Origin of the sequence: Flavobacterium sp. (genome assembly GCF_004295795.1) — a bacterium.
Taxonomy (GTDB): domain Bacteria; phylum Bacteroidota; class Bacteroidia; order Flavobacteriales; family Flavobacteriaceae; genus Flavobacterium.
Genome location: NZ_SEBR01000010.1, coordinates 1 through 115,343 on the forward strand (window position 1 = coordinate 1; position 115,343 = coordinate 115,343).

Annotated in this window: 104 protein-coding genes, 4 tRNA genes, 1 pseudogene and 2 riboswitches (1 of these 111 running past the window's edge); of the genes and pseudogenes, 56 read left to right on the forward strand and 53 right to left on the reverse strand. The window is 46.2% G+C overall.

The window, feature by feature from the left end; all coding sequences use genetic code 11:
- The 3 genes from EOO49_RS09770 to EOO49_RS09780 form a co-directional block, all read left to right on the forward strand.
- A partial coding sequence (locus EOO49_RS09770; RefSeq protein ID WP_290845401.1) for a T9SS type B sorting domain-containing protein occupies nt 1-138 on the forward strand: 138 nt, incomplete at its 5' end.
- A 5-nt stretch (nt 139-143) separates the two neighbouring features.
- Nucleotides 144-1,133: a type IX secretion system membrane protein PorP/SprF gene (locus EOO49_RS09775; protein WP_290845132.1), complete on the forward strand. Its 990-nt coding sequence runs from the start codon at nt 144-146 to the stop codon at nt 1,131-1,133.
- 46 nt (nt 1,134-1,179) lie between these two features.
- Nucleotides 1,180-1,698, forward strand: coding sequence for a gamma carbonic anhydrase family protein (locus tag EOO49_RS09780; RefSeq protein ID WP_290845134.1), 519 nt, complete (start codon nt 1,180-1,182; stop codon nt 1,696-1,698).
- Here EOO49_RS09780 and murI read toward each other — a convergent pair.
- From murI to EOO49_RS09820, 8 genes are all read right to left on the reverse strand, one after another.
- The gene (gene murI, locus EOO49_RS09785) at nt 1,695-2,471 is read right to left on the reverse strand and encodes a glutamate racemase (protein WP_290845136.1); all 777 of its coding nucleotides are present in this window, start codon (nt 2,469-2,471) and stop codon (nt 1,695-1,697) included. The two genes, EOO49_RS09780 and murI, sit on opposite strands and share 4 nt — an antisense overlap.
- Nucleotides 2,472-2,537: 66 nt before the next feature.
- Nucleotides 2,538-3,044, reverse strand: coding sequence for an OmpH family outer membrane protein (locus EOO49_RS09790; RefSeq protein ID WP_290845402.1), 507 nt, complete (start codon nt 3,042-3,044; stop codon nt 2,538-2,540).
- Nucleotides 3,045-3,072: 28 nt separating this feature from the next.
- Complete coding sequence (locus EOO49_RS09795) at nt 3,073-4,134, reverse strand: OmpH family outer membrane protein (RefSeq protein WP_290845139.1); 1,062 nt, start codon at nt 4,132-4,134, stop codon at nt 3,073-3,075.
- Between the two features lie 35 nt (nt 4,135-4,169).
- Entirely contained in the window at nt 4,170-6,806 is a 2,637-nt protein-coding gene (bamA, locus tag EOO49_RS09800; RefSeq protein WP_290845141.1) for an outer membrane protein assembly factor BamA, read from the reverse strand.
- A 7-nt stretch (nt 6,807-6,813) separates the two neighbouring features.
- Nucleotides 6,814-7,554, reverse strand: a complete 741-nt coding sequence (locus EOO49_RS09805; protein ID WP_290845143.1) for an isoprenyl transferase — start codon at nt 7,552-7,554, stop codon at nt 6,814-6,816.
- Nucleotides 7,555-8,235 (reverse strand): DUF6089 family protein, encoded by a 681-nt coding sequence (locus EOO49_RS09810; protein WP_290845145.1) that lies wholly within the window; start codon nt 8,233-8,235, stop codon nt 7,555-7,557.
- A 164-nt stretch (nt 8,236-8,399) separates the two neighbouring features.
- Complete coding sequence (locus tag EOO49_RS09815) at nt 8,400-9,284, reverse strand: NAD kinase (protein ID WP_290845146.1); 885 nt, start codon at nt 9,282-9,284, stop codon at nt 8,400-8,402.
- On the reverse strand, nt 9,284-9,943 hold the full coding sequence (locus tag EOO49_RS09820) for a CBS domain-containing protein (protein ID WP_290845148.1): 660 nt from the start codon (nt 9,941-9,943) through the stop codon (nt 9,284-9,286). The genes EOO49_RS09815 and EOO49_RS09820 overlap by 1 nt, the downstream gene beginning before the upstream one ends.
- 99 nt (nt 9,944-10,042) lie before the next feature.
- Here EOO49_RS09820 and EOO49_RS09825 point away from each other — a divergent pair, with 99 nt between their 5' ends.
- Nucleotides 10,043-10,756 (forward strand): pyridoxine 5'-phosphate synthase, encoded by a 714-nt coding sequence (locus EOO49_RS09825; RefSeq protein ID WP_290845150.1) that lies wholly within the window; start codon nt 10,043-10,045, stop codon nt 10,754-10,756.
- On the forward strand, nt 10,756-11,529 hold the full coding sequence (locus EOO49_RS09830) for an alpha/beta fold hydrolase (protein ID WP_290845152.1): 774 nt from the start codon (nt 10,756-10,758) through the stop codon (nt 11,527-11,529). The genes EOO49_RS09825 and EOO49_RS09830 overlap by 1 nt, the downstream gene beginning before the upstream one ends.
- Nucleotides 11,530-11,600: 71 nt before the next feature.
- Here the strand turns inward: EOO49_RS09830 and EOO49_RS09835 are convergent, their stop codons facing one another.
- The gene (locus tag EOO49_RS09835; RefSeq protein ID WP_290845154.1) at nt 11,601-12,890 is read right to left on the reverse strand and encodes a T9SS type A sorting domain-containing protein; all 1,290 of its coding nucleotides are present in this window, start codon (nt 12,888-12,890) and stop codon (nt 11,601-11,603) included.
- Between the two features lie 157 nt (nt 12,891-13,047).
- Here EOO49_RS09835 and EOO49_RS09840 point away from each other — a divergent pair, with 157 nt between their 5' ends.
- The 4 genes from EOO49_RS09840 (at nt 13,048) to clpX (ending at nt 16,915) form a co-directional block, all read left to right on the forward strand.
- A complete protein-coding gene (locus EOO49_RS09840) occupies nt 13,048-13,386 on the forward strand; it encodes a phage holin family protein (RefSeq protein WP_290845156.1) in 339 nt (112 codons plus the stop codon).
- An 83-nt stretch (nt 13,387-13,469) separates the two neighbouring features.
- Nucleotides 13,470-14,795, forward strand: a complete 1,326-nt coding sequence (tig, locus tag EOO49_RS09845) for a trigger factor (RefSeq protein ID WP_290845158.1) — start codon at nt 13,470-13,472, stop codon at nt 14,793-14,795.
- Nucleotides 14,796-14,884: 89 nt separating this feature from the next.
- Nucleotides 14,885-15,562: an ATP-dependent Clp endopeptidase proteolytic subunit ClpP gene (clpP, locus tag EOO49_RS09850; protein WP_290845159.1), complete on the forward strand. Its 678-nt coding sequence runs from the start codon at nt 14,885-14,887 to the stop codon at nt 15,560-15,562.
- A gap of 120 nt (nt 15,563-15,682) precedes the next feature.
- Entirely contained in the window at nt 15,683-16,915 is a 1,233-nt protein-coding gene (clpX, locus tag EOO49_RS09855) for an ATP-dependent Clp protease ATP-binding subunit ClpX (RefSeq protein ID WP_290845161.1), read from the forward strand.
- A 198-nt stretch (nt 16,916-17,113) separates the two neighbouring features.
- Here the strand turns inward: clpX and EOO49_RS09860 are convergent, their stop codons facing one another.
- Nucleotides 17,114-18,640, reverse strand: coding sequence for a GH3 auxin-responsive promoter family protein (locus tag EOO49_RS09860; RefSeq protein WP_290845163.1), 1,527 nt, complete (start codon nt 18,638-18,640; stop codon nt 17,114-17,116).
- Nucleotides 18,641-18,679: 39 nt separating this feature from the next.
- On the opposite strand from EOO49_RS09860, the gene EOO49_RS09865 reads away from it, so the two are divergent.
- Nucleotides 18,680-19,474, forward strand: a complete 795-nt coding sequence (locus tag EOO49_RS09865; protein WP_290845165.1) for a DUF2797 domain-containing protein — start codon at nt 18,680-18,682, stop codon at nt 19,472-19,474.
- An 826-nt stretch (nt 19,475-20,300) separates the two neighbouring features.
- On the opposite strand, the gene EOO49_RS09870 is transcribed toward EOO49_RS09865, so the two are convergent.
- Nucleotides 20,301-22,925 carry an AsmA-like C-terminal region-containing protein gene (locus tag EOO49_RS09870; protein WP_290845167.1) on the reverse strand — a complete coding sequence of 875 codons (2,625 nt, stop codon included), beginning with the start codon at nt 22,923-22,925 and terminating at the stop codon, nt 20,301-20,303.
- Nucleotides 22,926-23,190: 265 nt separating this feature from the next.
- A complete protein-coding gene (gene sppA / locus EOO49_RS09875; RefSeq protein ID WP_290845168.1) occupies nt 23,191-24,948 on the reverse strand; it encodes a signal peptide peptidase SppA in 1,758 nt (585 codons plus the stop codon).
- Between the two features lie 123 nt (nt 24,949-25,071).
- Between sppA and folK the strand changes: the two genes are divergently transcribed.
- Nucleotides 25,072-26,208, forward strand: coding sequence for a 2-amino-4-hydroxy-6-hydroxymethyldihydropteridine diphosphokinase (gene folK / locus EOO49_RS09880; RefSeq protein WP_290845170.1), 1,137 nt, complete (start codon nt 25,072-25,074; stop codon nt 26,206-26,208).
- Here the strand turns inward: folK and EOO49_RS09885 are convergent.
- The 3 genes from EOO49_RS09885 to EOO49_RS09895 form a co-directional block, all read right to left on the reverse strand.
- A complete protein-coding gene (locus EOO49_RS09885; protein WP_290845172.1) occupies nt 26,205-28,235 on the reverse strand; it encodes a T9SS type B sorting domain-containing protein in 2,031 nt (676 codons plus the stop codon). The two genes, folK and EOO49_RS09885, sit on opposite strands and share 4 nt — an antisense overlap.
- 60 nt (nt 28,236-28,295) lie before the next feature.
- On the reverse strand, nt 28,296-28,826 hold the full coding sequence (locus EOO49_RS09890; protein ID WP_290845175.1) for an RNA methyltransferase: 531 nt from the start codon (nt 28,824-28,826) through the stop codon (nt 28,296-28,298).
- Between the two features lie 126 nt (nt 28,827-28,952).
- Nucleotides 28,953-29,399: a DUF1573 domain-containing protein gene (locus EOO49_RS09895; RefSeq protein WP_290845177.1), complete on the reverse strand. Its 447-nt coding sequence runs from the start codon at nt 29,397-29,399 to the stop codon at nt 28,953-28,955.
- A gap of 159 nt (nt 29,400-29,558) precedes the next feature.
- On the opposite strand from EOO49_RS09895, the gene mutS reads away from it, so the two are divergent.
- The 3 genes from mutS (at nt 29,559) to EOO49_RS09910 (ending at nt 32,476) form a co-directional block, all read left to right on the forward strand.
- A complete protein-coding gene (gene mutS / locus EOO49_RS09900) occupies nt 29,559-32,165 on the forward strand; it encodes a DNA mismatch repair protein MutS (RefSeq protein ID WP_290845178.1) in 2,607 nt (868 codons plus the stop codon).
- Between the two features lie 138 nt (nt 32,166-32,303).
- Nucleotides 32,304-32,379 (forward strand) — tRNA-Gly (locus tag EOO49_RS09905).
- A gap of 11 nt (nt 32,380-32,390) precedes the next feature.
- Nucleotides 32,391-32,476 (forward strand) — tRNA-Leu (locus tag EOO49_RS09910).
- Between the two features lie 79 nt (nt 32,477-32,555).
- On the opposite strand, the gene EOO49_RS09915 is transcribed toward EOO49_RS09910, so the two are convergent.
- Nucleotides 32,556-33,521 carry a T9SS type A sorting domain-containing protein gene (locus EOO49_RS09915; RefSeq protein WP_290845180.1) on the reverse strand — a complete coding sequence of 322 codons (966 nt, stop codon included), beginning with the start codon at nt 33,519-33,521 and terminating at the stop codon, nt 32,556-32,558.
- The gene (locus EOO49_RS09920) at nt 33,521-34,816 is read right to left on the reverse strand and encodes a DUF5074 domain-containing protein (RefSeq protein WP_290845182.1); all 1,296 of its coding nucleotides are present in this window, start codon (nt 34,814-34,816) and stop codon (nt 33,521-33,523) included. The genes EOO49_RS09915 and EOO49_RS09920 overlap by 1 nt, the downstream gene beginning before the upstream one ends.
- 86 nt (nt 34,817-34,902) lie before the next feature.
- Nucleotides 34,903-35,099, reverse strand: a riboswitch (cobalamin riboswitch).
- Nucleotides 35,100-35,181: 82 nt separating this feature from the next.
- Nucleotides 35,182-35,361, forward strand: a riboswitch (cobalamin riboswitch).
- A 225-nt stretch (nt 35,362-35,586) separates the two neighbouring features.
- Here EOO49_RS09920 and EOO49_RS09925 point away from each other — a divergent pair.
- From EOO49_RS09925 to EOO49_RS09935, 3 genes and pseudogenes are all read left to right on the forward strand, one after another.
- Complete coding sequence (locus EOO49_RS09925) at nt 35,587-36,579, forward strand: beta-ketoacyl-ACP synthase III (RefSeq protein WP_290845184.1); 993 nt, start codon at nt 35,587-35,589, stop codon at nt 36,577-36,579.
- 53 nt (nt 36,580-36,632) lie between these two features.
- Nucleotides 36,633-37,273: pseudogene (locus tag EOO49_RS09930) on the forward strand (ATP-binding protein).
- Between the two features lie 69 nt (nt 37,274-37,342).
- A complete protein-coding gene (locus tag EOO49_RS09935; protein WP_290845403.1) occupies nt 37,343-37,729 on the forward strand; it encodes an acyl-CoA thioesterase in 387 nt (128 codons plus the stop codon).
- Between the two features lie 107 nt (nt 37,730-37,836).
- Here EOO49_RS09935 and EOO49_RS09940 read toward each other — a convergent pair whose 3' ends face one another.
- The 4 genes from EOO49_RS09940 to EOO49_RS09955 form a co-directional block, all read right to left on the reverse strand.
- Entirely contained in the window at nt 37,837-38,049 is a 213-nt protein-coding gene (locus tag EOO49_RS09940; RefSeq protein WP_290845186.1) for a hypothetical protein, read from the reverse strand.
- A 206-nt stretch (nt 38,050-38,255) separates the two neighbouring features.
- Complete coding sequence (locus EOO49_RS09945) at nt 38,256-40,397, reverse strand: S46 family peptidase (RefSeq protein ID WP_366927239.1); 2,142 nt, start codon at nt 40,395-40,397, stop codon at nt 38,256-38,258.
- 133 nt (nt 40,398-40,530) lie between these two features.
- The gene (locus EOO49_RS09950) at nt 40,531-40,983 is read right to left on the reverse strand and encodes a GNAT family N-acetyltransferase (RefSeq protein ID WP_290845190.1); all 453 of its coding nucleotides are present in this window, start codon (nt 40,981-40,983) and stop codon (nt 40,531-40,533) included.
- Complete coding sequence (locus EOO49_RS09955) at nt 40,970-42,214, reverse strand: glycosyltransferase N-terminal domain-containing protein (RefSeq protein WP_290845192.1); 1,245 nt, start codon at nt 42,212-42,214, stop codon at nt 40,970-40,972. The genes EOO49_RS09950 and EOO49_RS09955 overlap by 14 nt, the downstream gene beginning before the upstream one ends.
- 81 nt (nt 42,215-42,295) lie before the next feature.
- Between EOO49_RS09955 and EOO49_RS09960 the strand changes: the two genes are divergently transcribed.
- Nucleotides 42,296-43,426, forward strand: a complete 1,131-nt coding sequence (locus EOO49_RS09960) for a DegT/DnrJ/EryC1/StrS aminotransferase family protein (RefSeq protein WP_290845194.1) — start codon at nt 42,296-42,298, stop codon at nt 43,424-43,426.
- A gap of 72 nt (nt 43,427-43,498) precedes the next feature.
- Entirely contained in the window at nt 43,499-44,512 is a 1,014-nt protein-coding gene (gene galE, locus EOO49_RS09965) for a UDP-glucose 4-epimerase GalE (protein WP_290845196.1), read from the forward strand.
- Between the two features lie 77 nt (nt 44,513-44,589).
- Here the strand turns inward: galE and EOO49_RS09970 are convergent, their stop codons facing one another.
- The 9 genes from EOO49_RS09970 to EOO49_RS10010 all read right to left on the reverse strand — a co-directional run bounded on the left by EOO49_RS09970 (nt 44,590) and on the right by EOO49_RS10010 (nt 53,694).
- Nucleotides 44,590-45,039, reverse strand: coding sequence for a hypothetical protein (locus EOO49_RS09970; protein WP_290845198.1), 450 nt, complete (start codon nt 45,037-45,039; stop codon nt 44,590-44,592).
- Nucleotide 45,040: 1 nt separating this feature from the next.
- Complete coding sequence (gene fabD / locus EOO49_RS09975; RefSeq protein ID WP_290845200.1) at nt 45,041-45,916, reverse strand: ACP S-malonyltransferase; 876 nt, start codon at nt 45,914-45,916, stop codon at nt 45,041-45,043.
- Between the two features lie 119 nt (nt 45,917-46,035).
- Nucleotides 46,036-46,986 (reverse strand): bestrophin family protein, encoded by a 951-nt coding sequence (locus tag EOO49_RS09980; RefSeq protein WP_290845202.1) that lies wholly within the window; start codon nt 46,984-46,986, stop codon nt 46,036-46,038.
- A 19-nt stretch (nt 46,987-47,005) separates the two neighbouring features.
- Nucleotides 47,006-47,722, reverse strand: a complete 717-nt coding sequence (locus tag EOO49_RS09985; RefSeq protein WP_290845204.1) for a hypothetical protein — start codon at nt 47,720-47,722, stop codon at nt 47,006-47,008.
- A 93-nt stretch (nt 47,723-47,815) separates the two neighbouring features.
- On the reverse strand, nt 47,816-49,180 hold the full coding sequence (locus tag EOO49_RS09990) for a HAMP domain-containing sensor histidine kinase (protein ID WP_290845206.1): 1,365 nt from the start codon (nt 49,178-49,180) through the stop codon (nt 47,816-47,818).
- A 1-nt stretch (nt 49,181) separates the two neighbouring features.
- Nucleotides 49,182-49,856 carry a response regulator transcription factor gene (locus EOO49_RS09995; protein WP_290845208.1) on the reverse strand — a complete coding sequence of 225 codons (675 nt, stop codon included), beginning with the start codon at nt 49,854-49,856 and terminating at the stop codon, nt 49,182-49,184.
- A gap of 186 nt (nt 49,857-50,042) precedes the next feature.
- Nucleotides 50,043-51,209, reverse strand: coding sequence for a formate-dependent phosphoribosylglycinamide formyltransferase (gene purT / locus EOO49_RS10000; RefSeq protein ID WP_290845210.1), 1,167 nt, complete (start codon nt 51,207-51,209; stop codon nt 50,043-50,045).
- Nucleotides 51,210-51,377: 168 nt separating this feature from the next.
- Nucleotides 51,378-52,565: a pyridoxal phosphate-dependent aminotransferase gene (locus EOO49_RS10005; RefSeq protein ID WP_290845212.1), complete on the reverse strand. Its 1,188-nt coding sequence runs from the start codon at nt 52,563-52,565 to the stop codon at nt 51,378-51,380.
- Between the two features lie 34 nt (nt 52,566-52,599).
- Nucleotides 52,600-53,694: an acyl-CoA desaturase gene (locus tag EOO49_RS10010; protein ID WP_290845215.1), complete on the reverse strand. Its 1,095-nt coding sequence runs from the start codon at nt 53,692-53,694 to the stop codon at nt 52,600-52,602.
- Nucleotides 53,695-53,795: 101 nt separating this feature from the next.
- On the opposite strand from EOO49_RS10010, the gene rsmG reads away from it, so the two are divergent.
- Nucleotides 53,796-54,437: a 16S rRNA (guanine(527)-N(7))-methyltransferase RsmG gene (gene rsmG, locus EOO49_RS10015; RefSeq protein WP_290845217.1), complete on the forward strand. Its 642-nt coding sequence runs from the start codon at nt 53,796-53,798 to the stop codon at nt 54,435-54,437.
- 33 nt (nt 54,438-54,470) lie between these two features.
- Here the strand turns inward: rsmG and EOO49_RS10020 are convergent, their stop codons facing one another.
- The 6 genes from EOO49_RS10020 to EOO49_RS10045 form a co-directional block, all read right to left on the reverse strand.
- Nucleotides 54,471-55,514 carry a T9SS type A sorting domain-containing protein gene (locus tag EOO49_RS10020; RefSeq protein WP_290845219.1) on the reverse strand — a complete coding sequence of 348 codons (1,044 nt, stop codon included), beginning with the start codon at nt 55,512-55,514 and terminating at the stop codon, nt 54,471-54,473.
- A 2-nt stretch (nt 55,515-55,516) separates the two neighbouring features.
- Entirely contained in the window at nt 55,517-56,536 is a 1,020-nt protein-coding gene (locus tag EOO49_RS10025) for a T9SS type A sorting domain-containing protein (RefSeq protein ID WP_290845221.1), read from the reverse strand.
- A 79-nt stretch (nt 56,537-56,615) separates the two neighbouring features.
- Complete coding sequence (gene pruA, locus EOO49_RS10030; RefSeq protein WP_290845223.1) at nt 56,616-58,244, reverse strand: L-glutamate gamma-semialdehyde dehydrogenase; 1,629 nt, start codon at nt 58,242-58,244, stop codon at nt 56,616-56,618.
- Nucleotides 58,245-58,495: 251 nt separating this feature from the next.
- Complete coding sequence (gene apaG / locus EOO49_RS10035) at nt 58,496-58,882, reverse strand: Co2+/Mg2+ efflux protein ApaG (RefSeq protein WP_191021399.1); 387 nt, start codon at nt 58,880-58,882, stop codon at nt 58,496-58,498.
- A 71-nt stretch (nt 58,883-58,953) separates the two neighbouring features.
- Nucleotides 58,954-60,207, reverse strand: coding sequence for a DUF5103 domain-containing protein (locus EOO49_RS10040; RefSeq protein ID WP_290845228.1), 1,254 nt, complete (start codon nt 60,205-60,207; stop codon nt 58,954-58,956).
- 519 nt (nt 60,208-60,726) lie between these two features.
- Nucleotides 60,727-61,590 (reverse strand): SDR family oxidoreductase, encoded by an 864-nt coding sequence (locus EOO49_RS10045; RefSeq protein ID WP_290845230.1) that lies wholly within the window; start codon nt 61,588-61,590, stop codon nt 60,727-60,729.
- Nucleotides 61,591-61,696: 106 nt separating this feature from the next.
- Between EOO49_RS10045 and EOO49_RS10050 the strand changes: the two genes are divergently transcribed.
- Nucleotides 61,697-62,038, forward strand: coding sequence for a helix-turn-helix domain-containing protein (locus EOO49_RS10050; RefSeq protein WP_290845232.1), 342 nt, complete (start codon nt 61,697-61,699; stop codon nt 62,036-62,038).
- Here the strand turns inward: EOO49_RS10050 and EOO49_RS10055 are convergent.
- The 5 genes from EOO49_RS10055 to EOO49_RS10075 all read right to left on the reverse strand — a co-directional run bounded on the left by EOO49_RS10055 (nt 62,028) and on the right by EOO49_RS10075 (nt 68,441).
- Nucleotides 62,028-62,795 carry a class I SAM-dependent methyltransferase gene (locus EOO49_RS10055; protein WP_290845234.1) on the reverse strand — a complete coding sequence of 256 codons (768 nt, stop codon included), beginning with the start codon at nt 62,793-62,795 and terminating at the stop codon, nt 62,028-62,030. The genes EOO49_RS10050 and EOO49_RS10055 overlap by 11 nt on opposite strands.
- Nucleotides 62,795-63,616: a type I methionyl aminopeptidase gene (gene map / locus EOO49_RS10060; RefSeq protein ID WP_290845236.1), complete on the reverse strand. Its 822-nt coding sequence runs from the start codon at nt 63,614-63,616 to the stop codon at nt 62,795-62,797. Before map ends, EOO49_RS10055 begins: the two co-directional genes overlap by 1 nt.
- A 181-nt stretch (nt 63,617-63,797) precedes the next feature.
- The gene (locus tag EOO49_RS10065; RefSeq protein WP_290845238.1) at nt 63,798-64,388 is read right to left on the reverse strand and encodes a thioredoxin family protein; all 591 of its coding nucleotides are present in this window, start codon (nt 64,386-64,388) and stop codon (nt 63,798-63,800) included.
- 116 nt (nt 64,389-64,504) lie between these two features.
- Entirely contained in the window at nt 64,505-66,022 is a 1,518-nt protein-coding gene (gene gpmI / locus EOO49_RS10070) for a 2,3-bisphosphoglycerate-independent phosphoglycerate mutase (protein ID WP_290845240.1), read from the reverse strand.
- A gap of 70 nt (nt 66,023-66,092) precedes the next feature.
- Complete coding sequence (locus EOO49_RS10075) at nt 66,093-68,441, reverse strand: DUF5916 domain-containing protein (protein ID WP_366927238.1); 2,349 nt, start codon at nt 68,439-68,441, stop codon at nt 66,093-66,095.
- A gap of 325 nt (nt 68,442-68,766) precedes the next feature.
- On the opposite strand from EOO49_RS10075, the gene EOO49_RS10080 reads away from it, so the two are divergent.
- Nucleotides 68,767-69,480 carry a murein L,D-transpeptidase catalytic domain family protein gene (locus EOO49_RS10080; protein WP_290845244.1) on the forward strand — a complete coding sequence of 238 codons (714 nt, stop codon included), beginning with the start codon at nt 68,767-68,769 and terminating at the stop codon, nt 69,478-69,480.
- Here EOO49_RS10080 and EOO49_RS10085 read toward each other — a convergent pair.
- Nucleotides 69,469-71,043 (reverse strand): L,D-transpeptidase family protein, encoded by a 1,575-nt coding sequence (locus EOO49_RS10085; protein ID WP_290845246.1) that lies wholly within the window; start codon nt 71,041-71,043, stop codon nt 69,469-69,471. The genes EOO49_RS10080 and EOO49_RS10085 overlap by 12 nt on opposite strands.
- A gap of 3 nt (nt 71,044-71,046) precedes the next feature.
- Nucleotides 71,047-71,484 carry a GNAT family N-acetyltransferase gene (locus EOO49_RS10090; RefSeq protein WP_290845248.1) on the reverse strand — a complete coding sequence of 146 codons (438 nt, stop codon included), beginning with the start codon at nt 71,482-71,484 and terminating at the stop codon, nt 71,047-71,049.
- Nucleotides 71,485-71,657: 173 nt separating this feature from the next.
- Between EOO49_RS10090 and EOO49_RS10095 the strand changes: the two genes are divergently transcribed.
- Together EOO49_RS10095 and EOO49_RS10100 are read left to right on the forward strand one after the other, a co-directional pair.
- Nucleotides 71,658-71,730 (forward strand) — tRNA-Gly (locus EOO49_RS10095).
- 287 nt (nt 71,731-72,017) lie between these two features.
- Nucleotides 72,018-72,683, forward strand: a complete 666-nt coding sequence (locus EOO49_RS10100; protein WP_290845250.1) for a hypothetical protein — start codon at nt 72,018-72,020, stop codon at nt 72,681-72,683.
- Between the two features lie 159 nt (nt 72,684-72,842).
- Here EOO49_RS10100 and pepE read toward each other — a convergent pair whose 3' ends face one another.
- The gene (gene pepE / locus EOO49_RS10105) at nt 72,843-73,550 is read right to left on the reverse strand and encodes a dipeptidase PepE (RefSeq protein WP_290845252.1); all 708 of its coding nucleotides are present in this window, start codon (nt 73,548-73,550) and stop codon (nt 72,843-72,845) included.
- 176 nt (nt 73,551-73,726) lie between these two features.
- Between pepE and EOO49_RS10110 the strand changes: the two genes are divergently transcribed.
- From EOO49_RS10110 to EOO49_RS10145, 8 genes are all read left to right on the forward strand, one after another.
- A complete protein-coding gene (locus tag EOO49_RS10110) occupies nt 73,727-74,479 on the forward strand; it encodes a hypothetical protein (RefSeq protein ID WP_290845254.1) in 753 nt (250 codons plus the stop codon).
- On the forward strand, nt 74,479-74,739 hold the full coding sequence (locus EOO49_RS10115) for a hypothetical protein (RefSeq protein WP_290845256.1): 261 nt from the start codon (nt 74,479-74,481) through the stop codon (nt 74,737-74,739). The genes EOO49_RS10110 and EOO49_RS10115 overlap by 1 nt, the downstream gene beginning before the upstream one ends.
- A complete protein-coding gene (locus EOO49_RS10120) occupies nt 74,726-75,475 on the forward strand; it encodes a hypothetical protein (protein WP_290845258.1) in 750 nt (249 codons plus the stop codon). Before EOO49_RS10115 ends, EOO49_RS10120 begins: the two co-directional genes overlap by 14 nt.
- Nucleotides 75,456-76,184 carry a hypothetical protein gene (locus EOO49_RS10125; protein ID WP_290845260.1) on the forward strand — a complete coding sequence of 243 codons (729 nt, stop codon included), beginning with the start codon at nt 75,456-75,458 and terminating at the stop codon, nt 76,182-76,184. Before EOO49_RS10120 ends, EOO49_RS10125 begins: the two co-directional genes overlap by 20 nt.
- 9 nt (nt 76,185-76,193) lie before the next feature.
- Nucleotides 76,194-76,694 carry a DUF6702 family protein gene (locus EOO49_RS10130; RefSeq protein ID WP_290845263.1) on the forward strand — a complete coding sequence of 167 codons (501 nt, stop codon included), beginning with the start codon at nt 76,194-76,196 and terminating at the stop codon, nt 76,692-76,694.
- Between the two features lie 32 nt (nt 76,695-76,726).
- On the forward strand, nt 76,727-78,964 hold the full coding sequence (locus EOO49_RS10135) for a M1 family metallopeptidase (protein WP_290845265.1): 2,238 nt from the start codon (nt 76,727-76,729) through the stop codon (nt 78,962-78,964).
- Nucleotides 78,965-79,036: 72 nt separating this feature from the next.
- Complete coding sequence (locus tag EOO49_RS10140; protein WP_290845270.1) at nt 79,037-79,363, forward strand: twin-arginine translocase TatA/TatE family subunit; 327 nt, start codon at nt 79,037-79,039, stop codon at nt 79,361-79,363.
- Nucleotides 79,360-79,980, forward strand: coding sequence for a phosphatase PAP2 family protein (locus tag EOO49_RS10145; RefSeq protein WP_290845272.1), 621 nt, complete (start codon nt 79,360-79,362; stop codon nt 79,978-79,980). The genes EOO49_RS10140 and EOO49_RS10145 overlap by 4 nt, the downstream gene beginning before the upstream one ends.
- Here EOO49_RS10145 and EOO49_RS10150 read toward each other — a convergent pair.
- Nucleotides 79,936-80,577: an O-methyltransferase gene (locus EOO49_RS10150; protein WP_290845274.1), complete on the reverse strand. Its 642-nt coding sequence runs from the start codon at nt 80,575-80,577 to the stop codon at nt 79,936-79,938. The genes EOO49_RS10145 and EOO49_RS10150 overlap by 45 nt on opposite strands.
- Nucleotides 80,577-81,092 carry a hypothetical protein gene (locus EOO49_RS10155; protein WP_290845276.1) on the reverse strand — a complete coding sequence of 172 codons (516 nt, stop codon included), beginning with the start codon at nt 81,090-81,092 and terminating at the stop codon, nt 80,577-80,579. Before EOO49_RS10155 ends, EOO49_RS10150 begins: the two co-directional genes overlap by 1 nt.
- A 430-nt stretch (nt 81,093-81,522) precedes the next feature.
- Here EOO49_RS10155 and rlmN point away from each other — a divergent pair, with 430 nt between their 5' ends.
- Nucleotides 81,523-82,569, forward strand: coding sequence for a 23S rRNA (adenine(2503)-C(2))-methyltransferase RlmN (gene rlmN / locus EOO49_RS10160; protein WP_290845278.1), 1,047 nt, complete (start codon nt 81,523-81,525; stop codon nt 82,567-82,569).
- Between the two features lie 3 nt (nt 82,570-82,572).
- On the opposite strand, the gene EOO49_RS10165 is transcribed toward rlmN, so the two are convergent.
- The gene (locus EOO49_RS10165; protein ID WP_290845280.1) at nt 82,573-83,172 is read right to left on the reverse strand and encodes a dihydrofolate reductase family protein; all 600 of its coding nucleotides are present in this window, start codon (nt 83,170-83,172) and stop codon (nt 82,573-82,575) included.
- Between the two features lie 202 nt (nt 83,173-83,374).
- A complete protein-coding gene (locus EOO49_RS10170) occupies nt 83,375-84,202 on the reverse strand; it encodes a hypothetical protein (protein WP_290845282.1) in 828 nt (275 codons plus the stop codon).
- 126 nt (nt 84,203-84,328) lie between these two features.
- Here EOO49_RS10170 and EOO49_RS10175 point away from each other — a divergent pair, with 126 nt between their 5' ends.
- The 5 genes from EOO49_RS10175 (at nt 84,329) to dnaG (ending at nt 90,139) form a co-directional block, all read left to right on the forward strand.
- Entirely contained in the window at nt 84,329-85,303 is a 975-nt protein-coding gene (locus EOO49_RS10175; RefSeq protein WP_290845284.1) for a polyprenyl synthetase family protein, read from the forward strand.
- 126 nt (nt 85,304-85,429) lie between these two features.
- Nucleotides 85,430-85,996 (forward strand): RNA polymerase sigma factor, encoded by a 567-nt coding sequence (locus tag EOO49_RS10180; protein WP_290845286.1) that lies wholly within the window; start codon nt 85,430-85,432, stop codon nt 85,994-85,996.
- 71 nt (nt 85,997-86,067) lie between these two features.
- Nucleotides 86,068-86,811 (forward strand): hypothetical protein, encoded by a 744-nt coding sequence (locus tag EOO49_RS10185; protein ID WP_290845288.1) that lies wholly within the window; start codon nt 86,068-86,070, stop codon nt 86,809-86,811.
- A 22-nt stretch (nt 86,812-86,833) separates the two neighbouring features.
- Entirely contained in the window at nt 86,834-87,883 is a 1,050-nt protein-coding gene (locus EOO49_RS10190) for a hypothetical protein (RefSeq protein ID WP_290845291.1), read from the forward strand.
- Between the two features lie 267 nt (nt 87,884-88,150).
- A complete protein-coding gene (dnaG, locus tag EOO49_RS10195) occupies nt 88,151-90,139 on the forward strand; it encodes a DNA primase (RefSeq protein WP_290845292.1) in 1,989 nt (662 codons plus the stop codon).
- Here the strand turns inward: dnaG and EOO49_RS10200 are convergent.
- Nucleotides 90,136-90,765, reverse strand: coding sequence for a response regulator transcription factor (locus tag EOO49_RS10200; protein ID WP_290845294.1), 630 nt, complete (start codon nt 90,763-90,765; stop codon nt 90,136-90,138). The genes dnaG and EOO49_RS10200 overlap by 4 nt on opposite strands.
- An 86-nt stretch (nt 90,766-90,851) precedes the next feature.
- Entirely contained in the window at nt 90,852-91,658 is an 807-nt protein-coding gene (gene nadE, locus EOO49_RS10205; protein WP_290845296.1) for an NAD(+) synthase, read from the reverse strand.
- Between the two features lie 63 nt (nt 91,659-91,721).
- Here nadE and gldB point away from each other — a divergent pair, with 63 nt between their 5' ends.
- From gldB to EOO49_RS10220, 3 genes are read left to right on the forward strand one after another with little or no spacing between them, the layout of a single operon-like run.
- Nucleotides 91,722-92,681, forward strand: coding sequence for a gliding motility lipoprotein GldB (gene gldB / locus EOO49_RS10210; RefSeq protein ID WP_290845298.1), 960 nt, complete (start codon nt 91,722-91,724; stop codon nt 92,679-92,681).
- Nucleotides 92,678-93,016 (forward strand): gliding motility protein GldC, encoded by a 339-nt coding sequence (gene gldC / locus EOO49_RS10215; RefSeq protein WP_290845300.1) that lies wholly within the window; start codon nt 92,678-92,680, stop codon nt 93,014-93,016. Before gldB ends, gldC begins: the two co-directional genes overlap by 4 nt.
- 24 nt (nt 93,017-93,040) lie before the next feature.
- Nucleotides 93,041-93,631 carry a hypothetical protein gene (locus EOO49_RS10220; RefSeq protein ID WP_290845302.1) on the forward strand — a complete coding sequence of 197 codons (591 nt, stop codon included), beginning with the start codon at nt 93,041-93,043 and terminating at the stop codon, nt 93,629-93,631.
- 84 nt (nt 93,632-93,715) lie between these two features.
- On the opposite strand, the gene yihA is transcribed toward EOO49_RS10220, so the two are convergent.
- Nucleotides 93,716-94,330, reverse strand: coding sequence for a ribosome biogenesis GTP-binding protein YihA/YsxC (gene yihA / locus EOO49_RS10225; RefSeq protein WP_290845304.1), 615 nt, complete (start codon nt 94,328-94,330; stop codon nt 93,716-93,718).
- Nucleotides 94,331-95,253: 923 nt separating this feature from the next.
- Nucleotides 95,254-96,018, reverse strand: a complete 765-nt coding sequence (locus EOO49_RS10230; protein WP_290845306.1) for an alpha/beta hydrolase — start codon at nt 96,016-96,018, stop codon at nt 95,254-95,256.
- 383 nt (nt 96,019-96,401) lie between these two features.
- On the opposite strand from EOO49_RS10230, the gene mraZ reads away from it, so the two are divergent.
- From mraZ to EOO49_RS10305, 15 genes are all read left to right on the forward strand, one after another.
- Entirely contained in the window at nt 96,402-96,881 is a 480-nt protein-coding gene (gene mraZ, locus EOO49_RS10235; protein WP_290845308.1) for a division/cell wall cluster transcriptional repressor MraZ, read from the forward strand.
- Complete coding sequence (gene rsmH / locus EOO49_RS10240; protein ID WP_290845310.1) at nt 96,856-97,764, forward strand: 16S rRNA (cytosine(1402)-N(4))-methyltransferase RsmH; 909 nt, start codon at nt 96,856-96,858, stop codon at nt 97,762-97,764. The genes mraZ and rsmH overlap by 26 nt, the downstream gene beginning before the upstream one ends.
- 3 nt (nt 97,765-97,767) lie before the next feature.
- The gene (locus tag EOO49_RS10245) at nt 97,768-98,109 is read left to right on the forward strand and encodes an FtsL-like putative cell division protein (protein WP_290845313.1); all 342 of its coding nucleotides are present in this window, start codon (nt 97,768-97,770) and stop codon (nt 98,107-98,109) included.
- Nucleotides 98,100-100,112, forward strand: coding sequence for a penicillin-binding protein (locus EOO49_RS10250; protein WP_290845314.1), 2,013 nt, complete (start codon nt 98,100-98,102; stop codon nt 100,110-100,112). The genes EOO49_RS10245 and EOO49_RS10250 overlap by 10 nt, the downstream gene beginning before the upstream one ends.
- Nucleotides 100,109-101,572 (forward strand): UDP-N-acetylmuramoyl-L-alanyl-D-glutamate--2,6-diaminopimelate ligase, encoded by a 1,464-nt coding sequence (locus tag EOO49_RS10255; RefSeq protein WP_290845316.1) that lies wholly within the window; start codon nt 100,109-100,111, stop codon nt 101,570-101,572. The genes EOO49_RS10250 and EOO49_RS10255 overlap by 4 nt, the downstream gene beginning before the upstream one ends.
- Before the next feature lie 3 nt (nt 101,573-101,575).
- A complete protein-coding gene (mraY, locus tag EOO49_RS10260; RefSeq protein ID WP_290845318.1) occupies nt 101,576-102,811 on the forward strand; it encodes a phospho-N-acetylmuramoyl-pentapeptide-transferase in 1,236 nt (411 codons plus the stop codon).
- Between the two features lie 4 nt (nt 102,812-102,815).
- Nucleotides 102,816-104,150, forward strand: coding sequence for a UDP-N-acetylmuramoyl-L-alanine--D-glutamate ligase (gene murD / locus EOO49_RS10265; protein ID WP_290845320.1), 1,335 nt, complete (start codon nt 102,816-102,818; stop codon nt 104,148-104,150).
- Between the two features lie 197 nt (nt 104,151-104,347).
- The gene (locus tag EOO49_RS10270; RefSeq protein ID WP_290845323.1) at nt 104,348-105,700 is read left to right on the forward strand and encodes an FtsW/RodA/SpoVE family cell cycle protein; all 1,353 of its coding nucleotides are present in this window, start codon (nt 104,348-104,350) and stop codon (nt 105,698-105,700) included.
- A 107-nt stretch (nt 105,701-105,807) separates the two neighbouring features.
- Nucleotides 105,808-106,902: an undecaprenyldiphospho-muramoylpentapeptide beta-N-acetylglucosaminyltransferase gene (gene murG, locus EOO49_RS10275; protein ID WP_290845404.1), complete on the forward strand. Its 1,095-nt coding sequence runs from the start codon at nt 105,808-105,810 to the stop codon at nt 106,900-106,902.
- 200 nt (nt 106,903-107,102) lie between these two features.
- Nucleotides 107,103-108,443, forward strand: a complete 1,341-nt coding sequence (gene murC, locus EOO49_RS10280) for a UDP-N-acetylmuramate--L-alanine ligase (protein WP_290845325.1) — start codon at nt 107,103-107,105, stop codon at nt 108,441-108,443.
- Nucleotides 108,440-109,159 (forward strand): cell division protein FtsQ/DivIB, encoded by a 720-nt coding sequence (locus EOO49_RS10285; RefSeq protein WP_290845327.1) that lies wholly within the window; start codon nt 108,440-108,442, stop codon nt 109,157-109,159. The genes murC and EOO49_RS10285 overlap by 4 nt, the downstream gene beginning before the upstream one ends.
- A gap of 7 nt (nt 109,160-109,166) precedes the next feature.
- A complete protein-coding gene (ftsA, locus tag EOO49_RS10290) occupies nt 109,167-110,621 on the forward strand; it encodes a cell division protein FtsA (protein WP_290845328.1) in 1,455 nt (484 codons plus the stop codon).
- 212 nt (nt 110,622-110,833) lie between these two features.
- Nucleotides 110,834-112,831 (forward strand): cell division protein FtsZ, encoded by a 1,998-nt coding sequence (gene ftsZ, locus EOO49_RS10295; protein WP_290845329.1) that lies wholly within the window; start codon nt 110,834-110,836, stop codon nt 112,829-112,831.
- Nucleotides 112,832-112,919: 88 nt separating this feature from the next.
- Nucleotides 112,920-113,369 carry a GatB/YqeY domain-containing protein gene (locus EOO49_RS10300; protein WP_290845331.1) on the forward strand — a complete coding sequence of 150 codons (450 nt, stop codon included), beginning with the start codon at nt 112,920-112,922 and terminating at the stop codon, nt 113,367-113,369.
- 34 nt (nt 113,370-113,403) lie between these two features.
- Nucleotides 113,404-113,475: transfer RNA gene (locus EOO49_RS10305), tRNA-Arg, on the forward strand.
- Nucleotides 113,476-113,754: 279 nt separating this feature from the next.
- On the opposite strand, the gene EOO49_RS10310 is transcribed toward EOO49_RS10305, so the two are convergent.
- Nucleotides 113,755-115,343, reverse strand: partial view of a UvrD-helicase domain-containing protein gene (locus EOO49_RS10310; protein WP_290845333.1) — the 3' portion only. Its footprint extends 280 nt past the window's final position; only the last 1,589 of its 1,869 coding nucleotides appear in the window; its start codon lies beyond the right edge, outside the window; it ends in the stop codon at nt 113,755-113,757.

Genomic DNA, 115,343 nt, shown 5'->3' on the forward strand with positions numbered 1-115,343 from the left:
CCCGAGAGCGGGAACGGGTGGGACGGAACCTTCAACGGGAAGCCGATGCCGTCGACCGATTACTGGTTCCTGGTCGAGTATCCGGATCCGAGTGGCGCCATGAAAGAATTTAGAGCCCATTTTTCATTAAAACGATAAACCCCATGAATTTCAAAAAGAGGTATCTATTTGTATTATTATTTTTAACCAAATTCGCGTTAGCACAGGAAGGAGTAGCAGTTTATTCAGATTATCTTACCGACAACTATTACCTGATTCACCCTTCGATGGCTGGTGCCGCGAATTGTGCCAAAGTACGAGCAACTGCGCGAGCTCAGTGGTTTGGTGAAGATGACGCTCCGGCGCTTCAGACGATAAGCTTCAACGGAAGAGTAGGAGAGCGTTCGGGAGCAGGTATTATCGTATTCAACGATAGAAACGGTTACCACTCGCAAACAGGTGTGAAGTTGACTTATGCTCACCACATCATGTTCTCAAGAGACGAAGTAGATTTGAACCAATTGTCTTTCGGGGTTAACGTCGGACTTATCCAAAGTAGATTGGACGAGACTTCTTTCCGTGAATTTGATCCGAATGTAACTGGAACGATCATCCAAAAAGATTCTTACTTCAACGTCGATCTTGGTGCTTCTTACAACTTCCTTGATTTTTACGCTCACTTGACTGTGAAGAACGTAATTGAGACGAGACGTGAAATCTATACGGGATACGAATCGGATAACTTGAGAAAATTCCTCTTGAGTCTAGGTTATGTGTTTGGCGATGAAGATCGCTTGTTGTGGGAGCCATCGGTTTTGTTTCAATATACTGATGAAACTGCCGAGAAAGCGCTTGACGTCAACCTCAAAGTGTACAAAACTTTGGATTGGGGTAGACTTTGGGGAGGTTTGTCGTACAGAAGACAATTCGATGGAGCTGAATTCCTGCGCGGTGGTTCAAGAGAAGAGCAACATCTTCAGTATTTCACACCATTAGTAGGTATCAACTACAAAAACTTCATGTTCGCTTACACTTATTCTTATTTGACAGGAGATGCGAAATTCTCTACGGGCGGTTTTCACCAAATCACGCTTGGTTTCAACCTGTTCTGCCAACGCGAGAAATACCACTGTAACTGTCCTGCAGTAAACTAATATTGAGTCCCGATTCGTTCGGGACTTTTTTTATATCTTATTTTTTATGCTTATCAAATCTGTAAATGGGAAATCACCTTCGATTCCCGAAGATTGTTATGTCGCTGAAAATGCTACGATTGTTGGAGATGTTACATTTGGCGACTCGTGCAGCGTCTGGTTCAATGCGGTTGTGCGCGGCGACGTCCACTTTATCAAAATCGGAAACAAGGTCAATATACAGGATGGCGCGATCATCCATTGCACTTACCAGAAACATCCGACGATAATCGGAAACAACGTCTCGATTGGGCACAACGCCATCGTTCACGGTTGCACGGTTCATGACAATGTACTTATCGGAATGGGCGCGATCGTGATGGATAACTGCGTAATTGAAAGCAACTCCATAATTGCTGCCGGAGCGGTTTTGACCCAAAACATGAGAGTCGAGTCGGGAAGTATTTATGCGGGTGTTCCGGCCAAGAAAGTCAAGGACATCGATCAATCTGCATTTGCGGGCGAAATCGGGCGTATATCCAACAATTATGTAATGTATTCGTCTTGGTTTAAGGACGAAGGCTAAAAGTCAATCTGGTCGATTTTGTATTCGTTTTTGAGAATGTTCGATAGCACCTTTGGATTGAAGTTGGTGTAGAACGTCGCTTGTCCGTTTCTCGCTTCGGCGTTTCCGACCTTTTCTTTCAGCAGATTCTGTACCTGTTTGGCGACTGCGCGACCCGAATCGATTATCTGCACGTGTTCCGGAACGATTTGTCGGATTTGCGGAATCAGATACGGATAATGACTGCATCCGAGTACGAGATAGTCAATGTTTGCCTTGACCATCGGCTCGAGATATTCGTGCAAGAGCTTCGTCATTTCTTCAGATTCCATCTTTCCGCTCTCAATCAAAGCAACCAGATTGAATCCGACCTGTTCGACGATATTCGTATCGTGGTAAGTTTCTACCGCTTTGTTGAAAAGCTCGCTGGAAAGCGTTCCTTTCGTGGCCAGAACGCCAATGTTGTTTGTCTTCGACTCAAGAGCAGCAGGTTTGATGGCAGGTTCGATCCCAACGAACGGAATGTCATATTTCGCCCTAAGTTCCTTTATCGCATTTGTGGTAGCCGTATTGCAAGCCACGACAATGAGTTTACAGCCTTTGTCAATCAGGAACTCGACATTTTTTTCGCTAAGTGCTATGATTTCCTCTTTTGGACGTTGGCCATAGGGCGCGTTTTTGCTGTCGGCCAGATAAATCGTGTCCTCGTTTGGAAGCAGATTGTGGATTTCCCTCCAAATGGAAGTTCCGCCAATTCCCGAATCGAATAGGCCAATGGGGCGATTGTTGTGCATAAAAACAAAAATAAAAAAAACTGCTCTTTTTGGGAGCAGTTTCTGTGATGGGTTTCGATGTTCTGATTAGAAACCTAGGTCTTTCTTTACGTCAGCAGTGATGTTCGGACCGTCGGCAACCAAAAGATCGGCAGCGTTCAGGACATATTGGAAACCTTTGGCTTTTCCTACTTTTGTGATAGAAGCTTTGATTTTGTCCATGATCGGCTTTACCAAATCAGACTCTTTTTTCTGAAGTTCTTTTTGAGCATTGTCTCTGTAATCGACAATTCTCTTCTGCATATCCTGAACTTCTTTCGAACGCTCTTGGTTGATGGCTTCAGTCGTCGTTGGCAAAGTAGCTTCACGCTCGTATTTTTGAACCTTGGCCTGGAATTCGTCAACCATGGTTTTGTATTCTGTATCGTAAGTAGCGCTTAATTTTTCAAGTTGTTTCTGGGCATCGAGCATTGCCGGCATCTTCTGCATTAGTTCACTAACGTCTACGTGAGCCACTTTGGCTTGTGCATTCATCGCTTGGGTAGTTCCGAAAAATGCAACTGCAGCTATTAGCAAAGTCTTCAATTGTTTCATCATTTTTAGTATTAATTATTATTTGTTTTTAATTTGTTTTGGTGGAATCTTTCGGAGTGGCGGCCTTCTTGCGCTCTTCCTCTTTTTGCTTTTTCAGGGCTTCACGTGCGTCCAATGCTTTTTGGCGACGTTCGTCAGCCGCTTTTTTGCGCTCCTCGAGTTTTTTTGCACGGTCTTCTGCCGATGCTTGTTTCTCCGCAGCTTTCACAGAATCGGTAGCTTTTTTCGCAGCCTCGATTTCAGCTGTTTTTGGAGCAACCGATTTCTCTGCGGCAGTTTTATCAGCGGATGTTGTAGGCGCTGTTTCTGTCGTAGTCGGTGGAACAGTCGTGCCGTTTTTCTTGGCTTCGCGTTCCGCTTTCTGACGCGCTCTGTTATCCTCGAACTCTTTTCGCTTTGCGGCTTGGGCAGCTTTGCGGTCTTCTGCTAGTTTTTCACGGGCCGCTTTTTTCTCGTCAAGCGCTTTTTGACGTTCCTGCAAAGCCGGATTTTCGTCAATCATATCTTCCTGAGCTTCTTTTTTCGCTTCCTCCTTGAGGTCTTTTTTGCTCATCTGCTCACGTCTGGCGGCTCTGGTCAACGTTCTTATGACCTGATCGCTGATGTCAAACTTTTTGGCGGCGAAAAGCATCGTCATATCAGAAGACTTGTCGAAAATGAAATCGTACTTCTTGGCTTCGGCAATGTCTTGCGCCGCGGTAAAAACCTGGTCTTGAATCGGTTTGATCAGAACAGCTTTTTGCGTGACAAGATCGCCGGTTGGACCAAATCTCTTTTGTTGGTAATCTGAAAGTTCTTTTTCCTGGAATGTGATTTCTTCTTCTCTTTCCTCGATCAGCTCTTTGGTCAAAAGCACTCTTTCTGTCTTGAGTGTTTCCTTGAGTTTATTGATCTCGTTTTGCTTGGCGACGATTTCCTGTTTCCAACCTTGGGCTTTCTGCTCAAGTTGATTCTTGGCTTCGGCGAAATCGGGAACGCTTTTGAGGATGAAATCCATATCGATATAACCGATTCGGATGCCACGGCTTTGCGCGTTCAAAGTCGTCGATAGCAATAAAACGGGAAACAGTAAAAAAAGAATTCTTTTCATAACCAAATGTTGCTTAGTAAATATCGTGCCAGTTTTTAGAACTGCTGACCGATAATGAAGTGCGTTTCCCAACCGTTTCTTCCGGTTTGTCCAGGCACGGCGTCGAAACCGTGTCCGAAGTCGATACCAAGCAATCCGAAGGCAGGCATGAAGACGCGCAATCCGAAACCGGCCGAGCGTTGCAATACAAACGGATTATACTGCTTAAAATTGTCATAGGACGCTCCGGCTTCGGCAAAAGTAAGCGCATAGATAGACGCCGTTTGAGCCAAGGAGATCGGATAACGCAATTCCATTGAGAACTTATTGTAAATCGTACCACCGTCAGTAGAAGAGAGCGAGTAGTTCGGATAACCGCGCAACTGAATGATCTCCCTACCGTCCATCGAGAAGTTCGCCAAACCGTCTCCACCTAAGAAGAAACGCTCGAACGGAACCAGTCCGCGATCGCTGTTGTAAGCGCCAAGGAAGCCGAATTCACCCAATGTACGGAGCACTAATTTACCATAAATTTTGGTATACCAATCTGCTTTGAATTTTATTTTGTAGTATTCCAACCAGTTGAACTTTTTCTGGTCGACTTTCGACTGATCGACGGCTGCGTCGGCCAAAGCGTTCTGAGGCGAGACATAATTTCCGGTGGCGTTGATGTAATCGCCAGGAGCGACCCAATGGTTGTTGTTGTCGAAATAGCCCGCTCCGGTCGTATTCGTAAGCTTGTATTCAAGCTGGTTTTCGAGATTCTTGTAGTCGACGTTGTTGAACAATGAATAGGGAGGCGTCAACTTGGCCGTTAGTGAGAATTCCGATCCGTACATCGGGAAAATCGGGTTCGAACCTTTGTTGTTTCTAAGAATTCCGAACGTGTATGCCATGTTTCTCGCAGAACCGTTTCCGAAGGTAAACAATCCTGTGTTGTAGTTCTTCAAGTCATAATATTGGAAACTCAACGAGTGCGAGATGTAGAAGTTGTCATCCGGAACGGTCAAACGCTTCTGCAATCCGACGGTAACCGATGTAATGTTGAAGCTCTTGTCGCGATCCACATTGGCCGAACCGCCGGAATAATTCGCAAGAAATTGCTTACTGTGGGAAATCGAGGCGCTGAACTGGATTGGTTTTTTTCCTCCGAACCAAGGCTCGGCGAACGATGCGGAATACGTCTGGAAGTAAGAACTTCCCTGAAGGCGCAACGATACTTTTTGTCCGTCTCCCATAGGAAGCGGGTGATAAGCGTCTTTGTTGAAAATGTTGCGCATCGAGAAGTTGTTGAACGAAAGTCCAAGTGTTCCGATGAAACCGCCACCGCCGTAACCACCTTGCAATTCAACCTGGCTGGATCCTTTTTCGACCACATGCCATTCCACGTCGACGGTTGCGTCGGTTGGATTGATGTTTTTGAGTTCAGGTCGGATGGCTTCCGGATCGAAAAACTGGAGTGCTCCAAGTTCGCGGATCGTACGCACAATTTCTTCCTTGGAATATTTCTGGCCCGGTTTGGTGCGAAGCTCTCGGTAGATAACTTCATCATTGGTGCGGTCGTTTCCGATAACCGTGATTTTGTTGAAGTAAGCGACTGGACCTTCGACAATCCTGATTTCGAAGTCGATCGTGTCGTTGTATGTTTTTGTCTCAACCGCGTTCACGTTCGAGAACATATAACCGTTGTTTTGGTAAAGGTTCGAGATGTCGTCAGAATCTGGTGAAGTTTTATCAGAAATACGTTTCTCGAGCAAGACGCCGTTGTAGACATCGCCCTTCTTGATTCCCAACATTCGCTGCAAAGCTTGGTCGGAATAAACCGTGTTTCCCAGGAATTTGATGTTTCCGAAGTAGTGCTTTCGACCTTCCTCAAGTTTGATCTTGATCTTGATGTCGTTGTCTTTTTTGTCGTATTTGACAGAATCGTAAACGACACGCGCATCGCGGTAACCGTTCTCCTTATAAAGGTTCGTGGCCGAGACCAAATCTTCCTTATATTTTTCCGGGATGAATTTCGAGGCTTTCCAAACGCGAAGGAAATTGCGTTGTTTGGTACCTTTCATGGCGCGTTTCAAGCGTCCGTCAGTGAAAACCGTGTTTCCGTCGAAGTCAATTTCATCGATCTTGATCTTCTTGCCTCGATCGACTGCGACGACCATTTTCACGTTGTTTCCGCCAATCGTGTCCGGAATCGTGTTGATGTTGACTTTCGTGGCGAAATATCCGTCTTTCCTGTACTTGTTCTCGATGTAGTTTTTGGTGGTCGTAACCAAGTTCTCGTTCACGACTTTTCCTTTGGTCAAGCCGGTTTCCTTGATAAGGTCGTCGATTTTCCCTTTTTTGACACCCGTGATTTTGGCTTCGCTGAGTTTCGGAAGCTCATTGATGTTCAATTCAAGCCAGATGCTGTCATTTTCGACGCGGTCAACGTAAAAATCAATGTCGCTGAAAAGTCCGAGTTTCCCTAATTTCTTGATGGCGTTGCTGATCTGTTCTCCCGGAACCTGAATTTGCTGCCCTTTTTGAAGTCCTGTAAAAGTTACGACTGTTTGTTCGTTGAAGGTGACTTTACCGGTAACGGCAACATTGGCCAAGATGTATTTTTTACCCTGGAGCCTGTCTTGGGCACGGAGCGAAAAAGTTCCGAAAATCAATACGATAAGAGCTAGCCCTAAGTTTTTTTGTAACACTAAGAAATTATTTAATTTGTTCGCTGGTTTTACCAAATCTCCTCTCCCGACTTTGATAGCTGATAATGGCTTGATATAAATCTTCCTCACTGAAATCAGGCCACAAAACGTCTGTAAAATAAAGTTCCGCATAAGCGATTTGCCAAAGGAGGAAATTGCTGATGCGGTGCTCTCCGCTGGTGCGGATCAGCAAATCTACATCGGGTAAATTATGCGTGTAAAGATGCTGATTAATAATTGATTCGTCAACCTCGTCAATTACAATTATATTATTTTTAACTTTAGCTGAAATCGCTCTCACAGCCCGCGCCAACTCTTCGCGCGCGCCATAACTCAAAGCCAAAGTCAAGGTCATTCTCGAGTTGTTTTTTGTCTTTTCGATGACTTCTTCGAGTTCTTTGCGAGTGCCTTTCGGAAGTAGATCCAAATTGCCTATCGCGTTGAGTCTGATGTCGTTTTTGAGAAGCGTTTTGACTTCTGACCGCAGCGACTTCATGAGCAATTTCATGAGCAGGTCGACTTCCAGTTTCGGTCGGTTCCAATTTTCGCTGGAAAAAGCGTATAAAGTAAGGTTTGCGATGCCAAGACGCGCACAAGTTTCGACCGCCATGCGCACAGATTTCGTTCCGTTTTCGTGTCCAAAGGCGCGCAACATGCCTTTTTGTTTGGCCCAACGGCCGTTCCCGTCCATGATTATGGCGAGGTGACTTGGAAGGTTGTCTTTGTTTATACGGTCTTTAAGTTCCATCTAATCTGCGCAGTAGCAGGGTTTGTTTCCGAAGGTATACGTCAGGGTCAAGCCCGAAAATATATACCAGTCTTTATTGTTCTGGTTTCCGAATCGCAACGTTTCTAGGTCGTCGTTCTTCGGATTGCTTCCGTCGAGGTTGTCGGTAAAGGTCCAACGGGCGCCAATTTCGGCACCCAAAACCCAATGGTCGGCAATATTCGATTTGATTCCGACGGTAATCGGGACCGCAAACGAAAAGGCGCGGTAATCGATTTTGTATCCGTCGAGCTGATACAATTCATCGTAAATGAAAAAGTTCAACCCCGTAAATACATAGGGAGTGATTTTCTTCTTTCCGTCGTGCAGGTTGAAATCGAAAAAGTTGAATTCAAGTCCGGCCGAAAATTCCTTCAGGTCGTTCTGGAAATTGAAACCTCTCGTCTTTCTTGCGGGCATATCAGAATCGAGGTCGTTCGCCGTCAGTTTCGTTTGGTTGTAACCGAATCTCCAACTGTGACGCGGGCTTCGGTTCCATTTGTACAGCACGCCGTATGCAAACTCGTTAGGGTTGATGTAATTCGTCTTTCCTACATCGCCAATAAAATTACTGCCGCCCAAAAATACCCCGATCTCGTGAATCTGGGCCGTCGAGGCGTTCAGGCCAAAAATGCAAACGAATAAGACAAAAATCCTTTTCATCGATTTGAAAATAGCGTGCAAATATAACAATTAAGACCACTCCCGAAGGCTTTTCGGTTTAATTCTCTCAAATTATAACACACAGTTAGTGAATAATTTTGCGCAAAAGTCAATTAAGAAACGGGTCGGGAAGCGTTAATAGTATTGCCCGCCTGAAATTTGCGTCAATTTCTCTTGTCTTCGCCCCATAAAAGTTTGGCGCGCAATGTCTTGAGAAAAGTGTCTCCGGGAACTTCGACCATATTGATCCTGAAAGGCGTTTTCCTGATGATGAGTTCCGATTCGTTTTTGACCGAAGCGATGCGCGAATCGAGTGAAACCAAGTATTGTTCCTCGCGTCCGGAAACTTTCAATCGAATTTCGGTATTGTCCGGAATCACCAATGGACGGGCATTTAGATTGTGCGGTGCGATTGGCGTAATGACCAAACTTTCGGCTTTCGGTGTCAGGATCGGGCCGCCGCAACTCAGCGAGTATCCGGTGGAACCTGTTGGCGTGGAAATGATCAAACCGTCCGCCCAATACGAATTCAGGTATTCGCCGTCGAGCCAGGTTTCGATCGTGATCATCGAGGTCGTGTCTTTTCGGCTGACCGAAACCTCGTTCATCGCAAAGTTGATTTCCTTTACGGATGCGATTTCGGGCACGACTTCCAGACTCAACAACGTTCGGGGCGAAATCGTGAAATTCCTATCGATCACATATTGCATGAAAACATCGATATGGTCGCGCTGGACGCTTGCCAGGAAACCCAGTCGGCCCGCGTTTATTCCCAAAATAGGGATTCCGAGGTCGCGTACCAAAGTCGCTGCACGCAAGATTGTTCCGTCGCCGCCGATCGAGATCATGATGTCGAAACCCGAATCAAGATCTGTGTATGAAGAAAAAGTCTTGTATTCTTTTTTGACGATTTCCTTCTCGTACAAAAGTTTCAGAAAATCGGCTTCTATGTAAAGATCGACCTTGTTTTTGTTGAAGAAGATGAAAATGTCCCTGATGATCGGCTCGGTACTGTTTTGATAGTATTGTCCGTAAATGGCGACTTTCATCAGATGTTCAGGTATTTGTCGAGATAGTCAGAACGGTCGCGCAAACTGCTCAGGTAAGTATCCTCCTGGTGTTCTGAGATGATTTCGTAATTGTATCGGCGAAAAGTCTGCAAGATGTCGTTCATGCCGCCAATTGCGATTTTTACAGTCACCTGAACCGTGTCGATCGTCGCTTCGGAAATGAACATCCCAAGGATTTTTCCGTTGTTGCTCTCGACGATTTGTGTGATTTGTCCTATGGAATAATCGGCGATCCCTTTTTCGATGATGATGATTCCGCCTTGTTCTTTCAAGAATGGTGTCTCGTGAAAAAGCTTTATGATGTCGGAACTTTCGTAATATCCGACATACTTGTTGGTCTCATCCAGCACTGGAACGACGTTGGTCTCGTATCTCGCAAAAAGCTCCAAAACATCGAGCCAAAGCATGTTCGGCCTGGCGAAAAAACCTTCCAAAGCGTACCTGTAGTCGGCGATTTCCTTTTCGTCCTCAAACGTCTCGACGTCGTCAGCGCCAACCGAACCGATGTAAACCGAATCTTCTACGATAGGAAAATGCGTGAAGTGTTCTTCGGCAAAAAATTCCTTGATCGCGCCGATAGTTTCCTTCGTGTCGATAGGTCTGTAGTCGTTGTTGATATATTCGGAAATCTCGCTCATCTCGCCAATGCTGGGTTTGAGAATGCAAATTAATCAAAAAATGCAACAAACGCCCTTGTTTAACTTTGTATTTTTGTGGGTAAAACTACAAGAATTACCATGACTAAGCTGTCCGTGAATATCAATAAAATAGCCACTTTGCGAAATGCGAGAGGCGGAAACGTGCCCGATTTGCTCAAGGTCGCCACCGATATCCAGAACTTTGGCGCGCAAGGCATCACGATCCATCCGAGACCTGATGAACGCCACATTCGGTATCAGGATGCACGCGACCTCAAAAGCGTGGTTCATACCGAATTCAATATCGAAGGAAATCCCGAGAAGAAGTTTATTGATTTGGTTTTAGAGGTCAAGCCTGATCAGGTGACGCTTGTTCCTGACGCTGTCGATGCGCTCACCTCAAACGCGGGTTGGGATACGATCAAGAACATCGGTTTTCTCAAAGAAGTAATTTCCGAATTCAAGCGCAACGGCATCCGGACTTCGATTTTTGTGGATCCGATAGCGGCGATGATCGATGGAGCGGCCGAAACCGGAACCGACAGAATCGAATTGTACACCGAAAGTTTTGCCACCGAATACGCAAACGGCAACATGCAAAGTGTCGAGATTTACGCCGCTGCGGCAAAACGCGCGGGAGAACTCAATTTGGGTGTGAACGCCGGACACGATCTGAGTTTGGACAATCTTGCTTATTTCAATCGCAACATCCCGAACTTGCTCGAAGTTTCCATCGGACACGCCTTGATTTCCGAAGCTTTGTATCTCGGATTGGAAAATGTCGTCAATATGTATCTGCAACGCCTCAAATAATGGACCTACTTTATTCAAGGATCGAAGGCGAAGGAAAACCGCTTTTGATCATTCACGGATTTTTGGGAACGTCAGACAACTGGAAAACGTTTTCCGGACAATATGCCGCGAAAGGTTATCAGGTTCATGCAATCGACATGCGCAATCACGGCCGAAGCTTTCATTCGGATGAATCGAATTACGAAGTAATGGTCGAAGATGTTTGCCGATATGCGAACCATCACGGGATTTCTGCTTTCGATTTGATCGGACATTCGATGGGCGGAAAGATCGCGATGTTCTTTGCGATGAAATATCCCGAAATGATCGAGAAGATGATAATCGCCGACATCGGACCCAAATATTACAAACAGCATCACCAAGACGTTCTTGCTTCTTTGAACGCAGTTGATTTTTCGGTCAAGCCGACGCGCTCTGACGTAGCGGAAATCATGAAAAAGTATTTGGGAGACGATCAGGGAACGATTCAATTTCTCCTGAAAAACCTGTATTGGATCGAACCCGGACAACTTGGTTTTCGCTTCAATTTGCCTGTCTTGACGAGTGAAATCGAGAACATCGGACTCGCTTTGCCCGAGAATGGAGCTTTTGAAAAACCGACGCTTTTCCTAAGAGGCGGGAATTCGAGGTACGTGAAAGATGAAGATATGGAAAACATCAGAAAGCAATTTCCGAAAGCGGTTTTTGCCACAATCAAGAACGCCGGACATTGGCTACACGCCGAAAAGCCTCAGGAGTTTCTCGATGCGACTTTGTATTTCCTGGAACAATAAATAAAAATTTTTGCCATAAAAAAAGCCCCTCGGTATCGAAGGGCTTTTCTTTTATTCCAAGTTTGAAGTTATTAGTTCTTCAAGACTTTAGTAGTTTTTGTTGCTCCAGTGTCTGAAGTAGCAGTCAAGACGTAAGCTCCTGTTTGAAGAGCAGAGATGTCAACTGACGCATCGGCGATAGAAGCGAAATCTTTAGTGTAGACTTTTTTACCTGTAAGGTCGTAAACGCTAACATTTGCAACGTTGAATCCAGAAACTGTTACAACGCCGTTCGTAGGGTTTGGAGTAACTGAAACTTGAACAGCGTTCGTGTCGTTAGTTCTAAGATTTCCGTCGAATTTGTAGATTCCACCAACTCCGCCATTAACGAATCCGCCAGTCCAACCTGTAGTCGCGTCGAAAAACGTGACAGTTGTGTGCTGAACTCCTGTGTCGATAGTCGTGAAAGAAGTTCCGGCGTTAGTAGTGAATCTAGAACCTGAGTTTCCTGTAGCGGCACCTGTAGTAACGTAATAGTTAGCTTGTCCCGGTACAGAAGAGATGTTAGGCAATCCTGTCCAAGGTGCAGAAGCGCTCCAAGTCGTTCCTCCGTTTGTGGTTACGTAGTAAACTGTTCCGTTTGTGATAAGTCCGTTGTTGGCATCGCTGAAAACCAATTGGTGACCAGTGAAATCGGCAACCGGAGTTTGAGACGCTGTCCAAGTATTACCTTGGTTCGTGCTCTTGAAGATACGACCGTTGCTCGTTCCGAACCAGATTGTGTTTCCAACAGCAGCATAAAGATCAGTGTATCCGTATTCTCCAGCAGCGGTTGGCATAGTAAGCAATCCTGTTGGGTTTGTCCAAGTTGTTCCGCCGTCAGAAGTAACTTTCAATTCAAAACGGTTTCCCGGAGACGGATCTCCCTGAGTGATTCCGTGAGTAGCATCGAAGAAGTGAACGAAGTTGAACCAAGAAGTCCCTGATGCATTGTAAGTGTTTGCAGGCGTAGATTGCGCCCATGTTGTTCCTCCGTTGGTCGTTTTCCAAACACCTCCAAGACCAGTGTCTCCGTCGAATGCGCCTACGAATGCCGTGTTTGCATCAAGAGCGATAACATTCGAAAGTGTGTAAGTCGGGTGTCCGATGTTTACCAAACCTGGCGTCCAAGTGTTTCCGCCGTCAGTAGTTTTTGTAAATTCCTGAACAACGTTTGTCGGGGCAGCTCCGTCATAAGCCAAAGCCCAAACGGTACTTGCGTCAACGATGTGAATATCATTGATTCCACGTGAAGCCGTAGGGAATCCTGTATTCTGCACAACCCAGCTTTGAGCCGAAACGAAAGCGGGAGCGATAAGTAAAGAGAGTAATAGTTTTTTCATAATTTTTAATAGGATTTGTTAACTCGCTCAAAAGTAGGAAATTATTCTATCGATAAATCGCGGCTGCCATTTTTTTAAAGAAATTAACATCAGTTGCAGAAACGATTTTTGCCCTTTCGTCAAATTGGGTTAACTTTAAAGTAAAATCTTACGAATTATGAATGTGATACTCCGATTGATAGCAACCGCATTGTTAGTGATGCTACTTTCTTACTTTCTTCCCGGCGTTGGCGTCGACGGATTTTTCTCGGCCATGGTCGTCGCAATCGTCCTGGGTTTGCTGAATCTTTTCGTGAAGCCCATACTTGTGCTTTTCACGCTTCCAGTGACGATTCTCACTTTCGGATTGTTCCTGCTGGTGATTAATGCCGTCGTAATTATGATGGTCGATTATTTCGTCGACGGATTCCGCGTCACATCTTTCCTGACGGCCGTCTTGTTCAGCCTGATATTGTCGGTCGTGCAATCGCTTATTTTTTCGTCCGGCAAGGACTGATCGCCTGAAATTTTACCGTTGCTTTAACTTGTGGCTCAAATTAAAAAATACTACTTTTGCGCCCAATTTTAGCACGTATACACATGAATATCACGAGAAATAACGTCGACGCTTTGAATGCCGTCGTTACGGTCGAAATGAAAAAAGCCGACTACGAGCCTCAAGTGGAGAAAGTACTTTCGGATTATCGCAAGAATGCCAACGTTCCGGGATTCCGCAAAGGTCAGGTTCCTATGAGCCTTATCAAGAAACAATACGGCAAAGCTGTTTTGCTCGAGGAAGTCAACAAATTGTTGCAGGAAAAGTTGAACCAATATCTGGTTGACGAAAAGCTCGAGATTTTGGGTAATCCGTTGCCTAAAGTGAACGAAGATTTCAATTTGGACAATGAAGATTTCACTTTCGAATTCGAACTTGGGCTTGCTCCGACGTTCGATGTCGATTTGGCATCTGTCAAAAATCTGACACAATATAAAGTGGTTGCCGATGACAAATTGCTCGACGACCAGGTTTTGCGCATCCGCAAGCAATACGGGAAAATGATCCAGAAAGACGAAGTTGCCGACGGTGACGACATCACCGGAACATTCACCAACGAAGAAAAAGGGATCAACGCTCCGGCGACTTTTGCAACCGATGTTTTCAAGAACAAAAAAGAAGCCGCAAAATTCAACGGCAAAAAAGTAGGTGACGTGGTGACTTTGGCCACGAAAGGTTTGTTCGACGACGACCACAAATTGATGGATTTCCTCAAAGTGGGACACGATGATGTTCACGGACTCGATATCAACGTCGACTTCAAGATCGAAGAAATCACGACTACTGAACCAGCCGAATTGAACGAGGAATTGTTCCAAAAGCTTTTCGGAGAAGGTGAGGTCGCCAATCTCGACGAGCTTAAGAACAGGATCAAACAAGATGCCGAGACGCAATTCGCGGTTCAGGCCGACCAAAAATTCCTCAACGACGTGACCGAAGCTTTGTTGGCAGGTACGACGTTCGATCTTCCGTCGGAATTCCTTAAAAAATGGATTCAACAAAATGGCGAAAATCCACTTACTGCAGAGCAAGCCGAAACAGAATACAACCGATCTGAAAACGGACTTCGCTACCAATTGATCGAAGGAAAAATCATAACCTCGAACGGATTGCAGATCACTTTCGACGATCTGAAAGACTACACTAGCGTGCTAATCCGCAAGCAAATGGCGCAATTCGGACAAATGAGTCCAACTGACGCAGACGTCGACGGAATCGTGATGCGAGTGCTTTCGAACCAAGAAGAAGTGAAGCGTCTGAGCGAGCAGGTCATGAGCGAAAAAATGCTGAATCTGTTCAAGGAAAAGGTAAAAGCCAAGACGAAAGAAGTTTCTTACGAAGACTTCGTTAAAGCAAGCTACGGCGAATAACTTTGTAAAAAAAGTAGTATATTTGAGCGCCTAAATCCTGTGATTTAGGCGCTTTTACTTTCCATAAAGCATCTAAAGCTCAAACAACTATGAATTACGGTAAAGAATTCAGGAAGTTCGCCACGAAACACCATGGCGTGAACTCCATGTACTACGATAAAATCGTCGGTGCCATGACGCCGACAAACATGACTCCTTATATCATCGAAGAAAGACAGCTCAACGTTTCCCAACTTGACGTTTTTTCGCGTTTGATGATGGACAGGATTATTTTCCTCGGAACAGGTATCGACGACCAGATCGCCAATATCGTGCAAGCACAGCTTTTGTTCCTTGCAAGTGTGGATTCGGGCAAAGACGTCCAGATCTACATCAATTCACCAGGCGGAAGCGTTTATGCAGGTCTTGGTATTTATGACACGATGCAATTCATCCAACCCGATGTGGCTACGATCTGTACAGGAATGGCAGCTTCCATGGGTGCGGTTTTGCTTTGCGCCGGGGCAGCCGGAAAACGTTCGGCTTTGCCACATTCACGTGTCATGATCCACCAACCTTCAGGCGGCGCCCAAGGTGTTGCGACAGATATGGAAATCAACTTGCGTGAAATGCTCAAATTGAAAGAGGAACTTTACAAGATCATTTCCGATCACTCCGGACAATCGTTCGACCGCGTTCACAAAGACAGCGAGCGCGATTATTGGATGAAAGCCGATGAAGCCAAAGAATACGGCATGATCGACGAAGTTTTGAGAAGAAACGTATAAGTCGGGAATCAATATCGGGGATGCCAATTTCTGATATCCGATCCGAATTAAACTAAACAGAAGGCTTGGAAACATTGGTTTTTCCATTGGTTCCAAGCTTTTCACATCTGACAAAAAAACATGGCAAAAGAAGTATTGGATTGCTCATTTTGCGGTAGGAAAAAGCCCGAAACCAATTTGCTGATCGCCGGCATTAGCGCGCACATTTGCGACAAATGCATCGAACAGGCTCACGGAATCGTACTTGAAGAACTCAAATCGAGCGGACATTCGAAAATCTCGAGTGACCTCGTCTTGAAAAAACCGCGTGAAATCCGTGCATTTCTCGACACTTATGTGATTGGGCAAGACCAGACCAAAAAGGTCATGTCGGTAGCCGTTTACAATCACTACAAGCGTTTGATGCAAAAAAACCACGATGATGAAGTGGAAATCGAAAAGAGCAACATCATCATGGTAGGACAAACCGGAACAGGGAAAACCCTTGTAGCCAAAACGATAGCAAAGATGCTCGACGTGCCTTTGGCAATCGTAGACGCAACGGTTTTGACCGAAGCCGGATATGTTGGTGAAGACGTAGAAAGTATCCTCACGCGTTTGCTGCAAGCCGCCGATTATGACGTGGCCAAAGCCGAAAGGGGAATCGTTTTCATTGACGAAATCGACAAAATTGCGCGCAAGAGCGACAATCCTTCGATCACACGCGATGTGTCGGGAGAAGGCGTTCAGCAAGCTTTGTTGAAATTGCTCGAAGGAACGGTCGTGAATGTTCCGCCAAAAGGTGGGCGAAAGCATCCGGACCAAAAATTCGTTGAGGTAAACACCCAAAATATCTTGTTTATTGCCGGTGGCGCTTTCGACGGGATCGACCGAGTGATCGGAAAACGCCTCAATCGTCAGGCTGTCGGGTACGGAGCCGCGAAAGGACACGACGCGATTGACCAGGAAAACCTGTTGCAATACATCATTCCGAAAGATATCAAAGACTTCGGACTGATTCCGGAGATCATCGGACGTTTGCCGGTTCTCACGCACATGGATCCGCTTGACCGCGAGACTTTGCGAGCAATCTTGACCGAACCGAAAAACGCGCTCATCAAACAATATCAAAAGTTGTTCGCGATGGACGATGTCGATTTCAATATCACCGAAGAGGCGCTTGATTTCATCGTAGACAAAGCTTTGGAATACAAACTCGGAGCGCGCGGACTTCGCTCGTTGTGCGAGGCGATCCTAACCGATGCCATGTACGATTTGCCAAGTTCCGACGAGAAAATCCTCAGGATCGACCGCGCTTACGCAGAAGACAGCCTAACGCGCAACCTTCTGAAAAGGCTGGAAATCGCATCTTAATTATTACGGTTATACGTTAATTCAAAAAAAATCCTGCTATCAAGGCAGGATTTTTTTGTTTCGGTAAAATCAGATTTTCTTTGGGTTTTAGGTAACACCTTCGGTACGGTCCGCATCCATATCGCTTTGGTCCGCACGAAATAAACAATATTCCGGCGGTAGCGATCATCATCATCTTTTTCATTCTGTCGGTTAAAATTATGTAGCCTTGGAGAACTGCATTTCCTTGAGCTTTTCGAGATAGTCGCGCTGGTTCGACAATCTCGGGATTTTGTGTTGACCGCCGAGTTTGCCTTGGTCGCGCAACCAATCGTAGAAAAGATTCGGGCGTGCAGTGTTGAGGATTAACGCATTGAGCGTCATATTATTGTATCGCTTGGCTTCGTAATCTGAATTTAAGGTTTGCAGCGTTTCATCGAGCACTTTCGCAAAATGGCTCGGATCGACCGGCGGATTTCGGAATTCGACCATCCACTCGTGTGCGCCTTTTTCTTTTCCGTCCATGAAGACCGGAGCGACGGTGTAATCAATGACTTCGACTCCGGTAATTTCGCAGGCTTTCGCAAGCGCGGCATCGGTATTTTCGACCATCAATTCCTCCCCGAAGACATTTATGTGGTGCTTTGTTCGTCCCGTTATCCGGATGCGATACGGACTAAGCGACGTGAATCGCACAGTGTCGCCAATCAAATAGCGCCACAAGCCCGAATTCGTCGTAATGACAACTGCGTAATTCTTGTTCAGCTCGACATCGGCCAAACGGATGGCTTTCTCGTTCGTCGTCCCAAAAACAGCCATCGGAATAAATTCGTAGAAAATGCCGTAATCCAGCATTAGCAGCAAATCACTCGAACCGTTTTGATCCTGGATCGCGAAAAATCCTTCGGAAGCATTGTAAATTTCGTAGTACTGAAAGCCTGTTTTCGGAAGTAATTTTCGGTATTGTTCGCGATAGGGTTCGAAACTCACGCCTCCGTGAAAGTAGACCTCGAGATTCGGCCACAACTCGTGTAGGTTCGTCTTTTGATTTTCTTCCAGCACGCGGTTCATCAAGACCAAAAGCCAACTCGGAACGCCCGCGAAACTCGTGACATTTTCCGTTCGGGTTTCGGCAATTATCGCTGCGAGTTTGCTTTCCCATTCGCTCATCAGCGAAGTTCGGTTGCTTGGCGTGGAACTGAATTCGGCCCACATTGGCATGTTTTCAATCAAAATCGCCGACAAATCACCAAAAAACGTGTTGTTGTTTTCGTAAATCTGAGAACTTCCGCCCAAGCGCAAACTCTTTCCGATGAACAATTGGGAATCTTCGTTGTTGTTCAGATACATGCACAGCAAATCCTTGCTGCCTTTGTAGTGGCAGTCTTCGAGCGCTTCTGCCGAGACGGGAATGAATTTGCTTTTGGCATTCGTCGTTCCACTCGATTTGGCGAACCATTTGATTGGCGTGTTCCAGAAAACGAATTGTTCGCCCGTTCTCGTGCGTTCGATCATCGGCTGTAAATCTTCGTACGAAGAAATTGGCACGCGCTCGCAAAACGTTTGGTACGACTTTATCGACGAGAAATCGAATTGCTTCCCGACGGCCGTCAATTCTGCCGCGCGAATCAAGTTCATGAGCAGTTCTTCCTGAACCTCATTCGGATATTTGAGGAACAATTCAATTTGGTGGATGCGCTGTTTGAGCACCCACGACGCAATCGAATTGATAATCGGTAGCGGCATTTGTTTTATCTTTACGCACACTAAAATACTACTTTTTACATGCAGTACGAAGGCACGCTTTCGAAAATGCCGACCGAAATCGGCAATCCCATCCAATATTATCTAGTGTTTGAAGACAGTTTCCTGAACGTTAACCAATTGCTTGGGCGAGACGTGTCGATTTCATTCAAAGGTTATCAGTGTTTGAACTGCTCCAAACGCAAAAAGATTTTCCGACAAGGATTTTGTTACGACTGTTTTTATTCGAGTCCGGAAGTGGGCGATTGGATCATGCGTCCCGAATTGAGTACGGCTCATTTGGGCATTGCCGACCGCGATCTCGAATATGAGTCAAAAGTGCAATTGACGCCACATGTCGTGTATTTGGCGCTTTCGAGCGAGGTGAAAGTAGGAGTGACGCGCAAGACTCAAGTTCCGACGCGTTGGATTGATCAGGGCGCTTGCGAAGCTGTTTCGATTTTGGAAGTTCCGAATCGCTATTTGGCCGGAATCACCGAAGTCGAGCTCAAGAAACATTTCGTGGATAAGACAAATTGGCGAAAAATGTTGCAGAACGAGGTTTTGACTTTGGATTTGTTGGAGGAGAAAACGCGTATTTTCGACTTTTTGCCAGATGAAGTAAAACCGTTTTTCAATACGGATTTGCACGAACATTTGGTCATCAATTATCCGGTTTTGGAACATCCGAAGAAAGTTGTCGGACTAAATTTGGACAAGACGACTTCTTACGCTGGAAAGCTCATCGGGATAAAAGGCCAATATTTGATTTTCTCGGATGGAACGGTTTTCAACGTTCGGTCTTTTGAGGGTTATGTCGTGAATATATCGGTTTAATCCTCCAAAACCTCTATAGAAAAAAGCCGCCACCACCCACCCGTAAATTTAGAGGTAATGAGGTTGTGTCGGATACAGAAAATCTGTAATAAATCTTAAATGAAGGTGTCCGATATTTTGAACAGATCAGTCGATTCTCAAAAATTCCCAACCGTAACCGCGCCCGCCGTCGAAAAAAGGGAAGAAAAAGATCATGCCCTATTTCAGATGTCTTGAATCGGCTAACAAATTGCCTTTTTCGGACAGCCGAATCCTGATTTTGCCATTTTTGTAGAAGTTGCCCAGCAACAGCGGGTAGACAATCGCATTTCTGTTGAACACGAAATAATCGGCCATTATATTTCCTTTCAGAATTTTTTCGTTTTGAATGCTATCTTCCTGGACGAGGCGCACCAATATGCGCGCGCTGTCGACTAACCTTGACGAAATATAGTCGTCTTCCCGGATCGATTACCCTATCATGAAGAAATCCCAAAACAGATCAGCGTTCGTCGGTTGAAAGTCGCTTGAATTTCTCGTTGAACTTTTCGAGGTTTGCTGACTATAACGGCGGTAGCTTTTCGGCATTCTCGACTTTTTTCAAGGACGAGCAGCAAGAAATGAGGATTGCTAAAATGGCCATGAATAAGGTCCTCATGATGGTTTTTGAGTTTTGCGAAATTTCCGGATTGTAGCCATTTTCAAAGACCTAACAAATCTCAAAGATTTGTTAGGTTTGCACGAAGTTAGTCCCTAAAAACCAAAATCAATTACAGGAAATCTGTAAAAAATCATAAAAAAAGCCACTACAGAAAGTGGCTTTCGGTAATCTTATGTCCGAAAAAAATCAATTCGTCTTCGGTTCCTCTTTTTTCTTCTTTTTCCCAAACAAATCAATTACGCCCTGAGCCGCATTTTTGATGTCCTCATTCTTCGTTTTGGGCTTGGTTTTGGTCGTATCGGTTGTACTTTGATTCTGATTTTTGGTATTCTTATTGATCAAATCGGTCAAAGCCGACGTGCCTTGATTCACTAGTTTTTCCTTTTGCGCTTTCACGATCTGATTGGTCAGATTGGTCGCGGCCGACTTCATATCGGTAGCGACTTTCGGATTCGAAAAATTCCCTGTCAAAAGCGCCGTCACCGGAATGTTCTCGATCTTGTTCTGTTCGCCAGGAGACAATTTCGCCAGCAATTTGTTGACGTCGGTACCAAAATATTTCGCCGGAACATCGAATTTCAAACTGTAATTCATCGTCTGGTCAAATCCGTGAGAACCGACGATATCGACTTTCATGTCCTGATATTTCAGTGTGAACGGTTTTAGGTTCACGCGTCCGTTGGTGAATGTCAAAGCCGCTTTGAGATCGTTGAGGTTCAATTTCTGAAGGTCGATAAAACTCACGCTTTCGTCCAATTTATTGAGCAAAGTCGAATTTTTCTCGTTGATCGTGGTCGACAAAAGTTGTCCGGCCAAATCGCCGTTTATCGTGTTGAGGATCGGCGACATTTCCTTCGGATCCAGTTTTCCGGAAACATTGATTTTCGAATTCAGTTTGCCGTTGATCACACCCGCGATCGGAGCGATGCTTTTCATCATCTCGAGTTGCGTGAAAGTCTGTTGAATGTCAACCGAGTTCAAACCCAGATCAACATTGAAAGTCGGAGTCGCTTCTTTGGTAGAAACGTCACCCGTAACAGCGATCAGTCCGCCGAAAATAGTGGTTTTCACGTCCTGAAGTTTGGCCGTTTGATCTTTGATGATGACTTTGCCCGAAACGTTTTTCAGCACCAGATTGTCGTACAAAACCGTGTTGGCTTTCGCCGTCAATGTGCAATCGAGAAACGCAGGAATCTTCACGGCTTCTTTCGGCTGTTGGGTTTTCTGTTCCTTTTTCGGATCGGCTTCGGTTATGAAATCGGAAACCGCGAATTGGTTCGAAGTCAGGTTGAAATTGCCTTTCAGAGTTTGGTTTTTGAGCAGGAATCCGTAGAAATTGTCGAGTGTTCCAGAAAGTTTCATGTCGGTTTTTCCAGTTGTCGCGTCGAGTTCCTGAAGGGTGATGCGCGAAGGATTGAACTGCACGACGGCTTTGTTGACATTGATCGCCTTGTTGTCGGCATCGACATATTTGAATCCCGTAAGCGCCAAATTTCCGGAGTTTTGCATGTTTTGGTATTGGCTGGTTTCCACCGATTTCATGTCGAATTTCGTCACGACGTTTGCATCCAAAATGCCCGAAAGTGGTTTGTCAAGTTTCACCGGATACGCTTTTGTCAGATTCGCCAAATTGATCCGTCCGTCGAGTTTCGCATCGACAAGCGGGTTTTCCGACAGGTTTTTGACAGTGGCCTTGGCATTGAAAACGTCTTGGTCGATTCGGAAAGAAAGCCTGTCCAGATTCACGTAAGTGTCGTTCATCAAACCCGTTTCGTTGATGATTTTGGTATCGATCACTATATTTTGAACCGACTTCGGCAAATCGGGATACTTGAATGACGCGTTGTTGGATGCGATCGCGATGTTGAATTTCGGAATGGTCGTGTCGGACAAAATCCCTTTCGCGAATCCTTCGACCTTGAAATCGCCCGTCGTCTGTACGTTCGCCAAACTTCCAGAATAGGCCGACGGGATCAATCCGAGGAAATTCTGGAAACCCGAAACCGGCGTCTTGAACGTAAGATCGTATTGTTGGCCGTTGTCCAAAAGTTGGATGAATCCGTCGAATTCCAAAGGCAATTTATTGATTAGCGCCTTATTTTTCTTGAACGAATATTTGCTGTTTTCGAGGTCGATCCCAAGCACGGCGTCCAAATTCAAATTCACTTTATTCAGATAATTCACTTTGTCCATGTCCAAAGAGACCACGGTCGAGGTTTTGGTGTCGAGATCGAGTTTTTTAGCCGCGAAATCTCCGGTTCCGTTGTGGTTCAAACTATCTAGCACCAATTTGATCTTCGAGCGTTCGTCGTAATACTGGAAGCGATAGTTCTCGATTTTGTATTCCTGGACTTTTAGCGATAACGGATCGCCTTCGTTCTTGTCTTTGTTTTTTTCTTCGGCATTTTTGATCGCGATGTCGAAATTGCCGAGTCCGTCTTTGTTGAACAAAATATTTACGACGCCGTTTTTGGTCGAAATAGACTCGATGTTCATGCCTTCTTTCGCATCCTTGAACAGTTCCTTAACAGACATTTTGAGGTTAACTTCGCCCAAATAAACCAAAGTATCGCCCGCAAAAGGCGCTTTGTTGATGATCGAAAGTTTGTCTATCGTGACATTTGCCTGCGGAAAACTCTTGATCAGACTCAAATCTACATCTTCAAAAGCGACTGTCGCATCGACATTCTTGTTGATGGTTTCGACAATCATCTGCTTGATTTTGTCTTTGAAAAGGAAAGGTGTTGCGACTAAAAGCGCGATGAGAACCAGAAGAACGATTCCGGTCCATTTGAGGATTTTCTTGACCATGTTGCGTGTGTTTGGAGTAAACAAAAACTCCCGATACTTCGGGGCATCGGGAGTAAAACTAGTCCATTTTTTTAACATTTGCCGAGGATCGGCTTTACTTTTAAGAACAATTTAATTTCGGATTTTGAGGCTGAGAGTCAAGAGTCGAGAGCCAAGATTGTGTCGACAAATTCGTGGATTGTTCTTTGGGGTGTTTTCCTGACTCCGACAAAGTCTATTGTCTATCCGTCTATTATCTATCCGTCTATTATCTATAATCTTGTCCTTAGTGAATATCTATCTTCACAGGAAGCAACGCCTGAACACCTTTGCGTTCAGTCATGCGTTTGGCCTGTTGCAACACTTCGTAATTCTCGGCGCCAAGCTCTTCTTTGAGCAATTGTTCCTTGGTTTTGGCGAATGGAAATCCGGCTAGCAAATCGGCGAGTTTCTTGTCGTATTCCGGGAAATCGACCGTTTTGTATTCCTTGATCTTGGCAAGTTTTGCCGCTTCCTTGATCGCGTCGTCCATTCCGCCGATTTTGTCCACAAGACCAATTTTCAAAGCTTCGGCTCCGGTCCAAACGCGACCTTGCCCAATAGAATCGACTTGAGCGACTGTCATTTTTCGGCCTTGAGCCACTTTCGAAGTAAACGTGCCGTAAATGCGCTCGATCTCGCCTTGCATCAGATTCCTGAAATTTGCGTCAAGCGGAACGAAAGGACTGTAACCCGAAGCATTCGCGTGCGTGCGGACTTGCTCTGCGTTTATCCCGATTTTGGTCGACAACTTCGTTACGTTCGGAAGCGTTCCAAAAACACCGATCGAACCCGTAATCGTACCATTTTCGGCAAAAATCGTATTGGCGTTGCAAGAAATATAATAACCGCCGGACGCTGCGTAATTTCCCATGGAAACCACAACTGGTTTGGTCTTTTTGGTCAATTCGATTTCTCTCCAGATCAAATCTGAAGTCAGTGCGCTTCCGCCCGGACTGTCCACGCGAAGCACGACAGCTTTCACGTTGTCGTCTCGTCTGGCTTCCTGAAGTGAGCGCTTGATTGAACCTTCGCCAATATAACTCACGTCGCCTTCACCGCTCAAAATCTCGCCTTGAGCGTACACGATCGCGATTTCGTCATCGGCAAAATTCGATGGCGTCATGGCCACATTTCTTGCATAATCGAGCAAATCGACTTTGTTGTATTTTTTGTCCTTGTCAACTTTCAGACGTGTTCGGATCGCATCGTGATATTCGTCCTCATAAGCAACTTTGTCTACTAAATTCGCGGCTTTCGCCATTTCGGGCGTCCTTGCGCCAAGGTTGTTGGCGAGTTCGTTGAGTTTTTCAACCGGAATTTTTCGGCTTTCCGAAATCTCGCTTACGATCGAACTCCATATAGAATTCAACATCGCCGTCAATTGCTCGCGGTTGGCCGGACTCATTTTGTTGTCCAGAAACGGTTCGACAGCACTTTTGTATTTTCCGTGGCGGATGACTTCCATCGTGATTCCCGATTTCTCCTGGAAATCCTTGAAAAACATGACTTCAGTCGCCAAACCTTTGAAGTCAAGATCGCCTTGCGGATTCAGGTAAACGACGTCAGCCACAGAATTCAGGTAATATTCCTTTTGCGAGTAAGAATTGTTGTAAGCCATAACGAACTTGCCCGATTTCTTGAAGTCGATCAACGCGTCGCGAAGTGCTTTTGTTTGGGCGATTCCAGTTGTCGTATTGTCGTTCAGGATCGAAATTCCCTTGATTTTGTCGTCGTTTTTGGCTTCAGAAATCGCGGCGATGACGTCAGAAACACCAACAGATTTTGAATCCGAAAAAATAGTGACCAAAGGATCGCTGAATTTTCCGGCGTAGTCGTTATTGACTTCTTTCATGTCGAAAACCAGAACCGAGTCTTTTCGCACTTCGACCGCATCAGAATCGCCTCCGAAAAGCGCACTGATGAGAATCAGTAGGAAAAAAGAACCCATAAAGAACAAAAATATACCGACGACGGTCGCCAATACGTTGCTGAGGAATTTCATAAAATGTTTTTTGTGTTAGTGATTCGCGCGCGGAATTCGTTACAATTTGGGTTGGTAAACCTTTGTGAAACTTATCAACACAGGCGGCCAAAGATAAGTTTATTCTGTTAATTTGTGGCCGATATGAATGCGCAACATCAGGTAGTTTTGGCCATCGGAAGCAATCAGGGCGATCGTCTCGAACTTGTGAAATCGGCTATTTCGTACATTCACGAACACATTGGCACGGTGATCCGGGTTTCGAAACTTTACGAGACGCCGGCTTGGGGTTTCGAAGGCGAGGCTTTCTACAATTGCGCGATCTTGATGCACACGACGCGTCCGGCCCACGAAATTCTCGACCTTGTTCTTGAGGCCGAAATCAATTTGGGTCGCGTGAGAAGCGACGAACCAGGTTATCAATCTCGGCTTATCGACATCGACGTGATCACGTTCAACGAAGACATAATCACGTCCGAAAAACTGCAAGTGCCGCATCCGCTTATGCAGGAACGCCTTTTCGTGTTGTTGCCGATGCGCGATCTGAACCTCGATTGGCGCCATCCGATTTTCCAGAAATACCTGCATGAATTGCTCAGGATTTCAGAGGACAAAAGCGTCTGCAAAGTCGTCGGGAATCTCGATTCGCCTTTGAAGGAAATCGCTTTGGAAAACTTCCGATACATCGCCATCGAAGGAAATATCGGTGCAGGGAAAACGACTTTGGCTTGCAAGATCGCCTCTGATTTCAATGCGAAAACCGTTTTGGAGCGTTTTGCCGACAATCCTTTTTTGCCGAAGTTTTACGAAGACCAAAACCGATACGCGTTTCCGCTCGAAATGTCGTTTCTGGCCGATCGTTTCCAACAAATTTCAGACGATTTGGCACAATTCGACCTATTTCGCGACTTCATCATTGCTGATTATCACATCTTCAAGTCCCTGATTTTTGCCAAAGTCACGCTTGGCGACGACGAATATCGCCTTTACAGAAAGTTGTTCGAGATCATTTACAAGGAAATGCCAAAGCCGGATTTGTACGTGTATTTGTATCAGAATACCGACAGATTGCTCGAGAATATCCGAAAACGCGGACGCAGTTACGAGCAGGAAATCCCGGCCGAATACCTCGATTCGATCAATCGTGGCTATCTCGATTACATCAAGTCGCAAACAGATCTGAACGTTTTGGTCATCGATGTCTCGGACAAGGATTTCGTCAAGAATCAGCAAGATTACGTCTACATTCTCGATCAGGTCAAATCCAAAATCCCCAACTAACGTTTCAGTGAAAAGTGTCCGCGGATCGTAGGAATTTGCGTGCCCGATTCGAACACGAACCAATAATCGTCGCTCGGAAGTGCTTTGCCGTTGTAAGTTCCGTCCCAAAACAGACTCTCGCGATTCAGCGTTTTGATAAACTTGCCGAACCTGTCGTAAATCTGGGTCGAGGCTTTCGGATAGAAAATCATTCCATTTACTGTCCACAAATCGTGGAAACCGTCGGTGTTCGGTGTAAAATAGTCCGGAATCACTATTGTTTTCGTATACGGAAAATCGTCGCCTCCGCAACCGTGTATCGATTGCGCATAGAGTGTCGTGATGTCTGAACCCGAGATCACGAAAACCGGCGAATTCTGCCAGTTCACGCCGTCGAGCGAATATTCGAAATCGCCCGAATTGCTTGTTAAGATCGTGAGTTCATTCCCATAAAGAACCGCTCCGATTATCTCCGGAATATTTTTCTGCAAAACCGTGAAAGTCTTGGTCGCGCTGCAATTCGCGGGCGCCGGAGTGGTTACCGTGACCGTGAAAACACCTTGTCCAAAAACCGCGATTTGCTGCGAAGTTTGGCCCGTTGACCACAAATACGAAACGCCGGTGATTCCCGCGTCCAGAATGGCGCTTCCGTTTTCGCAAATGCCTACGTTCGGTTCGTCCTGAACTTGCGGAATCGGGTAAATGGTGACATCGACAGCAACTCGCGCGCCCGGGCAGGAATTGCTCAAGACTTCGGCATAGTAAGTCGTCGACTGGTTCAAAACCGGAGTCGTGAACGAATTTCCAGTGGCGATCGAATTTCCGCCTGTGGCCGTCGTATACCAATTGATTGTGCCAGAACTAGCCGTGGCCGAAATTGTTACGCTGCCTTCGCAAGAGGCCGCGTTCGTCGTCGAAGTGATCGTGGGAATGTCGTTTATGGTAGCCGTTACCGGATTTCGTGTTCCGGTCGTGCAACCCACATCGTAAGCCGATGCGAAAAATATCGTGGTTTGGTTCAGGATTGGTGTCGTGAAATTGCTTCCCGTTGCCACGATATTGCCGCCCGTAGCCGCGTCATACCAAGTCACTGATCCGTTTTGGGCTTGTGCGCTTAAAGTCAATGACGAAGATCCGCAGCCTGTTGCGCCCGTCGTCGCCGAAATCGACTGAATTACCATCGAAGTCGTCGCTGAAATATTTAGAATCGGGTCGCCCGGCATTCCGCCATATTCGACGATAAAACCTTTCGGGACATAATCGCCTCCGCCACCTTCGTCTCCCAAATCGTTCCAGGAACCGTAAATCCCGACGCCCGGCGCTGTAATGTGTGCATAATCTTCTTCGTCGAAATTGTTGGGTTCGCCATTGTTCCAGTTCGCGTAATTCGGGGTCGATCCGTTTGCTACGCCGTTCCAGAAGATGGTTCCGGCTTCCGGTCCCGTCATCCATTTCCAGACGCCTTCGGTTTCGGAATCGCTTCCGCCTATCCAACCTGTTCCGCTGGATTGTTCTCCGCACAAAGCTGCTTCGTCGGCCGCACCGATTGTCGCCAAATAACCCTGGAGCCCGTAATAGGTCATGTTTTGGGCGGCGACCCTCGCATCTGTCCACTTGATGTTGAGGTTTGGGATGAATTGGTAATAGTGTCCGGTTGATGGCAGATAATTGGCATTTCCGGCAGTAATCGAAAAAGTGCGGTTTCCCGACGGATTCGCAGCCGAACTCGAGAAAACGATGTCCTCGATCGCCGATTCGAATTGGGCGTAAGTCACCAACTGTCCGGCAACGGCGCTTGTCATCGTAAGTTTTCCGGTGCTTGTGTTCCAGGTTGTGCTTATGGTGGGATGGTTTCCGGTCAAAGTCAGCAAGTCGGTTCCGTTTTGGTATCCGACAGAAATCTGGACGTATATCGCGATTGTGCCGATGTCGTCCGGATCGGTAATCGTCATGTTGTTCACGATCTTGTTAGGCGTTCCCGGACAATAGGCGTTGAATCCGACGGCGCTCAGAGTTGGCGGAATATTGCCTTGCGAAAAAGCATCCACACTTGGGAAAAGTCCGAAGACAAACAAAAGAATGGAAGCAACTTTTTCATGCAGAAAGATCTAGCTACGGAGTTTACAAAATATATCCCAAACGACAATGCCGGCCGAAACCGAAATATTTAGCGAGTGTTTCGTGCCAAGCTGCGGAATTTCGATCACGCCGGCACAAACCTCGATGGCTTTCTGGTTTACGCCAAAAACTTCGTTTCCGAAGACGAGTGCATAAGTCGTATTGGCTTCTGGCGTAAATTTCTCGAGCGAAATCGAATTCTCGACTTGTTCTAGCGCATACGTTTTGACGCCTTTTTCCTTCAGTTTGGAAATCGCCTCGACAACGTCTTTTTCGTGTTCCCAAGCCACGGTTTCGGTCGCGCCCAGTGCCGTTTTGTGGATTTCCTTGTTTGGAGGTGTGGCCGTGATTCCACACAGGATGATTTTTTCGATCAGGAAAGCATCGGCTGTCCGAAAAACCGAACCGATGTTGTGCAAGCTTCGGATGTCGTCCAAAACCAAGATCAAAGGTGTTTTTTTTGCCGATTTGAAGTCCAATACAGATAATCGGTCAAGTTCGCTGTTGTCGAGTTTACGCATTATTTTTTTGGATAATAGATGATGGACGGATAGATAATAGACGATAACCTCAAAGTCGACAACATCCGTCTTAATAAAAAAAGCTTCCCGGTTAAGAGAAGCTTTTCAAATTATAAGTAAGATTTATTAGCCTTTCGGAGCATCAGTTTCAAGGACAGTTCCCTTGATAGTCAAAACTTTAGGTTGCTCAGAAGCGTTTGAAGTAACAGTTACGGTCTTGGTGAAAGCACCAACGCGCTCCGTAGCATATTTGACTCCGATAACTCCTCTTGCACCTGGCATGATCGGTTCAGTGGGTTTTGTTGGAACCGTACATCCGCAAGAGCCGGTTGCATTAGTGATGATAAGTGGCTTGTTTCCGTTGTTGTTGAAAACAAACTCGCGCTTTCCATCAGCGTTTTTGTTTATTGTTCCGTAGTCGATAGTCTCGTTTTCGAACACGATTCCAGGACCTTCAACTTTTGGAGCATTGGCAGCAGGCGTAGCTTTCTTAGCTGTAGCCTTTTTGGTCTGGGCTTGGGAAACCGTTAGCCCACCGATAGTTAGCATGGCCAACAAAAGGTATTTTTTCATGTTTTTATGGTTTTAAAAAGTGACGGACAAATTTATTGAAAAATTGCAGACACGTCTTGATTAACGTCTTAAAATTAATTTAATTTTTCGGTTGAAGTCGGCAATGGCAAAAATCGTAAATTCGCCAATCGATTTTTTTTACCCTAAAACCCTAGAATTTTGGCAGTCAAACAGAAAGAAGCGAAGGAAACGCCGCTCATGAAACAATACAATGAGATCAAGCGAAAATATCCCGACGCTTGCCTTTTGTTTCGCGTGGGCGACTTTTACGAGACTTTTGGTGAAGATGCGATCCGCGCGGCGAAAATTCTCGGAATCGTGCAAACCAAGCGAGGTGCGGGCTCTGAAACCGAAACCGCGTTGGCCGGATTTCCACATCATTCGTTGAATACGTATCTGCCAAAATTGGTAAAAGCCGGATTGAGAGTCGCCGTATGCGATCAGCTCGAAGATCCGAAAATGACCAAGACGATCGTGAAGCGTGGAGTAACCGAATTGGTAACGCCCGGAGTTTCGATGAACGACGAGGTTTTGATCTCGAAATCGAACAACTTTTTGGCCGCGATCCATTTTGGGAAAAAATTGCTCGGAGTGTCGTTTTTGGACGTTTCGACAGGCGAATTTTTGACTTCACAAGGAAATTCCGAGTACGTCGACAAATTGCTGCAGAATTTCAGTCCATCCGAGATTTTGGTTCCGAAGGCTTGCAAACAGGATTTCCAGGCCTTGTTCGGACAAAGTTTCCACACTTTCTATCTCGAGGATTGGGTTTTCAAGCACGATTACGCGTTCGAATCGCTCAACAACCATTTCAGGACAACATCGCTAAAAGGTTTCGGGATCGACGAGTTGCCTGACGGGATCGTGGCGTCGGGTGCGATTTTGTATTATCTGTCAGAAACACAACACAATAAATTACAGCACATTACCGCGATCCAGCGCATTGCCGAAGACGCTTATGTTTGGATGGACCGCTTTACGATCCGCAATCTCGAGTTGTATCACAGCTACAATCCGAATGCCGTTACGCTTCTCGACGTGATCGACCGCACGCTTTCGCCTATGGGCGGACGTTTGCTCAAACGCTGGCTCGCGCTTCCGTTGAAAGATGCCGACAGGATTCGCAATCGCCATCAAATTGTCGGTTATCTGAAGGATAACTCAGAGGTGCTCAAAAATATCCAATTTCAGATTAAGCAAATGAGCGATCTGGAGCGCCTGATCTCGAAAATCGCCACGGGGAAAGTTTCGCCACGTGAAGTCGTTTACCTCAAGGATTCGTTGAACGCGATTGTTCCGATAAAAGAATTGGCTTCGAAAAGCGACAATGAATCGGTAAAGAAAATGGGAGAAAACCTTGACAGTTGCGACGATCTGCGCGCGAAAATTGCACAAATGCTCAATCCCGAAGCGCCGGTTGCGATCGCGAAAGGAAACGCTATTGCCAAAGGCGTGAATCCGGAACTCGACGAATTGCGCGCGATTTCGACATCGGGAAAGGAATTTCTGGAAAGGATCGAGAAAGCCGAATCGGAAAGAACCGGAATTTCATCGCTCAAAATTTCGTTCAACAATGTTTTCGGTTACTATATAGAAGTCCGGAATGCGCACAAAGACAAAGTTCCGACCGAATGGATCCGGAAACAGACTTTGGTGAACGCCGAGCGCTACATCACCGAAGAACTCAAGGAATACGAATCGAAGATTTTGGGTGCCGAGGAGAAAATCCAAAAGCTCGAATCGGAACTTTTTGAACAATTGGTTTCGTGGATAGCGGGTTATATCAAGCCTGTGCAAATGAACGCGAACTTGGTGGCGCAGCTTGACTGTCTGTCGTCTTTCGCGCAATTGGCCATCGAAAACAAATATGTGCAACCTACGATCGACGAATCTTTCGAACTCGAAATCAAGGACGGACGCCATCCGGTTATCGAAAAACAACTTCCGGTTGGAACGCCTTACATCGCAAACGACGTTTATCTCGACCGCGACAATCAGCAGATCATCATGATCACCGGACCGAACATGTCTGGTAAATCGGCGATTTTGCGTCAGACGGCGCTTATAGTCTTGCTGGCGCAGATGGGAAGTTTCGTGCCGGCCAAAAGCGTGCGCATGGGAATTGTCGACAAGATTTTTACGCGTGTAGGCGCATCGGACAATATTTCGATGGGCGAGTCGACGTTTATGGTTGAAATGAACGAAACGGCTTCGATTTTGAACAATCTGTCTGACCGAAGTTTGGTGCTTTTGGACGAAATCGGCCGCGGAACCAGTACTTACGACGGAATTTCCATAGCTTGGGCAATCGCCGAATATCTGCACGAACATCCAGGGAAACCCAAGACTTTGTTCGCGACGCATTATCACGAGTTGAACGAAATGACCGAAATCCTTCCGCGAATCAAGAATTTCAATGTTTCGGTGAAAGAACTCAAGGACAATGTTTTATTTATCCGAAAATTGGTCGAAGGCGGAAGCGCGCACAGCTTCGGAATCCACGTGGCAAAAATGGCCGGAATGCCGCAAATGGTGATTTCGAAAGCCCAGAAATTGCTCAAAAAACTCGAGAAAGATCATTCTGGCGAGGCTTTGAACGGAAATATGGTCAAGGAAGATGAACTGCAACTGAGTTTTTTCAATCTCGACGATCCGCTTTTGCTTGAAATCAAGGAAGAGATCCTGAGTACGAACATCGACAACCTCACGCCGGTCGAGGCTTTGATGAAGCTCAATGAAATCAAGCGAATGTTGACCAAAAAATAATTTTGTGTTATCGTTCCCGAAATCAAGAGATTAGAAATCGGAGATAATTTTTTCTTTGAAAAGACTTGCGTTTTTGGTTTATTGTCTTAAATTTGCCTCCGCATTACAGCAATGTGTGCATTTGAAATAGTGAAGTACGCGAAAATAGCTCAGTTGGTAGAGCGCCACCTTGCCAAGGTGGAGGTCGCGGGTTCGAATCCCGTTTTTCGCTCCAAAGTGACTACCGCTCGGATGGTGAAATCGGTAGACACGCTGGACTTAAAATCCAGTGGGCAGTAATGCCTGTGCGGGTTCAAGTCCCGCTCCGAGTACAAAGAAAACCCGTAACGAATTTATTATTAATTCTTTACGGGTTTTTTGTTTGTTGTTTGTCAGACTTGTGTCAAGCGACTATTTCTTCATCACTTTCACCACTTTTGTCTTTTCCCCAATCTTGATTTTCGCCAGATATATTCCTATCGGCAAATGCGTCAGATCGATCGTGTTTCCCGATATTTTCTGAGGTGCGACAACCATTTTTCCGTCGAGGGCAAAAATCGAAAATACGCAATTTTCGTCTGAGTTGACATGGATTTCTCCGGATGTCGGATTCGGATAGACACTGACTTCCGACAAATCCTGATCATTGACGCCAAGCGATTGCTGATGGATCACACCGACGGCCTGCAGGTCGAATCCGCAAGAATTGAATGGCGTGGGAAACGAATCGTTCACGGCGTTTCCGAAACTGTCTTGAGAAGCGAAATCAGGGTTGATCGATCCTACGACGTCGATGATTTTGACATGTGTGATACTATTCTTGTCCAAAAGCGCATCGTCAGGCAAATCGGACAAATCGAAAGGCGTTCCGTAAAGCGCGGCATATTTTCCGGCGAGATTGTTCAGATACGGCGCAGAAGGCGTTCCGAATGAACCTATTTGGGTCGCGGTCTCCGTTTGGCTGTGATTCGGAAAACGGAAAAAATGCTGTCCGTCAGAACTCACTTCGACAAATGCCAATTCGAGATAAGCCGTGCTGCCGTTTTCAAAAACCGCGAAGTCGAACCCTTCGTCATTTCGGACGGCAGAGTCAAAAGTTGCGATCGCAAAACCGCCATCGCCAAGACTTACGGTGTTTCCGTCGGGAAAACCTGTCGCGTACTCCGGAAGTCCGGCCGAGGCGAAATTGCTTCCGGCGGCGGTAAGAGTCGGATTCGAAATATTGACATACCCGCGCTCGACCGAAATTTCCGTTGCCCAAGCGACAAAATTCGGGCTTTCTTTGGGAATCGCAGTCGAACCGGCCTCGCCCGCAGCCGGTGGATAACTTTGGGCGAGACAAGTCAGACTTAGAAAACAGAGCAGCGAAAAACGCATTATTTTACGAGGATTTTTGTCGTGACGACGCCTTTTTGCGTGGCGATTTGCGCCAGATATTGTCCCGATTGCAAGCTTGTCACGTCAATACCAAGTTGGTTTGACGCATTTTGTTCGAGTACTTTTCGTCCGGTGAGATCGAATAGAGAGACCGGGACGACTTCTTCGGAATTCACGAAAAACTTGTCGCTTGTTGGGTTTGGATACGCGAACAACGCCAATTTTCGAGTAGGATTCGGAACGGACAAATTCGGTTCGGCTTTGTAGAAACCGTTCGGGATCACGCCGACGACATAATTTGTGACTGCCGTGCCGTTAGCGTCATAAACAAAGGCCGTTCCTGGGGAAACGTAATTTCCGGCGTCGGCTACATAGAGTTTTCCGTCGATGAAATTGAGTCCGTAAATGCCGTAAACGCCTTGTTCGCCAAGAGCGATTATCGCCGGAGCGTTCAATCCCAAAGAAGAGATTTCGCCTTTGTACACGTTCGCGTCGTTGGTAAAGAAAATACTTCCGTTGCCCGAACTTTGTAAATTCGCCGGATTCATGCCGTTCCAAGTAAGGCTTTCCTCGACCTCATTGTCGCTGAGGTCGATCTTGTAAAGTCCGCCGGAGGTTTGCGTTCCTGACCAAGACGGTTTCCCGCCGCACAAAACGTAAAGGAATCCGTTGTCGACCACATAAGAATTCGGGACGTCGCCAACTGCAATCGAAGTCGTGAGCGTCTCGGTTTGAGGATTCACGATCGATACCGAATTCCCGAATCCGTAACCGCCTTGATGCAAAATGTAAAGTTGGTTATTGATTGCCGCAATGCGCTCGGCACCTTCAGCAAGCGGGATCGTGTTTTCCACGATGTTAGTTTCCAAATCGAGAACCGCGAGGTAGTCGTCGTTTGCGTTTGCGCCGCTTCCCCAATTGGTAATGAAGCCTTTTCCATCGACAAAAGCCATATACCGCGGATTGTTCAAACCTGTACTAACAGTAGCGACGAGTTCGAAAGTCATGCGGTCGACGATTTTTATCGTGTTGGAAATATTGAGTACGATGTAAGCGTAATTTCCGTAGAACGTCAGGCTTTGTGCCGTGTCACCCAAAGATCCGGCCGACGGATTCGCGCTTGCGAAAATGTTGTTCTGTAGCGATCCTGAGTTTGGGATGTAGGAAACCGAGGCGTTGTTGCTTCCGGCTCCGCCTTCGTTGAGCACGAAAATGCCGTTGTCGAACGATTGCGCATCGGCTGCGACCGAAATCAGTCCAAAAAGCATTGCAAAAAAAGTGTAGATATGTTTCATGTTACAAAATTTACAAATGAAACATCGGGAAATGGAGAAGCGGGCGCGAACGCCAAAATGCCTCAAATCTTTTTTCCCGAAGATTCGCGATGAATGTCGATTGAGGCAGGTCTCCTGGCTTGCGTCTTGGCCGCGCCTTCCCATATTTTCATACAGTGGCTTTAGGATGCGGCAAGCTTTTTAGCTTACAGTTGCGGGAACAGCTTTGGATTTTCACCAAATTCCCTTTTAATGCTTTGCGCGAAAAACGATCGGCAAGGCAACCAAAATCGCGGCAAAGGTAAAGCAATTCTTTTCAAATTGGCAAAACGCTAAGAATTCCTTGGAATTTAAACGATACCTTTGCGGCTTTTAAGTTCTTTCTTAATTCTTCAACCGGGAAAGGTTGCATGTAACGTGCATTAATAGGGAATCGTGTGCAAATCACGAGCTGTCGCGCAACTGTAAGTAACATGAGGTTTCATCTTTTTGTCCACTGTTTTTGAAATGGAAGGCAGATGAAAGCGTTACGAGCCAGGAGACCTGCCTTTTTTGAATTGACGGTACTTTCGCGATTTGAAGTGTTTGTCAGGTGATGTCTGTTTTCCGGAAGCCTTTGTTTTCGGGAGATCGCTTTTTCAAAACGTCGCCTTTTCAATGATTTCCGCAAATTACCTCGAAGCGAGGCAGGATTTTTGACGACAACAACCAATCAATAAAAAGTTGGGCGGCGAATGTTTATTTCCGTCAAGCGGATTTTTCGCGCCCTTTCAGCACATCAAGACAACACAGTGAACCACAACCAAAAAACCACAGCAAGAATTTCAGGCATTGGCGGATTCGTTCCAGACACGATTCTCGACAACGCGCAACTCGAGCAAATGGTCGATACAAGCGATCTTTGGATTACCTCGCGAACCGGGATCAAACAACGAAGAATTGTCGGGAACGACGATTTTGCGACTTCGGACCTTGCTGCGAAAGCGATCGCGAATCTTTTCGAAAACACTTCGATTTTACCCGATCAAGTCGAATGCGTGATTCTCGCCACGGCAACTCCGGATGAAATGCTCGCGCCTACGGCAGCTGTCGTATGTCAAAAATCGGGGCTCGAAAAAGCCTGGGGATTCGACCTTGGCGCAGCGTGCAGCGGATTTCTATACGCGTTGTCAGTAGGAGCAAGCCTCATCGAAAGCGGACGACACACACACGTAATTGTAGTCGGCGCAGACAAAATGAGTTCGATCGTGAATTACGAAGACCGAAACACCTGCATTCTTTTTGGTGACGGAGCCGGAGCGGTTTTGCTTTCGGCGAATTACGATGGTTTTGGCGTGCAACAAAGCATTTTTGGTTCGGACGGAGACGGCGCGCAATATCTTTCGGTTCCCGCCGGAGGTTCCAAAATGCCCGCCTCGCAGGAAACTGTCGCATCCAAACAACATTTCGTGCAACAAGACGGGAAAACCGTTTTCAAGCAGGCAGTGCGCAAGATGGGCGAGAGTTGCATCGAGCTTTTGAATCTGGCCAAAATCGGGAACGAACAGGTCGATTGGGTAATTCCGCATCAGGCGAACCTTCGCATCATAAAAGCCGTCGGTGAACAAATCGGTATCGATCCCGACAAGTTCAAGATCAATATCGAACGTTACGGAAACACAACCGCAGCCACGATTCCACTCGCGCTTTGGGATTTCAAAGACGATTTCAAAGCGGGCGACAATGTGGTTTTGACGGCGTTTGGCGCGGGATTCACTTGGGGAAGTACCTATGTGAAATGGTAAAATCGGATGCAAAAAAGACGTATTTCAATTGGAGCAGCGGCAAAGATTCGGCCATGGCGCTTTTTGAGTTGTTGCAGGATAAAAGCTATGATGTCTCGTATTTGCTGACTTCGGTAAATGCCGTTTTGGATCGGGTTACGATGCATGGCGTTCGGGCGGAATTACTCGACAAACAATTGGAAGCGATTGGAATTCCGAGCGGAAAAGTGCTTTTGCCCGAGCATCCGACAAATCTCGAGTACGAGAAATTGATGGCTCAAAAAGTGTCCGAACTAAAACAAGACGGTTTTACCCATGCGGCTTTCGGCGATATTTTCCTGGAGGACTTGCGGATTTATCGGGAAACACAATTGGCATCTTTTGGAATCGAGACCGTTTTTCCGATTTGGGGAAGAAACACAAAGGATTTGATGCGGAATTTCGTGCAATCCGGATGCAAGGCGATCGTGGTTTGTGCCGATGCGTCGAAGCTCGACAAAGTTGGGTCGGAAAAGCAATCGATGCCGATTTTGTCGATTCGCTTCCCGAAAATGTCGATGCTTGCGGCGAAAATGGTGAATTCCATACGTTTTGTTTCGACGCTCCGTTTTTTGCGAATCCAGTCGCTTTTTCGGTTGGGGAAATCGTTTATCGCGAATATGAATCCGAAGGTTGCCAATCCGGATTCTGGTTTTGTGACTTGCTTCCGGCCTAAAAAATCCGAAATAAATCAACGATAAAAAAAACTTCATCGCACGCAAAATGTGTGAAATACCTTATGGAAATGACAAGAGAAGAGAGAATTGCGAAGTCAGAAACCCGAATTTTTAAAGCCGTTTTTCCCAATACGACCAATCATTACGACACACTTTTCGGCGGAACGGCCATGCAGCTTATGGACGAAGTGGCTTTTATCACAGCCACGCGTTTTAGCAGACAGCGAATGGTGACCGTAAGTAGCGATCGCATCGATTTCAAAAAGGCAATTCCGGGAGGAACGATTATCGAATTGATCGGGAAAGTGACTTATCTGGGAAATACGAGTCTCAAGGTCAAAGTCGATATCTACATCGAGCAAATGTATTCGGAACATCGCGAAAAGGCCGTGAGTGGCGACTTTACGTTTGTGGCGATCGATGCCGACAAAAATTCCGTCAAGATCGAACATTGAGACTTTTGGCAGATTCGCCGTTTGAAATCTGTCCTATCCGCAAAATTCCAGACATAAAAAAAGCCCCGCAATGCGGAGCCTTATTCTGTATAAGCTTAAGCTTAAAATTACTTAGCTGGAGCAGCAGCTGGAGCTTCAGTAGCAGCAGGAGCAGCAGCTGTATCAGCAGGAGCAGCAACAGTGTCAACAGCTGGAGCAGCTTCTTCAACTGGAGCAACTTCTTCAGTTGTAGTTTCTTCTGCAGCTTTCTCTTCAGTGTTTTTACAAGATACAACTGTCAAAGCAGCGATCATAGCCAAGCTCAAAAATACTTTTTTCATCTTACTTAATTATAAAAGGTTAATTATTAATTCGTGGCAAAGATATAAATTTTTTAATTCGGAAAAATTTTTTCAAATCTTTTTTAGAAAAAACCTTTAACACTTTGCTTGCGCCACACTTTGCAATTCTCGTGCCAAAAAATGCATGAATCGTAAAAAATCCATAAAATTTTCAAAATACGTGTAACAATCTGAAAGTCTTGGTTTTATTTCTTTTTTGGATGCACCAGTTTCAATTCGCTCATGATGTTTTGGGCGTTAGCGAACTTGTCGATGATGAAAAGCACGTATCTCGCATCGACCATAACGTTTCTGCAAATCGACGGATCGTAGTGAATGTCGCTCATCGTTCCTTCCCAAACGCGGTCAAAGTTGAGTCCGATCAGGTTTCCCTTGGCGTCGATCGCCGGGCTTCCGGAATTTCCGCCGGTCGTATGATTCGTCCCGATAAAACAAACCGGCATTTTTCCTTTCTCGGCATATTGACCGTAATCCTTCTTATTATATAGGTCGATCAATTTCTGCGGAACATCGAATTCGTAATCGCCGGGAATGTATTTTTCCATGACGCCGTCCAAATAAGTCACTGGCGTGTAGATCGTGGCGTCTTTCGGTTCATAACCTTTCACTTTCCCGTATGTCACGCGCAAAGTCGAATTCGCATCGGGAAACAGGCGCTTGTCCTTGAAAAGCTCGAGTTGTCCTTTCACGTAAGCGCGTTGCAAAGCCGAGATCTTGAGGTTGATTTCGTCATATTTCGGGGCAACCGAATTGAAGTAAGAATCGGCCATTTCCTTGGTGATCTTGAAAGCCTTATCGTTGTTGAGGTTGGCCAAGACCGTTTTCGCGTCTCCGTTCAAAAGCGATTTCACGCCTTCGAGCGAAGTCAGTTTCGAATCTCTGTAAACTTCGGCAGACAAAGTCGCGGCGTTCACGTTTTTCAAGCTCGCAGGCAAAAACTGCGCGGGATATTTCTTCGAGTAAATTCCGATGAGTTGCTCGAAAACCTTCTCGTCCACAGTTTTGTTGAAATCCTTGTAGAAATCCACAAGTCCGTCCATCATGTTCTGTTTGCGCGCGTTGAACGCTTGTTCGCCTTTGGAAATGTAAGCTTGTTCGAGTTGATAAAGTCGGAAAGCGACGCTCGTCAATTCTGTGTTCCGAAGCGCGATTTCCTGAAAATAATCGCGTGCCAATGCATAGGGCGCGATTTCTTTGTAGTTGGTTTCGAATTCCGGAAGGATTTTTCCATATTCCGATTGCTTTCCGGCTTTCTCGACGCGTTTGGCAAATTCTGCTTCGTCTTTTTTCTTGAGATTCACGGCATCCGATTTCTTCAGACCTTGGGTTTCCCCGATCCATTTTTTCCAGTAATTGGCAATGCTGGCGTATTTCGACGCATATTGAATCTTGGTCGCCTGGTCTTTTCTCATGAAACCGTCCTCGACTTTCAAAGCGGCTTCGCGCACCTCGATTTTCGCCGGATTCAATTCGTTCACGATTTGCGCAACGGCGACCGCAGGCAAATATTCTGTGGTTCGTCCGGGATAGCCGAAAACCAGCGTAAAATCGTCTTCTTTTATTCCGTCGAGCGAAATCGGAAGGAAGTGTTTCGGTTTGTAAGGAACGTTGTCTTTCGAGTAAGCGGCTGGCTTGTTGTCCTTGTCGGCATAAATCCGGAACAACGAGAAATCGCCCGTGTGACGCGGCCAAACCCAGTTGTCAGTATCCGATCCGAATTTCCCGATAGACGATGGCGGCGCACCGACCAAGCGAATGTCCTTGAAAGTTTCGGTCACGAAAAGCATGTATTGGTTGCCTTCGTAAAACGTCCGGATTTTGTTTTCCTGCCAGGTTTCCTTTGGCAAAGAAGTCGACAATGACGAAATGTTTTCCTGGATTTTCTTTTGTTTTTCGGCTTCCGAAGCAAGACTTTGCGTGCCATCGAGCACTTTCGCGGTCACGTCCTCGATTCGCACGATAAACGTTACGACCATGTCAGGATTCGACAGTTCGTCTTCCATTTTGTAGGCCCAAAATCCGTTCTGCAAATAGTCGTGCTCAACGGTGGAATGGTTTTGGATCGCGTCGAAACCACAGTGGTGATTCGTCAGAATAAGGCCTTTTGGCGAAATGACTTCAGACGTACAACCGCCGTTGAATTGCGGAACCGCGTCCTTCAAGCTCGATTTGTTGACGTCGTAAATGTCTTTGGCCGACATTTTCATGCCCAGGCTTTTCATCTCTTTTTCGTTCATGCCTTCAAGCAAAGACGGAATCCACATGCCGCCTTGTTGGGCGCTCATTTGGATGACGAACATAAGCAGGAAGAGTCTTAGGAATTTGATCATTCTGAATTAATTTATAATTAATAATTAATAGTTAATAATTACAGGCGATATCGAAAACTTCGTCGGTAATTATCGTTGACTGTATTTCTATAATGGCAAATAGAAAAAAGGATTTGTTGTCTGGCAATAATCATTCATTATTCAATTTGCGACGCAACAATTGGCGTTTGTGTCCGATGAAACCTTTGTCCAAATAAAGTTTCCTGGCATTTTTATTATGTGGTTCGACCTCAAGATAAAGCAGTTTAAGCTTTTCTTCAGAAGCGATTTTTGTGATGAAATCAATGCTTTCCGCGCCGATTCCTTTTCCGCGAAACGCCTCGACGATATACAATTCATCGACAAAACCGATTTTTCCGCCATACTCGAAATTGAAGACAAAAGTCAGAATCATGTAGCCGACGGTTTTCGAGTCGCTTTCAATTATCCAGGCTTTCCCGAGGTTTTCGTTCGCGATGAATTCCGAAAATAGCTTTTTCGATTTTTCGGGATCGATCGGATAATTGTCGATCGCATAAAAATCCTGCATCATTTTGACGAGGATTTCGATGTCGGTTTCGGCAATCGGTCTATATGTCGTCATTTTGGTCGAAATGTTTCATGATGGTTGGTGTCGCATTTTTGTTCATTTGGACAAAAGTCGCGCAAATGTGGCCTTTTTCGTATCTGACATCTTCATTCGAAAGCAACAAATCGAAAGCTTCGTCCAATTCCGATTGATCGTCAATTGAAATCGCGCCTTCGAGATCGACTAGCGCGGTCGCCTCGGCAAAATGCGAATAATTTGGGCCGATGACAATCGGAACGCCGAAGGTCGCAGGTTCCAAAATGTTGTGAACGCCAGGGTTTCCGAAGCCGCCGCCCACGTAGGCGATATCGGCATAACTGTAAATCTTGGTCAGAATCCCGATCGTATCAATGATGAAAACGTCGTATTCCGACAGGTTTTTGCCATGTTTGTCCGAAAACAAAACCACTTTTTTTGAAATGGAATTTTTGAGTTCGGAAATTTGAGCATCCTTAATATTGTGAGGTGCGATGATGAACTTGACGTTTTGCGACGTTTTGTTGATGAAATCGACGAGAAGCGTTTCGTCTTTTGGCCATGAACTTCCAATCACGATCGTATTCATGTCGTGTTTGAAATCGGAAATAAAAGCGAGCGAATTGTCTTTTTCGAGAATCGCAGCGACGCGGTCAAATCTCGTGTCGCCCGAAACCGTCGCGTTGTAACGCTTGAGTTTGGCGAGCAATTCTTTCGAACGTGAATTCTGGACGAAAAAATGCTCGAATGCGTCCAAAGCTTTGTTGTAAAAACTTCCGTACCATTTGAAAAACGCTTGATTTTCGCGAAAAATTCCAGAAATCAGGAACGTTCTGATGTTGCGTTTTTTTAGTTCCGTCAGGTAATTGGGCCAGAATTCATATTTGATCATGAACGCCATTTCGGGATGCACGGCGTCGAGGAATTTTTTTACGTTGGATTTTGTGTCGAGCGGAAGATAAACGGTCACATCGGCAATCGCATTGTTTTTGCGCACTTCGAATCCGGACGGCGAGAAGAACGTGAGTACGATCTTGTGGTTCGGGAACTTTTTTTTCATAGCCTCGATCACGGGCAAACCTTGTTCGTATTCGCCCAAAGACGCCGAATGGAACCAGATCGTTTTGTCAGAAGGCGCAATCTTGTCAGCCAAAGTGTTGAAAACCGATTTTCTTCCGTTGACGAACAACTTCATTTTCGGGCTGAAAAGTGCGACTACGCGAACGAAAAATCCGACGAGGGAAACCAACAAGCCATAGATTGCAAACATGGTCGCTAAAATACGCACTTTACAGAAATTTCATTGTGACAAGTCGCTTATTTAGTACTTTTGTGTGGCTAAAATTTGAGCATGAAAAAAATACAGATGGTTGACCTCAAAGGTCAATACGAAGCTATAAAAGAGGAAGTGAACGCCGGAATCCAATCGGTTTTGGACACGACTTCCTATATAAACGGACCGGCGGTTCACGCGTTCCAGAAAAATCTCGAAACCTATCTCGACGTAAAACACGTGATCCCGTGCGCAAACGGAACCGACGCCTTGCAAATCGCCATGATGGGCTTGGATCTGCAACCCGGAGACGAGGTCATCACCGCCGATTTCACGTTCGCGGCAACCGTAGAAGTCATTGCGCTTTTGCGTCTTACGCCTGTGTTAGTCGATGTAGAACTCGATACTTTCAACATTTCGATCGATGCGATCAAGAAAGCGATCACTCCAAAAACCAAGGCGATCGTCCCGGTACATTTGTTCGGGCAAGCGGCGAATATGGACGCGATCATGACAATCGCGCGCGAACACGATTTGTTCGTGATTGAAGACAATGCACAGGCGATTGGTGCGAATTACCAATATCCGCACGGCATGAAACAAAAAGTCGGTACGATTGGACACGTGGCTTCGACCTCGTTCTTTCCGTCGAAAAATTTGGGATGTTATGGCGATGGCGGAGCGATTTTCACCAACGACGACGGACTTGCCCACAAACTTCGCGGCATCGTAAACCACGGAATGTATGTGCGTTACCACCACGACGTCGTGGGCGTGAACTCTCGTCTTGACTCCATTCAGGCGGCGGTTCTCGACACGAAACTTCCAAAACTCGATCAGTACAATCAAGCGCGTTTGGCGGCCGCCGAGGCTTACTCTTCGGCGTTTGCGAATCATCCGAATATCGTCACTCCAAAAATCGTCGGAGACAAAGACAGCCACGTTTTCCATCAGTATACTTTGAGGATCGTCGACGCAGACCGCGATGGATTGATGCAACATTTGCTCGACAAAGGCATTCCTTGTGCGATTTATTATCCGATTCCGCTTCATGCGCAAAAGGCTTACCTCGACGATCGTTACAAAGAGGAAGATTTTCCTGTGACGAATCAATTGGCCAAGGAAGTTTTGTCTTTGCCGATGCACACCGAGCTTGAAGCCGACCAAATCGAATTCATTACCTCAAGCGTGCTTGAATTCCTCAAATAATCCGGTAGGGAAAACAGGATTGCGTTTGCGATCTCATTTACTTTTGAATCAAATCGATATACTCAAACAAACATGAAAATACTTGTAACAGGCGGCCTCGGATTCATCGGTTCGCACACCGTCGTTGAATTGCAGAACGAAGGATTCGACGTCGTGATCATCGACAATCTCTCGAATTCGTCCGAAAAAGTGCTCGACGGAATCGTGGCGATTACAGGCAAAAAGCCGATTTTCGAGAAACTTGACCTGCGTGAGAAAGCATCCGTCCAGGATTTCTTCTTGCGTCATTCCGATGTTTCTGGAGTGATTCACTTCGCGGCTTCGAAAGCGGTTGGTGAAAGTGTCGAAAATCCGCTTTTGTATTACGAAAACAACATCAACGCTCTGGTTTATCTGTTACAGGAACTTTCGAAAAAACAGCAAGCTCACTTTATTTTCAGCTCGTCTTGTACGGTTTACGGTCAAGCCGAAACAATGCCGATTACAGAGAGCGCCTCAATCCAGCCAGCCATGTCGCCATACGGAAACACGAAGCAAATTGGAGAGGAGATCATTCAGGACACGGCCAAAGTTACGAACATCAACGCGATTTTGCTGCGTTATTTTAATCCGATAGGATCGCATCCGTCAGCTGAAATTGGGGAATTGCCGCTTGGTGTTCCGCAGAATTTGGTGCCTTTTATCACTCAGACGGGAATTGGCATGCGCGAGAAATTGTCGGTTTTTGGGGACGATTATCCAACGAGTGACGGAACTTGCGTTCGCGATTACATCCACGTTGTCGATTTGGCCAAGGCGCACGTTGTTGCCCTTCAACGTCTCATCAAAAACAGAAATCAGGACAAAGTCGAAACTTTCAACGTAGGAACCGGAACTGGAAGCACGGTTTTGGAAGTCATTAACACGTTCGAGAAAGTCAGCGGGAAATCGTTGCCTTACCAAATCGTCGGAAGACGCGAAGGCGACGTGATCGAAGCCTATGCAAATACCGATAAAGCAAACAACGTTCTCGGTTGGAAGGCGGAATCTACTTTGGCAGATGGACTTGCCAGTGCTTGGAAATGGGAGCAGAAGATTCGTTCCTAATTAATAATTAAAAATGAATAATTAATAATTACCCGATACATAAAAAAAATCCCGATTGTTAGTCAATCGGGATTTTTTTATTTCTTCAATTCGTGGAAACCGAGGTCGCCGTGCAGTCCGTAGCGTTTTATTTCCTTGATTTTTCCCGATGAAAATCGCAGTGAAATCATCGTTGAGAGTTTTTCAGGAGCAACTTTCCAAACGAGTTTGCTGTCGATCATATCCTTGATCTTGAGTTCTTCGGTTGGAATTGTTGTTTTATTGTCCAGGCTTATCAGACAGGATTTTCCGTCTTTTCCGACGATAATCTGGAGCATCAGAATCCCTTCGATTTTTGCCATTTTTTCCGATCCGATGGCTTCCGAAACAACTTTTATCAATTCCGATTGCTCGATTTTTGCCGATTCCACTTTTGACTCTATGGTGAAATGGTCGGTGTTACAACCCGCAAATTTTGTCGGATAAATATTTTGCGCCTTGGCAAATCCGACACAAAACAGAAGTATCGCGGCTACAAGTGATTTCATCTTAAGCGCCGGCAACTTCCGCCTCTTTATCGATCTTTTTAATCAAGCCTTGCAACACATTTCCCGGCCCGACTTCGGTGAACAAAGTCGCTCCGTCGGCGATCATTTGGCGAACCGATTGCGTCCATTTTACAGGCGCGGTCAATTGGATTATGAGGTTTTTCTTGATTTCAGATGCGTCCGAAACCGCGCTCGCCGTCACGTTTTGGTAGACCGGACAAGTTGGTGCGTTGAAAGTCGTGGCCTCGATCGCTGCGGCAAGTTCTTCGCGCGCCGGTTCCATCATTGGCGAGTGGAAAGCGCCGCCCACAGGCAAGATCAAAGCGCGTTTTGCACCTGCGGCTTTCATGGCTTCGCAAGCTCTTTCGACTGCCGAATATTCTCCTGAAATCACGAGTTGTCCCGGGCAGTTGTAATTTGCGGGAACGACGATTCCATCAATTGTGGCGCAAACTTCCTCGACTTTTTCGTCTTCCAGTCCAAGAACCGCGGCCATTGTGGAAGGCGTGATCTCGCAGGCTTTTTGCATGGCCAGTGCGCGCTGCGAGACGAGTTTGAGTCCGTCCTCAAATGACAAAGTGCCGTTTGCGACCAATGCCGAGAATTCTCCCAAAGAATGTCCGGCGACCATTTCGGGTTTGAACGATTCGTTCATCGTCTTGGCCAAAATCACCGAGTGCAGAAAAACCGCTGGCTGCGTGACTTTGGTTTCTTTCAATTCCTCGGCCGTGCCTTCGAACATGATATCGGTGATGCGGAATCCCAGGATTTCGTTGGCACGCTCGAAAAGCTCTCTCGCCAAGTCAGACTGTTCGTACAATTCCTTGCCCATTCCCGTAAATTGGGCGCCTTGGCCCGGAAAAACGTATGCTTTCATAAGTTGGTTTTCGATGTTTCAGACAGCAAAAATACTACTTTTTCAGTACCGAATCGGCATAAAAAAGCCCGGACGAATCCAGGCTTTTCCCACATTTATAAAAAAACAAATCAAAGTGATCACAGTACGAAATAGGGTTGCTTGACCTTTTCGACAGGCTTGGGTTGCGAAGCTTTGGCGCTGAACTCGTGCTCATATTCTTCGCGGAATTCGTTCACCATTTCAAGCAGATCTTTATGGATATTCTGCGAGATTACGGTCATCGGCGTATCGGTCGGACGGTTTTCGAACGGATCCTGCAAATGGATCGCCATTTTCTCGATCAGGAAAAAAGCGGCTCCGATAGTCGTCGTCAAAGGAATTACGAGCCATCCCAAATCATCGATCATTCCGAAAGGCAACAAAATGATGAGCAGACACAGCGTGAATCGGATGTACATGCTGTAAGTCGTCGGGAAAATCGTGTTCTTGATTCGCTCGCATTTTCCCATTCCGTCGCACAAACGCGTCAAGGTGTTATCGATCTCGACTTGCTGGAAAGTGTTGATCCGTCCGTTGCCGAGCGCTTTCATGGTTTCTTTGGCGTGCAAAAGCAAGATTGCATTCGGTACGTGCTTATGGCGTTTTATGAACTGGAATTCGTCCTCGTCCAAAAATTGTTTAGCGGCTTTGACCGAGTCTTTTCCGCGAAGACGATTGGTAAGCGAAAAACACCACGCGGCCTGCCTCTTGGCGAATTTTTCCTTGAAATTATTGGCTTCATCCGAGAAATCGGGATCTTTGTAAAACGCGACGACCTGGCGCAAAAGCGATCTCGAGTCGTTCACGATTCCGCCCCAAACGATTCTGGCTTCCCACCAACGGTCGTAAGCCTGATTCGATTTGAACGCCAAAAGCAGCGAGATGATCGTACCCACTATTCCCGGAATCGCGATTGGAATTGTCAGTGGAACCGCCGCATAAAAATAGTGCACGAGCCAGAATGAGGTCGAATATATGAGTACAAGTGCGAGTTCGATCTTGATTTTTCCAAGGACGTACTCCATCGGGATTTTTCTTTTTAACAGCATAGACTTGGTTTTTAAGCGTTTAACTGATTTCTTCGAAGACCGAAAGCACGGGCATTTTGAGGCTTTCGTGCCAAAACGGTGTTTTTTTGCCGAGTTTCACTTTTTCAGGTTTTCTCGTGGCGACCACCAGATCGATGTCGTTTCTTGTTATGGTTTCCGACAGCAATTGTTGCAGCGATTCTTCCTCGCTTCGGCTGATTCTGGCCTGGCTCACTATGCGGAACGGGAATTTTCCGTCGAGTTGCTGTTGCACGTCAGAAGCCTGGAGTTTGCTTTCGTCATATTCCAGGAAAAGCGCTTTTTGCATTTCAGAAGTCGGGCCATCGCACAAATTCAGGATCGGGCAGTGGCTGTTGGCCAAAAGTCCGAGGCAATAGCGATTGATTTTTTTGGACGATTCGCGAAAGCTCTTCGGAACGATGACAAGTCCAATTTCCAAAGCGGCGATCATATTGCGCAACAAAGGAGCCGAAATGCTCGACTGTTTCTGGATGTGCAAGGTTGCGTTTCCTTCGGCATAAGCGCGATTCTGGCAATCCTCGAGAACTTGCTGTTGCGAGATCGTGTAGGCAGCTCTGGAATTGCGAAGGAAAGCCGATGCCGAATAGTGACTGTCAGATTCATTGAGCAGCAACAAAACGAGATTGAAGTTTTGGCCGTTCGCATACGAAATGGCGCTTTCGATTGCGGCCAAAGTATCTTTTTCCAAAACCGTAGGTAGCAAAATATTCTTCATGGTCGTCGTTTTTAGTTATACAAAACAACACCCTGAACATTAGTTCTTCCTTAGATTGAACTTAGAAGTTCCTTAGATTTTCAATTAGAAATTTTAATGTGGACGTTTGAAAGTGATCGTCGCCATCGTACCTTTGTCGGTTTCCGATTGGATGTCGAGATCGCCATCGTGCATGCGGATGATCTTGAAGGCAAGCGGCAATCCGAGTCCGTAGCCGTTGTATCGCGACGCTTTTTTTCCGCGGAAGAAAGGTTCGTACAAAAACGGAAGATCTTCTTTCGGGATTCCGATGCCAATGTCAGTAATCCTGACCGTAATCTGGCTTTTATCGGCTAACAATTCCACGAAAACGACGCTGTTGTCCGAATATTTGACCGCATTCGAAATGATGTTCGAGAGCGCCAATTCCAAAAGCGGACGGTTGCAGGGCAATAACAAAAATTCCTCGTTATCAGGCAATTCGGTCATTCTCAAACTGATGTTGTTTTCGGGAATTATCTTGTCGAGGTCGGCTTTCACATCTTCGAGCAATTCATCGAAACGCGCCACGTCCTGAACTTGTTTGTTCCCGTCGTAACCCGTTCGCGTGAGCTTGAGCAAACCTTCGGTGAGATTTCCGAGTTTCGTCGCCTGGGCATTTATGTTCGTCAAAGCTTCTTCGTATTCGTCCGAGGTGCGCTTGCTTTGCAGAATGATCTCGGTTTCGGCCATGATCGTCGTGATTGGCGTCTTGAGCTCGTGAGAGGCGTTGTTGATGAAGTTCGCCTGAATCTCGAACGAGGTTTCGAGTCGGTTGAGCATGTCGTTGAAGGTTCGCGAAAGTTCGGCGATTTCGTCGGCACCGATTGGTTGGTCAAGCCGATTGTGCAAATTCGAAGCGCTTATCCGCTTGACTTCGGAATTGATCTTCGAAATCGGATTGATCACGGTGTTAGCCAAAAATCTCCCAAGGAAATAAGCCAGGACCAGAAACAAAAGTCCGCCAACGGCCATCATCCGGATAATGTACCAAGTACTTGTGTTGCCGCGTCTGTCGCGAGCAGTGATTACAACGATGTACTTTTTGCCGTTTTCCTCGAACAATTGGGCATAATGGTAACGGCTGTCGTCCTCGACCCAAGACGATCCGCTCGACAAAACTTCGGTATAAAACTCGGGCGGAAGCTGCAATTCTGTGTTGTATTCGAACGAATTCGATCCGTTTACTGGCAAAACCCAATCGCCTTCATCGATGAGCTCCTCGAGGCCTTTCGATTTCAGGTTCCGATAGTATTCCGCTTTGGCCGGATCGTTCTGATAATGTATCGAAGACACGATTTTGGCGCGATCCTGCAAGCGTTTCAGGAAGTAATACTGATTGTTGTTCTTGAAAAGGATGACCATGACGGCGCAGAGCAAGAGCGTGCTCAAGCCCGAAAGTGCAACATAGGTTATGGCGACTTTCTTGCGTATCTGCATGTCAGGATTTCAGCGTATAACCCAAACCTTTCACAGTGTGGATGAGTGGATTTTTGTAAGGTTTGTCGATTTTTTTCCTCAGATAATTGATGTAGACGTCGACGACATTCGTATTCATCTCGAAATTGATGTCCCAAACATTGTCGAGAATCTGTTCCCGCGAAAGGATCGCTTCGGAATTTTTGGCCAAATAATGCAAAAGCCGATATTCCTTGGCCGTAAGCACGATCTCATCGCTGGCACGTCTTACGGTTTTGGCTCTGTTGTCCAAAGTCAGATCGCCTACCGAAATGATTTCCTGAGGTTTGTGTTCCATTGCCGAACGCCTTACCAAAGCGTGAATTCTGGCTTCGAGTTCGCTGAATTTGAATGGCTTCGACATATAATCGTCAGCTCCCGATTGCAATCCCGTAACGATGTTTTCAGTGCTTCCCAAAGCCGTCAATAGCAAGATCGGCACGAAATTTCCGGCGGCGCGCAGTCTTCGGCAAATCTCGATTCCGTTTACATCTGGCAACATCACGTCGAGAACGACCGCGTCGAAGGTATACTCGTCGAGCATCAAGAGTGCGGTGTTTCCGTCAAGGGCGGCGCTGACGTCGTGTCCTTTTTCAGAAAATCCCTTCCGGATGACCGACAACAAATTGGGTTCGTCTTCGACTATAAGTAATTTCATTCGCGGTATTTTATCTCGTCAAATCGGCCAAATGACCAACTGCTTCCAAAAATAACAAGGATTGTGTGAAATAAACGCTAAAACTAGGTGCTTTTGGCTATTATTCAGAATGCACAAAAGAAATCCGCTTCTTCCCGAAGCATTCGGAAAAAAGCGGAAATTTTTATGTGATTCCACTATTTGGAATTAGCCATGCACCTTGACCAAAGCCGCCGCCAATTTGGCTTTCTCGACAATTTGCTCCACGGGCGTTTCCAGATCATCGCTTGTCAAGGCCACGCCCATTCTCCTGTATGGACGACTCGTCGGTTTACCGAAAAGGCGGAAGTCGGTTTTTGGCAGCGATGCGATTTCCTCGATTCCCGTGAAAGTAGGATGTTCCGAATTTTCGGATGCGAGAATTACCGCGCTCGCTCCGGCTTTCTCGAGTCTGATCTCGAAAATAGGAAGGCTAAGAATTGCTCGCAAATGCAATTCGAATTCGTTGAAATTCTGTGTTCCGGCCAATGTGACCATTCCCGTATCGTGCGGACGCGGTGAAAGTTCCGAGAAGTAAACGCCATCGTCTGCCAGGAAAAACTCCACTCCGAAAATTCCGGCGCCACCAAGGGCTTCGGTTACTTTTTCGGCCATGTCCTGGGCGTCGTAAAGATCTTTTTCAGAAACTTGTGCCGGTTGCCAACTTTCCTGGTAATCGCCTCTTTCCTGTCTGTGACCTATTGGCGAACAGAACAGTGTCGGCCCAAAATTTTGGGTAACCGTCAGCAAAGTGATTTCGGAATTGAATTTGACGAAAGCCTCGACAATCACTTCAACAACGTCGCCTCGCGAACCTTCGACCGCATATTTCCACGCTTTTTCTATGTCTTCAGACGTTTTGATAGTCGATTGGCCTTTGCCCGATGAAGACATCAAGGGTTTGACGACACAAGGAATTCCGACTTCTTCGACCGCAGCTTTCAGTTCTTCGGATGAAGTCGCATACCGATGATTTGCCGTTTTGAGTCCGAGTTCTTTGGACGCCAAGTCGCGGATCGCCTTTCGATTCATGGTGAAATTGGCCGCTTTCGCCGACGGAACGACTGTAATGCCTTGTTTTTCGTAATCGTAGAAACGCTCGGTGCGGATCGCCTCGATTTCCGGGACGATGAAATCTGGGTTGTGTTTGGCGACGATTCGGTCGAGTTCGCTTCCGTCGAGCATGTTGATGACCTCGAAACCGTGCGCAACCTGCATGGCCGGAGCGTTCTCGTAACTGTCGACCGCGATTACTTTCTGGCCGATTCTTTGGGCCGCGATGACGAATTCCTTACCGAGTTCGCCTGAGCCGAGAAGTAATATTTTCTTTTGCATTTTAGACTGATGTTATTTCGAAGACGATTGCCCGCGTTAGGGATTCGCGGCTTTGTTTAAGCTCTTTGCCAAACCCTCAAAGTTTGGCAAAAGCGAGTGCCGCAAGCCCGACCCGAAGGGTAACGCCCAAATCATTAAAAAAGCCCCAGAAATCCTGAGGCTAATAGGTTAGGCCAAAGCCTCTTTGATTCTCTTGAATGCTTCCTTGAGCACGTCGTCGCTGGTCGCGTAAGAAAAGCGGATGCAGTCCGGATTCCCGAAAGCATCGCCCGTTACGGGGGCGACATTGGCTTCGGCGAGCAAGTACATGGCCAGATCGTCGGCGTTTTTAATCTCTTTTCCGCGAAGTGTTTTTCCGAAGAAAGACGACACGTCAGGGAAAGCGTAAAAAGCGCCATCAGGAACGTTGATTTTCAAGCCCGGAATGTCGTTGATCAATCCGACTACAAGATCGCGACGGCTTTTGAATGCCGAGACCATATCGTTCAACACCGATGGATCGGCGTCAACGGCAGTGATCGTGGCTCTTTGCGCGATGGAATTTGCACCTGAAGTCACTTGGCCTTGCATTTTGGTGCACGCTTTTGCGATAAATTCCGGCGCGCCGATGTAGCCGATTCTCCAACCTGTCATGGCGAAAGCTTTCGCGACTCCGTTGACCGTAATCGTTCTGTCGAACATTCCCGGAATCGATGCGATAGAGCAAAAGTTTCCGGCAAAATTGATGTGTTCGTAGATTTCGTCAGAAACTACGTAGATATTCGGGTGTTTTTCGAGAACTGCCGAAAGTTCGGTCAATTCTTCTTTTGTATATACCGATCCGCTTGGGTTGCAAGGCGAGGAATACCAAACCATTTTGGTCTTTGGCGTGATCGCTTTCTCGAGTTGGTCGGCGGTAATTTTGAAATCGGAATCGACAGACGTCGGAACTTCTACCGGAACGCCACCGGCCATTTTGACGATTTCGAAGTAAGAAACCCAATACGGAGCCGGTAAAATCACTTCGTCACCTTCGTTCAACATGACTTGCGCAATGTTGTACAAAGACTGTTTCGCTCCAGTCGATACTACGATGTTGGCAGGTTTGTAATCGAGGTCGTTGTCGCGTTTGAACTTGCGGCAGATCGCTTCTTTTAAATCCTGGTAACCGTCAACCGGCGAATACGTGCTGTAATTCTCGTCGATCGCTTTCTTGGCGGCTTCCTTGATGAAATCTGGAGTGTTGAAATCGGGTTCGCCCAAAGAAAGACTGATCACGTCTTTGCCCTGAGCTTTCAATTCGCGAGCCAAAGCGGCCATAGCCAACGTCTGGGAAGTGGCCATGCTGTTGATTCTGTCAGAAAGTAAATGGTTCATCTTGTGTTGTTATGCTTGTTAGAGGTTGTAAGGTTTAAGCGGCCACCGGCTTTGTCCCGAGTTCTTTGAGATGCCTGAAGTGGGCCGCGACGGCAGAACGCATCGTCTTGAATTCGTGATAAGGCAAGTTGCACTCGGCCGCGGTTTGTTTGATGATTTTGGAAATCTTGCTGTAGTGCACGTGGCTGATGTTCGGGAAAATGTGGTGTTCGATCTGATGGTTCAATCCGCCAGTAAACCAGTTCACGATCTTGTTTTTGGGCGCGAAGTTCGCCGTTGTGTAAAGTTGGTGGATTGCCCAGGTGTTTTCCATTGATCCGTTTTCATCGGGAATCGGATTGTCAGTTGCTTCGACGACGTGCGCCAATTGGAACACGATGCTCAAGATCAGTCCGGCAGTGTAGTGCATCAGGAAAAATCCGATAAGGACTTTCCACCAGATCACGCCTGCGATCATAGGAAGTACGATCCAAATCGAGAAATAAATGACTTTCGTGATTACCAAAGTCGTCCACTGGATCGCGGGACTTTTGAATTTTCCGTAAGACAATTTTCGCTTCAGATAACGTCGCATCTGTTTGAAATCTGTGGTGATTGCCCAATTGAAAGTGAGCAATCCGTAAAGGAAAATCGAATAATAATGCTGGAATTTATGGAAACGTCTCCATTTGGCCTCATGCGTAAATCTTATCACTTGTCCGGCCTCGAGATCTTCGTCGTGGCCGTGAATGTTCGTGTAAGTGTGGTGCAAAACGTTGTGCTGCACTTGCCAGTTGTAGACATTTCCGGCCAGCACGTAAATCGTTCCGCCCATGAATTTGTTGAGCCAGGTCTTGGACGAATACGAACCGTGGTTGCCGTCGTGCATGACGTTCATCCCTATTCCGGCCATCCCGATTCCCATGGCGATGCTCAAAAGCAAATGTGCCCAAAACGGAACGTCGAGTGCCATGATCAGGAAATAAGGCGCGAGGAAAACCGCGAAGAGAATGGCAGTCTTGAGATAGATTTGCCAGTTTCCGGTTTTTTTGATGTTGTTTTCCTTGAAATAAGCGTTGACCCGCGAGTTCAATGTCCTGAAAAATTTCACGGAATCCTGGGTCGAGAAGGTTGGAAGGTTGTAATTCATGCTTTAAAATGATGCCAAAGGTAATTATTAAAACAGGTTCAAAGGTTTACAAAAACAAAAAAAATCCGTTGTGAATGGCTACTTTTGCCAAAACTCTCACAATGGAAGAAATCCTGCGCCATTTCCCGCATCTGACTGATACACAAAAGGAACAATTCGCCAAATTAGGCGAGCTTTACGAGGATTGGAACGCCAAGATCAACGTGATTTCGCGAAAAGACATAGACGAACTTTACACGCGTCACGTGCTGCACTCATTGGCAATTGCGAAAGTGCAGCCTTTTGAGCCGGGATCGTCTATTATGGACGTCGGCACGGGCGGCGGTTTTCCGGGAATTCCGCTTGCGATTTTGTTTCCGGAAACGAAGTTCTATCTGATAGACGTCATCGCCAAGAAAATAAAAGTCGTGCAAGCAGTGGCCGATGCGCTAGGCTTAAAGAATGTGAAAGCCGAACAGAAACGCGCCGAACTTGTCGACAGGCAATTCGATTTCGTCGTGAGCCGAGCCGTAACGAACATGCCCGATTTCGTGTCGTGGGTAAAGACAAAAATCGCCAAAAAGCAGAACCACGAACTTGCCAACGGGATTTTGTATTTGAAAGGCGGCGATCTGAGCGAGGAACTCAAAGATTACCAAAAGATTGAATTGTTCGAGATTCCCGATTTCTTCGAAGGCGAATTTTTCGAAACCAAGAAAGTCGTTTACCTTCCGATAAAATTCAAAGGCGATTTGAACGCATAAAAAATCCCGGTCGATGTGGCCGGGATTTTTTGTTTAGTTCTTGATGAATTTATGGGTTTCGGATCCGACGTCCGAAGTTAGCGTCATGATGTAGATTCCCGAATGCAGTCCCGAGACGTCGATGCCTGCTGTTTGTCCGATTTTGGCCAAAACCGTTTTTCCGGTCAAGTCGGAAATCGTTGTCGATTTGAGTGAAAATCCATCGGCGAAAGCCAGATTCACAACTCCATTTGCCGGATTCGGCGACAATGTCACATTCGCTTTCTTTGCAAATTCCGGACTTGCCAGAAAAGTGTCATTCTGTCTTTCCAAAAGTGTCAGGGATTCGTTCACGCCCAAAAGCGGAACCGAAATCGTTGTGTTCGTGCTCTTGAACAGTGGCCAGAATCGCGCGGGCGAATCGGCGGCCAAATGGTAGTAGAAATAGGAAGTGATCACGACAGTTCCAACATTTCCGAAAGGCGAATAGGCGATATTCAGCGTTTGGACGGTTTTTAGCCTGGTAACGGCGATTGGCGTCGTGGTCTGATTGTCGACCAAAGTTCCGTAAGCGTCGAATGTCGTTACGATATTTCCCGAAAAGGTTCCGGCATAAGTGTCATATTCGTACGTTCCGGCGACCGCATCAGTATTCGAATAGCCATAATTCAGCGGAAAAGTGCCAAGACTCGCCGGATTCGTGTAAATGAGCGAGAATTGGGAATTCTGCAAAGCGACGATGGACGATCCATTCGTGGAAGTGAACTCAACGCCGGTCAAATTTCCTCCCGAGGTAAAATCAGTCCGCTTTGTCGCCGTTGGAAAAGCCGCGATTTCGTTGGCAGTCGGAGCTTGGTTTTTGTACTCGTTAGACGTGTTGAGGTTGGTCATTCCGGTGAAATTCCAAGTGGCGTTTGCTCCGGTTGGCGCGTGATTCAAAGCCGTTGCGCTTTCGTACATGTTGTAGATCCGCCAGTTCAGTCCATCGGAAAAAGTCGTTCCCGGAATGCCTTCGAGCGTACCTTGATAATGTGTGATCGGACTTTGGGCAAAAGCCGAAATTCCAACGAATAAAAGAGAAAGTAGTTTTATTTTCATGGTTATTGTTTTGCTATTTTTTGAACGGAGTTTCCTTTTTCGGATGTAATCTCGGCGATGTAAATTCCGGTTTTCAAGTCGGATAAATCGATTTGCGCACCCGGATTCTTGATTTTTCGGATGATTTTTCCCGAAATGTCAGCAATCGAGATCGACTGGATTTGCGCATCTGATTGAAGATTCAGGAGTTCTTTTACGGGATTAGGATAGATGGCCACGGACGCTTTTGCGTTCTCCGGATTTCCAAGGAAAACCTGCGTCTGTTGCTCGAGAATCGTATCGTTTTCGTTCAAGCCAAGCAGCGGAACGCTCAAAACCGTATTCGTGCTTCTGAATTGCGGCCAAAGAAACAGTACGTCATTTTCGTAATAGTGGTAGACCGTTTGCGTAAAAGTGCCCACGTTTCCGAACGGTGGATAGCTTAAATTGAGCGTTTGTACAACTTTCATGCGGATCACGTCGCGAGGCTCGTTGAATGCATAAGTCATCAAAGTGCCTTGAGCATCTACCGTCGTCGTTATCGTTCCTGAAAATGTGCCGTTGTAAGTTTGGTAACTGAAAGTTCCCGCAACGGTATCGGAATTGTTGTATCCGAAAGACAATGGAAAGCTTCCCATCGTGGCTTGATTGGTGTAAGTCAGTACGAATTCGGGAGTTGCGGCCGCTGTAAAACCTCCTCCGTTATTTCCAAGATAAAATTGAGACGATTGTCCGCCTGGAAACGTCGCTGACAACACGCGATCTGTTCCCGGGAAAGCAGAAATCTCCGCTGGCGTTGGCGTCGTCACGGCATAAGTGGCGCCGCCTGCAGCTGTAAGATTCTGGAAGTTCCAAGTAAGTTCGCCAGCTGTTGGCGTGTGATTCAACGCCGTTGGACTTGTGACTATTTCATAAGAACGGAAATTGATTCCGTCGACGACTCCGCCCGGACCATTGTAAAGTTGTCCCATAAAAGTCTGGGGAACGCCTTGGGCAAAAATTGCGCAGGGAACGAAAAGTAATGCTAGTAAAGTTTTTTTCATATAGCCGATATTTGCCCAAATATAAAAACAAAGCCCCGACAAATATCAGGGCTTCAATTATTTAATCGAGTTTTTTCGCTTATTCACCCAAAAACGGATAGCGGTAATCGACCGGCGTCACGAAAGTTTCCTTGATCGTGCGAGGCGAAACCCAACGCAATAGGTTTTGTGGCGATCCGGCTTTGTCATTCGTTCCCGAAGCTCTTGCTCCGCCAAACGGCTGCTGACCGACGACGGCTCCGGTAGGTTTGTCGTTGATGTAGAAGTTTCCGGCGCAGTTCTCGAGCGCTTTCGTGGCTTCGTTGATCGCATATCTGTCTTGGCTGAAAATTGCTCCGGTCAAGGCGTAAGGCGAAGTTTCGTCTACGAGTTTCAGGGTTTCGGCCCATTTTGCGTCTTCGTAAACGTAAATCGTGATGACTGGTCCGAACAACTCGGTTTCCATCGTCACATATTTCGGGTTTGTAGTAAGGATGACGGTCGGTTCGACGAAATAGCCAACCGATTTGTCGTAGTTTCCACCAATGATCACTTCTGCGTCAGCGTCAGCTTTGGCGCCGTCAATGTACTTCGCCAATTTGTCGAACGAACCTTCGTGGATCACGGCCGTGATGAAGTTCGAAAAATCTTCGGGCGTTCCCATCTTGAACGATTTGATGTCTTTTTCAAGTTCCGATTTCACTTGCGGCCACAAACTTTGCGGAATGTAAGCACGTGAAGCCGCGGAACATTTTTGTCCCTGGAATTCAAAAGCGCCACGGACAATTCCTGTCACGACCTGGCGCACATTGGCACTCGGATGCGCGACAATGAAGTCTTTCCCGCCGGTTTCCCCAACGATTCGCGGATAAGTCTTATAGATATCGATGTTGTTTCCGATGTGTTTGAAGATGTCTTTGAACACGTGAGTCGATCCCGTAAAGTGGATTCCGGCAAAATCCTGGCTCGCGTAAACGGTTTCCGAAATCATTTGTGCGTCTCCGAAAACGACGTTGATCACGCCATCAGGAACTCCGGCTTCCTTGAAAATGTCGATGATGACTTTGGCCGAGAAAACCTGTGAATCACTCGGTTTCCAAACCACGACGTTGCCCATCAAAGCGGCGCTCGCTGGCAAATTCGCCGAAATCGCGGTAAAATTGAAAGGCGTAACGGCATAGACGAAACCTTCAAGCGGACGGTATTCGACGCGATTCCACATGTCTGAAGTAGACGTTGGCTGATCGGCATAAATTTGTGTCATGAACTCGACATTGAAACGCAAAAAGTCGATCAGTTCGCAAGCCGCGTCAATCTCAGCCTGGAAAATTGTCTTGGATTGCGCGATCATCGTGGCCGCGTTGATTTTGGCGCGATAGGGTCCGGCGATCAATTCGGCTGCTTTGAGGAAAATTGCGGCTCTTTGCTCCCAAGGCAACGAAGCCCAGTTTTTTCTGGATTCCAAAGCGTTCGAAATCGCTTTTTCCACGTGGGATTTTTCTGCCAGGTGATACTGACCCAAAACATGTTTGTGGTCGTGCGGCGGCGTCATGTTTCTCGTGTTTCCCGTCTTGATTTCCTCGCTTCCGATGTAGAGCGGAACGTCGATTTTCGCATTCCACATTCCGCGGTAAGTAGCAAGGATGGCGGCCTTTTCGGGCGAGTTCGGAGCGTACGCTTTTACAGGCTCGTTGACTGCTTTCGGTACGTTATAAAAACCTTTTGGCATATCGTTGTTTTTTAAGTGGCACAAAGATAGGAAATCGGGATTTTATAAATGTGCCGATTGTGAAATCAGTAACAAAGGCTGTTTTTTTAGCTGTTTCGTTATTGGATTTTCAGATTGTCGGAAAGTCTGGAGTTGACGTTCGGATGAAGGATTATTGATCGAAGGCTCGCTTGATTTGTATCGGACAAAATCCGCAAGTCGATTCCGCCTGACATTTTTCGACGATCAGAAATCCGAAAATCAAGAAAAAATCAATTCAATGCAAAAGGCGCGCTCAGTTTGAAAGTAGGAACAATCACGCGAAAACTTTTCGTGGAAGTGAAATTGATCATATTGAAATAACCGCGCATGGCACCAAAAGGTGATGCTAGCAAGCAACCCGAACTGTAAGTGTGTGTTTCTCCGGGTTTCAAAACGGGTTTTTTCCCGATCACGCCTTCACCGTCAACTGTTTCGAGATCGTTAAGAGAATCGAGAATGTCCCAATGGCGCGAAGTGAGCTGTACGGAATCTTTGCCGTGATTCTCGATGGTCACATGATAGCTGAAGGCATAGTGGATCTTGTGATTCTTGAAGTAAGTGCCTTCAAAAGTCGTTCCCACGGAAATTTTTATGCCTCTGGTAATTTGTGAAACCATCAAAGAGATCAGGATTTTGTTGGTGCAAATTTACTAAAAATAGCGTAGATGCGTGACTTTCAGTGCTAAATTTAGTTTATGATGTTTGTCGAGCTGGCCATTCCGCGCCCAATTACGCGGTCGTAGCGAGAATTGTTTTCCCGATAGTACGCGATGACGAAATAGTTGCTTTCGGTTTGCCAGAAGTTTCCGTCAACGGCATTTTTGGCGTCGATTCTTCCGGCTTTGTCTACGATTTCGTACTGGAAATTCGTGTAGCCTTGTTTTACCAGAATCGCTTTTTTGTACGATTTCGATTTCTCGTCATAGTCGAGTTTGAACTCTGGCGTATGCTGGAAATTGTTGAACATTCCGTTCACGTAAATGTCGTTTTTGCCGAAATAAGACGGAGCCGAAAGACTGAAATAAACCCAGACGTAGTCGGCTTCGACTCTTGGATCATCGCGGTTGACGACCATCGGGATAAAGTTTCCGTTTTGGTCTGGATAAAACGTGTAGGCTTTGTCAGCGCGGGCGTCGTTGGTGAACAGATAGGCGTTGTAAAGCGATCCGTTTGAGTCGATTTTGGCTACGTTGAAAGCAGCGGCGCGCACGTCTTTGTTTTCGAAGAACAGGAATTCGTTTCCGGCGTAAAATTGGGTTTCCTTGTCGTATTTATAGATGAGGTCGTTTGCGATCGTGTACTGCGGTTGGATGTTCGTTATGGCGTTGTCGAACCGTCCGTTTTGCATCAGCATAACCTTCACGTTCTTAAGCGGATTCTGAAAAGTGATAGAAGCAGATTTGACCGAAAAATCAAGGTTATGCATAAACGGCATTGCGTCGATGGTTCTTGCGCGTTTTATTTGCAAAGGCACCGAAACCAATTCTTCGTACAGAATAAATTTTCTTGTGAAAACTACATCGCGGTCTTCGTTGAGAATCTTGAGCATGTAATTGCCCGAGACTTTTAGTTGTGTTTGCCTGTTTGGGAAGGAAATGGTGTAATGCGAGTAAATCTGGAGTGTGTTGAACGAATTCGTGTAAGTCTGGATTCGGATGTCATCAAATCCTGACAGATATTCCTGTTTCACCAATTGTGAAGGTTTCCAGTCGTAATCGCAGTGTATGATTTGGTAATAATAATTGGCCTCGTTTCCATAAAGATCGTCGAACTGAAGCGTGAAAGTATCGTTCAACGGGAAAATCGGGGCAATGTTCATGCCCGCGCCTTGCGTAAACATGATCGATCTTATGTTATATGGTGCCTGGATTTCGGTCTCGGCTTGCTGCGCGTTCGTCATGGCGAAAATCAGCAGGAATACTGTCGCGAAAAATTTTGTCATGGTGAGAAATTGAGATTCGTAAATATAGGGAAAATCGAATCAGTTGGGTAACAACGTGGCATTGTCTCGATTTATTGGTGGAAGTCACAGACTTCATCACGCAACGTCCGGAGTTGCAAACTCCGAACCAAAAAACGCCACGACCTCCATTTAACAATTTTTACAGAAAATCTGTAAGGAGTTCTGGCGTTTGGTCCCGAACTTTGCAGACCTAACAAATCTTCGAGATTTGTTAGGTCTAGCAAAACCTCGAAAAAAGCAAATTTTCCAACAGCCAAAAACGCTTGCAAAACACAAACAGCGATCCAAGCCGAAAGTCCTAGCCCCGATAGCAGCGGCTAGCCTTTTGCCCAAAGCAAACTAGGTTTGCCCAAAAGCCGCAGCGACCGGAGGAAGCTCGCGGGTTTTGGTACAAACCTTTTGTTTTGGGTGAAAGCTACTAGCGGATAGCGGGATTCAGCTTCAAAAAAAAGCAGATTCAGCCTAAACCAAATCTGCGTTCCATTCTAGATTTCGCTGTTACAGTCCGTAGATTTCCTGTAAAGCGGTTTTGAGATCGGCGGGTCTTCTGCCCAGGAACTTCTCCAGATCGCCGGTGTTGACTTCGAAATTTCCGGCTTTTGTGTCGGCTAAAAATCCTGGAACCAACCACACGATCTCTTCCGGAGCGCCAGAATCGGCAAGGCCTTTTTTGAACGCTTCGGCGTCGATGTCGTTGTACGCGATTGTCTGTCCGGTCAATTCTGATAAGGCTTTTGCGACATCGGCAAACGAATAGAGTTCGGTATTCGTGATCGGGTAGGATTTGTTCTCGTGTCCGTCTTCGCTCAAACCGTTGGCGATCGCTTCTCCCATTTCGCGTCTCAAGGCATACGGCGCTTTCCCGTCTCCGACAGGCGCGTTTATTTCGCTGTTTTCGAAAACTTTGTCGCCTATGTACATGGGAATCACGTCCGCGTAAAGCGAATTTTGGTAGAAAGTGTAAGCCAAACCGCTTTGTTTGATGTAATCTTCGGTTTGGAAATGGCTTTCCATCAAAGGTTTGATTGCCGAATTTTCAAGGTCGTTCAAAGTTACGCTCGTGTAAGCGACAAGTTTTACGCCCGCTTTTTTGGCTGCATCGACGACGTTTTTGTGTTGCTCGAAACGGTTGTGGTCGACCGTCGAAATGATCAGCACTTTTTCGATGCCTTTTAAGGCTTTGTCAAGCGAATCCACGTCGTCAAAATTGCCTACTCGAACTTCAACTCCTTGTTTTTTGAGGTTTTCGGCTTTGGCTTCATCCCGCACGAAAGCGGCGATGTTCGCGACCGATGTTTTCTTTAAAAGTTGGTTTATGACTGCGCTTCCAAGATGTCCGGTCGCTCCTGTTACTAAAATCATTTTGTATAATGTTTAAATTAATTACTTTTGTTACGCAAAGTAACTAATGATAGTTGTAAAAAGTAACTGGTTACGTAGCGGTAACGTCAAATAAAGTGGTAACGCAATGGTAACCAATGAGGTTTTTGGGGGCGGAAATTGTCCCGTGGTAGCGACTCTGGAGAAAATCGGAGGAAGATGGAAGTCGATAATCCTGTTCCAACTCACCTACGGAACGAGGCGTTTTGGGGAAATCGCAGTAAGAATCCCGAGCATTTCCAGAAAAGTCCTGACCGAACAATTGCGGGAACTCGAAAAGGACGGATTGATTTTTCGTCAGGAATTTCGCGAAACGCCACCGAGAGTCGAATATACGCTAACTGAAATGGGCGTGAGTCTTTCGCCGATTTTCGACCAAATGGCGGTTTGGGGAAAAACGAATCTGTTCCGCGAACGCGTTACGGTTTAAAAACGACCGGAATGATTTCGCCCGGAGCGAGGCAATATTTTTCGACCGATTCCGTTGCGATTTTCTTGGTGTAATCTTCCTCGATCACAGTAAATCCGATGCTTCTCAGCTTGTCGAAATAATCGCGTCCGTAGACTCTTACATGGTCATATTGGCCAAAAATCTCGGCTCTTTTCTTTTGGTCGGTGATCGAATTGTCCTCGAAAGTCTTTTCGCGTTTCAAATCTTGCGGAATCTGGAAAATGCCCATTCCGCCAGGTTTCATCACGCGAAAAAGTTCCTGCATCGCCTTGGTGTCGTCCGGAATGTGTTCCAGGACGTGGTTGCACAAGATCAGGTCGTACTGATTGTCTGCAAACGGCAAGTTGCAGATGTCGGCCTTGACGTCGGCCAAAGGAGAAAGCAAATCCGTAGTCGTGTAATCGAGGTTTTTTTGGTTTCGGAAACGCTTGTAGAACGCTTGTTCGGGAGCGAAATGCAGCACTTTTTTGGGAGCCGTGAAAAAATCGGTTTCATTTTTCAGGTAAATCCAAAGCAACCGATGGCGTTCCAGCGAAAGCGTACTCGGGGAAAGCACATTGTCGCGCTGTTTTCCGTATCCGTAAGGCAAAAATTTCCTGAAACTTTTCCCGTCGATAGGATCGGTGAAGCGATTTCCCGTAAGCAAAGCCGCCACGACAGGACGCGCGACATAACTCAGCCGAATCAATATCGGACGCGGAATCGCATTGAGGATAAACTTGAAGATTTTTTTCATCAGGCAAAAACGAGCGCTTGTTGTCTGAATTCGTTCTCTTCGTCAGATTCGATTCCCAACGCCTTGTAAATGTAGGCGTAAGTCGACAGCAATTCCGGTTTTCCGTCGATGATAGCAACGTCGTGCTCGAAATGTGCCGATGGTTTTTTGTCGGCCGTAACGATTGTCCAACCGTCTTTCAAAGTGCGGATGTTTTTCACGCCCATGTTGATCATCGGCTCGATCGCAACCACCATTCCTTCGACGAACATCTTGCCTTTTCCGCGTTTTCCGTAGTTTGGCATTTCGGGTTCTTCGTGCATTTTCTTGCCGAGTCCGTGTCCCACAAGTTCGCGAACGACGCCATATCCGTGACCTTCGGCGTAAGCCTGGATCGCATTTGCCACGTCGCCAACTCGGTTTCCGGCCTGGAATTCACGAATCCCGATGTAAAGCGATTCTTTCGTGACCTGAAGTAATTTCTTGGTTGCCGGCGCAATTTCACCAACCTCGAAAGTATAGGCGTGGTCACCGTAATATTCGTTCATCAACGTACCGCAATCCAGCGAAATGATGTCGCCTTCCTCAAGCGGGCGGTCGTTCGGAAGTCCGTGAACGACGGCTTCGTTTACGCTTGTCAAAATCGATGACGGACATCCGTAAAGTCCCAAAAATCCTGGAACCGCGCCGTGGTCGCGAATGAATTCCTCGGCTTTTTTGTCGAGGTGCAAAGTCGTGACGCCAGGTTTGATTTCGGTGGCGAGCATTCCCAGAGTCTTTGAGACCAAAAGAGCGCTTTCTCGCATGAGTTCAATCTGTTCGCGGGATTTCTGGATGATCATAACGATTAAATTTTCGCGCAAAAATACAACTTTAAACGCAAAATAAATGTGAAGAAGCGATATGGAAATTATCCTCGGATTTTTTGCGGTCGCGGCCGAAATAGGCGTCGTCCGAGTTTGGGTCTTCGGCCTAAAAAAAGCCCTCAAATTCGGACGGCTATTGATTTTTAGGAACGCTTTTTCAGTTCGCGTAAGTGTGTTTGTACGCCTGATTCGTGAGAATTTTGAGCATGTCGGCTTCCAGGGTTTCTCGTGGCGATTCTACAATGCGGTTCAGTTCCTTGGTTTTCGGATCGCCTTTCGGACCTTTTTTTCCGCCGGGAATCGTCGTTCTGTAGAAGATAAAAGTAGGAACGTTCGTGATAGCCAATCCTGATTCGAGTTTCTCCGGCGTGGTCTTGTTCCGATCCATAAAAATCAAAGTGATGTCTTCTTTGTCAAAACCGGCTTCGTGCAAGATCTTGTAAAACTTCGGAACCTGATCTTTGCTGTCACCGCACCAAGTTCCCATAAATATCTTCACGGAAATTCCGCCTGTCAAATCGCGCAATTTGTGGATTGTCGCAGCGTCCGGTTTATAGCTTTCGTATCCCGAGGTGAACCAGTCGCGAAATGCCGCTTGGAACAAATCCTTGACATTTCCTTGCCCAATCAAATCGCCCTCTGAAGTTTTGGACAGGGCAGTTTTTTCGCCAGACGTTGTCATAGTCGTTTGTTGTGTTTTGCATCCGAAAATAAAAACCGATGCCGTTAACAAGAGGAACTTTTTCATTTGGATTCGCTGAAGCACTAATTTATGCAATTATATGGATGTCGGACAAAAATGAAAAAGCCACGAATCCCGAATTTTAGTCATTCGCGAATTCGTGGCCAACTAATTTATCGCGTTTAAAATAATGAATGACGCGTCATCGCTTCCGGTTGCGGAATTCCCAAAATGCTGAGAATAGTAGGAGCGATGTCGCCCAAAACGCCGTCGTGGATCGCAGTTCTGTCCGGATCGACCAAAATCATGGGAACCGGATTCGTGGTATGGGCCGTATTCGGGCTTCCGTCCGGATTGATCATGGTCTCGCAATTTCCGTGGTCGGCGATCACGATTGTCGAATAGCCGTTGGCCAAAGCCGCCGTGATGACTTTTTCGGCGCATTTGTCGACCGCTTCACAGGCTTTGATCGCGGCTTCCATAACGCCGGTGTGACCAACCATATCGCCATTCGCAAAATTCAGACACACGAAATCGACCTCTTTTTTCTCGAGTTCTGGAACCAACGCGTCGGCGAGTTCGAACGCACTCATTTCCGGTTGCAGATCATAAGTGGCGACTTTTGGGGAATTTCTCAAGATTCGGGATTCGCCTTCGAACGGTTCTTCGCGTCCGCCAGAGAAAAAGAACGTGACATGCGGATATTTCTCGGTTTCGGCAATCCGTATCTGTTTTTTTCCGGCTTTTGAAATCACTTCGCCCAAAGTCTCGGTCAAATTATCCTTGTCGTAAATCACGTGCACATTTTTGTAAGTGTCGTCATAATTCGTCATCGTGACATAATATAAATCGAGTTTGTGCATGTTTTCTTCGTGGAAATCCTGTTGTGACAAGGCTTCGGTGAGTTGGCGTCCGCGGTCAGTCCGGAAATTGAAAAAGACTACGACATCGCCGTCTTTAATAGTTGTGATCGGTTTTTGGTTGTTGTCCACGACTACGATCGGTTCGATAAATTCGTCCGTCGTGCCTTTTTCGTAACTGTCGTGGATCGCGTGAACGACATCTTGCGTTTGTGTTCCGATGCCGTGCACGACCAAATCGTAGGCTTTCTTGACGCGTTCCCAACGTTTGTCGCGGTCCATCGCGAAATATCGGCCAACGATAGAAGCGATTTTCGCCGATTTGTGCTCAAGGTGATGTCTCAGATCGCCCACAAAAAACGCACCTGATTTCGGGTCGACATCGCGCCCGTCAGTAAAGGCGTGAATGAACACGTTCTGCAATCCGAAAGCATCGGCCGCATCGACCAAACCTTTGACGTGATTGATGTGGGAATGCACGCCTCCATCTGAAACCAATCCCAGAAAGTGAACGTCCTTATTGTTGTCTTTTGCGTATTGGAAAGCGTCGACAAGCGGTTTTTCACTCGCGATTTTGCCTTCTTTCACGGCGATGTTTATTCTTTCAAGATCTTGGTAAACGATGCGTCCGGCGCCAAGGTTCATGTGCCCGACTTCGGAATTTCCCATCTGGCCTTCGGGAAGTCCTACGTTGAGTCCGTCGGTGCGAAGCGTGGCATGCGGATATTTCTGGGAAAGCGAATCGATGAATGGAACGTTGGCATTGTCTGGAGCCGAAACTTTCTTGTCGGGCGCAATTCCCCAACCATCCAGAATCATCAGGATAACTTTATTGTTCATGGTCTTTTTGATTTTCAACAAAGATAAAACATTTGAAAACCGCGTTGAAAGCGTGTCTGCAAATAGTTCGTTAAGATTTGCGCTTCAGGGAATTGTAGTCGATGAAGTAGCGGATACTGACAGAAAACACCGAATTGAGGTTGTTCCCGAACAGATTGTCGAGGTTACGCCCGATGCTGTTTTCGATGCTTGAGCGATAATCGGTGGCGTTGTTTCTATACAAAATTGAGATTTGGCTCGCCGGTGCAAACCACCACGAATACGTGAGGTCGAAGTTCCACAAATTGAGGTTTTCGTCATAAGGAGAAACCAAAGTCGGATCATTCGTCTGATACGCTAAAAAGCCATTGTCTTTCAACGTAAAAAGTTCGTCATATTCGGCGTAACTCCAGTAATAGCGAGCCGTGATGTTGAAAGTCATGCGGTTGTTGACCGAATATCTGCCCGAAAGTTCACCCACGACAGTCTTGCGGTCGCGTTCTCCAAAAAGGATGTTCGTGCCGTCGTTGTCGACGAATCCGCGGTCGTTGGTGTGAAAAACATAGTCGCCGGACAAAATGAGCAAAATCCTGTCGTTTATGCGATAGCGCGGACTCACGTAAAACTCGAAAATGTTGCGATCGGGCTCGTCCATGAAACTCGCATAAGGATTGATGTCGATGGCAAACTTTCGGTTGTAGTTCGTTGAGACCAATCCGCTTACTGAGGCTGCGCGCGGGTTGTACGAAAATCGTCCGTCGACTCTTGGCTGGTAAAAATCGTATGTGATCATCGGCCGCATGTTCACCGAAAAATTGAAGTAATCGTTCTTTTTCGTGTTGAAATTCGTCGAGGCAACCCAATAATAATCCTGGGTTTTTCCGGTCTGGTTCTGGAATTCCACCGATGTCGAAAGGTCGAATCGGAAACTGTTGAAATTCTTTGTCGGATTGATTATCCGGTAATTGTAATTCGCGTAAAAGTTGTAATAATTGTTGATGAAAGCGATTCCGAGGTCGTTTATGTCGTATTCCCGCGAAATGTATTTGGCCAGCAAATCGTATCGGTTTTTGCCGTGCGTTTTGATGAAATTGAGCGCGGTTTTGAAACCGTCGTAACCTTGCGGATTTTCGTGGATCGTGCTGTATTTGAAATCGCCCGCGAGTTTGTATGTATTGCCTTTTGTGTTCAGGTCCCAAACCAAAGCAGAGACGTTGGCGTCGCGAAAATCGCCGTTTCTGGTTGTGTTCGCGTTTACGAGCGAAACCGAGGAATTTCCGCCGAAGCGCTGATCGAGAACGAGCAAATTGTAGTTCGTCAAAGGTTCAACGACGACATCTCGTCTTTCGCCTGTAAGCGTATTTTGAACTGTTGCGGTCGTTTTTTCGGTGACGGCATTGAGAAATCCGATTCCGAGTCCGCTTTTTGTCCTTCCCGAAACCTTCACGGCATTGATCAGGTCGACGGCATTCGGATATTCCACCACTTCTTCGTTTGCAGCCGTTACCGGATAAGTCGATGGCGCGCCGCCGATCCGCCTTGAGTACAAAAGCGATCCTTTGCTGAACAAGTCTGTGCCTTCGGTAAAAAACGGTCGGTTTTCGTTGAATTGCTGCTCGAAAGGCGTGAGGTTGAGAACGACGTTGTCGAATCGTGTCTGACCGAAATCAGGCACCAAAATCGCATCCAAAGTAAAAGAATCGTTGATTCCGTACTTAATGTCGAGTCCGGCTTTTACCGTATTGTTCGATTTGTGATCCGTGTAATCGTAATAATAGGAAGCGTACGGAATGAAAAACAGGCGTGTCGGCGGTTTGATGTTTTCGATGCCTTCGAGAATTCCGGCTTGCGGAATGACGGCCCCGATTTTAGTATCGATGTGATTCCAGCTGTATTTTTGTCTGTAACGGCGCAATTCGCGGTAGAAATTTAATCCCCAGGTTTGTTTGGATTCGTTGGAAAAACGCAAAGCTGCATAAGGAATCCGCATTTCGACAACCCAACCGAAATCTGTCATTTCAACAGATGAGCTCCATATCGCATTCCACGAGAAATCTTCGTTGTTTTCTGTGGCCAAAGCGTCCATCTGAACGCCAGCCGCACTTACGAAGAAGCGAAAATCCTGTTGTCCGTCATTGAATCCGTTTATGAAAACGCCAAAGTGTTCAGACGTTCCGAAGTCGTCGCGCTCGGTGATTTCCTTGAGCATTTTGGACGGTTCGTCGTCATACATGATTGCTCCGATGTAAATCGCCTGATTGTCATACAGGACTTTGACCTCGGTTTTTTTCTTCTGATCTATCGCTTTGCCGTTGTCTGGCTCGAACATGATGAAGTCGGAAGCGACAGGCGCGTTTTGCCAAATAGGTTCGTCGAGTTTTCCGTTAATCGAAATGTTTTCGGTTACAGAAACAGCTTGCAAGGTTTTTTTTTGACCCACAGCCGTTTGGCACAAGAAAAATGTGGAAAACACTATGAATACTGCAAGCCGGGTCATTTATTGGGGACGTTTGGTTCAACAAATTTAATGTTTTATCCGAAATAACAATTTGTTTACAATAAAATGCAATTCAATCCGTTATAACTCCTCACTCCTGAAATTTTGGTTTAAAAACTGTCTCGGCAAAATCGAGAGCCGTTTACGAAATGCTTTTCGTCGACGAATTTTGCCGTTAATCGACAATTTTTTGCAAAAAAATTTGGTTGCTAGTTTTAAATCCCTATTTTTGGCGTCCCTGAATCTAATTTTAAAACCAACAAGTTCAATGATTTACAGAATTTTCCCCGTGCTTCTGATAGCCGCTTTTGCATTCACAGCTGCAACTCCGACCAAGACAGAAGAACCCGTGAAGAAGGTCGTTGCCGCCAGCGCAAAGTCGGCAATGGAAATGAAGATTGATAATGTGTACGGAACGCTTGATGCGGGAAAATTTTCCCTTCCGACGAAACAAAGTTTTTACAAAGCGCTAGAAGGTTTCTACAAACTGAAAGCCAGCGGAACAATCCAAAAAGACATCCTGACGGTCGTAGATTTTACGATGTCGTCTAACAGCAAACGACTTTGGGTAGTCGATTTGGCCACGAACACGATCTTGTTCAATTCGCTTTGCGCCCATGGACGCAACACCGGAGACGAATTCGCGACCAAGTTCTCGAACAAATCTGAATCGTTCATGAGCAGTTTAGGATTCTACGCTACGGGCGAAATCTACAACGGCAAACACGGTCAATCGCTAAAACTCGACGGATTGCAGGCAGGCGTAAACGATCGCGCCCGTTCCCGCGGAGTCGTGATGCACGCCGCTGACTACGTTTCGGAATCGTTCATTTCTGCACATCACCGTTTGGGTCGCAGCCAAGGCTGTCCGGCGTTGCCAGTCGAGCTTACCCACGACATCATCAATGCGATCAAAGGCAAGTCTTTGTTGTTCATCTATCATCCGTCAGGAGAAAAGAACTTCTCGAAATTATTGTCTTAAGCGCTTGAAAAGATCGGCGTCGTAATTGTAGATGTCTTCTCGGAACTCGAGTTCGCCTCGTTTGTTCATCCAAGCCGTCCAATACAATTGATGCACTCGCGTTTTTTGACGCAACTTAATATAGGTGGTTTCCTTCGTGGCGACCACCTCATTTATTTTGTCGATGTTCCATCTTACCGAATCCGCAATGAGATAAGCGGCTAAAGGAAGCGGATTTTCAACCCGAACACAACCCGAACTCAAACTGCGGTAATTCCTGCTGAAGTAATCGCGATGGTTCGTATCGTGCAGATAAACCGTAAACCGATTCCTGAAATTGAACTTCACGTTGCCAAGCGAATTGTCATCTCCGGGATCTTGCACGTAGCGATAATTGTTCGGTTTGGCCGAATTCCATTTCGATGCGGGAACGATCTGTCCTTTGGAATTGTAAATCGTTAGGCGTCGGTTCCTGAAATAATTCGTGTCTTTTGCCGCGTCCGGACCCAAATCTTCCTTGATGATCGTTGGCGGAAGCGTCCAGGTCGGATTCAGGATAATGTCTGTAAAAGCCGATGAAAGCACGGGTGTTTTGCGCTTTTCTTTTCCAACGACGATTTTTCTCGTATCGACTGTATCGTTGTTTTTGATGACTCTCAAACGATAATCGGGAATGTTCACTATCACGTATTGTTTTCCCATTTCGTGCGGAAACCAACGCCAGCGCTCGAGATTCACGATGATTTGTTGCCTTCTTTGGATTTTGGTGAAGTTCAAAGCCGTAATTCCGCGTTCGCCGACGACGCCGTCAGGAACGAGTCCGTGGCGCAATTGGAACTTTTTCATGGCATTGGCTGTTTTCTTGTCGTACCAAGCTGTCAAGCTGTCGGATTTTTCGAGATCGCCCCAAAATTGCAAGCGTTTCTTGATTCGGATTACCGTTTCGGAAGAATCGCCACGACGGATTTTCTGCGAAAAAACGATCTGCCTCAAAGTGTCCTTCCCAAAAGAATCGAGATAGGCGAGTGCTGTTTTGAGTCTTTTGTAAACGAGGTGCTGCGGTTCTATTTTGGCAATTGCTTTTTGGAGCGAATCGCCTGAGATCGCGTCTGTCAAGGTTTTGTTTACGTTAAAACTCGGTTGCGCCAAATCCCAATTTGGGTAAATGTGGTAAGGATTCAGTTTTCCGCTTGAGACGTGGATCATGAATTTACGCACCGATTGCGTCAGAAGGAAATCATAAGTCAATTTCTCGGCATCGGATAAATCCTGGTACTTTTTCTCGTACTTGCGGATCTTTTCCAAATAGTAATCTTTCGGATCTAAACCGTATGTTTCGGCAGTTTCGAGCACTGCTTCGGTCTTTTTGCGCTTTTCGGATGTTACCCAAAACGTGTGGAAATCCTGGCTTCTATAAAACGCGGTGAGTTGTTTGTCGCCCAATTTCACGACTTCGGTCGAGTCGAAAGCCACGCTTCCGGGTTCGCCCTTTTCTTTCGGACGCTCGTCTTTGGTCGCTTTCGGATCTTTGTTGCATCCGGAGACGAAAAATCCCAACACTATAAAAAGTACAAGTTTTCGCATCGGCTACATTCTTTTGAACATGACGTAATGCGTCCCGATGTCGCCAATCTGGAAAGGTTTTCCCGTGATTTTGTAGCCCATTCGCTGGTAAAATCCTACGGCGATCTCGCGTGCGTTGAACCAAATGATTTCGGCGGCTCCGCGTCTGGCTTTGTCTTCGGCGGCCTCGACCAACAACTGTCCGAATTTTCGTCCCTGAAAATCTTCCAGAACCGCCATTCCTCTCAATTGGAACTGCCGATGATCTGGAAAAGCCGGGTGTTTTGCCTGGAAAAGTGACGCGATTCCGGCGAGTTCGTCGTTTTCGAATAATCCGAAATGTGTCGTGGAATGCAAATCGTCCCCGTCAAACCGGCAAGTTTCGACAGGTTTCCCCGGACGAAGCACAGGTTGGCGCACCGCATAAGTCTCGGCCGAAGCGATTTCGCGAATTTCAGGCATGGTTGTTTGGGATTTTGATTAAAGGTATAACAAATTCGCCCGCAAGGAAATAGCGTTAACATCGATTTGTCAACCGAAAAAACTTCAAAATTTTTTGATCAAAAACTTGCACGAAAGATTTCTTATGCTGTATATTTGCACCCGCAAACAAGTTGTAAGAACGGTTTGCAAATGCGGAAGTAGCTCAGTTGGTAGAGCTCCAGCCTTCCAAGCTGGTTGTCGCGAGTTCGAGCCTCGTCTTCCGCTCTTCTTTTGAAAGCCTTGTCGATATGATGAGGCTTTTTTGTTTTTTGGGCGTTCCGGCAGCGAATTCTTTTCCAAATTAATTTCTGGACAAACGACTGCACTTTTTATGCAACTGCCAAATTTTTAAAAAGGCTGCCGTCAGGCTGTAAGCACTCGCTACGTCCCTGTCTGTCGCCCGGCCGTGAGCTTAGACAATGCTTACATCCTTAACGCGGAGGCGTAAAATCACTATTTTCAGGGATATGTTTTTTAGTCGCAATTCTCTACTTTGCGACAAATCTTCCCAAATGAAAACTGCTGTCGTTTTTCTGCTTATGTGGTTTGGTGTGTCCGCGCAGACTTTCCAGTTCGATAGGCTGACGACTTATAACGTCAGCCGTAAAGAAATCAAACAAGATAGAATCGCACTTTCCAAAGTAGGGAATTCCAGTTATTTTATGCGTCTGTACAAAGAAGGAAGCGAACTCAAAGCGGCGATCGACGAAATGGACAAACGCATTTCCCATTACTTCAATGTCAAGGAGACAAAAAACACAAAAGGGAAAAAAGAAATGAAATTCACCTATTTGAGAACCGAGAGTTACAAAAATTGGCCAATTCCCGAAAAAACGTACTTCGCGTTCGAAACTTTGGTTCAGGATAGTTCGCAATCGACAGTTAACCTGTTGCTTTACAAAAACGAGAAAAAAAAGAAACCGAAATCACGCATAGCGCTCAAATTCAATAAGGCCGAAAGTCCGCGGTTCGCGTTATACCGTTACTGTTGTTTTCATCCGAACGAGTCCGAAGTTGCGTTCGACAGCGAGATTCCGGGCATCGTGGAATCTTCGGTGAACGAAACATCGGGAATGGTTTGCAGGTTAATTTCCGACGAAATTGTAGCGCTTGAAGTAATTTTACCTGCGAATTTGAATCACGTCGAACGCCAACCGATTAAAGTTTTTACCAACTGAATACCGCTGAAATCGGGCTCGTCGAATATGCGGCAAGCAAAAATCTTTCTGGAACAAGAATTTCGAAATTGGAATACTGCAAATCAGTCGATGTAAAAGTTTCCCTGCCGGCAGTACTTAACTACAGGGTTCAAGAAATTAAAAAGCCATGAACAGTCTTTAGTTCACGAATCCCAAATCACTTCCGCTTTCTAATTCCTCGGCCTCTTTGCCCTGTCGAAAAAGGCGCGCGGTCAAATCGCCTTTAAGCGTAATTTTTTCGCCTTTCACTTCGAGCCAACTGCCTTCTCTCAAGCCCAAAACCGGAGCCGAATTGAACTTGTGGAATTCCTTTATTCGGGTTTCACGGGTTTCGCCCATGTGTTTCGATTGCAGGTCGGCGTCGAGATAATGCGGATTCAGGTTGAACGGAATCAATCCCAAGGTCTGGAAACTCGGCGGATAAACGATTGGCATGTCGTTCGTGGTTTGCATCGTCAATCCCGTGATGTTGCTTCCGGCGCTGCTTCCCAAATAAGGTGTTCCCGATTTTACCGCATCTGCGACAGCGCCAATAACTTGGTTGAAATACAATTGCGTCACGAGCAAAAACGTGTTTCCGCCGCCCGTGAAGATCGCTTCGGCATTTTTTACCGCTTCGACCGGATTCTCATATTCGTGTAAACCCGAAACTTCCATTCCGATTTTGGCGAAAGTTTCCCTGACTTTTGCGGTGTAATCATCGTGGGAAATTCCGCCCGGACGCGCGTAAGGAATGAACAACAGCGATTTCTTTCCGTCGAAAAACTTTTCCAATTCCGGCATGAGATAATCGAGATAATTGCCGCCGTGAAGCGTTGAAGTACTTGCGATGATAAGGCGTTTCATGGAATTCCGAATTTGATGCCCGAAGTTCGGAAGAAAACAGATGTGAGGCAACCTTTTTGGAGTTTTATGCGTCTAAACGATGTAAGTGAATTCACGCGCGAACTATTAACATTCCCTTGTGAGCGTTTGTAGCCCGTGTCTGATAAATTTACCGAAACACTCTCAAACGCCTAATCATGAAACGCTTCGCCCTCTTTCTAAGCCTTATTTTTTGTCTGACTTTACAAGCCCAGAAACGCAAACCGCTACCCGGAAAGGTCACGGTAAACGAAGCGCCGGCCGAAGACAACGAAGTCAAGATCACCAACTTGTCCACAGGCGAAAAGGCCGCGACGACTCCGGGCGGTTTTTATACTTTGAACGTGAGAAAAGGCGATACTTTGATGTATAAAGGCATTGAGATCGTGACGCGGAAAATGGTGATCACGGCTTTCGATCTCGACGAAGAAACACTGCTCGTGAACGTAAAACGCACAGGTGAAGCTTTGGCCGAAGTAAAAGTCGACAACAGCAAAATCACGTCTGAAGGTTTGGGAATCCCAACCGGAAAAGCCTACACGCCAGCCGACAGAAAACTGCAAAGCGCCACAACTACAAAAGCGCAACGTCCGGAAAATCAGGCATACACCGCGGTCGGAACCGATGGTGCACTTAACGCCATGAGCGGACGCACTGCACAGCTCAAGAAAGAAGCGGCTGTAGAAAAGAAGATATCGGCCAAAGAACGACTCGAATCGCGTTATGACAGAGCGTTTTACATCGACACCTTGAAAATTCCGGCTTCGCACGTCGACGGATTTCTGTATTACGCCGTAGACGACAAAAAGTTCGTGACGGCGCTCGATACAGATAACGAGGAGCAAATTCAACTGCAACTCGGGGTTTTGGCCACGCGTTACAGAAAAACGTTGACGAGTGAGAAAAAATAGTGCGCTTTCCGTGGCTTTCTTTTTGGTTTTCTGGGTCGGAATGGCTCAGACGAAAGAAGTCATCGCGAACATTAACGAATCGATTTCTATCGAACGACTCGAAATTCAAGGCCATCGATTGTTCGGTTACCGAATATTATCCGGCCGAAAACGACGCTTTTGGCAGGATTTTGGATACCGCGAACAAACAGCAAATCGAGCTCGAAATGGCCTCTCACGCTTTGAAATTCAACGAACTTGTCGCCCTTGAAACCAAATAAATACATACTCGCGCTTTTCCTTTTGGTCGGATTTTTTGTTCAGGCGCAAAAGCTCAAATTCCGCTTGACGGCGAATGGAAATGTGGCCATGAATGTCAAGGTCATCAATATTTCCAACGAAAAAACGGCTGTCAGCGACGGAAATGGCGAATTCTCGATTGAGGCAAAAGCCGATGAAATGTTGGTTTTTCCGTCAGAAAAATACGAATACAAGCGCTTTTTGGTCGATGAATCGGATTTGAAAAAAGAAGTGATCGTACTGGCTTTGGTCGAAAAACCGATCGAACTCGACGAAGTTGTGATCAACTACGATGTCAATCCCGAAGATTTGGGAATCGTTCCGAAAGGCCAAAAACAATATACGGTCGCCGAAAGACGTCTCAAACAGGCCGGAGAATTCAAGCCTGAACTGTTCGTGGGAATGGTCGCCGGACTTTCGATCCCGATCGATCCTATCATAAACGCGATCACGGGTCGCACGAAAATGCTCAAGAAAGACGTCAAGACCGAACGCAAGGAAATGCATTTCAAGAAACTGAATTCCATTTACGAACCGAACTATTACACCGAAAAACTCAAAATCGATCCCGAATTCGTCGAAGGTTTCAAATATTACGCGGTCGAGGATTCGGCTTTTATTGCCGCGATAAATTCCGGAGTTAAGGCCAAACTCGATTTTTGCCTCGTCGGATTGGCCCAAAAATACAATCAACTGCATGCGACCGAATCCAAATAAAATTGCCTTTTTCGTGTTTTTTCTCGTGTTCGGATCCGCGAATTCCCAACAGCTCAAATTCCGCACGGTTTCGACCGATTCGCTTGTTGCCGTAAACGTGAAAGTCGTGAATCTTGTTACAGAGAAAACCGCCGTGAGCAACGGTTCGGGAGAATTCTTTATGGACGTAAAAGCCGATCAGCTGCTCGTTTTTCCGGCAGAAAATTACGAGTACAAACGGTATTTGATTACCGAAGAAGACCTGAAGAAAAAAGTCGTGAAAATCGTGTTGATTCCGCGTCCGATCGAACTCGACGAGGTTACGATACTCAAAGACATGAATCCCGAAGATTTGGGTTTGGTTCCGAAGGGCCAAAAACAGTACACCGCGGCCGAGCGCAAGATTTACACGGCGACTTCCGGTCCGGTCGATGTCTTGGCAAACGCGATTTCGGGCAGGACGAAAATGCTCAAGAAACAAGCCGTCATCGAGAAAAAAGAAGCTTTTATGGAAAAATTGCAATATCAGTTTCCCGATTCGCTTTACACAACCAAACTGCGAATTCCGGCTGATTACGTGAAAGGTTTTCAGTACTATTGCGTGGAAGACAACGAAGTCAAAAAGGCGCTCAATCTCAAGAACAAAGCGGCTTTGTTACAACGCATTTTTCAACTTGCGCCTATTTACAATCAACTTATCGCCGTCGAGGAAAAAGAAGGAAAGCCTTAACTTTGCCACATGAAAAAACTCGGGATTTTTGGTTTTCTGATTGTTTTGGCGCTGGCCATTTCGTCTTTTTCGCACAAGTTTTACGTTGGGATTTATCAGATGAATTTTGCATCTGACAAGAAAATGCTGCAAATCACTTCGAGGATTTTCGTGGACGATCTCAACAATGCGCTTGGCAAAAAGTTCAAAAAAAAATTCCATTTTGGCGATAAGAATGTTCCGCCAGATGAGGTCGACGCGTTGAAAAAATACATTTCGGACAACTTCAAGATCGGAATCAACGGAAAACCGCAGGTGCTCGATTACCGCAGTTGCGAAGTGGAAGACAATGTGTTGATTTGTTATTTGCGGATTACCGATGTTTCCCAAGTCAACTCGCTCCAAATCACAAATAAAATCCTGTTCGATTTTGTAACCGAACAGCAAAATATCATACAAACGAATGTTGGCGGAAACAAGCAAAGTTTGCTGCTCACGTTCGACGAACCGTCGGGAAAACTCAATTTCTGACAGAAAAAACTTAAATTGCCGTTTTGCATCCCATGAAAAAAATCACAAGCTTACTGTTGCTTTCCGCCGTGGCGACTTTTGCCCAGGAAACGCCCAGAGTCAAAGAGCAAGGTCATACGGACGATAATAAATTCCGTCAGATGTACGATTTGCTGGCGACTCCCAACATGTATCGAACGGCAGCCGGCGCGCCCGGTCCGGCGTATTATCAGCAAAAAGCCGACTACAAGATGAATTTGGAGCTCGACGACAAGAACGCGAAATTGTTCGGAACGGAAGTCGTGACCTATCACAACAATGCGCAGGAACCGCTTGAGTATTTGTGGATGCAACTTGACCAAAATCAGGCGTCCAGAACGTCTTTGAGTCCGCTTCAGGAAAGTACGAAGGCCGATAAGGCAATCTCGGTTTCCGGTTTTTCAAGAAAATATCTCGAGGAGAAATTCGACGGTGGCTTCAAGATCGAATATGTCAAGGATTCCAAGGGAAATGGGATGAAATACACCGTGAACCAAACCATGATGCGGATCGATCTGGAAAAGCCTTTGAAGCATGGAGAAAAAATCTCGTTCTCTATAAAATGGTGGTATAACGTCAACAATTATATGAGAGACGGCGGACGTTCGGGTTACGAATTGTTCGAAAAAGACAAGAACAAACTTTATGTTCTGGCGCAATTCTACCCTAGAATGGCGGTTTACAACGACGTTGAAGGTTGGCAGAATATGCAGTTTTGGGGATCGGGCGAATTCGCGCTTCCGTTTGGGGATTTCGAGGTGAGCATTACTGTTCCGGCCGACCATTTCCTCGATGCGACGGGCGTTTTGCAGAATCGCAAGGACGTTTATTCATCCGAAGAAATGAAGCGGTACGAACTCGCGACCAAATCGTTCGACAAACCGGTAGTCATTAGAACGCAGGCCGAAGCGACTGAAATCGAGAAAGGTTTTTCGGACAAAAAGAAAACCTGGAAATTCAAGGCCGAAAGCGTTCGTGACTTTGGAATCTCGACTTCGAGAAAGTTCATTTGCGACATGATGGCCGTGAAATTTGGAGAAAGAACGGTGATGGCCGAATCGCTTTATCCGAAGGAAGGCAATCCGCTTTGGGAAGAATTTTCGACGCGTGCCGTTGCCCACACTTTGAAATCGTATTCGAAATATACGTTCGATTATCCTTATCCGAAAGCGATTTCGGTAAACGCGCAAGATCAAGGTATGGAATATCCGATGATTTGCTGGAATTTCGGTCGTCCGGACGAAGACGGAAAGTACACCGATCGTGTCAAATACGGAATGTTGGGCGTAATCATTCACGAGGTCGGACACAACTTTTTCCCGATGATCGTGAATTCCGACGAACGCCAATGGACGTGGATGGACGAAGGCTTGAACACGTTCATGGAGTATCTGGCCGAAACTTCTTTCGATCCGAATTTCCCGTCGAGCCGCGGTCCGGCCAAGAAAATCGTGCCTTACATGAGCGGCGCGCAGTCAGGACTTGAGCCGATCATGACCAATTCCGAAAGTATCAAACAATTCGGGAACAATGCCTATGGCAAGCCGGCGACGGCCTTGAACATTTTGAGAGAGACGATTTTGGGACACGATTTGTTCGACTACGCTTTCAAAACTTACGCGAACCGCTGGAAATTCAAGCATCCGACACCGGAAGATTTTTTTCGTACGATGGAAGACGCGTCGGGAACTGATCTCGATTGGTTTTGGAGAGGTTGGTTCTATTCGACAGATTACACCGACATCGGAATCAAGGAAGTCAAACAGTTTTACGTGTCGGGCGAGAAACCTAAAGATTTCGACAAACCCGAAGTCGACCGCAGAAATCGCAGAAATATGGCCGGACCGCTCGTTTATATGGTGACCGAAGGCGATCCGAACTACAAGCCGTCGCTCAAGAAAGCGTTCGATCCGAAGGAAGTCCAACCGCTTAACGAATATCTCGAGGCGAATTTTTCGGCTGAACAAAGAGCGCAACTCGACAGTCCGAAATACTTCTACGAAATCACGTTCAACAAGCCCGGAGGTTTGGTCATGCCGATAATCGCACAGCTGAATTACGAAGACGGAACATCGGATACTTATACTTTTCCGCCTCAAATCTGGAGAAAAAACGATTTGGAAGCCGTGAGAGTTTTTGCGACAAAGAAACCTGTGACGAAAATTCAGCTCGATCCGAAAGAAGAAACGGCCGATGTCGATCTTACCAACAATGTCTGGCCAAAAGAAGTGGCAAAATCGAAATTCGACTGACGGAAAATTTTGTTAATCAAAACCGCAAAGGCGCTCAACTTCGTACCTTTGTAAAATACTAAAATCTTTACCATGTTCGGAATAGGCGGAGGCGAGTTGATTTTCATCATTTTCATTGTTTTGATGTTGTTCGGATCGGACAAAATACCTGAAATGGCGCGCGCGCTGGGCAAGGGAATGCGTCAGTTGAAAGATGCGACCAACGACATCAAGAGTGAAATCCAGAAAGGTGCCGAAGCCAACGGACTCGACAAGTCCCTTTTTGACGTAAAAAGCAGCATCACGTCTGAAATCGATAAGGCAAAAGAAGGTTTGATGAGCAATTCGGAAGATTTGGAAAAGACGCGACAGGAAATCGAGGACATTACTTCGGGTCCGATTAAACGTCAGGGAAGATGATCGAAAAACTGATCGAACTCGACCGCGATTTATTCGTTTGGCTAAACAGTCTTGGTTCTGATACTTACGACGGATTTTGGCTTGCAATCACGAAATTTTGGAGTTGGATCCCGATTTTTGCCATTATTTTCTATTTGGTCTTCAAAAGATTGGGTTGGCGACATGCGTTGCTGATTTTGGGATGCATCGCGCTTCTCATCACGATTACAGATCAAACAACAAACCATATTTTCAAGAATGTTTTCCAGCGTTTGCGCCCCGGAAACAATCCTGAAATCGCCGATTTGATCCGCGCTGTACAAAAGCGAAGTTCGTTCAGTTTTATCTCCGGACACGCTTCGAACTCAATGGCAGTGGCGTTTTTCTGCTATCGCGTTCTGCATCCTTACATTAAATACATGGGATTCTTTTTCCTTTGGCCGCTCATTTTCGCCTACAGCAGAATTTACCTCGGATTGCACTATCCCGGCGACATTCTCGCGGGTTACACTTGGGGAATTTTGATGGGCTTTCTTATGACATATTTGTACGCTTATCTGAGAAACCGATTTTTCCCCGAGCAAAAAGAAAACCTAGATCAACCGACTAACAGTGAGCCCGTCGCGGATGGGCAATAGCACCGTTTCCACTCTGGGATCTTCGTTTATCATTTTGTTGTAATCGAGTAGCGCGATCGTGCTTTTGTCGTTCGGTTTTATTTCCCCGAGTACTTTTCCGCTCCACAAAACATTGTCCGATAGGATGATGCCGCCTTGGTTCATCATTGGTACGATTGCTTCGAAATAATTGGCATAATTGGGTTTGTCGGCATCGATGAATACCAAATCGTACTTTTTTCCAAGGTTCGGAATGATTTCCAAGGCATTTCCAAGGTGTTGAAAAATCTGGTCTTTCCATGACGACTTGTCGAAATACTTGCGTTGGAAACCGAACAGTTCTTCGTTGTTGTCAATCGTGTCGATCGTTCCGTTTTTCTTCAGGCCTTCAGCCAGACAAAGCGTCGCATAACCCGTAAACGTTCCGATTTCGAGAATGTTTTCGGGCGAAATTATCTTCGACAACATACTCAAAACCCGTCCTTGCAAATGACCCGACAGCATTCGCGGCTGCAGGATTTTTTGGTGCGTTTCGCGGTTGAGTTCGGCCAGAAGTTGCGGCTCAGGTTGCGAATGTCGTTCGGTATAATTTTCTAGTTCTTCGGAAATGAAATGCATTACGGTTTGGTATTTTGGAACAATTTTATGAGGAATTCGATTTTGAGGTTGTCGTCTATCGCGCCGTAACAGACAATATTGTAAACATAATTCCCGCGCGTCCCGAATAACCCAATCTGGTTGCCATCAGGATGGCGCGCGCTCCTGATTTTGTAGAGTTGGTACGATTCGTTGTCGGTAGCGAGCAAATCGACTTCCCATGCTTTTTTGATTTTTTTGATCCTGTTCGTAGAATAAAGCTTCATTGCTTCGGCTTCGGTCGCCGCTGATTTGTACTTTTTCGACTTGGTGTCGATGTAAAAGCCAATCTCGTTGTAAGGATTTTTGAGGTAAACGGATGTTGCGAGATCGCGTTTGTCGCGTTCCCAATTTCCGGGAATTTTCACGGTGTCGATTCCTTTAACCGAATAATACAACAAGGTAAAATTGTTCTTTTCGTCGTATCCTACTTTTTGCACTTGAGAAAATGCTGACACGAAAATGAAAAGTGCGATTAGAGTTATTCTGGTTGGCATGGCGCTTTTTTCCAAAAATACGAATGTTTTTTTGGCGTTGGTTTTGAAAAGTCGTATTTGGTTTGGCGATCGCTGATTTGGTTCGGCAGATTTGTACTGGCGATAATTGTCCGGCTGATTTTTTTGGGATTTTCCGTCTCGGAAATTCTCTTGAAACTTTTAACAAAAAGTACAGAAAATCTGTAATGGATTTTGATTTTTTGAGCCGAACTTTGAAGACCTAACAGACTTGCAAGTCTGTTAGGTCTTTTAAACGCCTTTTTTGATGTGGAAATGATGAGGCGGGACTTCTTACAATTTCCACCATGCAATTACCCAAAAAACCTCCCAAATCGGCGAAAGCGCCAAATCGGAAGCGAAAAATCCGGCGCTCGAAATCCCAAAATCCATGAACACTTGAACTCTTGAACATTAAGCGTATCTTTGCGCCGTGGAAATCGAAAAAAAAGACATCAGAGCCTTAACTAAGGAGAAGCTACGCGATTTTTTCGTAGCCAACGGAGACAAAGCGTTTCGCGGAAATCAGGTGTACGAATGGTTGTGGAGCAAAGGCGCGCATACGTTCGAAGACATGACCAATATCTCCAAAGACACGCGTGCGATGCTCGAGACAAATTTTGTGATCAACCACATCAAGGTCGACAAAATGCAGAAAAGCGAAGATGGAACAGTCAAAAACGCCGTCCGACTTCACGATGGTCTGCTCGTCGAGTCGGTTTTGATTCCGACCGAAACCAGAACGACGGCTTGCGTTTCCAGTCAAGTTGGTTGTTCGCTCGACTGCAATTTCTGTGCGACCGCGCAACTCAAGCGCATGAGGAATCTGAATCCGGACGAGATTTACGATCAGGTGGCGGCAATCGACAAAGAAAGCCGACTTTACCACAACCGTCCGCTTTCGAACATCGTCTTCATGGGAATGGGCGAGCCTTTGATGAATTATCCGAACGTGATGAAGGCGATCGAGAAGATTACGTCCGAAGAAGGTTTGGGAATGTCGCCGAAGCGCATTACGTTGTCCACATCAGGCATTCCGAAAATGATCAAAAAACTCGCCGACGACGAGGTGAAGTTCAAGTTGGCCGTGTCATTACATTCGGCGGTGGAAGAAATCCGCAACAAAATCATGCCTTTTACAAACAATTTTCCACTTACGGATTTACGGGAGTCGCTGGAATATTGGTATGCCAAAACGAAAAGCCGGATTACCTACGAATACGTGGTTTGGAAAGGTATAAACGACGACAGGAAGTCGATCGAGGCACTCGTGAAATTCTGCAAATATGTGCCTTGCAAAGTCAATCTCATCGAGTACAACTCGATTGGTGACGGAGAATTTCAGCAAGCGTCCGAAGAAGCTACGAATGCTTATATTTCAGCGCTTGAGCGAAATGACATCGTGGTAAAAGTGCGCAGAAGTCGTGGAAAAGATATAGACGCGGCTTGCGGACAACTCGCGAACAAGGAAGGCGAATAAGCGTCAATTTTTCGTTTGATCACCTGTTTTCACAACGTCATTTTTCTTATAGGCGGCGATGATTACGCCTTTTGCCGTCACGATACTTTCCGTCAATTCGAAAGCCGATGGAACCGCGCTGTCCGAGAACAGTTTTTTCCCGTTTCCAAGAAGTATCGGATGGATTTTGAGTCGGATCTCGTCGACCAGATCGTGTTCGAGCAGCAATTGTACGAGTTCGCTGCTTCCCCAAACCTGGATGTCGTTTCCATCAGATTTTTTGATCCTTTCAATTTCGGATACATTTTCGACGAATTCCGAATGTTGCCAGTTGGATGCATTTCTCGATTTGGATAACACATATTTGGTTCCCGAATTGATCCCGGGCCAAAAATCGCCGTGTTCGGGCCAATAGTTTTCCCAGATTTCAAAAGTTTTTCTTCCAAGAAGATAGTCGTGCGGTCGCGACAATTCTTTTTGGACGGCAGCATCATAGGTTTCGTCACTGAACGGCGCGGTCCAGCCTCCGAATTTGAAGTCGTGAGATGTGTCTTCTTGCGGTCCGCCGGGCGCTTGCATTACACCGTCTAGGGAAATCATTGACAGGACAGTTATTTTTCTCATGGCTTTTTTTGTGAAGTTCGGGAAATTTTTGGTTTGGATTGAGTGGATGTGAGAATTTGGGTTGGTTTTGGCGCGGAGTTTTTAACTCCGCGCAGCGCGTGACCGAGTCTGTGACTCGGAAAAAAAACTCAGGGACTCGTCGCTCAGGCACAAAAAAAAACGCCCGGTTTCCCGAAGCGTTCTTATAATTGAATCGACTTTCCTAATTGAGCAAAACCGTCGCTTCTGAGTTTCCGTTCACAGTGAGCGTCGCGAAATAATCGCAGGTTCCGTCTCCATAGTCCAAAATGGCAGTGTTGTTTGCAACCGAAAATGTCAGCGTTCCCGCGCCTACATAAGGACAAGTCGTGTACCAAACCAAAGGCATATCAATAGAAGTCGTCCAAGTGCCGTTAGGACCGACTGTTTGCCACGAACCTGTTACCTGATAAACGTTGTCGAGCCAGTTCAAAGGCGTGTCATAACCCTGAATCAATTCGCGCGTGCGGCTTCCGGTTCGGTGATATGCATTTCCGTTCGGATACGTTACCGTCAAATCGAGATCGATGTTTGCGACCGTGTGCGCTTCGGGTTGAGCCGTTGTGCTTTGCCACGAAAACATCACGTGTCGGTTGCCTTCGACTTTTCTGTCGTTGTAGAAAAAGTCGTTGAAAGTGTAATTGACTTCGTGAGACGTTGTTGTAAAATCGGTGTTGCCACTTACGATGATTTGTCCGGTGGCAAGTGCGCCGCTCGGCAATTGGCATCCGGTTTGGCCAAAATCGATCACGCTCGTCCAGATTTCGTTTGCGACAGTTGTCGTGACTGTGGCGCAAGTCGGGAGAAAAGCCTGACTTGGCAGCGGTCTTCCGGCGGCGGCAAGTTGGTTTTGATATTCTTCTTCGGCTATGATCGAAACGTCGTCGGTGAGGCGATCGATTTCGTTGCTCGTTCTGGCGTTTCTCGCCGTAAAAGCTTCATCTTCATCCTTCGTGCAACTCGCAAATCCGATAGAAAGAAGCGCGATAGTCGCTAATAGTTTGATTTTCATAGATTTTTGGTTTTTCGGTTTAAGGTAATGACTTCGGAATCGCGATTTGGTTTAACTTTTCCTTGAAAAAAGCATTGCGCAAATTGGTTTGAACTTCTGCAAACATAGCCTATCTTTGGAAGGCAAATGAACATCAGCGCGCAAATAAAGCAACCCATCAGACCCGAGATGGAACTTTTCGAGAAGAAGTTCTACGAATCGATGTCTTCTCAAGTTGCGCTTCTCAACAGAATCACGTATTATATCGTAAATCGGAAAGGCAAGCAAATGCGTCCGATGTTCGTGTTCCTGGTCGCCAAAATGATCGGCGAACAAGTGAACGAAAGAACTTACAGAGGCGCGTCAGTCATAGAATTGATCCACACCGCCACTTTGGTGCACGATGACGTGGTCGATGATTCGAACCGTCGCCGCGGATTCTTTTCCATAAACGCGCTTTGGAAGAATAAAATTGCGGTTTTGGTGGGAGATTATTTACTTTCCAAAGGGCTTTTGCTCTCGATCGACAACGGCGACTTCGATTTGCTTCAGATCATTTCGGTTGCGGTGAGGGAAATGTCCGAAGGTGAACTTTTGCAGATCGAAAAGGCGAGAAGGCTCGATATTACGGAAGACGTCTATTACGAAATCATCCGAAAGAAAACCGCTACCTTGATTGCGAGTTGTTGTGCTTTGGGCGCGCGTTCGGTGACCGACGATTTGTCTGAAGTCGAAAACATGCGTCTTTTTGGCGAACTCATCGGAATGGCTTTCCAGATCAAGGACGATTTGTTCGATTATTCCGAAGAAGCCATCGGAAAACCAACTGGGATCGACATCAAGGAGCAAAAAATGACGCTTCCGCTGATTCACGTTTTGAACACTTGTTCCGAAAAGGAAAAATCGTGGATTATCAATTCGGTCAAAAACCACAACAAAGACAAAAAGCGCGTCAAGCAAGTCATCAATTTCGTCAAGGAAAAAAATGGCCTGGCTTATGCCGAAGCGAAAATGGAAGAATTCCGCCAACAAGCTTTAATTTTGCTCAAGAAATATCCCGAATCGGAGTTCAAAAGCGCCTTGGAATTGATGGTCAATTACGTCATCGAACGAAAAAAATAAAAATTTTATATTCTGTAAAGTCTTGTAAATGCAGGACTTTTTTATTTCCCAAACTTTTTTTGGCATCAGATGCAACGCTTTTTCAAGTGTCGTCGTCTATGCTGATAGAAACACTATAGAACAGTTTTGAAGGTAATAGCTTTACATCAAGAGCAACACGAGATCATCGCTTTGGCGGTCGAGAACAATCGGCATGCACAGCAAAAAATCTATGCTCAATATACGCCCAAAATGTTGAGCGTTTGCCGACAATATGCCAAAGATGTGCACCACGCCGAAGATTTGATGATCACGGCATTTATGAAAGTGTTCGCGAATCTCAAGAATTTCAAGCACGAAGGAAGTTTCGAAGGCTGGATTCGCCGAATCATGGTAAACGAGTGCATTTCCTGGCTACGCGTCCAGAAAAAAGTGAACTTTATGGAAGACACTTTTTACAAGGAAGACGGTTTCAACGATATAGAGTCAGGATTGAATGTGGACGACATACAGAGCCTGATCGACAGTTTGCCCGACGGTTACAAGATGATTTTCAACCTGTATTGCATCGAAGGTTACAAGCACAAGGAAATCGCCGAAATGTTAGGCATAAACGAAGGCACGTCGAAATCGCAGTTGTCGCACGCAAGACGCATTTTGCAGGAGAAAATTGTCGAATTAAGCAACTATGAAAAACCCTTGACCGGATTTTGAATTTTGAAACGAGGTGATGGATTCAAGGGTTCTTCATCTGACAAATGAAAAATAAACTCGAACAGATAAAAATGGGACGGAATAAAATGGAGCAGGAGTTTTCAGATAAACTCAACCAACGAGAAATACAGCCAAGCAACGCCGCTTGGGACAGGCTTGATGCGATGTTGACAGCATCGGAAGCACAACCGGAAGTCGTAAAAAGCAAAAGAAGTTTCAAATGGCTTTATGTGGCCGCGAGTTTTTTGGGATTTCTGCTTGTCGGAAGTTTGTTTTTCAGACAAGACACGGGTAAACAGAACGTGATTCCGGCGCAAAATCAGGTTGTGGAAAGCGGGAAATCGGGTGTGTCCGATGAAAACAGGACGGGATCGGCAAGCACTTCATCGGAACCACAAATCGCCGGTATTTCGGAGAAAGCCGAATCCGCGGAAGCGAAAACCAACAAGCCCGAAATCGTCAAGAAAGTGAACAAGATCACGTTTGACAAAAAGCGCCAATTGGCAAGCAATAGCAACATCATCATCAATCGCAATCAATCAAACCCGATCATCGATCAAAAAACGGACAAGTTGAATCAGGATTCACAAGTTGCACAAGACGCCTCGGTTGACGAACTTTTGGCGGCGGCAAAGGCAAAACGGGAAACCAACCAAAGTGGCGCAAAGGTCAACGCGAGAAAACTGCTTCTCGAGGTCGACAACCAGGCCGAGGAAAAACTCACACCTCGCCAACGTGCACTGCGCGCCTTGAACCGAAATTACCAGCAAGTGAAAGTTGCCGTCGAGAACCGCAACATAGAAGAATCGCATTAATCATCACTAAATCACGAACACCATGAAACACGTTATTTTTTACGTAGCGGCATTGCTATGCCTTGTTGCGAGCAAAGTCTCGGCCCAACAGACTTTTGAAGATCGGATCAAGATCATTTCCGACAAAATTTCTATTATTACGAAAGAAGAAAAAGAGGCGTTGAAAACCGAAGTCGACGCAGTGAACAAACAACTTCACGACGGCACGATTTCGCAGGATCAAGCCGATCAGAAGAAAATCGAGTATGCCGAATTCCGCGCGGCCAACATCGAAAGACGCACCGCCGCTGCTCAGGAAGAACTCAAGAAACTCGTCCAGGAAAAAGTGGACGGTGTCGTCGTCGAAAAAGATACCACCAGAAAGTTCAAGATATCGGCCAGTACGAAAACCGGTTTCAACTTTGAAAATACGAGCAAGCCAAGAGATACCATGAAGGGTGAGAACCGCACGACTTCGCAATTGGTGTTCGCCTTCGGATTGAACCACTTTTTGACTGACGGAGCGATGGCACATTCGGATTATCGCGTTTGGGGATCGCATTTTTACGAACTCGGACTTACGATGAACACGCGTTTGCTCAAAAACCACAATTTACTTCATTTGAAATACGGACTTTCGATGCAATGGAACACGGTTCGCCCAACGGACAATCGCTATTATGAGGAAGTCGGCAATCAAACGGTTTTGGTTGACAGTCCGATCAACTTAGGAGATTCTCGTTTCAGAAACGTGAATTTGGTTGCGCCGGTGCATTTGGAGTTTGATTTTTCTGGCAAAGACAAGTATGGACGTTTTTACACGCACCGCGGTTTCAGGGTTGGACTTGGCGGATATGCCGGAGCGAACGTGAGATCGAAACGCGTCATCGAATTCAGGGATTCGAACCGAAATGAGACCACGCAAAAATCGATCGGCGATTACAATGTGAACGATTTTGTCTACGGAGTCAGTGGTTATGTGGGTTACAGATCGATGAGTTTGTACTGCAAATACGACTTGAATCCAGTGTTCGAGAACAATGCAGTCGACCAAAACAACATTTCGTTTGGTGTGCGCTGGGATTTCAATTAAAAGGTTAGTTAGTTATAAAGTCAGGAACGCTTTGGGAAACCAAGGCGTTTTTTGTTTTTTGGAACGATTGTGTTAGAAGTGACGGAGTGAAGGTGTTTTTTCCGAGTCACAGACTCGGCCACACGCGTCGCGAAGTTGAAAACTTCGCGCCCAAACCAAAAGGCAACCAGTTCACCCAACAGCTAAGCACCAAAAAAAGAACATTTTCGTATCTTTCGCGTCCAATTCCCGCAAGTCATTGTCTCCCGGCACTCGACCTTCGACCAAATGATCTCAAAAGCATCCATAGATACCGTTTTCGAAACCGCACGCCTTGAGGAAGTCATTGGCGATTTCGTGCAATTGAAGCGCTCCGGATCGAACATGAAAGGCCTGAGTCCGTTTACGAATGAGCGCTCGCCTTCGTTCATGGTTTCTCCGGTGAAACAAATCTGGAAGGATTTTTCGTCAGGAAAAGGCGGAAACGTCGTGGCTTTTTTGATGGAACACGAGCATTTTACGTATCCGGAAGCCATCCGATATCTCGCCAAAAAGTACAACATCGAGATCGAGGAAACCGAAAGGACAGACGAAGATAAAGCGATCATGGACCAACGCGAGTCGATGTTTCTCGTCACGGAATACGCCCAGAAGTACTTTCACGACATTTTGCTCCATTCCGAAGAAGGAAAAGCGATTGGCTTGAGCTATTTCAAGGAACGCGGTTTTAACCTCGAAACGATCAACAAATTCGGACTCGGATATTCGCCTGAAGCTTGGGACGCGTTTTCGAAAGAAGCACTCGGAAAAGGCTACAAACTCGAATTTCTGGACAAGACAGGGATGACGATCGTGCGCGAAGACGGACGAACGATCGACCGGTTCCGCCACCGCGTGATGTTTCCGATCCACAGTATGTCCGGACGCATTCTCGGTTTTGGCGGACGCATCCTCACAAACGACAAAAAAGTCGCCAAATACCTGAATTCGCCCGAATCTGACATTTATCACAAGAGCAAAGTGCTTTACGGGATTTTTCAGGCCAAGCAAGCGATCGCCAAACTCGACAATTGTTATCTTGTGGAAGGTTACACCGATGTCATCCAGTTCAACCAGGCCGGAATCGAGAACGTCGTCGCTTCATCGGGAACGGCTTTGACGCCAGACCAAATCCGTCTGATAAGCCGTCTGACGAAAAACATCACAGTGCTTTTTGACGGTGACGCGGCCGGTTTGCGAGCTTCGGTTCGAGGAATCGACTTGATCCTTGAAGAAGGCATGAACGTAAAAGTCTGCACGTTTCCCGACGGTGAAGATCCGGATAGTTTCGCGCGCAAGACGCCTCACGGTGATTTGGTGGAATATCTCGCTAAAAACGCCAAGGATTTCATCCAGTTCAAGGCAACTTTGCTTGTGGACGAAGCCCAGAACGATCCGGTGAAAAAGGCGGGATTGATCCGTGATATGGTTACGAGTATTTCCAAGATTCCAGATCGCATCCAAAGGGAAATCTATATTCAGGAATGCGCCCGCATCATGGATATTTCCGAACAGGTTTTGGTCAGCACTTTGGCGCAACTCGTCCAAAAGGACATTGAAGACGCGGGCAAAAAGCTGAAACAGGACCAAAAGGAGAAAGCTTTCGAAGTCGTTAGGAATGAAGAAGGCGAACAGGTTCACGAAAAAGTCGACGTCTTGTATGAGCTCGAGCGCAAAATTCTAGAGATGTTGCTGCTTTACGGACACAAGACAGAAGAATTCGACGACGTTGTTTTCGAGGCGAACGAGGAAGGCGAAATCAAAGAAGTGCCGATAAAGAAAGAATACAAGGTTTTTGAACGCATTTTCCTGAGTTTGCAGGAAGACGAAACCGAATTGGGAAATGCGCAGTTCAAGGGCATTTATGACAATCTGATCGCCTTTTATCAGCAAAACGATGAGTTTGTGCCCGATCAATATATAGCGCAACTTCCGCCTGAATTTTCGTCAGAAGTTACCGATATTTTAATGGTGGACGAACGCGAACAACTCCACAATTGGGATTCGCAGAACATTGTCGTCAAATTGAAGGATCAGTCGATTTCACAATACGTGTCTGAAACCATCCTGACTTTGAGATGGTTTCTCGTAGACCGTATCATAAATGAACTCAAGAATGGTTTGTCTCAGGAAGCCGAATCTGACAACTCGGAATCACTGTCGATGGCCATGGATTATTACGCGCTTATAAACTCGTTCTCGAAAAAATTGGGAAGAGTCATGACGCGTTACAGTTAGACAATTTCGAGCGTTTTGGCTTTGTTGACCAAGTCTACAAGATTCGTTACGTTGAGTTTCGTAAGCAATCTCAGTTTGTAAGTACTCACCGTCTTTTCGTTCAGATTCAGGATTTTCGAAATCTCGTTGTTTTTCTTACCGTCGCTCAAATAGCGCAAAACCTCAATTTCACGATTCGACAATTTTCTATACAAACGCTCGCTCTTGTTTTGTTTGGCGATAAGGGCGAGGTTTTTCTTGATGGAATCGCTTAGCATGATCGTTCCGTTGTGTACTTTTTGGATCGTCACGCCCAAAGTTTCGAGCTTTGAGGATTTGTGGACGAATCCGGAGACGCCGGACTTGATTGCGTTCGGAGCGTAGATTTGCTCGGAAAGGCTTGTGAAAATGATGATTTTTGTTTTCGGATTGTTCTTTATGATCGATTTCACTTCATAAATACTCGTCAATCCGTCGAGTTCGAGGTCGAGAATCAACACGTCGATTTGTTTGTTGCGGAGCGCCTCGGGAATCATGAAGAAATTCCCAACGTTGGAAACGATATGGATTTCGGGGTGATCTTTGAAATAGGATTTTACCCCAAAGTGTACCACCGGATAATTGTCGGCCAAACAAACATTGATCATAACAACAATTTTTAATTATTAAACGCCTCTTGGGGTAATCAAATGTAGAAAAAAAATGAATTCCGTTAAAAAATTATGTTAAAATCTTACTTAAGATTTATCGGAATCTCGCAAACGGGAATCGGCAACATCTTGTGTTTGTTCGACTTATTGAATTTTTGGAAGATTTCAAACGCCTCTTTTTCGCGTCCTGCGAACATTTCCGATGTCTTTCCTTGCTCAGATTCACGCATTGCCCACTCGAGTTCGTCGTAGGAAGCGCCAAGTTGGTCTTCGTCAGAACGGTCGTCCTGAAACAAACCATCCGTCGGCGGAGCGACCAAAATCGCTTCGGGAACGCCCAGAAATTCCGCCAATGCATAAACATCCGACTTCATCAAATCTGCAATTGGGCTCAAATCGACGCCTCCGTCTCCGTATTTCGTGAAAAATCCTACGCCAAAATCCTCGACTTTATTTCCGGTTCCCGCTACCAGAAGCCCGTGAATTCCCGCGTGGTAGTATAAAGTAGACATTCTCAGTCGCGCTCTTGTGTTGGCCAAAGTGAGAAACAGCGCGTGTTCGTTGCTTGAAGTTGGAACCGCAGCTTTGAAGGTCTCAAAAACGGGAGTCAAATCGGTACGCACATCGGATACGTTGTCAAATTTTTCCTTCAACCGCGAAATGTGTTCCTGGGCGCGCGTTACGTGATGTGGCGGCTGATGGATCGGCATTTCGACGCACAACGTCTTGAAACCCGTTCTAGCACAAAGCGATGAAGTGACTGCCGAATCGATTCCGCCGGAAATTCCTACAACAAAACCGTTCACTTTCGCGTTTTCGGCATACGTCTTGAGCCAATTCACTATATATTCAACTGTTTCGGCTGCCTTAATCGAGCTTTTTTTGGGCATATTGCTGTGGTTTTTTCCGGTATATTTGCACCCGGATTTTGGTAGCGCTAATTTAATCAACAAATGAGGAATCTGCTTACATTTTTAAGTTTAATTGTGCTTCTCGCTTCGTGCGACAAGAGGTCGGAAATTGAGAAAAAAGTCGAAGAGACGCCTGTGAATATGAAGGTCGTTCGCTTTGATAAGGCTTTTTTTGGGTCGAAGCCCGATGAAATACAGGACTTGCGCTATGAGTATCCGTTTTTCTTTCCAGATCCTTCTAACGCGCCTTATGTCGAAAGACTGAACGATCCGCTTTGGAAGGAAGTCTATTCGGAGACCGAAAAAAAGTTCGGAAACTTCGCATCGGAACAACAAAAAATCGAGGATCTTTTCAAGCACTTCAAGTATTACTTCCCAAAAACAAACACTCCGACGGTTTTCACGGTTATCGGAAACATGGATTATTCGAACAAAGTGCTGTTCAAACACGATACTTTGGTAGTTTCGCTCGAACTTTATTTAGGAGAAAACCATAAGTTCTATACCGGCGAATTTCCCGAATATCTGCGCCGCAATTTCGACGAAAAACAAATGCTTCCCGATATCGTGAACGCTTGGTCGCAGTTCAAGATCGCTCCGCCTGACAATACGTTTTTGGGTCAGATGGTCTACTTCGGAAAGCAACTTTACCTCAAGGATATTTTCCTGCCTGATGTTGCCGACAATGAAAAAATAGGCTATTCCCAACCGCAATACGACTGGTGTAATGAGAATGAAGGTTACATCTGGTCTTACTTTATAGAGAGCCAAACTTTGTACGACACCGACCAAAAACTGGCCGAACGTTTCCTCGCACAGGCGCCTTTCTCGAAGTTCTATCTCGAGATCGACAATGAAAGTCCTGGGCGCGTTGGGCAATATATCGGCTGGCAAATCGTGAAAAGTTATATAGACAACAATAAAGCGTCGGTTCAGGATCTTTTGAAGACCGATGCGCGAACCATTTTTGAAAAATCGAGATACAAACCAAAAAAATCATGAGCAAGCTTCGCAATTCCGAAATAAAAGTTACTATTGCACTCGACGACAACCACGTGCCTGAAAAGATGTATTGGTCGGCCCAGGACGGTGGCGTCGTAAACGAAAGGGCCAAGGCGATGTTGTTGTCGCTTTGGGATCACAAAACCCAGGAAACGCTTCGCATCGACCTTTGGACGAAAGACATGCCGGTAGATGAAATGAAGAAATTTTTCCACCAGACGCTGGTCGCTTTGTCGGATACGTTCCAACGTGCCACCGATGACGAGAAAATGGCCGATTCCATGCGTGATTTCTGCGAATATTTTGCCGAGAAGATGGAACTGTCCAAGAAATAGCAACCTTTAACCAAACACCAATAAATGAAGAATTTTACTAAAATCACGCTTGCGGCTTTGGCGGCGGTGATGATGAGCTGTAGCGGAGACGATTCGGGAAGTCCGGCAAACGGAAGTTGCGAGACTGACGTGGCTTGGTTGCAATCGGGCAAGTTCGTTGACTACAAATTGTCGCAATTCGGATTCGACGCCGGATCGATGAAAATGTCTTTCGGAAACTGCAACGGTGACGGATTTGTCACCACACGTGAGATGCGCGATCCAAACGGAACCGTGGTTTCCACTACAAGCGATCTTATTTTCCAGGACGGAAATTTCGTGAAAAACGACGTTGGTTCTGACGGAATCGACATCACCACACTTTACAAAAAGAACGCGGCTTTGGGCGATATCTGGACTGAAACCAGAACCGATGGACGCGTGATCACTCACGAAGTAGTCAATATGGACTCGACTGTGACAGTTCCGGCCGGTACTTTTCACTGCAAGGTTTACAAGTACACGACTTCGACAGCCGCAAACGAATCATACATTTTCTGGAGCGACGAGATTGGGCAAATTATGGAAGACGCCGGTTTCTTCAAATTGGAGTTGCAAAACCACAATTACAATTGATCGACTATTTAAAAAATGGAAAAGCGACCCGGAATGGTCGCTTTTTTTATGCTTTGAATTGTGTAGTTGTTTACTCGTCGCAGATTAAAATCCCTCGCTGAAAACCTGCTTGTTCACATCGTCAATAAAACTCAAAAGTTCATCTTTGCCGGTTTTGTCTTCGGACGAAGTTATAAAGTGCTGGGGCATTTCTTCCCAATTGTTGGCCAGCAAGGCCTTTCTGTAATTGGCGACCATTTCTTGGGCTTTTACTTTTCCTATTTTGTCAGCTTTGGTGAAGACGATGCAAAACGGAACTTCGATCGTGCCGAGGTAATTGATGAATTCCAAATCGATTTTTTGGACTTCATGCCTGATGTCGACGAGGACAAAAGCGCATGTTAGGTTCTCGCGTTTCTCGAAATATTCGGTAATGAATTTCTGGAAAGTCGACTTTATGGTTTTCGACACCTTGGCGTATCCGTAGCCGGGCAAATCGACCAAGAACCAATTCTGGTTGATCTTGAAATGGTTGATTAGCTGGGTTTTCCCCGGTCGGCCGGAGGTTTTGGCCAAGTGCTTGTGGTTCGTGATCATGTTGATCAGCGACGATTTCCCGACGTTCGAGCGTCCGATGAATGCGTATTCCGGGAGCGGTTCGTTCGGGCATTTTTTCGGGTCTGAATTACTTATGACGAATTCTGCAGTGTTGATCTTCATTTGAATCGTTTTGACTGGCAAAGATACTTTTAAAGAAATGAACTCTTGGATTGGATATTGAAATCTTTGGGAAGTCGCCGATATTTTTGATTCCGGCAGAAAAGAAGACCACCACCACCCGCCCGCAATTTATCGGGATTTTGGGCAATTCAAGTACAGGAAATCTGTAAAAAATCTCAAATGAAGGTGAGTTGTCAAATCGTTCAAAAGTAGGCTAGTCGTTCAGGTGCGATCAGCCAGTTCACAGGGCCAAAAATTATCGGCAAGCCAGCTATTTTTGACTCCGGCAGAAAAAAATACCACCACCACCCGCCCGCAATTTATTGGGATTTTGGGCGGTTCGAGTACAGAAAATCTGTAAAAAATCTTAAATGAAGGTGAGTTGTCAAATCGTTCAAAAGTAGGCTAGTCGTTCAGGTGAGATCAGCCAGTTAATTAACCCAAAAATTATCGGCAAGCTGGCTAAATTGACTCCGGTGGAAAAAATACCGCTACCACCCGCCCGCAATTTATGGGGATTTTGGGCGGTTCAAGTACAGAAAATCTGTAAAAAATCTTAAATGAAGGTGAGTTGTCAAATCGTTCAAAAGTAGGCTAGTCGTTCAGGTGAGATCAGCCAGTTAATTAACCCAAAGGTTATCGGCAAGCCAGCTATTTTTGACTCCGGTAGAAAAAATACCACCACCACCCGCCCGCAATTTATCGGGATTTTGGGCGGTTCAAGTACAGAAAATCCGTAAAAAATCTTAAATGAAGGTGAGTCGCCAAATCGTTCAAAAGTAGACCAATCACTCAAATAAAATCGGCTAATTCACAACCCAAAAATCACCTCCAATTCAGTGCATCGGCGAAATCAACCCAACCAAAAAATCCACCAACATTCTCAATCCAAAAACTCCAAAAAAAAAGTCCTTTCGGACCTATTATAAATGCTGCTTCTTAAGCCATTCGTGCATGATCCGATTGAACTCATCCGGATGCTCCATCATCGCGGCGTGCCCACATTTCTCGATCCAAAATAGATCAGAATGCGGCAACAACTGATGGAATTCCTCGGCAACTTCAGGCGGCGTAACCTTGTCTTCGGCGCCCCAAATCAAACAAGTGTGAATGTGCATCTTGGGCAAATCCTTGGCCATGTTGTGACGAATCGCACTCTTGGCAATCGTGAGCGTCTTGACCAATTTGAGTCTGTCGTTGGCGACCTGATAAACTTCCTCGACCAATTCCGGAGTGGCGATTTTAGGGTCGTAAAAAACTTCCTCAGCTTTTCTCTGGATGTAATCGCGGTCGCCACGGCGCGGGTAACTGTCGCCCATTGCAGCCTCGTACAAACCAGAGCTTCCGGTCAGGATCAAGCCCGACATTTTCTCCGGATAGGCCTTGGCATGGTACAAAGCAATGTGTCCGCCAAGAGAATTTCCCAGCAGGATCACGCGGTCAAAACCTTTGTAAGTAATGAAATCCTTGACCCATTTCGCGAAAGCTTTCACGTTGGTCTTGAGGATGTTTTGGGTGTAAAGCGGCAATTCCGGGATGACAACTTTGTATCCGTGCTCGGGGAAATAGTCGAAAACGCCTCCAAAGTTGCTCAATCCGCCCATCAGTCCGTGCAAAACGATGATTGGCGTGCCTTCGCCGGCCTCGGTGTACTTGTATTTTCCCTCTTTGATAAGATCGTTATCCATTAAAATTTCATTGTTCAGGTCGAGTGCAAAGATAGGAGTTTTGATGTTAGGCAATTGATTTTTTGACGTGTCCGATCGATTGATTCCACAAGAATGACAATCAGTCAATTATCAACATTATCCCGCCATTTTCGGGCCTATTTGATTTTCGTCGGAAATTCTAAAATCCGTAAAATTCCAAACCGGAAATCGACTTCTACCGAAATTAATTTTTAAAATATTTTAAAATCTTAATAATTCGTTAAACAATTAAGGCTCTTGGATTTGGGCGATAGGTGTGCAAGTGGGTGAAGAAATGGTAAAACTTATCAACACGTGGGAAAAAATGGTAAGATGTGGGAGGAATTGTTATATTTTTGCTACAATCAAATCCAAAACTGCAGTTGGACGCAATTATAGGGACATACGAATGTAAAGCAGATGAGAAGGGAAGACTGGCCTTGCCGGCACCTTTGAAGAAGCAAATGGCTGCGTCGCTTCAGGATGGTTTCGTCTTGAAGCGTTCGGTTTTTCAGCCGTGCCTTGAGTTGTATCCGATGAGCGAATGGAACGCGATGATGGCTAAAATCAACAAGCTCAACAGGTTCGTGAAGAAGAACAACGATTTCATCCGACGCTTTACGGCAGGCGTGAAATTGGTGGAAGTCGATTCGGCCGGACGCTTGCTCATCGCAAAAGACTTGCAGCAATTTGCCCAGATCAAAGTCAAAGGCGACATCGTTTTGGCCTCGGCGGTGAACATCGTCGAGATTTGGGATAAAGAGCTTTACGAGAAATCGCTTGACAACAGTGAAATGGATTTTGCCGATCTGGCCGAAGATGTAATGGGAAACATGAATGATGGCGACAATGGAATATCATAACCCTGTCTTATTAAAGGAAACTGTCGACGGACTTGACATAAAGCCCGACGGAGTTTACGTGGACGTAACCTTCGGAGGCGGCGGACACTCAAAAGAAATCCTCAAACGCCTTGGGCCAAAAGGGAAATTGCTCGCATTCGACCAAGACACGGACGCTTTGGAAAACGCGATAGACGACGAAAGATTCACGCTCATAAACGAGAACTTCCGTTTCATAAAACGCTTCCTGAGATTTCACAACGTTCGCGAAGTCGATGGGATTTTGGGCGATTTTGGCGTTTCATCCCACCAATTCGACGTTCCGGCGAGAGGTTTTTCGACAAGATTCGAAGGCGTGCTCGACATGCGCATGAACCAGAAAGACGAACTCGACGCTTTCAAAGTCGTGAACTATTACGACGATGCAAACCTGAGACGCGTTTTTCTCGATTACGGTGAACTCAAGAACGCTCCGGCGCTTTCGAGGACGATCATCGAAGCCCGCGAAGAATCGCTCATCCGCGATACCGAAAGACTAAAGAAAATATTACACCGCTTTTTGCCCGCACACAAAAGCAATAAAATTCTGGCTCAGATCTATCAGGCGATCCGGATAGAAGTGAACCACGAAATGGATGCGCTCCGGGAATTTCTCGAGCAAACCGTCGAAGTCCTGAAACCCGGTGGACGTTTGAGCGTGATTTCGTATCACTCGCTCGAAGACCGCCTGGTGAAGCGCTTTGTCAAGAACGGGATGTTCGAAGGCGAGCCGGAACGCGACATGTTCGGGAATTTTTCGGTACCGATGAAAACCGTCGGGAAACTGATCGTTCCAACGGATGCAGAAATAAAAGAGAACAACCGTGCCCGAAGCGCCAAATTGAGAATAGCCGAAAAGATCTAGACCATGAACGTATACAGCATACTCAAGGCGAGATTCCTGATCAACGAAGACGCGACCAAAAACTGGCGCTTTATCGTGTTTCTCATCGTTTTGGCCATCATCATGATCGCGAACACACAAAATTACGAACGCAAGGTCTTCAGGATCGTGGCGCTTACGAACGAGGTCAAGGAATTGCGTTCGGAATTTGTCGACAGGCGATCCGAACTCATGAAACTCAAGATGGAATCGACGGTTTCACAAAAAATGCTTGAAAGAGGAATCGTGCCATCGTCGGTTCCTCCACAAAAAATAAAAGTCAAAAAACCAGAAGACACAGGCTTCTTCTCGAGATTATGGCAGTAGAGGAAAAAAACATATCGTATAGGATTTACCTTTTCGCTTTCGGGATTTTCATCATCGCGATGGCCATTATGGTGAAACTTTGTAACATCCAATGGGTGGAAGGCGACCATTACCGCGCGCTTGCCAAAGAACGCACGGTGAAGAATTTCGTGATTCCGGCCAACAAAGGCAATGTTTATTCAGCCGATGGAAGTTTGTTGGCGACCTCGATTCCGAATTACGATGTGAGATTCGACGCCGTCGCTCCAAAGCAGGAAGATTTCCGTCAGAATTTATCGGCACTAGCCGATTCGCTGTCGGTTTTGCTTGGTCGTCCTGCCGGATATTATTACGCCGGACTGACCAAGGCGAGAAACACGAAAAGTCGCTATTACCTGATCGCGAAAGGTTTGAGTTATACCGAATGGGTTCGCATCAAGTCGTTTCCGCTGTTCAGCAAAGGCGCGTTCAAAGGCGGAATCATCACCGAACAATATACTGTGCGCGAACATCCGATAGGAATGATTGCCAAGCGAACGATCGGGTACGATGAAGTCCGCGCAGACGGAAAACATTACGCCAAAGGAATCGAAGGCGCATACAAGAAATATCTCGACGGAAAAGACGGACGAATCCTCAAACAAAAAATCGCGAAAGGTCAGTGGAAACCAATCCGCGATGTAAACGAAGTAGATCCTATCGACGGTTACGACATCATTTCGACGATCGACGTTTACATCCAGGACATTGCCCACCATGCACTTCTGAAACAATTGCAGGAATACGACGCCGATCACGGTTGTGTAGTCGTCATGGAAACCAAAACAGGCTACGTGAAAGCGATCGCGAATTTGGGTCGGAACAAAAAAGAAGATTCCACTTATTACGAGCGCGTGAATTATGCGGTTTCCGAATCGCACGAACCGGGTTCAACATACAAGCTCGCCGACATGATGGCGTTGTTCGAGGACAAAAAAGCCGACACGAGCGACATCTACGATTCAAAAGGTGGCGATTTTATCATTCGCGGCCGTCATGTTCGCGATTCGCACGAAGGCGGTTACGGCAAGATTTCGCTTGGTCGCGGCTTCGAAGTTTCGTCGAATACGGTTTTGGTTCAGGCGGTTTACAATGCCTACAAGGACAATCCGATGCAATTCGTGGATCATTTGGACGATTTCGGATTGAACAAAAAACTAGGATTGCCGTTCGAAGGCGAAGGCCAGCCGTTCATTCCACACAAGGGCGGACGCAATTGGAGCGCAATTGCACTTCCGTGGATGGCTTTCGGATACGGAGTTTCCATCACGCCTTTGCAAACCTTGACCTTTTACAACGCCGTGGCCAACAATGGCGAAATGGTCAAGCCGCAATTCGTTTCGGAAATACGCGAGTGGAACAAGACCATCAAGAAATTCGACAAGCAAGTCATTAATCCGAAGATTTGTTCTGACGCAACTGTCAAGAAATTGCAGGCTTGCCTCGAGAATGTCGTCAAGAAAGGAACGGGCAGAAGTCTTTATTCGAAAAACTTCCCAATGGCAGGAAAAACCGGAACCGCTCAAGCGAACTACAACCGCAAAGACGGAACATCAAAGCATTACGTATCGTCTTTCGTGGGGTATTTCCCGGCGAACGATCCGAAATACACTTGCATCGTCGTCGTTCACGAACCGAATACGTCCAAGAACAATTATTATGGCGCCGACGTAGCCGGGCCGGTTTTCAAAAGGATCGCCCAAAAGATCTTTACCGATGCGCCTTCGACCAACGAAGTGAAAAACCTCGAGAAAAAGACCAAGAAACAAGAGAAGAATTACAACGATTACCTCACTAAAGTCCAGAACGTAAAGGAAAAAACGATTCCGGACGTAAAAGGAATGGCCGGAATGGACGCCGTGACTTTGCTGGGAAATCTCGGCGTGAAGGTGAAAGTCATCGGAATTGGAAAAGTTAAGAAACAGTCGATTCAACCCGGACAAAGATTCGGTGAAAACGACGTAATTACATTGGAATTGTCATGACGCAATTGAAGGATCTATTGTACAAAGTTTCGATTGAGGCCGTAAAGGGTTCGACCGATATCGCCGTGCGAAACATCGACTTCGACTCGCGCAAAATTGGAGAGGAAGATGTTTTCGTGGCCATCCGCGGAAGCGTTTCAAACGGCCATGACTTTATAGAAAAAGCGATCAATCAAGGCGCGACTGCCGTGGTTTGCGATACTTTTCCAGATGTGATCGTCACCGGAATCACCTATGTACAGGTAAAAGACACGAACAAGGCTTTGGCTTTCCTATCGGCGAATTTTTACGGAAATCCGTCACAAAACCTGAAGCTCACGGGCATTACGGGAACGAACGGCAAAACCACGATCGCCTCGCTTTTGTACCAGCTTTTCAAAAAAGCGGGATACAAGACCGGACTGATTTCCACAGTGAAAATCATGGTCGACGAAATCGAGTACAAAGCTACTCATACAACTCCGGACTCGCTTACGATAAACAAATACCTGCGCGAAATGGTCGATGCGGGCGTCGATTTTTGCTTTATGGAAGTCTCGTCTCACGGCATTCACCAAAAGCGCACCGAAGGCTTGCAGTTCGCGGGCGGCGTATTCACGAATCTGTCTCACGACCACTTGGATTATCACGACACTTTTGGCGAATACCGCGACGTGAAGAAGTCGTTTTTCGACCATTTGCCGCGTCAGGCGTTCGCGCTCACGAATCTGGACGACAAGAACGGACTTGTGATGTTGCAGAACACGATCGCCAAAAAGTTGACTTACGCGCTGAAATCTTATGCCGATTATCGCGCCCAAATTCTAGAAAACCAGCTCTCGGGCTTGCTTTTGAAGATCAATGACAACGAAGTTTGGGTGCGCCTTATCGGAACATTCAACGCTTACAATTTGCTGGCGATTTACGGAACTGCGGTGAATTTGGGATTGGACCAACTCGAGGTTTTGCGCTTGTTGTCAGAAGTGGAAAGCGTTTCAGGACGTTTCCAGTTTATCGTATCCGAAGGACAAATCACGGCGATCGTCGATTATGCGCACACGCCGGATGCACTCGAAAACGTGCTCAAGACCATAAACGACATCCGAACCAAAAACGAACAATTGATCACGGTGGTGGGCTGCGGCGGCGATCGCGACAAGACCAAACGTCCCGTCATGGCCGACATCGCGTCGATTTTGAGCGACAAGGTGATTTTGACATCAGACAATCCGCGAAGCGAAGAACCGGAAGCCATCATTTCTGACATGGAAAAAGGCGTGCAACCGATCAACTATAAGAAAACGGTCGCGATCGTCGACAGAAAACAGGCGATCAAGACGGCTTGCCAATTGGCCGGGCCAAACGACATCATCCTGATCGCGGGAAAAGGACACGAAACCTATCAGGAAATCAAAGGCGTGCGCTACGATTTCGACGATATGGCCATCGCGAAAGAATTGTTACAACAACTCAATAAATAAGCAATGCTGTACTATTTGTTCGAATATCTAGATAAGTCGATGAACATTCCGGGAACGGGCGTGTTCCAGTACATCACATTCCGATCGGGCTTGGCGGTTTTGCTTTCACTGTTGATTTCGATGATTTACGGAAAGAAGATCATCAACTTTTTGAGAAACCAGCAAGTTGGGGAAACGGTTCGCGAACTCGGCCTCGAAGGTCAGACGCAAAAAGCCGGAACGCCTACAATGGGCGGACTTATCATCATCATATCGACGTTGATTCCGGTGTTGTTGCTCGCCAAATTGAACAACATCTACATCATTTTGCTGATCGTCACGACGCTTTGGATGGGAACTATCGGATTCATAGACGATTACATCAAGATATTCAAGAAAGACAAAGCCGGACTCAAAGGTATTTTCAAGGTGATCGGACAAGTTGGTCTGGGATTGATCGTTGGCTGCACTTTGTACTTCAACCCGCAAGTCACGGTTCGTACCGATACGCAATACACTAATATTTTTACGACCCAAAACCCGAATCAGACCGCGATTTATCCGGAGCCGGTCGAAGAAAAGTCGACTACGACCACCATCCCGTTTTTCAAGAACAACGAGCTCGATTATGCCGAAGCCTTGAGTTGGATGGGCGACGGCTACCAAAACTGGGCGTGGCTGATCTTCATTCCGGTCGTGATTTTCATCATCACGGCGGTTTCGAATGGAGCGAACCTGACCGACGGAATCGACGGACTCGCGGCGGGAACATCGGCGATTTCGGTACTCGCGCTCGGGATTTTCACTTTCGTCTCGGGTAACATCATTTTCTCGAACTATCTCAACATCATGTACATCCCGAATTCGGGTGAAATGACGGTCTATATCGCGGCTTTTGTGGGCTCGCTGATTGGTTTCCTTTGGTACAATTCATATCCGGCTGCGGTTTTCATGGGCGATACCGGAAGTTTGACGATTGGAGGAATCATCGCGGTTTTGGCAATCGCTGTGCGCAAGGAATTGATGATTCCGCTTTTGTGTGGGATTTTTCTCGTCGAAAACGCATCTGTGGTAATCCAGGTGAGCTATTTCAAATGGACGAAAAAGCGCTATGGCGAAGGCCGACGGATTTTCCTGATGTCGCCATTGCATCACCACTATCAGAAAAAAGGCTACCACGAGAGCAAGATCGTGACGCGCTTCTGGATCACGGGAATCTTGCTTGCCATTACGGCGATCGTAACGCTGAAATTAAGATAGTTCGATGAAAAGACTCGTGATTTTAGGCGGAGGAGAAAGCGGCGTAGGAACGGCGATTCTCGGGAAGAAACAAGGTTATGAGGTCTTTTTGTCCGATTTCGGAAAGATCCAGAACAATTACAAGGAAGTTCTTTTACTCAATGGAATAAAATTCGAAGACGGCGGACACACCGAGGAAAAAGTCCTGAACGCCGACGTCGTGATGAAAAGCCCGGGAATTCCGGACAAAGCCGACATCGTGAAGAAACTGTTGAAGAAAGACGTTCCGGTGATTTCGGAAATCGAGTTCGCCAACAAGTATGCCAAGGGAAAAACCATCGGGATAACCGGAAGCAACGGCAAGACGACCACGACGATGTTGACGCACTGGCTTTTGAAAAGCGGCGGACTGAACGTCGGGATCGGCGGAAACATAGGAAAGAGTTTCGCCTGGCAAGTGGCCGAGGACAACTTCGATTATTACGTACTCGAACTGTCAAGCTTCCAACTCGACGGAATCGTGAAATATGCGCCTCACATCGCGGTCATCACAAATATTAGTCCCGATCATCTGGACCGATACGACTACAAATACGAAAAGTACATCGATGCCAAATTCCGCATCACGATGAACCAGACAAAAGACGATTACCTGATTTATGACGCCGACGACGAAGCGATCGTAAACTGGCTCAAAAACAACAAGACAAAAGCACAATTGATTCCTTTCTCGATTACCCAAACTCTCGAAAAAGGCGCCTATCTAAACGAAAACAAAATGGAAATCAACATCAACGAAGAAGAATTCATCATCGAAACAGGAGAAATCTCTCTTGAAGGCAAGCACAATCTCAAGAATGCGATGGCGGCTGCTTCGGTGGCAAAGCTGATGCAGATCCGCAAGGCGACGATACGCGAAAGCCTCACTAATTTCCAGGGCGTCGAACATCGTTTGGAAAAAGTCCTCAAAATCGGGAACGTACAATATATAAATGACTCGAAAGCCACGAACGTGAACGCCACGTTTTATGCGCTCGACTCGATGACATCACAAACGGTTTGGATCGTTGGTGGCGTCGACAAAGGAAATGACTATTCGGAACTTATGCCATTGGTTCGCGAAAAAGTCAAAGCGATCGTTTGCCTGGGCGTCGATAACAAGAAAATTATCGATGCCTTCGGAAACGTGGTAGACATAATGGTAGAAGTCGACAATATGACCGAAGCGGTTCGCACCTCGTCACGTTTGGCCGAAAGAGGAGAAACGGTCCTGCTTTCGCCAGCCTGCGCGAGTTTCGACTTGTTCGAGAATTATGAGGACCGCGGGAAGCAGTTCAAGAATGCGGTTCAGAATCTTTGAGAAAATAGATAATAGACGGATAGATAATAGACGGATAGATAATAGACGGATAGATAATAGATAGTTCTGGTTCGAAAGGCAAATGTTGAATAACGAACAATAGAACAACGAATGTTGAACAGCGAATAACGAATGTTGAACAACGAATAACGAATGTTGAACAACGAACAATAGAACAACGAATAACGAATGTTGAAGTGAAAGACCTGCTGTATAACCTAAAAGGAGACAAAGTCATCTGGGCGTTCATCGCCTTGCTGGCGTTGTTTTCGTTCATGCCTGTATTCAGCGCGAGCTCGAATTTGGCTTATATCGGTCAGAATTCGGGCAACACCGTGAGTTTTTTGGTAAAACACGCCTTGCACATCACGATCGGTTTCCTCATGATTTATTGGGTTCACAAAGTACCCTATCACTATTTCAAGGGAATTTCGATGATCGCCATGCCAATCGTTTGGGCTTTGTTGCTTTACACGCTGGTCAAAGGGACGGTAATCGCTGGAGCAAATGCCGCGCGTTGGATCCAAATCCCGTTCATTGGAATCGGATTCCAGACCTCGACACTGGCGCAATTGGCCATGATGGTTTTCGTGGCGCGTTACCTGTCGAAAAAACGCGAGACGCCTATCACGTTCAAGCAATCGCTATACGAATTGTGGTTGCCGGTTTTCATTACCATCGGATTGATCTTGCCAGCCAACTTTTCGACGGCGGCCTTGATGTTCGCAATGGTGATTATGTTGGTTTTTATCGGACAGTATCCATTGCGTTACATTGGCATAATCATCGGAGCCGGCGTTGGCGCACTCGTCATGTTCGTGGCCATGGCGCACGCGTTTCCGGAAGCCAAGTTCTTCAACCGCGTGCATACTTGGGAAAACCGAATCTCGAGTTTTGGCGAAAGAACCGAAAATCGCGACACATCAGACGAACATTACCAAACAGATCTGGCCAAAACGGCAATCGCAACCGGCGGTCCATATGGACTCGGACCCGGAAAAAGCGTCCAAAAGAACTTTTTGCCACAATCGTCTTCAGATTTCATCTACGCGATCATCGTCGAAGAATGGGGATTGATCGGTGGCGTAGGAGTAATGGTCATGTATTTGCTGTTGTTCTTCCGATTCATCGTCGCGGCCCACAAAGCGCCGTCGGTTTTTGGCAAACTCGTGGTCGTGGGATTGGGTTTCCCGATCGTTTTCCAAGCGATGATCAACATGGCCGTTGCGGTGAATCTGCTTCCGGTCACGGGGCAAACGCTTCCGCTGATCTCGTCCGGAGGTTCGTCGATCTGGATGACTTGCATCGCACTTGGAATCATCATCGGCGTGACCAAAAAAGAAGAGGAAATCGCTCAGGAAGTTTCCGATAAGGAAAAACGCGAAGAAGCTTTGAGAAGATTGATAGACCAACAGATAGCGCGAGAGGACGAAGCCGAGAAAATGATGAAGGAACGCGCGCTGGCCTTGGCCGACGGAATCGATTTTTCGATAGAAGACGCGACGACGCCTGCCGGAAATCCTATGGATGCCGTTCGCGGGAAAATTTGAGAACTGAAAGTAGTTGCACGACGAAATGTTGAAAACCGGATTGTCGAACAATGAATAACGAATAACGAATAACGAATAACGAATAACGAATAACGAAGTTTTTGGCATTGACAAAACCAAGATTCATATTGAGCGGAGGCGGAACCGGAGGTCATATCTATCCGGCCATCGCCATTGCGAACGAACTCAAAGCCCGTTTCCCCGAAGCGGAATTTTTGTTCGTCGGCGCTCAGGACAAAATGGAAATGCAGAAAGTGCCTCAGGCCGGATACAAAATCAAAGGTTTATGGATCGCGGGTTTGCAGCGAAAGCTCACGCTCGACAACACGATGTTTCCGGTGAAATTGATCTCGAGTTTGTTGCGCGCGCGTTCGATAGTTCGCGATTTCAAGCCGGACGTAGCCATCGGGACAGGCGGTTTCGCGAGCGGTCCGCTTTTGCAGGTTGCAGGTTTGGCTGGCATTCCGACTGTGGTTCAGGAACAGAATTCCTATCCCGGAATCACCAACAAGATGCTTTCACGTAAAGCGCGGAAAATCTGCACGGCCTACGAAGGTCTTGAAAGGTTTTTTCCAAAAGAAAAAATAGTGTTGACGGGAAATCCGGTGCGTCAGGATCTGATCGACCTGAAAGGCAAGAAGAAAGAAGCGAGAGAGTATTTCCAACTCGATCCCGACAAGAAAACGGTTTTGGTTTTGGGCGGAAGTCTCGGTGCGCGTCGCATCAACCAACTCATCGCCAAGGAACTTTTGAACTTTTCGGCTCAAAACGTCCAGATAATCTGGCAATGCGGAAAGCTGTATTTCGACGAATACAAACATTTTTCAGAGAAAGAAGGCGTTCAGGTTTTGTCATTCATCGATCGCATGGATTTGGTTTACGCTGCCGCGGATATCGTGATCTCGAGAGCCGGAGCGTCGTCGGTTTCAGAACTTTGTCTCGTCGGGAAGCCCGTGATTTTCATTCCGTCACCGAATGTGGCCGAAGATCACCAAACGAAAAACGCAAAGGCGATCGTAGACAAAGATGGCGCGATCTTGATGAAAGAATCTGAGCTCGATACGAAGTTCGAGAAGACGTTCAACAATTTGCTGTCCGATGAAAATCTGCAGCAGAAATTGGGCGACAACATCGGAAAGTTGGCCAAGGAAAATGCCACGAGAGATATTGTGGAGGAAATTGTCAAGCTGATTGGGAAATAAGCTTCCGACAGGATGCGATGGTGCGATTTAACAGTTTTTACAGATTTTCTGTAACTGGGTGATCGAATTTTTTTGGAGGGATAAACATTTGGCCCCTTCCCTGTGCGAAGATCGCATTTCCCGCCCACGGTTGTTTACAGGAAATCTGTAAAAAATGTTAAAAAAGTAAAGTCTGAGACTGAGTTATAAAGCAACAAAAAGTGAATCTGAACCAAATACATAATGTCTATTTCATCGGTATCGGCGGTATCGGGATGAGCGCTTTGGCACGCTATTTCAAATACGCGGGCAAAAACGTCATCGGATACGACAAAACCGCGACCGAACTGACTTTTGTATTGCAGCAAAAAGGCATCGAGGTTCACTACGAAGACGATTTGCAGTTCATTCCGGAATCGTTCACGAAAGAAAATACGCTTGTCGTAGTGACGCCGGCCGTTCCCAAAAATCACAAAGAGTGGAATTACTTTTTGGACAACGGTTTCACGGTCAAGAAACGCGCGGAAGTTCTTGGAATAATCACCAAAGACACATTTTGTTTCGCCGTTGCCGGAACACACGGAAAGACCACGACATCGAGCATTCTGGGACACGTTTTGTTCGAAGCCGGGGTCGATATGACAGCTTTCCTTGGCGGAATCGTCGAGAATTATGATTCGAACCTTATCGGAAACGGTACGAAAGTCACCGTGGTCGAAGCCGATGAATTCGATAGGTCGTTTTTGCATCTGCATCCGAACATCGCTTGCGTGACTTCCATGGATGCTGACCATTTGGACATTTACGGAGATTCAGCCTCGATCGAAGCGTCTTTCCGCGAATTCGCCGACAAGGTCGATGACAAGGGAATGATTTTCGTGGCCGATGGTCTTCCGCTTGACGGAAAAACGGTCGCGGTAAACAAAGAAGCCGATTTCAAGGCATTCAATATCAGGATTGTCGAAGGCGAATATCTTTTCGACGTCCAAACGCCAGACGAAATCATTCCGGATTTGCGTTTTTCGCTTCCGGGTTGGCACAATCTGAGCAACGCAGTCATGGCTTTGGCGATGGCGCGCACATTTGGGATTTCGGCCGAAAAGATTCGCAACGGACTGATTTCGTTCAAAGGGATAAAACGTCGTTTCTCGTACCAATTAAAGTCGGATAAATGCGTTTACATTGATGATTACGCGCACCATCCGACAGAAATCAACGCCGTGCACCAAGCCGTTCGCGAATTGTATCCGGGCAAGAAAGTGGTGGCGATTTTCCAGCCGCATCTCTTTAGCCGAACCAAGGATTTCGTCGATGGTTTTGCCGAAAGTCTTTCCAAATTCGATGAAATTCTGTTGCTGGATATCTATCCGGCGAGAGAACTTCCGATGGAAGGCGTGACGAGCGAATGGCTGCTCTCAAAAATCGAGAATCCGAATAAAAAATTGGTGTCGAAAACCGGACTTATCCACGAAATTCTTGCGGCTGGCGCAGATGTGATCGTGACGATAGGCGCAGGCGACATTGGGGAATTGGTTCCCGAAATAAAAAAGGCATTGTCATGAAGCGTTTCAACTGGGAAAATATCCGTTTGCTGCTGATTATCATTGGGATAGGTTTTTTGTACGCGTTTAGTGCAAACCGCAATGAACATAGGGCTTTGGCAAAATCCGAAGTAAAATTCGATCGCATCGACGACCTGTTTCTGTCGGCCGAAGCGGTTAATAAATTGTTAATAGAAAAAAATAGGGCTTCCGAAACCGTTGCGAAAGAAAATCTAGATTTGAATAAGTTGGAAAATACCGTCAATGCTCACGAAATGGTCGAAAGGTCAGAAGTTTACGTGGGAGTCGACGGTGTACTGAAAGCTAAAGTGATACAGAAAACTCCCGTTGTGAGAGTGTTCGACGAATCCGGTTCTTTCTATATTGATCAACAAGGGAAAAAGATGCCACTATCGACGCTCTACACTGCAAGAGTGCCGTTGGTTACAGGCAAAGTGGATGCGAACAACTCGGAACTCATGAAAGTATTCCGTGCGATTTTCGAAGATGACTTCTTGAAAAAGAACATCATCGGGATCAAGGTATTGCCAAACGGCGCTTTGGTGATGGAGAATAGGAATTTCGGATATGAAATCGATTTCGGAAAACCCGTCAACATAGAAAGGAAGTTCAGGAATTACAAGGCGTTTTATCAAAAAGCCGAGCAAGACAGTACGATTAACAACTATAAGAGCATCAATCTGAGATTCACGCAACAGGTGGTTTGCTCCAAATAATTCGGATATGGAAAAAGAGAACATTGCAGTAGGTTTGGACATCGGGACGACAAAAATCGTCGCCATGATCGGCAAGAAAAACGAGTACGGAAAGCTCGAGATCCTCGGAATGGGAAAATCCAAAAGCCTTGGTGTGGCGCGTGGCGTGGTGAACAACATCACCCAGACGATCCAATCGATCCAGCAAGCGATCATGGAAGCCGAGGCCAATTCGGGTTACAAAATCAAAGACGTTGTCGTGGGAATCGCGGGTCAGCACATCCGCAGCATCCAACATACTGATTATGTGTCAAGGAGCAATCCTGACGAGGTAATCGGCGACAAAGACATACAATTGCTCATCGATCAGGTGAACAAGCTGGCGATGCTTCCGGGTGAGGAAATCATCCACGTATTGCCGCAGGAATTCAAGATCGACGGACAAAACGAAATAAAAGAGCCGATCGGAATGTACGGCGGAAGACTCGAGTCGAGCTTTCACGTGGTCGTCGGTCAGGCTTCTTCCATCAGAAATGTGGGCCGATGCGTGCAAAGTTCCGGAATCGAGCTTTCGGGCTTGACGCTTGAGCCGCTTGCTTCATCGGATGCAGTTTTGAGCCAGGAAGAGAAAGAAGCGGGCGTTGCGCTCATCGACATAGGTGGCGGAACGACCGATTTGGCGATTTTCAAAGATGGCATCATCCGTCACACGGCAGTCATTCCATTTGGGGGAAATGTGATTACCGAAGACATCAAGGAAGGTTGCTCGATCATCGAAAAACAAGCCGAGTTGCTGAAAGTGAAATTCGGATCGGCTTGGCCGGGCGAGAACAAAGACAACGAGATCGTTTCGATTCCGGGTCTTCGCGGACGTGAGCCGAAAGAAATCTCGCTCAAGAATCTGTCGAAAATCATTCACGCGAGAGTTGTGGAGATCATCGAGCAGGTTTTCGCCGAAATCAAAGCTTACGGACACGAAGATCCTCGCAAGAAATTGATTGCGGGAATCGTGCTTACGGGCGGCGGATCGCAATTGAAACACATCAAGCAATTGGTGGAATACATTACGGGAATGGACACTCGCATCGGGTATCCGAACGAGCATTTGGCCGGGAATTCGAACGAGGACATGTCGTCGCCAATGTACGCGACAGCCGTCGGACTCGTGATGAACAGCGTGAACAACAAAACCCAGAGTGCCGTGAAAGTGCACATTGAGCAAGTCGTTCAGCCGATTTTCAGACAACAGCCGGCGCAACAGCACAATCCGTTCCAATACACGCAACCGATGCAGACGCAAGCTCAGGAACAAGCGGTTTTCGCGCAACCCGAGACAATCAAAGAGGAAAGAATCCTCGAAAGAGTGGAAGTCGTCGACGTCGAGGTGAGAAAAGAGCCGCAAACGACAGAAGGAAAAATTCGTCGTTCGTTCTTCGACAAGTATGTCGAAAAGATCAAGGAATTCCTTGACAACGCGGAGTAGTTCAGGAGCAGAAGGCAGTTGCAGAAGCAGAAGGCAGGAGCAGTTGCAGAAGACAGTAGCAGGAGCAGTTGCAGAAGACAGCAGCAGGAGCAGTTGCAGAAGCAGTTGCAGAAGCAGAAAGCAGTAGCAGAACGCAGAAACTACGACGGGAGCAGAATGCAAGGCGTAAAAAAACAAAACAAAGACAAAGCAAGAATTTAATACCAGAACGTATGACAGGCAACTCAGAATTCGGAAGCATTTCGTTCGACTTACCAAAAAATCAGTCGAATGTCATTAAGGTAATAGGAGTTGGAGGCGGCGGAAGCAATGCCATCAACCACATGTTTAAGCAGGGCATCAAAGGTGTTGACTTCATCGTTTGTAATACCGATTCCCAAGCGTTGGGGATGAGTCCGGTGCCGAACAAGATCCAGTTGGGTGTGAACCTGACGGAAGGTTTGGGCGCGGGCGCGAATCCCGAAGTTGGACAACAATCGGCAATCGAGTCTGTAGCCGATATCGAAAAAATGCTCGACAGCAACACCAAAATGGTTTTCATCACGGCCGGAATGGGCGGTGGAACGGGAACGGGTGCGGCTCCGGTAATCGCTCAGTTGGCAAAGGAAAAAGACATTTTGACTGTCGGAATCGTGACGATCCCTTTCCAATTCGAAGGAAAAGTGCGTCAGGAACAAGCTTTGTTGGGCGTTGAGCGTCTGCGCAAGCAAGTCGATTCCTTGATCGTCATCAACAACAATAAACTGCGCGAAGTTTACGGAAATCTCGGTTTCAAGGCCGGATTCTCGAAAGCTGACGAAGTCTTGGCAACCGCATCCCGCGGAATCGCCGAGGTCATCACGCACCACTATACGCAAAACATCGACTTGAAAGATGCGAAAACCGTGTTGTCGAACTCCGGAACCGCTATTATGGGATCGGCTGTGGCAATGGGTGAAAACCGCGCAAAAGAAGGAATCGTTGCCGCTTTGGATTCTCCTCTTTTGAACGACAACAAAATCGCCGGTGCGAAAAACGTCTTGCTTTTGATCGTATCGGGAACAAGTGAAATCACGATCGACGAGATTGGGGAAATCAACGATTACATCCAAGCCGAAGCGGGATATAACGCCAACATCATCATGGGTGTAGGCGAAGACGAGACTTTGGGCGAATCAATCGCCGTGACTATCATCGCGACAGGTTTCAACATTGACCAACAAACGCAAATCGTAAATACAGAACCGAAGCGCATCATCCATTCACTCGATGGTGAGCAGAAAATGGAACACAATCTTTCCAAAGGAAATGTTCTGCCGTCTGTCGATTTTTTGAAAGTTGAGGAAAGCGCTCCTCAAAACTCCGTTGAAGAAGTTGCCCAAAAAGTCGTTTTTGAACTGACGGAAGAAGAACCGACGATCGCTGCCGCGCCAATTGCGCCCGTAGCTCCGGTTTTCGTGCAAGAACCTTTCGTTCCTGTGACGCCATCAAGACCGGTTTTCGAGATGGATCTGGTTCCGACATCGGAATTCATCAAAAACCTCGATGTGACCTTTGAAGTGGTTTCTGCCGTGAAAGATTTCGATTTTTTCATGACGACTCCGGAAGTCAAGGAAATGAAAGTACAAGAGCCGATTTTCGTCCAAAAACAAGAACAGGCGGCCATCAGCTTCGATCTTCCGATCCAGACTTCGCCCGTTGTGAATGAAGAACGCGTTTTGTTCGAATTGACTCAGGAAACCCGCGATATCAAAGTGAACGATCCGGTTCAGGTTGTTCCGATGACCGAATTGAACGAAACGGGCATCGTGAAATATTCGCTTGAGGAATATATGGAAGTCGAGAAAAGCCTCGTGGATTCAAAACCGGTTGCGGTTGTCGCTCCGACAGAGCCAGAACTCGACATTCAGATGAAACACGTGGAAACGCAAATCCCGACGTCGAACTTCTCATCGGCTTACGAAGAAGTCTCGCCTTTGGAAATGTCGATCGAGGAAACCTTGAAACACCGCGCCGACGAGAGAAGACGCAAGTTGAAAGAGTTCAACTACAAGTTCCACAACGCGAGAATCGACGAATTCGAAAAAGAGCCCGCTTACAAGCGTTCGGGCATCGACATAAGCTCAAATCCTATCAACAATGCCAATTCGCGCATGTCGCTGGGAACCGATAGCAACGACGACATCCAGTTGCGATCGAACAACTCTTTTCTACACGACAATGTAGACTAACCTAAACCATTTTTTCTTTGTAACCCGAAAATTCCACAAGAGTTTTCGGGTTATTTTTTTACCTTCGCACGACTTAAAAAACCACGACATGAGTTTACAAGCCCAGATCAACGACGAAATCAAGAATGCGATGCGAGCCAAAGACACAGTGGCTTTGGAATCATTGCGCGCAGTAAAATCGGCAATCCTTTTGGCCCAGACCGAAAGCGGCGCCAAAGAAGATTTGAGCGAAGACGAAGAAATCAAGATCTTGCAGCGTTTGGTGAAACAGCGCAAAGACAGCGCGGCGATCTACATCCAACAAAACCGCGAAGACTTGGCACAACCCGAGATCGACCAAGCGGCGGTAATCGAGAAGTTCCTTCCGGCGCAATTGTCAGAACGGGAAATCGAGGTGATCGTGGAAGGTATCATTTCTGAAGGAAATCTTTCTGGAATGGCAAACATGGGCAAAGTCATGGGCTTGGCTTCTCAGAAAATGGCCGGGCAAGCTGATGGGAAGACCATTTCGCTTGTTGTGAAGCGTCTTTTGGCGTAAGCTACCACAAGGTCAAGGTGTCCAAAAAAATATCGGTCCCGTAGTTCAACGGATAGAATGTCAGATTCCGGTTCTGATGATGGAGGTTCGAGTCCTCTCGGGATCACGAATGAGTAGAAAAGCCAAATGGAAAAACGCAAGCTCCGCTTGAACGTTTTTCCATTTGGCTTTTCTACTTTGACAGCGGAGCTGTCAAGGACCGCGCGTAGCGCAGTCCTCATTCGGGATTCCGATGGGGGTTGTTAGCGAAACTATCTACTTATGATTTGCGTCTATGTATTGCCTAGTTACTTTAATGGTTGTTACCTTTATTTAACTTAAGCGAGTAGATAAAAATATGGCTGTTCCGATCGCGGCATAGGCTGTAAGCACCACTACAAGAAATTTAATTAATAATCTCAATTTCTTCTTCACTAAACCAACCCAATCTAAGTAAATTGGCTTTAAACTGCTCCGGACTATCAGTGTACGCAACTATCGCTAAACTCTCTTTTGCTCTACTGCATGCCACATAAAAAAGACGGGATGTGCGATCAATCCCGGTTTCTTTTCCTGATGCCATATTTTCGTCATCGCCTTTTGTAAGTGCTTTTATGCCGAATAACTTGTCGTAACTGAACATAAAACCTTTAGATTGTTCGTCATCAATTACTACCAAAACTCTATCGAACTCTAAGCCTTTAACTCCTTGATGAGTTCCAAAATTTGAATTGTCCGATATGTATTCATTATAATTTATTATTTCATTGAAATTTGCATTTACTGCAATGTCCCATGCTAATAATGTTTCGTCGTCATCGTCTTTATGTTCTTCTTCACCGGAACTTCTCCTTCGTTGAATAGATATTTGCAATTCGTGTGGCAGCAGGAATATTTGTGAAGTACTAACTTCTAAAAGGATGTCAATTATCTTTGGTTCCTTATCATCTTCCCATAGTCTTAATAAACCTTCAACACCAATATTAGCCTTGGTTAAAATATCTTTGGGGTCGAAGTCTTCCCGTATATTACTTTTGTCAAATAAGGGTGAGTATTGTTTTACAATATTCGATACCTCAAATTTGTTGCCCGCTTTGTTTGCATTATATAAAGGCAATATTATTTTTATCAAAAAATTGAGAGAGGGCGAACTTCCATCTAATAGACCCTGTTTAAGCCTGTCAACTTGATATAAAGGACTGAAAAAAGTAGCAAAACCCTTGCGCGTCGCCGCCATATGATGCTCTAAAGTTAGACTCTTGACAGAATGTGTATTCTCCCATTCAACGTCTGCGGTGAGTACACCCATTCTATTTTTCGCTGTATTTTCAGCAACTTGTCTCTCTAATTCATTTCGGGCGATAAAGAATCTTACATGTCCTCCAGAATTTTCTACGCGAGCCAACTGTTGTTGACCGTCGATATCTTTTCTAATTTTATTGTTTAATTCAATAATTCTCGATTTTGATCTATGGTTCATTTTTTTTACAGGTCGTAGCCAGTCCTCCGGCAGTTCATCTCCAAGTTTTTCTTTGCCATCACTATATATACGTTGCATAGTGTCACCAAACAAACCTAGTAAAAATGATTTTTTGTATATGGATTGGGTTTTGAAAAGAGCCTCAATCAACTCTTTTTTAGTGTCTTGACTTTCATCGATAAAAATAATTGGATATTGGTTTACTAAAACCTGCCTAAACAATTGCTTTGAATCTAAAAAGCTACAAGCGATTGATATCACTTCGGAGTGGTTTAACGACGCTTTGGTGTAATTGTCGCCATTGGGATTATACACAAACTTACTTATCGATGGCAGTGCGAGTAATCGCTTACTCTTAGACTCTAATTTTTTTCTATTAGATATGGCCGTCTTGTTATTAGGGTCTCTAGCCTTTGATAGTTTGTCCTCTAGCTCTTTTATCGACTCTTTTGTGTTTTTATCCACCCATTTTTTTATATCTGCAGTAAAGTTTTTAATCAACGCCCAACAAAAAC

Coding starts and splice junctions, on each gene's coding strand:
- EOO49_RS09955 (WP_290845192.1), bottom strand. CDS start 42,214: ATGTTTGCAATCTATGGCTTGTTGGTTTCCCTCGTCGGATTTTTCGTT.
- EOO49_RS09960 (WP_290845194.1), top strand. CDS start 42,296: ATGAAAAAAATACAGATGGTTGACCTCAAAGGTCAATACGAAGCTATA.
- EOO49_RS10130 (WP_290845263.1), top strand. CDS start 76,194: ATGAAAAAACTCGGGATTTTTGGTTTTCTGATTGTTTTGGCGCTGGCC.
- EOO49_RS09840 (WP_290845156.1), top strand. CDS start 13,048: ATGAATGTGATACTCCGATTGATAGCAACCGCATTGTTAGTGATGCTA.
- ftsZ (WP_290845329.1), top strand. CDS start 110,834: ATGACAGGCAACTCAGAATTCGGAAGCATTTCGTTCGACTTACCAAAA.
- EOO49_RS10140 (WP_290845270.1), top strand. CDS start 79,037: ATGTTCGGAATAGGCGGAGGCGAGTTGATTTTCATCATTTTCATTGTT.
- EOO49_RS10065 (WP_290845238.1), bottom strand. CDS start 64,388: ATGAAAAAGTTCCTCTTGTTAACGGCATCGGTTTTTATTTTCGGATGC.
- EOO49_RS09915 (WP_290845180.1), bottom strand. CDS start 33,521: ATGCGTTTTTCGCTGCTCTGTTTTCTAAGTCTGACTTGTCTCGCCCAA.
- pruA (WP_290845223.1), bottom strand. CDS start 58,244: ATGCCAAAAGGTTTTTATAACGTACCGAAAGCAGTCAACGAGCCTGTA.
- EOO49_RS09995 (WP_290845208.1), bottom strand. CDS start 49,856: ATGAAATTACTTATAGTCGAAGACGAACCCAATTTGTTGTCGGTCATC.
- EOO49_RS10165 (WP_290845280.1), bottom strand. CDS start 83,172: ATGAGAAAAATAACTGTCCTGTCAATGATTTCCCTAGACGGTGTAATG.
- EOO49_RS09820 (WP_290845148.1), bottom strand. CDS start 9,943: ATGAGCGAGATTTCCGAATATATCAACAACGACTACAGACCTATCGAC.
- EOO49_RS10245 (WP_290845313.1), top strand. CDS start 97,768: ATGAACGTATACAGCATACTCAAGGCGAGATTCCTGATCAACGAAGAC.
- EOO49_RS09795 (WP_290845139.1), bottom strand. CDS start 4,134: ATGAAAAGAATTCTTTTTTTACTGTTTCCCGTTTTATTGCTATCGACG.
- ftsA (WP_290845328.1), top strand. CDS start 109,167: ATGGAAAAAGAGAACATTGCAGTAGGTTTGGACATCGGGACGACAAAA.
- rsmG (WP_290845217.1), top strand. CDS start 53,796: ATGGAAGAAATCCTGCGCCATTTCCCGCATCTGACTGATACACAAAAG.
- EOO49_RS10045 (WP_290845230.1), bottom strand. CDS start 61,590: ATGATTTTAGTAACAGGAGCGACCGGACATCTTGGAAGCGCAGTCATA.
- EOO49_RS10230 (WP_290845306.1), bottom strand. CDS start 96,018: ATGGATAACGATCTTATCAAAGAGGGAAAATACAAGTACACCGAGGCC.
- rsmH (WP_290845310.1), top strand. CDS start 96,856: ATGATGGCGACAATGGAATATCATAACCCTGTCTTATTAAAGGAAACT.
- EOO49_RS10005 (WP_290845212.1), bottom strand. CDS start 52,565: ATGAACCATTTACTTTCTGACAGAATCAACAGCATGGCCACTTCCCAG.
- apaG (WP_191021399.1), bottom strand. CDS start 58,882: ATGGTTTCACAAATTACCAGAGGCATAAAAATTTCCGTGGGAACGACT.
- yihA (WP_290845304.1), bottom strand. CDS start 94,330: ATGAAGATCAACACTGCAGAATTCGTCATAAGTAATTCAGACCCGAAA.
- EOO49_RS10155 (WP_290845276.1), bottom strand. CDS start 81,092: ATGCCAACCAGAATAACTCTAATCGCACTTTTCATTTTCGTGTCAGCA.
- EOO49_RS10200 (WP_290845294.1), bottom strand. CDS start 90,765: ATGATCAATGTTTGTTTGGCCGACAATTATCCGGTGGTACACTTTGGG.
- EOO49_RS10125 (WP_290845260.1), top strand. CDS start 75,456: ATGCGACCGAATCCAAATAAAATTGCCTTTTTCGTGTTTTTTCTCGTG.
- EOO49_RS09970 (WP_290845198.1), bottom strand. CDS start 45,039: ATGAAATCACTTGTAGCCGCGATACTTCTGTTTTGTGTCGGATTTGCC.
- EOO49_RS10080 (WP_290845244.1), top strand. CDS start 68,767: ATGATTTACAGAATTTTCCCCGTGCTTCTGATAGCCGCTTTTGCATTC.
- EOO49_RS09890 (WP_290845175.1), bottom strand. CDS start 28,826: ATGCGTAAACTCGACAACAGCGAACTTGACCGATTATCTGTATTGGAC.
- clpP (WP_290845159.1), top strand. CDS start 14,885: ATGAATTACGGTAAAGAATTCAGGAAGTTCGCCACGAAACACCATGGC.
- EOO49_RS09810 (WP_290845145.1), bottom strand. CDS start 8,235: ATGAAAAGGATTTTTGTCTTATTCGTTTGCATTTTTGGCCTGAACGCC.
- sppA (WP_290845168.1), bottom strand. CDS start 24,948: ATGAAATTCCTCAGCAACGTATTGGCGACCGTCGTCGGTATATTTTTG.
- EOO49_RS10085 (WP_290845246.1), bottom strand. CDS start 71,043: ATGCGAAAACTTGTACTTTTTATAGTGTTGGGATTTTTCGTCTCCGGA.
- EOO49_RS10285 (WP_290845327.1), top strand. CDS start 108,440: ATGAAGCGTTTCAACTGGGAAAATATCCGTTTGCTGCTGATTATCATT.
- EOO49_RS10175 (WP_290845284.1), top strand. CDS start 84,329: ATGAACATCAGCGCGCAAATAAAGCAACCCATCAGACCCGAGATGGAA.
- nadE (WP_290845296.1), bottom strand. CDS start 91,658: ATGCCCAAAAAAAGCTCGATTAAGGCAGCCGAAACAGTTGAATATATA.
- EOO49_RS09825 (WP_290845150.1), top strand. CDS start 10,043: ATGACTAAGCTGTCCGTGAATATCAATAAAATAGCCACTTTGCGAAAT.
- fabD (WP_290845200.1), bottom strand. CDS start 45,916: ATGAAAGCATACGTTTTTCCGGGCCAAGGCGCCCAATTTACGGGAATG.
- EOO49_RS10185 (WP_290845288.1), top strand. CDS start 86,068: ATGGGACGGAATAAAATGGAGCAGGAGTTTTCAGATAAACTCAACCAA.
- EOO49_RS10010 (WP_290845215.1), bottom strand. CDS start 53,694: ATGAATTACAACCTTCCAACCTTCTCGACCCAGGATTCCGTGAAATTT.
- EOO49_RS09870 (WP_290845167.1), bottom strand. CDS start 22,925: ATGGTCAAGAAAATCCTCAAATGGACCGGAATCGTTCTTCTGGTTCTC.
- EOO49_RS10050 (WP_290845232.1), top strand. CDS start 61,697: ATGGTAACCAATGAGGTTTTTGGGGGCGGAAATTGTCCCGTGGTAGCG.
- folK (WP_290845170.1), top strand. CDS start 25,072: ATGAATGCGCAACATCAGGTAGTTTTGGCCATCGGAAGCAATCAGGGC.
- EOO49_RS09940 (WP_290845186.1), bottom strand. CDS start 38,049: ATGAAAAAAGTATTTTTGAGCTTGGCTATGATCGCTGCTTTGACAGTT.
- EOO49_RS10020 (WP_290845219.1), bottom strand. CDS start 55,514: ATGAAAATAAAACTACTTTCTCTTTTATTCGTTGGAATTTCGGCTTTT.
- tig (WP_290845158.1), top strand. CDS start 13,470: ATGAATATCACGAGAAATAACGTCGACGCTTTGAATGCCGTCGTTACG.
- EOO49_RS09835 (WP_290845154.1), bottom strand. CDS start 12,890: ATGAAAAAACTATTACTCTCTTTACTTATCGCTCCCGCTTTCGTTTCG.
- EOO49_RS09830 (WP_290845152.1), top strand. CDS start 10,756: ATGGACCTACTTTATTCAAGGATCGAAGGCGAAGGAAAACCGCTTTTG.
- EOO49_RS10220 (WP_290845302.1), top strand. CDS start 93,041: ATGAAGAATTTTACTAAAATCACGCTTGCGGCTTTGGCGGCGGTGATG.
- EOO49_RS10190 (WP_290845291.1), top strand. CDS start 86,834: ATGAAACACGTTATTTTTTACGTAGCGGCATTGCTATGCCTTGTTGCG.
- galE (WP_290845196.1), top strand. CDS start 43,499: ATGAAAATACTTGTAACAGGCGGCCTCGGATTCATCGGTTCGCACACC.
- EOO49_RS10110 (WP_290845254.1), top strand. CDS start 73,727: ATGAAACGCTTCGCCCTCTTTCTAAGCCTTATTTTTTGTCTGACTTTA.
- map (WP_290845236.1), bottom strand. CDS start 63,616: ATGATCATCCAGAAATCCCGCGAACAGATTGAACTCATGCGAGAAAGC.
- EOO49_RS09990 (WP_290845206.1), bottom strand. CDS start 49,180: ATGCAGATACGCAAGAAAGTCGCCATAACCTATGTTGCACTTTCGGGC.
- EOO49_RS10025 (WP_290845221.1), bottom strand. CDS start 56,536: ATGAAAAAAACTTTACTAGCATTACTTTTCGTTCCCTGCGCAATTTTT.
- EOO49_RS09860 (WP_290845163.1), bottom strand. CDS start 18,640: ATGCCGCTACCGATTATCAATTCGATTGCGTCGTGGGTGCTCAAACAG.
- EOO49_RS09985 (WP_290845204.1), bottom strand. CDS start 47,722: ATGAAGAATATTTTGCTACCTACGGTTTTGGAAAAAGATACTTTGGCC.
- EOO49_RS09935 (WP_290845403.1), top strand. CDS start 37,343: ATGACAAGAGAAGAGAGAATTGCGAAGTCAGAAACCCGAATTTTTAAA.
- dnaG (WP_290845292.1), top strand. CDS start 88,151: ATGATCTCAAAAGCATCCATAGATACCGTTTTCGAAACCGCACGCCTT.
- purT (WP_290845210.1), bottom strand. CDS start 51,209: ATGCAAAAGAAAATATTACTTCTCGGCTCAGGCGAACTCGGTAAGGAA.
- pepE (WP_290845252.1), bottom strand. CDS start 73,550: ATGAAACGCCTTATCATCGCAAGTACTTCAACGCTTCACGGCGGCAAT.
- EOO49_RS10300 (WP_290845331.1), top strand. CDS start 112,920: ATGAGTTTACAAGCCCAGATCAACGACGAAATCAAGAATGCGATGCGA.
- EOO49_RS10135 (WP_290845265.1), top strand. CDS start 76,727: ATGAAAAAAATCACAAGCTTACTGTTGCTTTCCGCCGTGGCGACTTTT.
- EOO49_RS10100 (WP_290845250.1), top strand. CDS start 72,018: ATGAAAACTGCTGTCGTTTTTCTGCTTATGTGGTTTGGTGTGTCCGCG.
- mraY (WP_290845318.1), top strand. CDS start 101,576: ATGCTGTACTATTTGTTCGAATATCTAGATAAGTCGATGAACATTCCG.
- gldC (WP_290845300.1), top strand. CDS start 92,678: ATGAGCAAGCTTCGCAATTCCGAAATAAAAGTTACTATTGCACTCGAC.
- EOO49_RS09865 (WP_290845165.1), top strand. CDS start 18,680: ATGCAGTACGAAGGCACGCTTTCGAAAATGCCGACCGAAATCGGCAAT.
- EOO49_RS09775 (WP_290845132.1), top strand. CDS start 144: ATGAATTTCAAAAAGAGGTATCTATTTGTATTATTATTTTTAACCAAA.
- EOO49_RS09950 (WP_290845190.1), bottom strand. CDS start 40,983: ATGACGACATATAGACCGATTGCCGAAACCGACATCGAAATCCTCGTC.
- EOO49_RS09920 (WP_290845182.1), bottom strand. CDS start 34,816: ATGAAACATATCTACACTTTTTTTGCAATGCTTTTTGGACTGATTTCG.
- EOO49_RS10145 (WP_290845272.1), top strand. CDS start 79,360: ATGATCGAAAAACTGATCGAACTCGACCGCGATTTATTCGTTTGGCTA.
- EOO49_RS09805 (WP_290845143.1), bottom strand. CDS start 7,554: ATGGAACTTAAAGACCGTATAAACAAAGACAACCTTCCAAGTCACCTC.
- EOO49_RS09815 (WP_290845146.1), bottom strand. CDS start 9,284: ATGAAAGTCGCCATTTACGGACAATACTATCAAAACAGTACCGAGCCG.
- EOO49_RS09780 (WP_290845134.1), top strand. CDS start 1,180: ATGCTTATCAAATCTGTAAATGGGAAATCACCTTCGATTCCCGAAGAT.
- EOO49_RS10040 (WP_290845228.1), bottom strand. CDS start 60,207: ATGACAAAATTTTTCGCGACAGTATTCCTGCTGATTTTCGCCATGACG.
- EOO49_RS10055 (WP_290845234.1), bottom strand. CDS start 62,795: ATGAAAAAAATCTTCAAGTTTATCCTCAATGCGATTCCGCGTCCGATA.
- EOO49_RS09980 (WP_290845202.1), bottom strand. CDS start 46,986: ATGCTGTTAAAAAGAAAAATCCCGATGGAGTACGTCCTTGGAAAAATC.
- gldB (WP_290845298.1), top strand. CDS start 91,722: ATGAGGAATCTGCTTACATTTTTAAGTTTAATTGTGCTTCTCGCTTCG.
- murD (WP_290845320.1), top strand. CDS start 102,816: ATGAAAAGACTCGTGATTTTAGGCGGAGGAGAAAGCGGCGTAGGAACG.
- EOO49_RS10150 (WP_290845274.1), bottom strand. CDS start 80,577: ATGCATTTCATTTCCGAAGAACTAGAAAATTATACCGAACGACATTCG.
- EOO49_RS10170 (WP_290845282.1), bottom strand. CDS start 84,202: ATGAAAATCAAACTATTAGCGACTATCGCGCTTCTTTCTATCGGATTT.
- clpX (WP_290845161.1), top strand. CDS start 15,683: ATGGCAAAAGAAGTATTGGATTGCTCATTTTGCGGTAGGAAAAAGCCC.
- EOO49_RS10255 (WP_290845316.1), top strand. CDS start 100,109: ATGACGCAATTGAAGGATCTATTGTACAAAGTTTCGATTGAGGCCGTA.
- murI (WP_290845136.1), bottom strand. CDS start 2,471: ATGCACAACAATCGCCCCATTGGCCTATTCGATTCGGGAATTGGCGGA.
- EOO49_RS09895 (WP_290845177.1), bottom strand. CDS start 29,399: ATGAAAAAATACCTTTTGTTGGCCATGCTAACTATCGGTGGGCTAACG.
- EOO49_RS10250 (WP_290845314.1), top strand. CDS start 98,100: ATGGCAGTAGAGGAAAAAAACATATCGTATAGGATTTACCTTTTCGCT.
- gpmI (WP_290845240.1), bottom strand. CDS start 66,022: ATGAACAATAAAGTTATCCTGATGATTCTGGATGGTTGGGGAATTGCG.
- EOO49_RS10090 (WP_290845248.1), bottom strand. CDS start 71,484: ATGCCTGAAATTCGCGAAATCGCTTCGGCCGAGACTTATGCGGTGCGC.
- EOO49_RS09790 (WP_290845402.1), bottom strand. CDS start 3,044: ATGAAACAATTGAAGACTTTGCTAATAGCTGCAGTTGCATTTTTCGGA.